This is a genomic window from Mycobacterium sp. MMS18-G62 (assembly GCF_053877835.1).
Genome location: NZ_CM132662.1, coordinates 1,476,157 through 1,587,327 on the forward strand (window position 1 = coordinate 1,476,157; position 111,171 = coordinate 1,587,327).

Genomic DNA, 111,171 nt, shown 5'->3' on the forward strand with positions numbered 1-111,171 from the left:
GCGGGATGACCAGGCCGGAGGCGCTGGCCGACATGCTGCGGTTGTATTGCGAACGCATGCACAGCAACGAGCCCGTCCACACCTGGGACGGCCCGGACTAGATTGGGTGCCATGCCATCTGACGTAATGGATTGGGACGACGCGTATCGGGAGCAGGTCTTCGAAGGACCGCCACCGTGGAACATCGGCGAGCCCCAGCCCGAGCTGGCCGCGCTGCATCGGGCCGGGAAATTCCGAAGTGACGTGCTCGACGCCGGGTGCGGATACGCCGAACTGTCGCTGGCATTGGCCGCCGACGGCTACACCGTGGTCGGCATCGACCTGACGCCCACGGCCATCGCCGCGGCCACCAAGACCGCGCAGGAACGCGGACTGACCACCGCCACTTTCGTGCAGGACGACATCACCACATTCACCGGGTTCGACGGCCGCTTCAACACCATCGTCGACAGCACACTGTTCCACTCGTTGCCGGTCGAGGGACGCGACGGCTACCTGCGCTCGGTGCACCGAGCAGCCGCACCGGGCGCGAGCTTCTACATCTTGGTGTTCGCCAAGGGCGCCTTCCCTGCCGAGCTGGAAGTCAAGCCGAACGAGGTCGACGAGGACGAGCTGCGCGACGTGGTGTCGAAGTACTGGGAGATCGACGAGATCCGGCCGGCGTTCATTCACGCCAACGTCATTCAGATACCGGACGCGCCATTCGAAATGCCGCCGCATGAGCGTGACGAGAAGGACCGGATGAAGATGCCGGCGTACCTACTGACGGCACACAAAGCGGGTTAGATTAGCTGCCCGGTCGCGGCGGACAGGGCTTCGGTGAACTGCTCGAGATCCTCGGCGGTGCTGTCGACGTGCGGCGACGCCCGCAGTACCGGCATCGTCATCTCGAACGGTGCACGCTGAAGCTCCGCATAGGTGGTGACGATCCCGCGTTCTGCGATCAGCCACGCCCGCACCTTCTGCGGGTCCGCACCGTCCACGGGCTCCAGGGTCGTGATCGCGGTCGGCTCGTCGAGCGGTTCGACTACGCGCCAGCCCTTTACGTCGGCGAGCGCGCTCCTTGTCATCCGGCCCAGCTGCGCCAGCCGGTCGCGGATCTGTTCAGGTCCCGCTGCCAAGTGCTCTCCGAGTGCGACCGAATAACCCACGCGCGCAGCAACATTGGCTTCGCCGAGTTCCAACCGCTGCATCACGGTCAACGGCAGGTCCCATTCCGGCGGCGGCAGCCGGGGTTTCAGCCGTTGCGCAAGCTCCGGGCGGATCGCCAACATGCCGACACCGCGCGGGCCGGCCATCCACTTGCGTGACGAGCTGTAAATCGCCGCGGCGCCGACCGCGCAGTCGAGATGTCCAAGCGCCTGGGCGGCGTCGACAACCAACGGCAGACCCAGATCGCGGCACACCTCGGCGAGCGCCGCCAGCGGTTGCGCCAGCCCGCGGTGGCTGGCCAGCGGCGTGAGATGCACCAGGGCAGGAGGATCGGCGGCCAATTGCCGCGCCGCGTCGTCGACGGCGAGGCGACCATCGTTGTCGGTGGGCAGCGCTCGGACGTCAAATCCGTTGGTGGCCATGGTCGCCAGGTTCGGTCCGTACTCACCGGGCAGGCAGGCGAGCGTGCGCTCATCCGGCCAGCTGCTGAGCAACAGGTCGAGCGCGTCGTTGGAGCCGGTGGTGAAGACCACGTCTTCGCCGGTCATACCCGTCAAGACGCCGATCGCGGCTCGGCCGGCATCGAGCGCGGGCTGCGCGGCATCGGCGGCGACGTATCCACCGACTTCCGCCTCGTGCCTGGCGTGCTGCGTCGTCGCGTCGATGACGGCAAAACTCTGCCGCGAACATGCCGCGCTGTCGAGATGCAGACCGGCTACCTTTGGGCGCGCGGATCGCCAGCTTTCGGCAAGGGCGTCGGTCATTTCGTCGACAGCGAGAGCCCGAAATCGCCTGCGGGATCTGTCCACCAATGTGTGCGCCGCAGTCCGGCATTCGCGAGTTCGGCCTCGACGCCCTCGGGCCGGAACTTGCAGGACACTTCGGTGAGCATCTCCTCGCCCGCAGCGAAGTCGACGGTCAGGTCGAGCGCGGCGACGTTTACTCGTTGTGCGCTCCTTGCGCGCAGCCACATTTCGATGCGCTCCTCGTCATCGTTCCACCGCGCGACGTGTTCGAAGGCTGCGAGGTCGAAGTCGGCGTCGAGTTCACGGTTGACGACGGCCAGCACGTTGCGGTTGAACTGCGCCGTCACGCCTGCGGCGTCGTCGTAGGCACGGACAAGCCTGCCGGTGTCCTTCACCAGGTCGGTGCCAAGCAGCAGGCTGTCCCCTGGCTCCAGGGTGTCCGATAGCGCGGACAGAAATTCGGCGCGGGGGCCCGGCGTCAGGTTGCCGATCGTCGAGCCGAGGAACGCGACCAGACGACGCCCGGCACGCGGAATCTTGCCGAGGTGTTCTTCGAAATCCCCACAAACGGCGTCGATCTCGACGCCGGGGTACTCCTGCTGGATCGCGGAGCCGGCTGCGTTGAGCACACTCGCGTCCACGTCGAAAGGGACGAAGCGGCGCAGAGATCTGCGGTTGCGCAGGGCGTCCAACAGCATGCGGGTTTTTTCCGAGGTGCCGCTGCCGAGTTCGACGAGCGTGTCTGCGCCCGAGGCCGCGGCGATCTCGGCGGAGCGGGCTCGCAGTATCTGCGCTTCGGTGCGGGTGGGGTAGTACTCGGGAAGCCGAGTGATCTGATCGAACAGATCACTACCTACAGAATCGTAGAACCACTTGGGCGGCAACGACTTCGGTGTCTGACTCAATCCGTCTCGCACATCACGGCGCAGTGCCTTTGCGGCCGAGTCCGCGGCCAGGAAGTTCGACAGGGACAGCGTCATCACGATCCTTTCAGCGGGGTCAACTCGACACCTGAGGCCCCGGCCTCGACCAGGTGCCGGTCGGGAATTTCCTGCCAGTCGGGGTTGTCGTCGTAGGGTTCGCTTGCCAGCACGACGCCGTCGTCTCGACGCAGCACCGACAGCGTGTCGCCCCATGTAGTGGCGATCAGCCGAGATCCGTTGCCCGCCAGGATGTTCAGCCGGGCGTTCGGATCAGCGGCGGCGACCTCGACTATCGTGTCGCCGAGCGTGTCGAGCCCGCGCTCGAAGATCAGCGCCGCGAGCAGCGCGCTGTCGACGGTGGATTCGGCCTTGGCCGAGGGCGGCAGGACCGCACGGTCGACAAGCCCGTTGTGCGACAGGAGCCACTGCCCGTCGGTGAACGGCGCGGACGCGGACGGTTCGATCGGCATGCCGATGCTCGCAGAGCGCACCGCCGCGACGACGCAACCGCTGCTCAGCGCGGGCGCGATCGACGCGAACGACGCGTCGCCCCACAGCGGCGCCGCGCTGCGCCACCGCCGCACGACCCCGTTGTCGAAAAAGCCGACGCCCCAACCATCGGCGTTCATCAGGCCGTGTTTCTGCCGTCGCGGCGCATACGACTGCACAAGCAACCCCGATGGCGGGTCGAGCATCAGCGACGCGATCGACCGCGGTTCGCCGAGCCAGCCGAGGTGCCTGCACATCAGACGTCCCAGGCCAGGCGCACGCCCGAAAAGATCTGCCGGCGGATCGGATGGTCCCAGTTGCGGAAGCTGGGCCGCAGAATGCCCGCCGCGACCGCCCACGACCCGCCGCGCAGCACCTTGTAGTCGCCTGCCCCGGACCCTTCGAAGAACGGCTGCGAATAGCGCTCGTAGATCATCGGGGTGAAGCCCGGCCACGGCCGCAGCGGGGAGGTCGTCCACTCCCACACGTCGCCCATCATCTGCTCGACGCCGTACGCCGATGCACCCGCCGGATAGGCGCCGACGGGCGCGGGCCGCAGCGCGTCTCCGCCGAGATTGGCCAGATGTTGGGTGGGTTCGGTTGTACCCCAAGGGAATCGGCGGCGCAGGTTAGCTTCAGGATCCCAGGCGCACGCCTTTTCCCACTCGATCTCGGTCGGAAGCCGGGCGCCCGCCCAGTTGGCGTATGCCTCGGCCTCGAAGAAGGTCACATGCTGCACGGGTTCGTCGGCGGGGATGTCTTCGACGTGGCCGAAGCGGACGCGGGTGCCCGCCAAATCTCCGGCATTCCAGAACTGCGGCGCGGTGAGCCCGGCCTCCTGCCGATGCGCCCAACCGCGCTCGGACCACCACCGCTGCTGCTGATATCCGCCGTCGTCGATGAATTGCCGCCACTCGCCGTTGGTGACCGGGACGCGGCCGATCCGGAAAGCCGGCACGTCGACGACATGTGCGGGGCGCTCGTTGTCGAGCGAAAGCGGCTCGCTGACGGCGTCGACGCCGAGCACGAACTCCCCCGCGGGCACGAGCACCGATGTGCCCGCCACGCCCGGGCGGCCGGGCGGCAACGGCGACCCGGCGTCCAGCAGCGGCGGGCCGGACCGCAGGTTCAGCGCCTGCAACATGGTTTCGTCGTGCTGGTTCTCGTGGCTGATCACCAGCCCGAAGCGAAAGGCGGCGTCCTCGGCGTCGTCAGGCAGAGCGTCGAGGTGATCCAGCGCCTTGTTCCGCACAGTGGCGCAATACGTTCGGGCGTCGGTGGGCGGCAGAAGGGGCAGGTCGCCGCGGCTGGCGCGCGAATTCTCGAACGCGTCGTACAGTCGCTCGACGTCGGGCGGCAGCATCCCCGGCCGACGGGGGTTGCCGTCGCGCAGCAGCCACAGCTCTTCCTGCTGACCGATGTGGGCCAGGTCCCACACCAGTGGGCTCATCAACGGGTCATATTGGCGCCACAGTTCGGCGTCGTCGAAATCGACGAGCCGCAATGTGCGGTCCCTGGCCGTCGTCAGCTCACGCGCAAGCTTTTCGCGTGCCGTCACAACTCCCCTTGCGCCAGTTGGGTGATCGCGGTGTCGATCCCGTACTTGACCGCCCGGTCGGAGAAATCGTCGGCCGGGCAGCGTCCTTTCTCGACCGAACGCACCAACTGCCGCATCGATTCCTCGAGTTCGGCGGGCGCGCGTTCGGCGGCGGTGCGCACACAGCGGATGGCCGCCTCGTGCAACCGCCGATCACCAAGGCCGATCTGCGCGGCGCGGTCCCACGCCGTGGCCACCGCCTCGGTGGCTTCGGCGGCGATGTCGGCGGCCACCGGGTCGTCGAGCAGCGTGACGAGGGTGAAGACCGCGGCCGGCCACACCGCGTCGGGCAGGCTGTCGAGGTAGCGGATCTCCAGCCAACGCCGCGGCCGCACCGGCGGGAACAGCGTGGTCAGGTGGTAGTCGAGGTCGGCGTACGTCGGCCTCCGGCCGCCGAGCAGCACCCGGCCATCGGCCCAGTCCGCGAACGGCACCCAGTCCGTGATCGGAACCGCATCCATCTCCGGCGTCGGGTGAACCAGCATCACGGGCGCCTTCAGCGCATAACGCGCCCACTCAGCAACCGGGTCGTCGCCGTTGACACCAAGGATCGGGCCGCAGCGCGCCGAGTCCAGCTGACTCCACACACGCTGGCGCGTCGATTGCCAGCCGGTGAACTGTCCGCCGAGTAGCGGCGAGTTGGCGGCGATCGCGATCATCGTCGGGCCCAACGCATGCGCCAGCCGCACCCGATCCGCCCACCCGTCGCGCGGTCCGGCGTCGAGATTGATCTGCACCGACGCCGTCGACGTCATCATCGCCGCGCCTGCATCGCCGGTCCGGCTGGCAATGAAGAATCGCTCCATCGCGAGGTACCGGTCGCCCGGGTTCACGCGCTTGGCCGGACGCAAAGGGTCAGCGCCCAGCAGCACCAAGCCGAGGCCGGCTTGCGCGAACGCGGATCGCAACACCGCGCGGTCGGCCGTCATCGCGGCGATGGCCGCCACCGGTTCGTCCATCGGCGGGCCCGACAACTCGACCGCGCCGCCGGGTTCGACGGTGATCGCGCTGCCACCTGGCAGTGGCGGCACGCCTGCAATGGCGTCCTTCAGCTCCGCCCAGTCAGGGCGGCGCCTCGGATCGGCGAGATCGAAGCAATGGGCCTCGACTTCGAGGCCGACCCGCCCCACCGGGCCGTCGGTAAGGCAGGCCCCGCTGATGTGCTGCGCAGCGTCATATGCGCTGGTCAGCTCGGTGGCTTCGGGGTGCCGTGGATGCGCGTCGTCCACCTCGGACGTGAAGGCGAAGGTCATATCTTCCGGCCCCTTCCGGGTAGGGAACGATCGCGGCCTTCACTCCATCTTCCAGAGAGGACCGACAAAGTCTCGCGATTTTTCAGTTACGCGTCCATGACGTGTACCCGAAAACGTTGCCGGCTACTGACCCAGCGTGTTCTGCATCGCCCCGGCCAGCACGTTCACCGCGGGCCCGCCGTTGCCCGATTGGCAGACTTTCGCCTGCAGCAGAACGTTCTCGCGTTTGCGCGTCGTGTTGAAGCAGCGGCGGTCGGTCCCGGCCTCTTGTTTGACCCAGTCGGTGTCGGTCGCTGAAGCCGGACCGCCCGTGAACGTCCACACCTGGGTGGTGAAGTTGTCCAGATGCATCGCCGTGGTCTGGCCGTTGCACCCGATGGTCCGGTCAACGACCCGGTGGAACGCGCGGTCGGCCGCATCGGCGGTGGCGAATACGCCGATCGCCTGCTTGACGTAGTGGCCCTCGTCGTTGTTCGACGACTGCGCGACCGCACCGTTGAACGACGCCAGGTCCGGGTCGGCGTATACCTCGGGCAGTCCGATGTCTGCCCAGTTGTTGCATACCGGATCGTCGACGTAATACGACTGGAACGGATCGGTGAACGTCCACTCGAATCGCATTGGTGCGCCGACGATGTTGCCGACCGAGCCCTTGCCCAGCACGGCGTAGTTCACCACGCCGGGGTCGGACGGACGCGCTGAAGCAGGCGCGGCCGCCGACAGACCAACGGCCAGAACGACGGCTATCGCCGCCGCGGTCCGCACGGTGCTACACCTTCGCCGACAGCGAGACGTCGATGTTGCCGCGGGTGGCCTTGGAGTACGGGCATACCTGGTGCGCCTTGTTCATCAGGTCGTCGGCGACGCTCTGCTCGAGGCCCGGCAGGTAGCCGATCAGGTGGGCGTTGATGCCGAAGCCGCCTTCGGGGTCCTTACCGAAACCGACCTGCGCGGTGATGCCGGACGCGTCGTCGAGCTTGACGTCGTTGTTGCGGGCGACCAGCCGCAGCGCGCCGAGGAAGCATGCCGCGTAGCCCGCGGAGAACAGCTGCTCGGGGTTGGTGCCCTCGCCGCTTCCGCCGGCTTCCTTCGGGGGGCGGGTATCCAGGTCGATCCTGCCGTCAGAGGATTTCACGTGGCCGTCGCGACCGCCTCCGGTCGCGGTTGAGTCTGCGGTGAAAACGACTTCGATGCTCATGGCGTCGATCATGCCAGCCTGACCTCAGACGGCAAGACGCCCCGGTGCGGGTGCGACCGGGGCGTTCTCGACGTGCTAGGGGCGCGACGGCGCGGTCGTCGTCGGTGCTCCGGGGGACTGTGTCGGCGCCGGCTCGAAGCCGGGCCCACCCGGGCCGAATGGCGGTGCGGGACGCTGGAATTGGCCCCCGGGGCCCATGCCGGGGCCCATCGGCATCATGGGCGGCAAGCCACCCTTGTGGAAGATCGCCACTTCGCCGTCGCCCGGGTGTCCCCCGCGGTGACCGCCGGAGTGCGCACCCAAGAAGAAGCCGGTGAAGAAGATCGTGGCGACGATGAACACCACGCCGGCCACGATGCCGACCCATGCGGCCACCACGTTGAGGCGGCTGGAGCGTCGCTGCGGCTCGACATAGGCGGGCGGCGGCGCGGTCACCACAGGACCGGTCGCGGGTTCAGAAGACGTGGGTGTTTCGCTCATGAACCCGATGATGCAACTGGTGCTGATGTGTGCGGAATGAATTGGTTATGAAGCACCTGTGAATGCGCCTAGTTCTCCAGCGAGCCGGGCTTGAACGGGTTGACGGCGAACTGGATGACGCGGTAGGGCGCTTGAGCCCGCGGACCCGTATTCCATTGGCTGATGAACACTCGCAATTCGTCGAGCGTCGACCCCGGCGAGATGTAGCCGCCGTACGGCTGAGCGAGCCGGTTGTTCTCCGGCGGCCCCAGATCCTCCGCGGGATCGGGCCATGTGCCTGCGACGACGACCGTCGTAACCGGCGCGGCACCAAGGCCGGTCGGGTCGGCCGCGACGCGCACCTCCATGTTGCCGGTGCTGGCGTTGAAATAAGACAGCACTGTCTGGCCGTCGATCTGCCGCACACTCATTTCGCCGATGCGATCGGGCCACAGCGGTGTCGGCGGCTTGCCCCACCCACCCTGAGCAGACCAGCCCTGCCAGGTGGCGCGGTCGGTGAACGTCTCCTTGTTGGCGCGGTACAGCACCACCGGCCCGCTGCGGTCGAAGTTGTTGGCGACTATGTACACCCAGCCGCTCGGCGAATCCGGTTTCGGGATCGGGTCGTAGTAGCCACTTATCTGAGACTGCCTGCCGCCCTCGTAGCTCGCGGGTCGCTGCGAATTGGGTACTGTCGGCCAATTACCTTGTCCAGGATTGGGTTTCACGAGCCGCGACGTTTGCGGCACCAGGTCCTTCACCGTCGTGACCATCATGTAGTTCTCGCGGTTGATCTGCACCACACCGGCGGGCAGCTGCGACATTCCGGCCGGGGTCGGTTCTGCGAGAAGCGGATTCATGTTGCCGGTCACCCGGCTGTAGCGCACGCCGGTCGGGTCGTCGATCGAGTCGGTGTCGACATGCAACGCGATCGGTGAATGCCAGGGCCCGAATCCCACACCTTGTCCCGCGAAGCTGTCGCCGCACACCTGCAGGATGCCGTCGGGGAACTCCATGAACTCGCACAGGTCGGTCGCGCCGATGTCGTAATCACTTGTGGGCGTGCCGGTTCCGGCTGCAGGAGCGATGCGCATCGCCTGACCCGGCGCCAGCGGTGGCAGAACCGGTGCGGGGACTGGCGCCGGCGGGTCCGCGTATGCGACGGGCCCGGGCAGCACGACGGCGCAACACAGCGCCGCGGCCGCCGCCCGGATCACAGCTCGGCGGCCAGCAACTCGGCGATCTGAATCGTGTTCAGCGCCGCGCCTTTTCGGAGGTTGTCGCCGGACACGAACAACGCGAGGCCGCGGCCGTCGGGCACGCCGGGATCCTGGCGGATGCGGCCGATGAGCGAGGGGTCGACACCGGCGGCGGCCAGCGGCGTCGGCACGTCGACAAGCGTCACGCCCGGTGCATCGGCGAGCAACTCCTTGGCTCGCTCGACCGACAGTGGCCGCTCGAATTCGGCGTTGATCGACAGCGAATGCCCGGTGTAGACCGGCACCCGCACACACGTCGCGCTGACCAACAGGTCAGGGATGCCGAGGATCTTGCGGCTTTCGTTGCGCAGTTTCTGATCTTCGTCCGTCTCGCCGGACCCGTCGTCGACATACGAGCCGGCCAGCGGCACCACGTTGAATGCAATTGGCGCGACGTACTTCTCGGGAGCCGGGAATCGCAGGGCCGAGCCGTCGTGCACCAGCTGCTCACTGTCCTCGACGACGGCGCGCGCCTGCCCGAACAGCTCCTGTACACCGGCGAGCCCGCTGCCCGAGACCGCTTGATACGTCGAGGCGATCATGCGAACCAGGCCGGCCTCGTCGTGCAGCGGTTTGAGCACCGGCATCGCGGCCATCGTCGTGCAGTTCGGGTTGGCGATAATGCCTTTCGGCCGGTTTCCCGCATCGCGGCGATAGTTGACCTCGCTGACCACCAACGGCACATCGGGGTCCTTGCGCCATGCCGACGAGTTGTCGATGACAACCGCGCCCGCCGCTGCGAAGCGCGGCGCCTGCACCCGCGACATCGTCGCGCCCGCGGAGAACAGCGCAATGTCAAGGCCGCTCGGATCGGCGGTCTCGGCGTCCTCGACCTCGATCTCCTGGCCGCGGAACGGCAGCTTCTTGCCCTGCGAGCGCGCGGACGCGAAGAACCGCACGCTGGTCGCGGGGAAGTCGCGCTCTTCGAGGAGCGCGCGCATCACCTGGCCGACCTGTCCGGTCGCGCCGACTACACCGATGGCAACCATCTAACGTCCCGTTCCCGCATAGACGACGGCTTCCTCGTCGCCGCCGAGTGCGAACGCCTCGTGCAGTGCAACGACCGCCTTGTCGAGCTCAGTGTCTTTGATCAGCACCGAGATTCGGATCTCCGAGGTGGAGATGAGGTCGATGTTGACGCCGACGCCGGCCAGCGCCTCGCAGAACGTCGCGGTGACGCCGGGATGGCTGCGCATGCCGGCACCGACCAGCGACACCTTGCCGATGTGATCGTCGTAAAGAACTTTGGTGAAGCCGATCTCCGACTGCGCCGACGTCAGCTTCTCCACGGCGGCGGGGCCGCTTTCCCGCGAGCAGGTGAACGTGATGTCGGTCTTGCCGTCCTCGATCTTGGAGATGTTCTGCAGCACCATGTCGATGTTCACGTCGACGTCGGCGACGGCGCGAAAAACCTTGGCGGCGTAGCCGGGAACGTCGGGTATGCCGACGATCGTCACCTTGGCCTCGCTGCGATCGTGAGCGACTCCGGTGATGATGGCGTCTTCCATGGGGATGTCCTCTATCGATCCGGTCACAATCGTGCCGGGCTTATCTGAATACGACGACCGGACGTGGACCGGAACGTTGTAGCGGCGGGCATATTCCACGCAGCGAAGCATCAACACCTTCGCGCCGCACGCGGCGAGCTCGAGCATCTCCTCGAACGTCACGGTGTCCATCCGCTTGGCGTTGGACACGATGCGCGGGTCGGCGGTGAAGATGCCGTCGACATCGGTGTAGATCTCGCACACGTCGGCGTTCAGCGCCGCGGCCAGTGCGACCGCGGTGGTGTCGGAGCCGCCGCGGCCAAGCGTCGTCACGTCCTTGCTGTCCTGGCTCACACCTTGGAACCCGGCGACGAGCACGATCACGTCGTCGTCGAGGGCCTCGCGCAACCGGCTCGGGGTGACGTCGATGATCTTGGCCTTGCCGTGAACGCTCGTGGTGATCACGCCTGCCTGTGAGCCGGTGAACGACCGCGCCTTCGCACCCAGGGACTCGATGGCCATCGCGACTAGGGCGTTGGAAATCCGCTCACCCGCGGTCAGCAGCATGTCCAGTTCACGCGGTGGCGGCGCAGGGCAGACCTGCTTGGCGAGGTCGAGCAGGTCATCGGTGGTGTCGCCCATCGCAGAGACCACGACGACGACGTCGTTTCCCTGTTTCTTGGTTTCGACGATGCGCTCGGCGACGCGCCGGATCCGGTCGGCGTCAGACACCGAGGATCCGCCGTATTTCTGTACGACGAGCGCCACTGCAGAACCTTTCTTGGGCGGGGTTCATCTAAGAATAAGGGTTTGACGCATCCCATTTACTCCGCCGGTAGCGTCAGGAACAGGCTTTGGCCAACTCCGCGAGCCCATCGCTGATCCGGGCGTTCAGCGCGGCCATCTCGTAGGCCGCCGGCGGCGCGGGTGCGCCGGGAGCCCGCGCCTCCTTCTGAGCGCGCAGATCGGAGAGCTTTCCCACGAATTCATTGGCGAGGGTGGCGACCGTTGTAGCGGTGCGCGCCAGGTCAGGCGACTTCACCTTCTGCGCGCGTTCGGCCATTCCGTCGGCCCACGCCTGGTATGCGGCGTCTTCGGCCGCGGTGGGGACGCCCTGCTCGTCACCGGTCTTCGAGGCGATGTGCTCGCCCTGGGACCGGTTGAAGTCCAGCAGGTCCTTGACCGGACGACATTCCTCGGACGGACCGGCAAACACCGTGTAGCGCAGTACGAGCGCCGCGACCGCGACCACCACCACGCCGATGGCGACCCACCATCGCCGATCGAGCTTCACCGCAGGAACTGTACGGCCCTCGAGACTGCGGGGAGATCGCCAGAACGTCGACGATCGCGATCTGTCCGCAGTTTCGGCGAAGGGAGGCAAATTTACGCACCCGCAACACCGGGAGCCTGTCCACGTAACAGAAACATCGGTAACTGACAGTGAACGGCTCCGCGGGGGCCGCACACTGCAGGAGATTGTTAATGGATACAGGAACCACGGCATTCATGCTGTGTTGCATCATCGGCCTGACGATGATGATCCCCGGGCTCGCGCTCTTTTACGGCGGCATGGTGTCCGTCAAGAGCTCGACCAACATGATGATGATGACCTTCGGCGCGGTGGCCGTCGTCGGCGTGCTGTGGGTGTTGTTCGGGTTCTCGATGGCATTCGGCACGTCCTACGGCGGGTTCGTCGGCAGCTTCACCGAGTTCGCCGGCATGAAGAACCTGACCGAGCCGATGACCACCATCAACGGCCTTCCGGTCAGCCTATTCGCCTTATTCCAAGCACTATTCGCGGCGATCACCGTGGCGCTGATATCCGGTGCCGCCGCCGACCGGATGAAGTTCGGGGCGTGGATGACCTTCGCGACGCTGTGGGCGGTGCTGGTGTACTTCCCGGTCGCGCACTGGGTGTTCGCGTTCGACGGTGTGGTGACGCCGGACTCCACGGGCGGCTGGATCGCCAACAAGCTCAAGGCAATTGACTTCGCCGGTGGCACCGCGGTGCACATCAACTCGGGCGCTGCGGCTCTCGCGGTTGCGATCGTGCTTGGCAAGTCGCTGGGCTTCGGTAAGTTCCGCAAGCCGCACAACGTGCCGCTGACGCTCCTCGGTGCCGGACTGCTGTGGGCCGGTTGGTACGCATTCAACGGCGGCTCGGCGCTGGCCGCAGGCACCTCCGCCGCCATCGTCATGGTCACCACGTTCACCGCGACCTGCGCGGCGACGCTGGCGTGGCTCGGCGTGGAGAAGGTCAAGGACGGACACGTCACCGGCGTGGGCGCGGCCTCGGGCGCGGTGGCTGGACTGGTCGCCATCACTCCCGCCTGCGGCGCGGTCACCCCGATCGGTTCGATCTTCGTCGGCTTGATCGCCGGCGCGATCTGCCCGCTGGCCGTTGGCCTCAAGTCGCGGTTCGGCTACGACGATTCCCTCGACGTCGTCGGCGTGCACCTGGTCGGTGGCGTCATCGGCACCCTGCTGATCGGGCTGTTCGCCAGCGCGAGCATGCCCAACAAGACCGACGGCCTGTTCTACGGCGGCGGACTGGATCAGTTCTGGAAGCAAGCAATCGCGGCCGGCGCGGTGATGGCGTACTCGTTTGTGGTCGCCTACATCATCGCGTTCGTGATCAAGAAGACGATCGGCATCCGCATCTCTGCCGACGAAGAGGAGAAGGGCATCGACGCCAAGTTCCACAGGGACGCGGCGTACGAACTGCAGCCCGCTTAGTCCGGGACCCCGGCCGGCGCGGCAACCACTCGCCCGCGCCGGCCGGCCGGTCTGCAGCGGGTTTCATATCGAGATACAGTGATTCATCTCAAGAGACAAGGCCGCCAGAACATGTCCGAGCTCGCCACCCTCGCCGAACAGGCAGGAACGAAGTTCATCCTCGCGCTGTTCGTCGATCTGCGCGGAAAGCCCTGCGCGAAGCTGGTGCCCGTCGAGGCCGTCGACCTGCTGGCCACCGAGGGCGTCGGCTTCGCCGGATATGCCGTCGGCGCCATGGGCCAGGAGCCCAAGGACCCGGACCTCATGGCGATTCCGGACGCGGCGTCGTTCACGCCGATCCCGTTCGTCAAGGAAGGCCTGGCGATCGTGCACTGCGACCCGCACGTCAACGGTGAACCATGGCCGTACGCGCCGCGGGTAATCCTCAAGGCAATGATCCAGCGCGCGGCCGACGCCGGTTTCGAGCCGTGGGTCGGGGCGGAGGTGGAGTACTTCCTGCTGCGGCGCGATGCCGACGGCAGCCTGTCGACCGCGGACGCCGACGACACCGCCGCGCAGCCCTGCTACGACGCCCGCGGCGTCACCAGGATGTACGACCACCTGACGGCTATCTCCGCAGCCATGAACACATTGGGCTGGTCGAATTACGCCAACGACCACGAGGACGGCAACGGCCAGTTCGAGCAGAACTTCGAGTACGCCGACGCGCTGACGACCGCCGACCGCGTGGTGACGCTGCGCTATCTGCTGTCGATGATCGCCGCCGACCGCGGCATGGTGGCCACCTTCATGCCAAAGCCGTTCGCCGAAAAGACCGGCAGCGGACTGCATCTGCACCTGTCGCTGACCAGTGGTGGCACGCCGGTCTTTCCGTCCGACGACGACTCCCGTGGCCTTGGCCTGTCCGAAACGGCCTATTCGTTCATCGGCGGCATCCTCGAGCACGCGTGCGCTCTGCAGGCCGTGATAGCGCCAACAGTCAACTCCTACAAGCGAACTGGCGCCACGACCACAGCATCGGGTGCATCATGGGCGCCGAAGACTCCGACGTACGGCGGCAACGACCGGACCCACTACATCCGCGTGCCCGATTCGGCGCGCATCGAGCTGCGTGGCGGCGACGGCTCGGCCAACCCGTACCTGGCGATCGCAGCCGCCCTGGGTGCGGGCATCGACGGCGTCAAGCGCAGCGCAGATCCCGGAGCCGTCGGCACGGGCGCGGCCCGGCCATTGCCACCGACACTGCTGCACGCGGTCGATGAACTCCAAGGCGATTCGGTGGTGACGGGCGTCCTCGACGCGGCGGGTGATGGAGTGTCGGGTTATTTCGCCAACCTCAAGCGTGAGGAGTTCTTCGCCTACCACAGCGCGGTAACCCCATGGGAGATCGAGCACTACCTCACTGCATTCTGACGAGAGGAACGAAAAACCATGTGCGGCATCGTGGGCCTGCACCTGCGCAACCCCGTGTTATATCCCGGGCTTGGCGAATTGTTGACCGGGATGCTGTGCGAGATGGGCGATCGTGGCAGCGACTCGGCGGGCGTTGCGGTGTACGGCGATCCGACCTGGTCGCCGCCCGGCCGAGGCTGCGTGTCGGTGCTGGAAGTGAACCCTGCCGCCGCCGACCTCGGACTCGACGTCACGATCACTCGCGTTGCCGAGACGTATCTCCTCACCGCAGAGGCCCCTTCGGAAGTGCTGCTCGACGCCGTCAAGTCGGCATATCCCGACGCGTTGATCGCCGGGTTCGGCTCGGATATGGCCGTCCTCAAGGGGGTTGGCCATCCACGAGCACTGACCGACGCGTGGGGCCTGGCGAACGCGCAGGGCTGGCAGGGTGTGGGCCACACGCGAATGGCCACCGAGTCGGCGGTGACACCCGCGGGCTGTCATCCTTACGCCGTCGGGCCCGAACAGTGCATGGTGCACAACGGGTCGTTCGCCAACCACGCGACCATCCGCCGTGAATTACGCGCCGCCGGTGTGCAATTCGATAGCGAGAACGACACCGAGGTCGGTGCCCGCTTCATCGCGAAGCAACTGGCCGACGGCCGTGACGTCGAAGCGGCACTGAAGGAACTGTGCGCGACGTTCGACGGCTTCTACACCCTGCTGGTGTCCAACCGCGACTCGTTCGCCGTCGTGCGCGACGCGATTGCCTGCAAGCCCGCCGTCATCGCCGAGACGGACGACTGGGTCGCTATGGGCAGCGAATACCGCGCGCTGGCAGGCCTTCCCGGCGTCGAGGCGGCCAAGATCTGGGAGCCGGAGCCGGAGGTGATCTACGCATGGAAACGGTGACGTCGTTCGACCTGCATTCGGTTTCGCTGCGCGAGGTCAACGCCGCGCTTCATCGACCGGACCTGTCGGGTGAATTCCTGATCGAACACCCAGCCGGCGCGCACAACGTCGCTGTCGGCCTCAACGCCCCGGTGAAGGTGACCGTCGACGGCCATGTCGGCTACTACGCCGCGGGCATGAACCAGCAGGCCGAAATCACCATCAACGGCAACGCAGGTACCGGGGTCGCCGAGAACATGATGAGCGGCACCGTGTGGGTCAAGGGCAACGCCTCGCAGTCGGCGGGTGCCACCGCGCACGGCGGCCTGCTGGTGATCGAGGGCAACGCCGCTGCGCGGTGCGGAATTTCGATGAAGGGCGTGGACATGGTGATCGGCGGCGACGTCGGCCACATGAGCGCCTTCATGGCGCAGGCCGGTCGGCTGGTGATCCGCGGTGACGCGGGCGAGGCACTCGGCGACTCGATCTACGAAGCGCGCCTCTACGTCCGCGGCGACGTCGCGTCGCTCGGCGCCGACTGTATCGCCAAGCAGATGCATGCCGAGCACCACCAAGAGCTCGAACACCTCTTGAAGGCAGCAGGTTTCGACGGCGACGACACATCTGCCTACACCCGCTACGGATCGGCGCGAAACCTGTACCACTTCCACGTCGACAACACCTCGAGCTACTGAGATGAACCAAGACGACCGCGCCCGCCTGGGCCTGCGCGAATCCGCCACCTTCGACCGGCAGACGATCGCCGCCATCCAGCGCGCCGCCGACACCGGCATCTACGACATCCGCGGCTGGGGCGCCAAGCGTGCACTGCCGCATTTCGACGATCTGTTGTTCCTCGGTGCGTCGATGTCCCGGTATCCGCTCGAGGGCTACCGCGAGAAGTGCGGCACCGACGTCGTCCTCGGCGACCGCCATGCCAAACATCCTCTGCACCTGGACATCCCGGTCACCATCGCCGGTATGTCGTTCGGCGCGCTGTCCGGCCCGGCCAAGGAAGCGTTGGGCCGCGGCGCCAGCGAGGTCGGCACGTCGACCACCACCGGTGACGGCGGCATGACGCCGGAGGAACGCGGGCAGAGTAAATATCTTGTCTACCAATATCTTCCGTCGCGCTATGGCATGAACCCCGACGACCTACGCAAGGCCGACGCGATCGAGGTGGTGCTCGGTCAGGGCGCGAAGCCCGGCGGAGGGGGCATGCTGCTCGGCCAGAAGATCTCCGAGCGCGTCGCCGGCATGCGCACGCTTCCCGAGGGCATCGACCAGCGCTCGGCGTGCCGCCATCCCGATTGGACCGGCCCCGACGACCTCACGATCAAAATCAACGAACTTCGCGAGATCACCGACTGGGAGAAGCCGATCTACGTCAAGGTCGGCGCCACCCGCACCTACTACGACGTCAAGCTCGCCGTGCACGCCGGCGCAGACGTCGTCGTCGTCGACGGCATGCAAGGCGGCACCGCCGCGACCCAAGAGGTGTTCATCGAACACGTCGGCATCCCGACGCTGGCCGCCGTGCCCCAGGCGGTGCAGGCCCTGCAAGAACTCGGTGTGCATCGGAAGGTGCAACTCATCGTGTCCGGCGGCATCCGGACGGGCGCCGATGTGGCCAAGGCGCTCGCGCTCGGAGCCGACGCTGTCGCGATCGGGACCGCCGCACTGATCGCGCTTGGCGACAACCATCCGCGTTATGCCGCCGACTACGAAAAGCTCGGCAGCGCAGCGGGTTTCTTCGACGACTTTCAGGACGGCACCGACCCGGCAGGGATCAGCACTCAAGATCCCGAGCTGGCCGCCCGTTTCGATCCCGTCGAGGGCGGCCGCAGGCTCGCCAACTACCTGAGGGTGCTGACGATGGAAGCGCAGACCATCGCGCGCGCCTGCGGTAAGGCGCATGTGCTGCACCTCGAACCGGAGGACCTCGTGGCGGTGACGATCGAGGCCGCCGCGATGGCGCGGGTGCCGCTGGCGGGCACGTCCTGGATCCCCGGCCAATGAACACCGCGGACGTCGTCATCGTCGGCGGCGGCATCGAGGGCACCGCCGCGGCGTGGGCCTTGAGCCAGCGGGGCGTCACCGATGTCTTTGTGGCCGAACGCAACACCGTCGCCTCCGGCATGACGGGCAAGTCCAGCGGCATCGTTCGCTGCCACTACGGCATCAGCTCGCTGGCCGCGATGGCCACCGTCGGGCTGGAGGTGTTTGAAAACGCCGACGAGATCTTTGGCACCGACATCGGCTTCCGCCAGACCGGCTACGTCGTCGGCGTCGGCGAACCCAACGTCGAATCGCTGCGCAAGAGCCTCGCCGCCCAACGGGCCGTCGGCGTGCAGACCGAGGAGATCGACGCCTCCGAGGTCGCCTGCATGTGGCCGTTCGCGGACCTGTCGCCGTTCGCGGCGTTCGGGTGGGAGGCACGCGGTGGATACGGCGATGCGTACCAGACCGCGCAGGCATTCGCGGTCGCGGCTCGTGCCGCTGGTGTGCGAATCCGACAGGGCGCCACCGTAACCGGACTGCTCACCGACGGCCAAAGGGTGACAGGTGTCAGCCTCGCGGACGGCACTGAAATCTCGGCGGGCACCGTCGTCGTCGCCACCGGCGTGTGGACTCGACCATTTCTGGCGCCATACGGCATCGACGTGCCGATCCGTGTCGTCCGCGAGCAGATCGTCACCATCAAGCCGGGTGTCGAAACCGGCTCTGTCCCAGTCTTTTCCGATCTGGTCTCGCTGCAGTACGTCAGGCCTGAGCTCGGCGGCGACATCCTGTTCGGCAACAGCGACCTGTCCGACGTCGAACAGGCCGACCCGGACAACTACCTCAACCGGGCCACTGATGCGTTCGTCGACCTGACCGTGGACAAGGTCGGTGCGCGATTCCCCGGCTTCACCGATGCGGCGATCAGCAGCAGCTACGCGGGCTGCTACGACGTCACGCTGGACTGGAACCCTGTCATCTCCACAACCGAGCTGGACGGTCTGATCGTGGCAGCCGGCTTCAGCGGGCACGGATTCAAGATCGCCCCGGCGGTGGGCCGATTGGTCGCCGACCTGGTCGTCGACGGGCACAGCAACGATCCCCGCATACCGCACAGCGACTTCCGGCTGTCGCGGTTCGCCGAGGGCGACCTGCTGAAGAGCCCTTATCCCTATGTCGGGGCCGGACAGATGCGATGATTCCTGACAGGAAACATGACTGACGTCCCGCTGCGCAACAAGTCCGGTACCGCACGCGACCGCGACCCACACGAGCCCGTCGAGGAGCTCGAGTTCGAGGCTGCGATCGGGCGCAATGTCCGCAAACTGCGCCAGCAGCAAGGGCTTACGGTCGCGGAGATGGCGGCTCGCGTCGGTATCTCCAAGGCCATGATGTCCAAAATCGAAAACGCGCAGACGTCGTGCAGCCTGAGCACGCTGGCGCTGCTCGCCAAGGGTTGCGACGTGCCGGTCACCAGCTTGTTCCGCGGTGCAGACGTCGAGCGTCCCGCCGCGTTCGTCAAGGCCGGCACGGGGGCGCGCATCGTTCGCAACGGCACCAAGGAAGGCCACGAATACCAGCTGCTGGGGTCGCTGCGCGGCGAGCACAAACGGCTGGAGTGCCTGCACGTCACGCTGTCGGAGAAGAGCCAGACCTATCCGCTGTTCCAGCATCCGGGCACGGAGTTCATCTACATGCTCGAAGGCGTCATGGACTACAGCCACAGCCGCGAGGTGTACCGGCTGCATCCTGGCGACTCGCTGCAGATCGACGGGGAGGGCGCGCATGGGCCGGTGGACCTTGTCGAGCTGCCGATCCGTTTTCTGTCGGTGATCGCGTTCCCTGACTCAGCCGTATAGCTTCGCGGCGGCCGCCGCCACATCCATGACGACGTCGCAATGCTCGCCGCCGCTGTCGACCACGACCGCGGGCCGAATGATGACGTCGCCGGTGTCGACGAAATCACCGCCGAGCAGCTTGCGCTGCATTCTGTCGCCGAGGAACGCCAACACCGAGCAGTAGCTCGGATCGACGAGCAGTTCGACGCCGCCCTGAGTGCGGGTCTGCCGAGTCTCGGTGGTCATGTCGAATGTCTGGGGTTTCAGTGTCAGCCGGATTGGAACGACGTCATGGCCTCGCGAGATACGGAAGTCGCATTCGTAGGGCCGCGACCGGCCGATGTCCCAGCTCTGGATGTCCGCGCTGATGACGGACATCACCTGACACGGGTCGCGCTCGGCGAGCCGCGCAGGATAGGTGGCGACCGCGTCACGGGCCGGCAGCTGTAGCGCCTCGAGCCGCGGACCGATGGCGCGCACCAGTCCCTTTGCAAAGTCGCAGTTGTCCTCGGCGACCAACCCGACCCGCACGAACGGCTGGTCGGCCGTGCGCAGCGGGCGAGCGCCGGGCAGCAGCGACAGATTCAGCGGCAGCAGGTAGTCACACGAGCCGGGATACGTCTCGTAGACCGGCAGATCGCCGGACAGGAACGCGACAGCCTTGCCTGCGAGACGGTTGAGGGTGACCTCGATGCTGGCGTAGCGCCGGTGGATCTCACCCGCGACTTTGATGTCGATGTCGCACTCGTCGAGTGAGAAAAGCGTTCCCACCGAACCTATTTCACCGATCTTGGCCAGCGACTCGCGGGTGATCAGGCCGCAGGGATCGACCCGGCGCATCGCGCGAAGGTAGGCCAGCGCGGTGACCTCATCGGCGCTGATGGCCTGCCCGTAGGTGTCGACGTCGCCGGCGAAGAAGTACGAGGGTTCGACTTCGCGGGAACCCATCGCGGCCGATCCGTCGATGTTGCGGCTGCACCCCACGAGCAACGTCAGGATGGCGAGCAGCGCCATCACCTGCCTCACTGCACCATTGTCTACCGGCTCTGCGAGTAAGCCGACGTTTTGGCCCTTCAGGTGGGCTTGCTACAGTGGTCAACGTGCAGCGGGTGCTCCTTCTCGGCAGCCGCGACGGGGTCTGATCCAGACCGGCTTCCCGTCGCGGGTGTTCGCGACGCGCCGGTCGAGTCCCGTCTTACTCCCGGAGCCCCTGAAATGACCACCTTTTCGAAACCCGATTCCGCTGACGCTTTCACGTCAGTACGCACCATCAACAAGCCCGCGGGTCCGCCCAACCCGGGCCAGCCCGCCTGGAATACCCAGCGGACCACGTCGATGCCGGTCGACCGGTACCGCACCTTCGCCGCTGAGGTGCCGGGCGGGAGCCCGGCGTCAGGCCCAGCACCCGTTCCTTTTGACCGCAGCTGGCCAGACCGTGTGGTCGACCGCGCCCCGATGTGGTGCGCCGTCGACCTGCGCGACGGCAACCAGGCGCTCATCGACCCGATGAGCCCGGCCCGCAAGCGCCGCATGTTCGAGCTGCTGGTGCGCATGGGTTACAAGGAGATCGAGGTCGGTTTCCCGTCGGCCAGCCAGACCGACTTCGACTTCGTCCGCGAGATCATCGAGCAGGGCGCGGTCCCCGAAGACGTCACGATCCAGGTACTGACCCAGTGCCGGCCCGAGCTGATCGAGCGGACGTTCGAGGCGTGCCAGGGCGCTCCGCGCGCGATCGTGCACTTCTACAACTCGACGTCGATCCTGCAGCGCCGCGTGGTGTTTCGCGCGGGGCGTGAAGAGGTCAAGGCGATCGCCGTCGAGGGCGCGCGAAAGTGCTTGGAGGAAGCCAAGAAGTACCCGGACACGCTATGGCGCTACGAGTACTCGCCGGAGTCCTACACCGGCACCGAATTGGAGTACGCCAAGCAGGTGTGCGACGCCGTCTCCGACGTCATCCAGCCAACGCCGGATTGGCCCCTGATCGTCAACCTGCCCGCGACCGTCGAGATGGCGACACCCAACGTCTACGCCGACTCCATCGAGTGGATGAGCCGCAATTTGAAACGGCGTGAGTCCGTCATCCTTTCGCTGCATCCGCACAACGACCGCGGAACAGCCGTCGCCGCAGCCGAATTGGGCTATCAGGCCGGCGCCGACCGCATCGAGGGCTGCCTGTTCGGCAACGGTGAGCGCACCGGCAACGTCTGCCTGGTGACGCTGGGCCTGAACCTGTTCTCCCGCGGAGTGGACCCGCAGATCGACTTCTCCAACATCGACGAAATCCGGCGCACGGTCGAGTACTGCAACCAGCTGCCCGTGCACGAACGCCACCCGTACGGCGGCGATCTGGTATACACCGCGTTCTCCGGCAGTCACCAGGACGCGATCAACAAGGGCCTGGACGCGATGAAGGTGTCCGCCGACGAGCAGGACGCCGATGTAGACGACATCCTGTGGCAGGTGCCGTATCTGCCGATCGATCCGCGCGACGTCGGGCGCACGTATGAGGCTGTCATCCGGGTGAACTCGCAGTCCGGCAAGGGCGGCGTGGCCTACATCATGAAGGCCGATCACGGCCTGGTGCTGCCGCGTCGGCTGCAGATCGAGTTCTCCCAGGCGATCCAGAAGATCACCGACGGCGAGGGCGGCGAGGTATCGCCCAAGGAGATGTGGGACGTCTTCGCCGAGGAGTACCTGGCTCCGGTGCGGCCGCTGGAGCGGATCCGCCAGAAGGTCGTCGCATCCGAGACCGACGGCGGCACCGACACCATTGAGGCGACGGTCAAGATCGACGGCGTCGAGACCGACATCCGCGGTTCCGGCAACGGTCCACTCGCGGCGTTCGTAGACGCGCTGTGCAGCGTCGGCATTCAGGTCCACGTACTCGACTACTCCGAGCACGCGATGTCATCCGGCGAGGAGGCCCAGGCCGCTGCGTACGTGGAGGCCTCGGTCGACGGCCAGACGATCTGGGGCGTCGGCATCGCCACGTCGATCACCACGGCGTCGCTGCGAGCCGTGGTCTCGGCGGTCAACCGCGCTTCGGCACGTCGCTAATCGAGGAAGGCGCTCAGCAGTCGGTCCACAAGACCGGCGGCATCGTGCGCGCCCGCCTCGGGCGCGATGGTGAGGTTGCTGAACACAAAGCCGTTGAGCAGCCTGCTGAGTTCGTCCATCCGCTCCGGTGTCGGGGTGAAGCCGGCGGCCTCGAAGATGAGTGTCGCCGACTTCACCGCGGCCGCCTGAAGGTCTTTCATCAGCGGCCGGAGTTCGGCGCGGCGGGTGCTTTCCATGAAGAGCTCGAAGCGCGCGAGCGTCCACCGGCGAAACTGCTCGTCGGGTTCGAGCATGCGAATCAACAACGATTTCAGCGCGGCTCGAGTCATCGGTCCGATCGCCTTCTGCAGCGCCTCGACGCGCTGCCAATGCAGGTCCACCGTCCGTGCGGCGGTCGATTCGATCAGCGCCTGGCGAGTGCGGAAGTAGTTGGACGTCGTGCCCGCGGGCAGGCCGGTTCGCGTGTCGACCTGCCGATGGGTCAGACCGCCGACGCCGTCGTCGCACAGGATGTCGATCGCAGCATCGAGGATCTGGGTCCGTCGTTCTGGGTTGGGCGGCATCAGTTCCTATAGTGCAGACGCCAGAACATCGTCAGGAACGCCGGGTAGACCACGATCAGCAGCACGTAGCTGAACCACATCGGAAACCAGGTGAAAAACGTCGCGATGTCGCCCCTGACCAGGTTGAAGTAGATGTGCAGCGGCACGCTCGCGGCGATATAGAACACCGATGCGGTGAAGAACGCCTTGTGCGGCGTGTTGACGAACCGCACGCGGTGCCACACCAAGATCCCTGTAATCGCGGCATATGTCATCGGAACCAGCAGAATCTTGTCTGTCGTCAGCGTGACTACGTACTTCATCGCGAGTTCGTCGCCGAAGATGACGCGGTAAAGGTGCAGGCCGAAGCCCATCGCGATGGTGAGCATCGCGGCCTCGCGGAAAAAGTAGCCGTGGCGGCGGTAACCGTGCCACAGCGACCGCTTGCGTTGTACTACGTCCGTAGTGGCAGGCATACCGCCGACGGTACCACTACACGCGTAGTGATCACAATGGGTCTACGGGCGCGGCGGCAGATTGGCCAGCCAGGTATCCGGGAGCAGCTCGATCAGCTGTCCGTCGGGGTCGCGGATCATCGCGAACTGTTCGGTGACGGTGTCCTTGACCACCGAGCCGCCGAAATCCTCGACCCTTTCCAGCACGCCGGCGAGGTCAGACACCGATAGCGAGATATGCGTCAGCCCGACTTCGTCCATGACTCGCTCACGGCTCTGTACGTCGCGTTTCGAGTAGTCGATGAGTTCCAGCACGAGGCCGTCGCGCACCAGGTACGTCGCACGCACGCCGATCGGCTTGGCCAGCTGCAGCAGCTGAGCGGTGCCCTCGTCAGGCAGTTCGAGGTCCCACCAGAACTGGAAGCCGAGTAGACCCTCGTAAAAACGACGCGACCGTTCGCGATCGCTGACGCACAAGCCGATGTGATTGAAAACTGTTCGGTGGCTTGCCATTACAACCTTCCGTAGCGTGTGAGCAGGGTTGGTCCACCACTGTCGACGAGCACCGTATCGCGCTGGAGGCAGCCGCCAATGCCTTCGTGGGCAACCCACGACTGCACGCTCAACACCATCTCTTCCTCGATGACGGCATCGCGGCCACGCCCGAGACCGATCAGCGGCGGTTCGGCGCCCAACCCGAGGCCGTGTGCCAGCGGGACCCCCGGATCGTCGTTGCCCGTGTCCTGCCACGCCCGGTACAGATCGGCACCCGTATTGCCGGGACGACATGCGGAGATCAGCGCCTCCAAGCCGCGGGCGCATTCGGAGGCCAAGCTGGGGGTCCCCGACGGACCGGCGCGACCGGCTACGCGCGTGCGGCCCAGGCCTGCCTCGTAGCCGGCGTACAACGCACCGGGCGCGAGCACCACCATTTCGCCGTCGCGGATCGGCCGCTCAGATGCCAAGTGCCGGAAACTGACCTGACCCTGCGAGGGCGTCGCGAAGCACACGCCTTCCGACGGCGGCATCGGCGCGCCCAGGCTGGCGATCCGCTCGTGGTAGATGCCGAGCAGTTCACGTTCGGTGATGCCGGGCGTCAGTGCGTCTTCCATCGCACTCAGCGCCGCTTCCGAGATCGCCGACGCCACGTGCAGGCAGGTGATCTCGTCGGGCGTCTTGGTCCGTCGCGCACCGTCCATGACCGGTGCGGCGTCAAGGAGTTCCGCCTTGGTGACGAGTTCAGGAATCAACGCGGCGAACATCGGCGTCAAACCGTCGGTGCCGACCCGCCGCGCCTCGCTTAGACCTGGGATGCCAGCGAGGTCGGCTGCGAGGTTGGCGGGATTCCAGCTCATGCGGTACAGATCGTCGCGACCGATCTCCGGCGGCACGCCCTCGTCCCAGGTCGAAAGCAGATGCACGCGTTCGGTTTCCTTCACCACCACCGCGACGGGAGCGAAGGGCAGGACACCAGAGCGCCCGAGCTGACGGGCACCCGACACGTACTTCACGTCGCCGACGCCACCGAGCAGCAAGGCATCGAGGTTGTGGCTTTCCATGCCGGAGAAGACTTTTGCGCGTCGTTGCGCACGCAGGCGGCCGAAGTCGACGCGTGCGTCGTCCTCAAGGCCCATCATGCCGACGAACAACCCGCGGTCGCGGGCGACGGGGCTCACGCCGATATCCCGTACGGTTCGTAGGTCGATCCGCTGAGCTTCACCCAGCCCGTATCCGTCACGGCCACAATGTCTTCCGAACGGTAACCGGCGACGCCCTCCTCCCAGATAACCGGCTCGAGAACTAGTACCATCCCTGGCTGCATGATCAGCCGCTCGTCGAACCGCTCACCCAAGTCCGTCCCGATGAGTGGCATCTCTGCGCTCTCGGTGCCCACGCCGTGTGCCAGATAGAAATGCTCGATCCAAGGACGGACTCCGTCGTTCGCGTCGATGGCCACTTTGCCGAGTTCGAGCGCCGACACTCCTGGCTTGAGAACGTCGAGCGCGGCGTCGACCACCGCTCGCCAGCGGCGGAAGTGCTCCTCCTGCCGCGCATTTGGACCGCCACCCGTGATCCAGGTCCGGCCGTAGTCGGAGGCGTAGCCCTCCCAGGTGATGCCCGAGTCGACCCAGATGACGTCGCCTTCGCGAAGGAAGCGGTCGGTGGTGACGGTCGGATAGGCCAGATCGCCATGCAGGGTCCAGGGTCCGAGCTCGCGCGTCGGCGCCATCACCTGCCAGATGGGATCGATACCGTTCGCGGAGGCACCGAGTTCGAAGACGCGGCGCAGGAACACCGCGCTGAGGTCTATCTGGCGAACGCCGGGACGCAGAGCGGCCAGCGCGTCTCCCATCGCGATCTCATTCAGCCGCTGCGCCTGGCGTATGCACGCGATCTCGTCGGGTGTCTTCGTGAGCTTGGCGGCACCGACAACGTCGGAGGCATCTACCCAGTCGAACGGGGGCAGACCCCGAAGCATCGCGTGCGTTTGGGCGTCGACGCCGATGCGAGCGCCGGATGGAAAATGACCGGCGAGAGCCGCGGCGAACTCCTCGATGCCGTCGTCGAGATCCGGAAACAAGGCTCCGTGCAGATGATCGTCGGGAAGGTCGGCAGGAACCCCGTCGGCGTAGAGCGTGTACAGGTGCGGTGCGGAATCCCCCTTCACCACAACCGCCACCGGACGAAACAGCGCAGCGCGGTCACCATCCTGGGCAGGTGCGGCCGCGCCGGTGGCATACGCCACCGAACTGGACCCGAGCAGCACGAGGCCGTCGACACCTTGTGCGTCGAGCTGATGCTGCAGGCGCTCGAAACGTTCGCGGCGCATCCGCGGGAGATCGGGCAAATCTGGGATCGCCCGTCCGTCGATGGTCGCACTGTCGATGGGTTCCACCTCCCGAGGGACTTACCTCCCTAAAAATGCAAAGATAGCCCAATGGGCGGTCCTGACGTCAGTGCCGAGGCGATCATCGGATTCGATCACCATTCCGACGAGTTCAATCGCAACGAAGACGAGATCAACGCCGAACTCCGTAGCCGATGCCCCGTCGCATGGAACGAGAAGTACGGCGGATTCTGGTACGTCTCCAGTTACGAAGCGGTCGAAAAGGTGGCGCGTGACGGCGAGGTTTTCGCGCACAGGTACGAGCCCAACGCTGCCGACGGTGTGAATTACCAAGGCGAGATGGGTGTTCCGCGTCCCGAAGGCCAGCCGCCGCTCGGCATCGGTGAAGTCGACGGCCCCTACCATCTGGCGCTGCGACGCGCGCTCACCCCGTTCTTCTCATCGGGCGCCGTCGAGAAGATGCGCCCCTTCATGGAGCAGTCCGTGCACTGGTTTCTCGACCAGCGGATCACCGACGGCCGGATGGACCTCGTGCTGGACTACGCCAGTCCCGTCCCGGCGATCCTCACCATGCGGTTGATGGGCCTGCCCTACGACAACTGGCAGCTCTACGCCAACCTCTTCCACTCGGTGATGGACGCCTCCGATGCCGACGCATACAACCAGGCGATCGCCGAGGTCCCCGCAATGATCAACGGCCTGCTGAAATTCGCGGCGACCCGACGGGCCGACCCGGGCGACGACCTGACAAGTTTCCTCGTTCAGTTCGAATTCGACGGCGAGCCTTTGGACGACAACCAGCTCATCGACATCCTCTGGAATCTCATCGGCGGCGGCGTCGACACCACGACATCCCTGACCGCGCTGAGCCTGCTGCACCTCGGCACGCATCCGGATCTGCGGCAGCAACTCATCGACCGGCCCGAGCTGTACCGCTCCGCGGCCGACGAGTTTCTCAGGTACTGCTCGGTCAACAAGACACTGAGCCGCACGGTAAGCCGCGACACCGTCCTTGGCGGACAACAACTTCGGCGCAACGACCAGGTGCTCATCAGCTGGCTTGCGGCCAATCACGACGAGCGCGAGTTCGACCGAGCCGACGAAGTGATACTCGACCGGTCGCCGAATCGTCACGTCGCGTTCGGGCTCGGGCCGCACCGCTGCATCGGCGCCCCGCTGGCGCGGGTCATGTTCGAGGTGATGGTGAAGGCGGTGCTCGAACGCATACCGGACTATGACGTCGACCTTGGTGGTGTCCATCGGTATTCCGGCAATCCGAGCATGACCGGGCTGGGCCGGCTGCCCGTTACGTTCACCCCGGGTGTCTCACTGGGGACGGCGCGCCCGGCCTAGAAGAGTGCGAACTGCTCGCCGGCGAGGGTGTTGTCGGTGAAGTCTTCGACGCTCGTGCCGCCGACGACGGAATCGAGCAGACGCATGAAGTCGGCGTCGCGGACCAGCGGAACACCGAGTTCGTTGGCCTGGTAGCCCTTGCCGTGTTCGGGTTCGGTCTCGTTGCAGATGACCAGCGACGTCTCCAGGTCGACGGCGTCGGTGTAGGCCAGGCCTGCATGCACGATGCGCTCGACGAGTTCCTCGTGGGTGCGGGCGACTTCCGCCGATAGCGCGACCCGCATGCCCTGCACCAGCGGACGCCCCGCGACGAACCGGCCGGGGTTGAGATACGGGCACGGCATCCGCGACGCCAGCATCTTCAACGGGCGCAGCTCCTCGTGTGTGACCTGGCCATTCGGCCAGTAGCGCCGCGTCACTGGGCGCGTCGGCAGCCAGACTCTGCGCTCACGGGCGCGGACCAGGACCGGCTTCAGGATCTGCGCGAGCACCATCGCGTCGTCGAGCGCGTCGTGCGGTTTGATCTGCGTGATGCCCCAATGCCCCGCCAGCGTCGCCAGCTGCAGGTTCTCGGTGCCAAGCTCCAGCCTGCGAGTGAGCTCTACGGTGCACATCACGGTTTCGATGGGCAGCTCCTCGCCGACGAGCTCGGCTTCTGCGGCCAGGAACGAGTAGTCGAAACCGACGTTGTGGGCGACCAGGGTGCGGCCTTTGAGCACCTCGACGAGGTCGTCGACGATGTCGCCGAAGCAGGGCTGCCCCTCGAGCATGTCGGCGGTCAGGCCGTGGACGTGGGTTGGACCGGGATCGACGCCGGGGTTGAGCAGCGTGTAAAGGCTTTGCTCGACGTTGCCGTCATCGCCGAGCGCCAACGCGGCGATGCTGACGACGCGCGCCTGCCCGGGGCGAAAGCCCGACGTCTCGACGTCGACGACGGCCCAGCCCGCTCCGGGTTCGGTTGCCGGCCGGCCCCAGGTTTGGCTCACGATTTGAGGATGGCACGGGCCCCCGACATCGCCGGATCGCTCGCCAGCGTGTCGGCTACCTAAAATGCCGGGGATGGTCACCACTCGTGGACGGGTCGCACTGGCGGCCGGAGCCGGCGCGCGATGGGCGTCGCGGGTCACCGGGCGCGGCGCCGGCGCGATGATCGGCGGCCTGGTGGCTCTTGCGCTGGACAAATCCGTGCTGCGGCAGCTGGGCGAGGGCCGTCGCACGGTGGTGGTGACCGGGACAAACGGCAAGTCGACGACCACCAGGATGACTGCGGCGGCTTTAGGGACCCTCGGCGATGTCGCCACCAACGCCGAGGGCGCGAACATGGACGCCGGGCTGGTGGCGGCGCTGGCCGGTTCGCGTGACGCTGGGCTCGCCGCACTGGAAGTCGACGAGATGCATGTGCCGCACGTGGCTGACGCCATCGACCCCGCGGTGATCGTGTTGTTGAACCTGTCCCGCGATCAGCTCGACCGCGTCGGTGAGATCAACCACATCGAGCGGACGTTGAGGGGTGGGCTGGCGCGGCATCCGTCGGCGGTGGTGGTGGCCAACTGCGACGACGTGCTGATGACGTCGGCGGCCTACGACAGTCCGCACGTCGTATGGGTCGCGGCGGGCGGCGGCTGGGCGAACGACTCGGTGAGCTGTCCGCGGTCCGGCGAGATCATCGTCCGCGAGGGGTCCGACTGGTACTCCACCGGAACGGATTTCAAGCGGCCCAGCCCGCACTGGTGGTTCGACGACACGAATATCTATGGGCCCGAAGGGCTTTCACTACCGATGACGTTGGCGTTGCCAGGGGCCGTCAACCGTGGCAATGCCACGCAGGCGGTCGCGGCGGCCGTCACGCTTGGCGCCGATCCGGCTGCTGCGGTGGCCGCGGTGTCACGCGTCGACGAGGTCGCGGGCAGGTACAGCACGCTGCACTTCGGCGCACACACCGTTCGCATGCTGCTGGCCAAGAATCCGGCCGGCTGGCAGGAGGCGCTGTCGATGGTGGACACCGACGCAGGCTCGGTGGTGATCTCGGTCAACGGGCAGGTGCCCGACGGCGAAGACCTGTCGTGGTTGTGGGACGTCAACTTCGAGCATTTCGTCGATAAGCCCGTGGTGGCCGCGGGCGAACGGGGGACGGACTTGGCGGTACGCCTTGGATACGCAGGCGTGGAACACACGCTGGTGCACAACGCCGTCGAGGCCATCGAGTCGTGTCCGCCCGGCCACGTCGAGGTCGTCGCCAACTACACCGCCTTCTTGCAGCTGAGCCGGGTGCTGTCACGTGTCTGAGTCGACGGTGCGGATCGGGCTGGTGCTGCCCGACGTGATGGGCACATACGGCGACGGCGGCAATTCGGTCGTACTGCGGCAGCGGCTGCGGCTTCGCGGCTTCGACGCCGAGATCGTCGAGATCACGCTGTCGGATCCGGTGCCAGCCGAGCTCGACATGTACACGTTGGGTGGGGCCGAGGATTACGCGCAGCGGCTGGCGACGAAGCATCTGATCCGTTACCCCGGCTTGCAGCAGGCCGCTGCGCGCGGGGCGCCGGTGCTCGCGATCTGCGCGGCCATCCAGGTCTTGGGGCATTGGTATGAAACGTCGTCGGGTGAGCGGGTCGACGGAGTGGGGATGCTGGATGTGACCACGTCGCCTCAGGACAAGCGGACGATCGGGGAGGTGGTTTCGCAGCCGCTGCTGGCGGGTTTGTCCGAGCGGTTGACGGGCTTCGAAAACCACCGCGGCGGAACGGTTCTCGGGCCGGCGGCTAAACCGTTGGCGCGCATCATCAGTGGAGCGGGTAACCGCGCGGGTGATGGCATCGACGGCGCGGTGCAAGGCAGCGTCGTCGCCACGTACCTGCATGGCCCATGCTTGGCGCGGAACCCGGAACTCGCGGACTACCTGCTGTCGCGGGTGGTCGGCGAGCTGGCACCGCTGGAAATCGACGAGGTTGCACAACTGCGGCGGGAACGCCTGGCCGCGCCACGCCGCGTCTAGGGCTTCCAATTTTCGCCGAAACTGCAGTTGTTGAGAGGAAGTTCGAGCGGGCCGCGCAATAAGTGCATTCTCGCGGAAGCCTGTCTAGGGCTTCCAGCCGCGGCTCATCAGTGCCTTGCGCGCACGCTCGACGATGCCGGCGGGCCGGTCCTCTTTCACGACTTGGTCGACGATCCAGCCCAGGCTCCTCGCCTTGCGCAGAGATCTGATGTCCTTGACGTACTGCGGGCGGTTCGTTCGGTGCTGATCCCCGTCGTACTCGGACACCACCATGAATTCCTCCCAGCCCATGTCGGCCATCCGGACGAGACGCCCACGGCCCTTGCAAATCGGGATTTGAGTTGTGGGCCTTGGTAATCCCGCGTCGATATACAGCAGCCTCAGCCAAGTCTCCCTTGGCGACGCCGCACCGCCGTCGACAAGCGGAAGGGCAACGCGTAATGCCTTCAGCCCACGCGCGCCTCGGTATCGCTTGGCGAGCAGTAACACGTCTTCAATCGAGAACACCTGCGCCCGCATCAGGGAATCGAGCCGGGCGATGGCTTCGTCCCGTTGCAAATAGCGGCCCAGGTCGAATGCCGTTCGGGCCCGCGTTGTCACGGGTAGGCCGGCCACGCGCGTGATCTCGTCGTCGGCCAAGGTCTCCTTGCGGATAACCATTCCAGACTGCGGCCGTCCCCGGTAGATCAACTCAATTGGTGTATCGACGTCGACCCAGGCAGCGCCGTGTAGCGCGGACGCGGCCACTCCCCCGATCACTGCGGTGCGGCCCGTCGCCAGCCATGCAGCGTAGATTCGGTCCCGCAAGGACGGTTGCTCGAGCTTGGAAACGTAGGCGCCGCGGAATAGCGGCCTATACCAACGCTTCAATTCGTGCCTGGTCAAGCGACCAGACGTGACGGCCTCACTTCCGATGAATATGTCCCCCATGGCCCGAAATGATCGCAGTGGGGGCAGACAGTTCAGCCAAAGTGACGTTTTGCAGAGGAAGTGCGAGTAACCCTCTGCAAAACGTAACTCTCGCGAACTAAGCCATCGCGCGGCGGCCCGCCAGGGCCCGGCCGAGCGTCAGCTCGTCGGCGAATTCCAGGTCGCCGCCCATCGGCAGTCCCGACGCGATGCGCGTCACCGTCAAACCCGGGATGTCGCGCAGCATCCGCACCAAATACGTCGCCGTCGCCTCGCCCTCGGTGTTCGGATCCGTCGCGATGATCACCTCGGCGATGTCTACACCGTCGACTCGTTCGCCAATCCGGTTGAGTAGCTCGCGGATTCGCAATTGCTCCGGTCCCACACCCGACAAAGGATCCAGCGCCCCGCCCAATACGTGGTAGCGGCCGCGGAATTCGCGCGTGCGCTCGACGGCCTGCACGTCCTTCGGCTCTTCCACGACACACACCACAGAGGCATCTCGACGTGCATCGGAACAAATTCGGCAGCGGTCCTCGTCAGAGACGTTGCCGCACACCGCACAAAACTTCACCCCGTCGCGGACCTTGTTCAACACCGCCGTCAGCCGGTCAATCTGTGGCGGCTCCACCGACAAGAAATGAAATGCGATCCGCTGCGCGCTCTTCGGACCGATGCCGGGCAGCTTGCCGAGCTCGTCGATCAGATCCTGAACGGGTCCCTCAAACAATTACATTCCCGGCAGACCGAGGCCACCCATGCCACCGGCGAGCGGACCGAGCCGGTCGTGCGCCAGGATGGTGACCTGTTTGGAGGCGTCGGCGATCGCGCCGACGATGAGATCCTGCAGGGTCTCGACATCTGAGGGTTCGACGACCTTCGGGTCGATCGACACCGCCACCACCTCGCCGCTGCCCTTCATGGTGACCTGCACAAGCCCGCCGCCGGCCTGACCGTGTACCTCGGCGTTGGCCAGCGCTTCCTGCGCCTCCATCAACTGCTGCTGCACCTGCTGCGCCTGCGCGAGGAGTGCCGACATGTCTGGCGTGCCTCCGGGTTGCATGACAGTCCCCTTGCGTATTGGTCTCGACTTGGTTGCGCTCATCCACATGCGGCGGTTTGGACTTTCAGCCTAGTCGTCAGTACGGCTACGGTGGCGCCCGTGCCTGCCTGCCTGCGTGTCGGCGCCGCGATAGCCGCCGGACTGCTCATCGCCGCATCGACGGTCGTAACCCCGGCCTCTGCCGCGCCCGCCAATATCGCAGGCATGATCGTGTTCCTCGACCCCGGCCACAACGGCTCCAACGACGACTCGATCAGCCGCCAGGTGCCCACCGGCCGCGGCGGCACCAAGGACTGCCAGGCCAGCGGCACGTCCACCGACGACGGCTACCCCGAACACACCTTCACGTGGGACACCACGCTGCGCATCCGCCAGGCGCTCACCGCGCTCGGTGTGCGGACGGCGATGTCGCGAGGCAACGACACCGGGCTCGGCCCCTGCGTCGACGAGCGCGCGGCGATGGCCAACTCGCTGCAACCCAACGCGGTCGTCAGCATCCACGGTGATGGCGGACCGCCCACCGGCCGCGGCTTCCACATCCTCTACTCGTCACCGCCGCTCAACGATGTCCAGGCCGGGCCGTCCATCGCGTTCGCGAAGACCATGCGTGATCAGCTCGCCGCATCGGGGTTCGTGCCGTCGACGTACACCGGCTCGAACGGCCTGGACCCACGCTCTGACATCGCTGGCCTGAACCTCGCCCAGTACCCGTCGATCCTGGTCGAATGCGGCAACATGAAGAACCCCGTCGACTCGGGGCTGATGAAGACACCCGAAGGCCGGCAGAAGTACGCCGACGCCGTCGTCAAGGGAGTCGCGGGCTTCCTGGCCACCCAGCCCCCGCGAACCAACTAGCCCTTTTCGACTTCGCTCTTCAGGTTCGCGAGTACTTCGTCCTGGATCTTGCGCAGGCCCAGCGGCGCAAACGTCTTCTCGAAGAAGCCCCCGATGCCGCCCGCGCCCTGCCACGACGTCTTCACCGTGACAGACGAGCCCGGCCCGGCCGGTGCCACCGTCCAGTTCGTGATCATCGACGAGTTCGCGTCCTTTTCGATGACGGTGTGGCCTGCCACGTCGACGGTGGCCTTGACGTCGCGCACCCGCGACTTGGTGGCCTGCAGCTTCCAGGTGGCGACGGTGCCCGCACCCTGGCCGCCCTCGAGCACCTGGTAGCCGCTGTAGCGCGAGGACAGGATCTTCGGCCGCACAGTCTGGTAATCCGCGATGGCCGCCAACACGGTTTCCGGCGCGGCGTCAATCAAGACGGTGCTGGACGCGCTGACCTGTGCCATGAGATAGCTCTCCTGTCCTGTCGGTGCGGTCGCATCGGCTGCGGCCGCGGACTAGCGTATATCCGTGTCAGTTGAGGGGAGCGACGCACGTAGCGCTCATGGTGCGGCCGTGCAGCGGCTGCTCGCGAGTTACCGGGCGATACCCCAGAACGCCACCGTCCGGCTCGCCAAACCCACATCGAATCTGTTCCGGGCGCGCGCCAAGACGAAAACCAAGGGGCTGGACGTTTCGGGGCTGACGGGCGTCATCGCCGTCGACCCCGAGAACCGCACCGCAGACGTCGCCGGCATGTGCACCTACGAGGATCTCGTCGCGGCCACCCTGCCCTACGGCCTGTCGCCGCTGGTGGTGCCGCAGCTGAAGACCATCACACTTGGCGGTGCCGTCACAGGACTGGGCATCGAGTCGACGTCGTTCCGCAACGGCCTGCCGCACGAGTCGGTGCTGGAGATGGACATCTTGACCGGCACTGGCGACGTGCTTACCGCATCGCCGGATCAACACGCCGACCTGTATCGCGCTTTTCCGAATTCCTATGGGACGCTGGGCTATTCGGTCCGGCTGAAGATCGAGCTGGAGACCGTCAAACCGTTCGTCGCGCTCAAGCATCTGCGGTTCCATTCGGTGGACGATCTCGTCGCGGCCATGGACCGCATCATCGAGACCGGCGGCCACGACGGCGCACCTGTTGATTACCTCGACGGGGTAGTGTTCAGCGCCACAGAGGGCTACTTGACACTGGGCATTCAAACAAGCACGCCCGGGCCGGTCAGCGACTACACCGGCAAGCAGATCTACTACCGCTCGATCCAGCACTCCGGCAAGGATGGAGCCGAGAAGCATGACCGGCTCACCATCCACGACTATCTGTGGCGGTGGGACACCGACTGGTTCTGGTGCTCGCGGGCATTCGGCGCGCAGGATCCGCGGATTCGCCGGTTCTGGCCGCGGCGCTACCGGCGCAGCAGCTTCTACTGGAAGTTGATCGCCTACGACCAGCGGTTCAACATCGCCGACCGGATCGAGAAGCGCAACGGCCGCCCGCCCCGCGAGCGCGTGGTGCAGGACGTCGAGGTGCCGATCGAACGGACGGCCGAGTTCCTCACCTGGTTCCTGGACAACGTGCCGATCGAGCCGATCTGGTTGTGTCCCCTACGCCTGCGTGAAGAGGGCGAGTGGCCGCTGTACCCGATCCGCCCCCACCACACCTACGTCAACGTCGGCTTCTGGTCGTCGGTGCCGGTCGGGCCTGAAGAAGGCCATACCAACAAGCTGATCGAACGCAGAGTCAGCGAGCTCGACGGGCACAAGTCGCTGTATTCAGATGCGTACTACTCCCGCGACGAGTTCGAAAACCTCTACGGCGGGGAAACCTACAAGACAGTGAAGAAGACCTACGACCCGGACTCACGGCTGCTAGACCTATATGCAAAAGCGGTGCAACGGCGATGAGCGCTTGCGCGAAGAGCGGAGAACTGCGATGACGACATTCAAAGATCAGCCACACGCGCCGGCCAGGAAGCTGACGCTGGCCGAAATCCTGGAGATTTTCGCAGCGGGGCAACTGCCGCTGAAGTTCACCGCCTATGACGGCAGCAAGGCCGGACCCGACGATGCCGAACTCGGCCTCGACCTGTTGACCCCGCGCGGCACCACGTATCTGGCCACCGCGCCCGGCGACCTCGGCCTGGCACGGGCCTATGTGTCCGGCGACCTCGAGCCGCACGGTGTGCATCCGGGTGATCCGTACGAGCTTCTCAAGGCGCTCGCCGAGAAGATGGACTTCAAGCGGCCGCCTGCTCGGGTGCTGGCAAATATCGTGCGCTCCATCGGTTTCGAGCATCTCAAGCCGATCGCGCCGCCGCCGCAGGAAGCGCTGCCCCGTTGGCGCCGGATGGCAGAAGGCTTGCGGCACAGCCGGACCCGGGACGCCGAGGCGATCCATCACCACTACGACGTGTCCAACACGTTCTACGAATGGGTGCTTGGGCCGTCGATGACCTACACCTGCGCGTGTTATCCGCACCCTGACGCCACACTCGAACAGGCCCAGGAGAACAAGTACCGGCTGGTGTTCGAGAAGCTGCGGCTAAAGCCGGGCGACCGTCTGCTCGACGTGGGTTGCGGCTGGGGCGGCATGGTCCGCTACGCCGCCCGCCACGGTGTGAAGGCGATCGGCGTCACGCTGTCGAAAGAGCAGGCCGCCTGGGCGCAGAAGGCGATCGCCGAACAAGGCCTTGCCGATTTGGGAGAGGTCCGCCACGGCGACTACCGCGACATCCGCGAAACCCAGTTCGACGCGGTGTCCTCGATCGGGCTCACCGAACACATCGGCGTGCACAACTATCCGTCGTACTTCCGCTTCCTGAAGTCGAAGATGCGCACCGGTGGGCTGCTGCTCAACCACTGCATCACCAGGCCCGACAACCGAACCGGGCCGACCGCAGGCGGGTTCATCGACCGCTACGTGTTCCCCGACGGTGAACTCACCGGATCCGGTCGCATCATCACCGAGGCCCAGGACGTCGGGCTCGAAGTGGTCCACGAGGAGAATCTGCGGCATCACTACGCACTGACGCTGCGGGACTGGTGCCGCAATCTCGTCGAGCACTGGGACGAGGCGGTCGCGGAAGTCGGCCTGCCCACCGCCAAGGTGTGGGGACTGTACATGGCCGGGTCGCGGCTGGGCTTCGAGACCAATGTCGTTCAGCTGCACCAGGTTCTGGCGGTCAAACTCGATTCCCATGGCGGCGACGGCAGCCTTCCGCTGCGGCCGTGGTGGACGCCCTAGCGTCAGTTGTTCGTCCCGGGAGGGCCGAGAAAGTCGGTCGTCTCCTGCGGGAACGGTTGATGGGTCGTCGGGTGGATGCTGCTCGGCTCTGAACGAGTGCTCGACGAGTGCGTAACGCTCGGCTTCGGAGGCGGTGGCGGCGTGCTCGGCGCAACGGTTGTCGGAGCGAGCGATGGCGGGCCGCTCGGTGCCACCGCAGACGGGGCCCGCGTGGCGGGCGGAGGAAGTGGGGCCGCGCTGGACGGAGGTGGCGGTGGCGTCGTGGTCGTGGCCGTCGGTAGCACGACACCGGTGTCGCCGAACGGCTCCCGGACGACGACCGCTATCGCCGATACGACGACCGCGACCGCGATAACCCCGAACGCGACGACGCCTGCGGTGCCCAGCCAACTGGCAAACCAGCGCCCGCGGGGAGGTGTACCCGAGGGCGTCCCGTGCGCTACCACGGGTTGCGTCAGCTCAGAACTTTTCAACTTTGACGGCCTCGTCTCGCCCGGAGGGTTCGACCGTGAGAACGAGCCCGATCCCGCGCGCGTAGAACTTGTTCTCCGGCGGCGCCGTGGGATCGAGACGGTCGGCGTCCTTCGTGACCAGTAAGTCACTGACGCGTCCTGTCGCCGGGGTGGTTTCGCTACCGGTGAGGCTGACCACCTCACCGGTGTCCTCGGCGACCCCCTTCGCGTACTCCTGTCGGTACTGATCGCCGATGTGCGGATGGCTCAGCATGGCGATCCCGGGCAAGGCGCCGTTGACGCCGCCCTCGAACGACCCGGTCGTGTCTACCGTGCCGTCCTCTTCGATCGCCTTGGTGTCTTCGCCGAAATACCAAACGTTGCCGTCGCGATCTTGGGCATACCAGTCAAGGGTGTCTTCGACAGTCTTGTCGTCGACGCTGACCGTGTCGTGAACGACGATGGTCTTGATCCCCATGATCGTTTTGGTGTCGTGGGTGACCTCGGTCGTCGTGCGTTGCACGCCCTCGGGCGTATGCACCTCGTAGCGGGTGCGAGTCCCCGGAGTCATTGGGAGATAAGGATTGTCGATCGTCGTCGAGAATGCCCCGGGGTCGATTGACGGTGAGTACGGATCGGTGATCTTCATCGGCGCGCTGGTCGACGGCACCGACGAACCATTGGAGTTCTGCGGAGGAGCGGGGTTACCCGCGCAGGCCGCGACCAGCACGACCATTGACCAGCCCGCACCGATCGCTGACAGACGCGCTGCCATGTCTATGCACGGTACTCTCAGCACCGCATCGGAATCGAGGCGAATTTTCCTAGCCGTCGATGCGACGGGCACCGAGCTCGTTCTGCAGCAGCTCCAGCGCGGCTTCCTCGGGGTCGCGCCGCGTCACCTCGGAGGTGTCGCTGCCGGCCTCGGCGAGCATGCTTTCCTCGTCGTCATCGCGCTGACTCTGCGCGGGCGCGGGGTCATCATCGACGGCCGGTGAAGGCGGCGCGGGAGCCGCACCGCCTGCTTCACACCGGATTTTCCAGTCCACACCCAGTGCGTCCTTGAGCGCTTCCCGGATGACGTCGGAATTGCGTTGCTCCGCAAGTCGTTTCGCCAACGGTGCGGATTCGTGGCTGAGCACCAGCGTGTCGTCTTCGACGGCGCGCACGATCGCACCGGCAAGCATCACCTCGGTGGTGCGGCTACGCTGACGAACCTTTTCTCGCACCGTCGTCCACATGCTGCGCACAGCGGCGGCGTTCGGCTGACCCACCGCCGCCTCTGCCCATGGCTGCGTTTCAACGTGCGGTTCAACGGCTTGCGGTTCAACGGCTTCCGGCTCCGGCGCAGGCGCGGATTCGGACTTAGGCGCTGGCTCCGGCTCCGGTGTGGCCTCCGCCGTTGGTTCAGGCGTCGGTTCAGGGGTCGGCGTCTCCGCTTTGCTCTTTCGGGCGAACTGCTTCGACGGCGCCGCCGTCGCCGAAGCCGCGGCCTCACCCGCCGGGATCGACAGCTCCAGCCGCGTCTCGATGCGTTCGACGCGCTGCAGCAGCGCGGCCTCGGTGTCGCTGGCCGACGGCAGCAGCAGCCGCGCGCACACCACCTCCAGCAGCAGCCGCGGTGCGGTCGCGCCGCGCATCTCGCCCAGGCCCGCGTGCACCACCTCGGCGTAGCGGGTCAACGTGGCGGTGCCGACGCGGGTGGCCTGATCTCGCATCCGGTCCAGCACGTCCTCCGGCCCGTCGACCACTCCGCGCGCGATCGCATCGGGCACCGACTGCAGCACGATCAGGTCGCGGAAGCGTTCCAGCAGATCGGTGGCGAACCGCCGCGGGTCATGCCCGGCGTCGACGACCGCCTCGACGGCACCGAACAGCGCCGCGGCGTCCCCGGCCGCCAGCGCGTCGACCGCATCGTCGATCAACGCCACGTCCGTCGCTCCGAGCAGCGCCAGCGCACGCCGGTACTCCACCCGGCTGGCATCGGCACCGGCCAGCAGCTGATCGAGCACCGACAGCGTGTCGCGCGGCGAGCCGCCACCGGCCCGGATGACCAGCGGATACACGGCGTCGTCGACGGTCACGTCTTCGGAGGTGCAGATGCGCTCCAGCAGCGACCGCATGGTCCGCGGTGCCAGCAGCCGGAACGGATAGTGGTGGGTGCGCGACCGGATCGTCGGCAGCACCTTTTCAGGCTCGGTCGTCGCGAACACGAAGATCAGGTGCTCCGGCGGCTCCTCGACGATCTTCAGCAGCGCGTTGAAACCTGCCGTGGTGACCATGTGTGCTTCGTCGACGATGAAGATGCGGTAGCGCGACTGCGCGGGGGCATAGAACGCGCGGTCACGCAGCTCGCGGGTGTCGTCGACGCCGCCGTGGCTGGCGGCGTCGAGTTCCACCACGTCGACGCTGCCGGGGCCGTTCGGCGCCAGCGCGACGCACGAATCGCACACGCCGCACGGAGTCGCCGTCGGGCCCTGCTCGCAGTTCAGCGAGCGCGCCAGGATGCGCGCCGACGACGTCTTGCCACATCCCCGCGGCCCGGAGAACAGGTACGCGTGGTTGATGCGGCCTGCAGTTAGCGCCGTGGACAGCGGCTCGGTGACATGCTCCTGTCCGATGACTTCGGCGAAGGTTGCCGGCCGGTACTTGCGGTAGAGCGCCACGATCAGCAGGCTACCGACGCGGTGTGACGAGGCCGGGGCCGAGTGATCATTCCGTCCCTAACAGAGCCTCGGTCGCCGACAGCAGTGCACAGGTCGCCAGCCCGTCGATCGCCTCACGCAGCTCCGGCAACGCAGGGAATGTCGGCGCGATGCGAATGTTCTTGTCCTCAGGGTCATTTCGGTATGGGAAAGCAGACCCGGCCTCGGTCAGAGCGATACCGGCGTCCTTTGCCAGCGCGATGGTGCGCCGAGCGGTGCCGGACAACACGTCAAGACTGATGAAGTAGCCGCCCTTCGGCTCGTTCCACGACGCGATCTTGGATTCGGCGAGCCGGTCCTCGAGGATCTCCAAGGCCAGCGCGAACTTCGGCGCCAGGAGCTGCTGGTGACGCTGCATCTGCAGACGCACCCCGTCGGCGTCGCCGAAGAACCGCAGATGCCTGAGCTGGTTCACCTTGTCGGGGCCGATGGACTTCTTGCCCGCGTATTGCAGATACCAGGCGATGTTGCCCAGCGAGCCGCCGAGGAAGCTGACGCCGGCACCGGCGAACGTGATCTTCGACGTCGACGCGAACACCAGCGGCCGGTTCGGGTTGCCTGCCGCTTCGGCCAGTCCGAGCACGTCGATCTGGCGGTCGAAATCGTGGGTCAGTGTGTGCACCGCGTAGGCGTTGTCCCACATCAGCCGGAAATCCTTTGCGGCTGTTTCCATTTGGACCAGTCGACGCGCGATGTCCCACGAGTAGGTGATGCCGGTCGGGTTCGAATACACCGGGACACACCACATGCCCTTGATGGCCGGGTCGACGGCGACCAGTTCTTCGATCAGGTCGATGTCCGGTCCGTCCTCGCGCATCGGGATGGTGATCATCTCGATGTCCAGGCTTTCGGTGATCGCGAAGTGGCGGTCGTAGCCGGGCGAGGGGCACAGGAATTTGACGACGGGCTCACGGATCCACGGCCGCGTCGAATCCACCCCGCCATGCAGCATCGAGAACACCACGACGTCGTGCATCAGTTCCAGGCTGGCGTTATTGCCGGCAATCAGGTTGGGCACCGGGATACCGAGCAGCTCGCCGAAGATCGCCCGCAGTTCTGGCAGCCCGTGAAGCCCGCCGTAGTTGCGGGTGTCGGTGCCGTCGCCGTCGCGGTAGTCATCGCCTGGCAGACGCAGCAGCTCGTTGGACAGGTCGAGTTGGGCAGGTGAAGGCTTACCGCGGGTCAGGTCGAGGTTCAGCCCCTTGGCTTTCAGGTCGGAGTAGTTCCGCAGCTGCTGCTCGTGTTCGGCTTGCAGCTCGTCACGGCCGAGCGACAGAAACGACACCGCGCGCCTTTCACGTCAAACCGGATGCAAGAAATGAGGGGACCCCGCGCACCCGCCAGAGCCCATTGACCCTTGCTGCCTTCCGGCCCTGGGGGAGTTCACAGGATAGACGCCGCGCGGGGTCCACGGCGAGTCTAATACCCGGCCCGCGAGCATCTCGACGGGCGCATCAGCAAGGTCGGCTACCATGGCCCGCGGAGGATTCGCCTAGTGGCCTATGGCGCTCGCCTGGAACGCGGGTTGGGTTAACAGCCCTCGCGGGTTCAAATCCCGCATCCTCCGCACTCGGTCCGGGGTGCGGCAGTTGAGTCGCACTCCGGCCAAATAACTAGTGATGAGCGCTCGTGCGAAGAGCCAAGTGGCGCGTAGGAGGGGTATGAGCCGCACCGTTGCGGTGATTTGGCACGCGTCGTTCTGTATCGCCGCCGGTGTCGGATACTTCTTCTTTGTACTGCCGCGCTGGCCCGAGATGATCGGCGACACCTCCCACACGCTGGGCACGGCTCTGCGCATCGTCGTCGGCGCGCTGATCGGGCTGGCCGCGCTTCCGGTGGTGTTCACGCTGCTGCGTACTCGGCGGCCGGAGTTCCGCACGCCGCAACTGGCGTTGACGCTTCGGACGTCGTCCATCGGGCTGCACATCCTCGCGGGTGTGCTGATCATCGGTGCGGCGATCAGCGAGATCTGGCTCTCCCTTGACACCGCCGGGCAGTGGTTGTTCGGCATCTACGGAGCCGCCGCGGCGATCGCCCTGCTCGGCATGCTCGCCTTTCACCTTGCGTATGTGGCCGAGCTCCCGCCGCCTCCGCCGAAACCGCTGAAGCCCAAGGAGAAGAGGCAGCGCCGACGCGGCCGCAAGGCTGTTGAGGAAGAGGCGTCCGAGGCGGAGACGACGGAACCCGAGGCCGAAGAGACGACGGACGAGGACGAGGCCGAGCCGGCCGAGGTCACCGTCGAGGAGCCTGAGTCGACCGCGGATCAAGAGACCTCTACCGCAGAGGAAGAGACCTCTACCGCGCAGGACGAGCCCGCCGACGAACCGGCAGAAGGCGAGTCAGCCAACGGCAAGCTGCGCAACCGCAGGCCGTCCGGCAAGGAAACCCCACGTCGGCGGAGGCGGTTGCGAGGCGGCGTCGCCGTCGAGGACAAATAGCCGCCGGCTGGGCACGTCTATCTAAGGCTGCGGTTCGAATTCCTCTACAGCACTAGCTTTTTCGGCCATGCGACTAGTCGCCGTGAGCTGCAGCCAAGCTTGAATCACCCGCACGGCCGCGCCGATATTGCCAACCTGACAGTGATTACTGGCCTCTTCGGCCGCGGTGAAAGTGCGTGTGGTGACCGACCGCGCGCTGGCCAGGTTGGCCGCCTGCCGCCCGAGCTGCGTGAGCGGCACGTAGTGGTCGTCGGCGCCGGCAAGCAAGAGGACGTCGGCGCTGACCCGTTGCGAGACGCGCCGGGTGTTGAATCTGGTGGTCGAGCGCAGAAAGTCGTAAGCCGTCGCCGTTCCGGTGACGTGCATGCCCTGCTGCAGCCCCCACGCCGCGACGGGTTTGCGCACGATCGCGCGCCGGGCAACGGCGTTGACGATCCCCTTGGCACGCATGGCCAGCAGCACCCGCAGCACCGGTGTTACCCCGCGACCGATCTGCCGGGCCACCACCTCGAACTCGTCGTCGAGGATGTCCATACTGACGGCACGGCTGATCCGCGGTTCGAAGGCGGCGGCCCGGATGACCAGTCCTCCGCCGAGAGATTCGCCGACGGCGGTCACGTCGGACAGCTGGTAATGATCGAGCACTGCGGCTACCGGTCGCTCCCACTCGGGGATCATCGACAGGCCGCGGTCTTCCAAGGCACCGCCCTGACCGGGTCCCTCGAACGCAATGACGCGGTGCCCTGCGTCCACCATCGGGGCCAGCATGGGCAGGAATTCTTCGATATAGCTGTCGAATCCGCCGAATACGACGATGGTGCTCCCGGTTTCCACGTGCGGACGCAGATCGAATGCCGGTAACGCCGAACCCGCGTATGGAACGTCATCGGGGGCGACGTCGTACAGCGTGCGCATCGTCTGCACGAACCTTTTCCTGGCGCCCGCTCGGCGCGGATCGTCGGGGAGCATGAAGAACTCCGCCGCCCGGTCGTAGTACGCCGACGCAAACACGCGGCCCGCCTCGCGGGCGGCATCGGCCAGGCCCAGGAAGCCGTCGATCCATTCCGGATAGGTGTCGCAGCGGGCTGCGAGGGCGGTGATCTCTGCCATCGCTGACGGGCCGATCCACTGCATCCACCGGTTGCATTGGAAGTTCAGGCTCAGGTCGTCGTGAAAGTGGTGATATCCGACGGCCGGTGTGGTTCCCGTGCAATCGAGGCGCGGCGCTGATGGATCCATGACCTTCTCCTATTGCAAGGCAACTTGCGATAGATCATGCGCCGACCGTAGCCGTATTGCAAGTGGACTTGCGATAAGCTCGTGAGATGACCGCGCCCGCAACGCACCGCCGCGGTGAACACGTTCGCCGCACCGTGCTGGCCGCGGCCTTCGACGAAGTCGCCGAGGAGGGCGTCGGTTCAGCGACCATCGCCGGTGTCGCACGAAGGTCGGGGGTTCATGAGACGACGATCTACCGGCGTTGGGACACGAAGGAGAAGCTGTTCGTCGAGGCGATGCTCAGCCGCAGCGCCGAGGCGATACCGACACCCAATACCGGCTGCGTGCGCGACGACCTACTCGCGGTGGTGCGCGCAGTGATTGCGTACGTGACATCCCCGGGCGGTCTTGCGGCGCTCCATCTGGCGTCATTGACCGCCGGCGACCAGCGGGACGCCCGCCAGGCATTTTGGGCGGGCCGGCTCGACGCCTTGCGTCCCGTCGTCGAGCGGGCCGTCGCACGCGGCGAGCTGCGGCCGGACACCGATTCCGCGTTGCTGCTGGAGACCATGATCGCACCCCTGCACGGCAGGCTGCTGCTCACCGGCGAGCCGGTCGACGAGCAGCTGGGCGAGCGCGTCGTCGACCTTGTCCTCAACGGAGCGCGCCGATGATCAACAAGCTGTGGGTATGCGCCTTCGTCGTGCTTTTCGGCCTGGCGCTGACGGCCTGCCATACGGGCCAAGAGGCGCGAGCCGATGCGCCCGAAGCCAATTTGAATGAGCCGTTCGCCCTTGGCGGCGGTCAAGAAGCAGTGATCGCGAGCGAGAACCTGCGCGTCCGGTTCGAACAGGTCCTGGAGGATTCGCGGTGTCCCGCGCGAGTGAAGTGTGTGTGGACGGGTCAGGCACGAATCGCGGTTGTCGTGCAGCCGAACACCAGCGTGCCGTCCACAGTGACGTTCAATACCAATCCCGCCCCCGGTCAGACCGTCGATGTCGTCGCCGTCGGCGAGTACACCATCGAGCTGCAGTCCCTCGACCCATATCCGCAGAGCCCGGAGGACCCGATTCCGTTCGAGGATTACCGGGCGACGCTGGTGGTGCGAAAGGCCTAGTTCGCCACCGCGAAGGATTTAACGGTCAGGAGTTCGGGCACTATGGGCTCATGGCTAAGTCCCGCCTTCCTCGCCCGCTGGCGACATTGCTGATCGCGCTGGCCGCGGTCTTCGCCCTGATCACACCGGCGTCCTCGGCGATAGCTGCTCCGGCGGACACGGCTGCGGCCGCGGTCGAACCATCCGTCGTGCAGATCACCACGAGGATCGACTACCAGCAGGCCATCGGAACGGGAACCGGAATCGTCATCGATCCTGGCGGAGTGGTGCTGACCAACTACCACGTCGTCGCGGGCGCCAACTCGATCCAGGGATCCGTCGGTGGCCGCGACTACGACGCCAATCTGATCGGCTACGACCGCAAGCACGACATCGCGGTGATCCAGCTTCTCGGCGCGGGCGGGCTGCCGAGCGCCCCGATCGGCGACTCCGGATCCGTGGCGCAGGGCGAGCCCACGGTCGCCCTCGGCAACGCCCGCGGTACCGGCGCGCCGCTGACTCACGAGGTGGGTCCCGTGACGGCCCTCAACCGAACCGTCAACGCCGAAGACTCGCTGACCGGTAGCTCCGAGGAGGTCACGGGTCTGATCCAGGTGGCGGCCGATGTGCGACCAGGCGACTCAGGGGGGCCGTTGGTGAACAGCAGCGGACAGGTCATCGGCTTGATCACCGCGGCCACGGTGACGTTCCAAATGGGTCCTGGCGGTGAGGGTTTCGCGATTCCCATCAATGACGCGATGGCCGTCGCGGGGCAGATCCGCTCCGGAGCACCGTCGGGCAACGTGCACATCGGGCCGCCAACGCTGCTCGGTGTCGGGGTCAGCACCCAGACCCGCAGAGGGCAGGGAATCATCGTGCGCGACGTGATGCGCGGCGGACCCGCCGACCAGGCGGGCGTGGCCGTCGGCGACGTCATCACAGACCTCGACGGCACGCCTCTGGACTCGGCCACCACGCTGACCTACGTGCTGGACAGGCACTACCCCGGCGACGTCGTCGACCTGTCGTGGATCGACCGCAGCGGTCAGCAGCGCACCGGCAAGGCGACGCTCGTCCCCGGGCCCTGAGTTGAGCCAAAGCGCTCGATCTGTCAGCCACTCGACCCTATGCTGAGCGAGTGCACAACACCGCTCCTTATCGGGTCGTCCAGTGGACGACGGGAAATGTTGGAAAGAGCTCCGTAGCGGCCATCGCGGCCAATCCCACACTCGAGCTGGTCGGCTGTTACGCCTGGTCGACGGACAAGGCCGGCCGCGACGCCGGTGAGTTGGCAGGCATCGAGCCGCTCGGTGTCAACGCCACCAACGACGTCGACGCGCTGCTGGCGCTCAAGCCCGACGTCGTCGTCTACAACCCGATGTGGATCGACGTCGACGAACTCGTGCGCATCCTGGAAGCCGGCGTCAACGTCGTGGCCACGGCGTCGTTCATCACCGGCCACAACCAGGGCGACGGCCGCGACAAACTCGCCGACGCGTGCCGGCGCGGCGGTTCGACGATGTTCGGTTCTGGCATCAGCCCCGGCTATGTCAACCAGCTGGCGGTCGTCGCCGCAGGCATCTGCGACCGGGTGGACAAGATCACGGTCAACGAGGCCGCCGACACCACGTTCTACGACTCCCCCGCGACCGAGAAGCCGGTCGGATTCGGGCAGCCGATCGACCATCCGGACTTGCAGGCCATGACCGCGCAGGGCACCGGCGTTTTCGCCGAAGCGGTGCGGATGATCGGCGATGCGCTCGGCATCGAGTTCGACGAAGTGCGCTGCGATGCGGAATACGCCAAGACCACTGAGGATCTCGACCTCGGGTCGTGGACGATCCCGGCGGGGTGCGTTGCCGGTGTGTTCATCAGTTGGAAAGGCATCGTCGGTGGCACGACGCGAGTGGAGCTGACATTGCGTTGGCGCAAAGGCCAGACGCTGGAACCGGATTGGCAGATCGACCAGGACGGCTGGGTCATCGAAGTGGCAGGCAGGCCGACGGTCAACATGAAGGTCGGCTTCCTGCCACCGCCGTACTTCGAGGCCACCACGCTGGAGGAGTTCATGGTGCTCGGCCACATCATGACGGCGATGCCTGCGATCAACGCGATTCCCGCAGTCGTCGCCGCCCCGCCCGGCATCGTCACATACAACGACCTTCCGCTCATCGTGCCGAAAGGTGTTGTGCCGCAGGACTAACGGCGGCCCGCAACCCGTTTCTTGGCCGCCCGCTGTCCGGCTTTGGGGAAACGCGCGCCGAACTGCGGCACCTCCAGCGCCCCTGCATGGCGCGCGGCTGTGATCGCGTTGCGCATCGGGCGGGCCAACCCGGCGAACGACGCCATGTCGAGCACCATCGGTGTCAACAACCGGTTGTGGACGAACGCGAAAGCGCTGCCCGATGTGGGATCGGCCCATCCGAGCGTTCCGCCAAGACCGATGTGGCCAAACCCCTTGAGCAGACCGGGAATCGGCGACTCGTGGTAGCCGAGGTGGAAGGGCATCGGAACGACGATGTTCAGGTCGGGCCAGGGCCGCGGATTGCCGATCAACCCGCGGGCCAGCTCGCCAGACAGAAACTGTGTCCCGTCGATACTGCCCTCGTTGGCGATGGCCGCATACATCTTGGCCAGTCCGCGAGCGGTGACGACGCCGTTGGCCGCGGGAACCTCGCCGTCGAGGAACGGAACGTCGCCCTGGACAAACGATTTGATTCCGGGAAAGAACATCGCCCCGAACGCACCGGAGAGCGGTAGCCCGGCGACCTTGGGTGCGACGAAGTTGAACACGGGGTTGCCGCGACTGTTCTGCGGCGCGAGAATCTGCGCCACACGAGTCGGCGCATCGGCCGGCGGGCGCCCGAGATGCAGGCCGTCGGTGTCGAGCGGACGGGCCACTTCGTCACGGATCAACTGCCGCATCCCTTGGCCGGTCACGGCGCGGGTCAGACCCGATAGCAGCCACCCGTAGGTCAATGCGTGATATGCGGGCCACCCTCGCAGATGGTCTACGGTCGCGGCGGCGAGCCGTTGCTCCATGCGCTCGTGGTCCAGCAGTTCTTCCCTGGTGACGCCTTTCAGATGCGACAAACCCGAGCGGTGCCGCAGCACGTCCCGAACCGTGATGTCGCCCTTGCCGTTAGCGCCGAACTCGGGCCAGTAGGTGGCGACGGGCTCGTCGTAGGCCAGCAGACCGCGGTCGACGAGCCGGTGAACGACCGTGGCGGCCACTCCCTTCGTGGCGGAGAAGACCATCGCGCCCGTATCGGCTGTCCACACCTCCTCACCGGCCCGGTCCGACCACCCCGTCCAGACGTCGACGACAGGGCGGCCGTCGATGAACACGCAGAGAGAGCCTCCGCCGAACCGGCGTCCGGGGAACAGGCCGGCAAAAACGCGGGTCACATTGGAGAAACGTGAATCGGCGGCCCCTTGCACGCCGCGGGGCAGGCCTTCCCCAGCCCGCAGTAGAGACGCCTTTGTCATACAGCTAACAATGCGCCGAACGCCCCGGATTAGGCTCGAAACCGGCCATTTAGCCGAGGACCCGCGTTACGACGGCTTCTAGCTTGGCACCGGGCGGACCCTCGAGCACGACGTCCTTGAGGATCTGGGCCTGATCGCCCTTGACGGTGAACTTGCCGGGCTGCGGCTGATTTCCGCCTGTGACCTGATATTCGACGGTGAACTCGGTTGTCGGCAACGGGTGGAAACCAATGTATTTCGGCTCGATCGTGTACTTGTACATGCATCCGCCGCCAGGCTGGCAGTTCGTTTCCGTGACGACCACACCGATGGTGAACTCTTTCGGCGTCGGCACCGACGGCGGGGGCGGGGCCAATGTTGTTCGCGGGGTGGCAGTTCGTGGACCCGACGGCTGCGAGTGGTTACCGAGAATCACGATGGCGGCCGCGCCGAACCCGCCAAGCATTCCGACCAACGCCAGCGCCGCCAACACTCGCTTGACCGTCTTCATCTGCTCCTCTGTGGGCGGCGCCTGTTTGACAGTCAGGTTAGTCGTGAGGTCGTCATCAATTGCTGACTACTCGAATTCGTCAGGCCGACGACGCCATCTCGCCCTTGAGGGCCGCGACGAATGCGTCGACGTCAGCCTCGGTGGTGTCGAACGAGCACATCCAGCGCACGTCGCCTGCGGCCTCGTCCCAGAAGTAGAACCGGAACCGCGACATCAGCCGCTCGCTCACGTCGTGTGGCAGCCTGGCGAACACGGCGTTCGCCTGCACCGGATAAAGGACCAGCACTCCGTCGACCCCGCGCACGCCGTTCACGAGGCGCTGGGCCATGCCGTTCGCGTGGCGGGCGTTCCGCAGCCACAGGTCCTTGGCCAGCAGTGCCTCGAGTTGAACCGAGACGAAGCGCATCTTGGAGTGCAGCTGCATGGACAGCTTTCGCAGGTGCTTCATGTGGCTGACGGCGTCCTGGTTGATCACCACGACCGCCTCTCCCAACAGCGCGCCGTTCTTGGTGCCGCCGAGCGACAGGATGTCGACGCCGACGTCGGATGTGAACGCGCCCATCGGCATGTTCAGTGATGCGGCAGCGTTCGCGATCCTCGAGCCGTCCAGATGCACCTTCATGCCACGGGCGTGGGCCTGTTCGCAGATCGAGCGGATCTCTTCGGGCGTGTACAGCGTGCCCAGTTCGGTGCTCTGCGTGATCGAGACAACCTGCGGCATGGCGCGGTGCTCGTCGGCCCAGCCCCAGGCCTGCCGATCGACCAGCTCCGGCGTGAGCTTGCCGTCTGCCGTGGGCACCGTGAGCAGCTTGAGCCCGCCCATCCGCTCGGGCGCACCGCCCTCGTCGACGTTGATGTGCGCGCTCTCGGCACACACCACGGCACCCCAGCGGTCGGTAACCGCTTGCAAAGCAACAACATTCGCTCCCGTACCATTGAAGACCGGGAATGCCTCTGCCGTTGGGCCGAAGTGGCCGCGAATAATGTCTTGCAGGTTCTCGGTGTATGCGTCGTCTCCGTAGGCGACCTGATGGCCGCCGTTGGCCAACGCCATGGCGGCAAGCACCTCGGGGTGCACACCCGCGTAGTTGTCACTGGCGAAGCCGCGAACGTCGGGGTCGTGACGACGCCGGGCATCGGTTGGCAGTGAGTTCACGCCTTGCTCACCGGGTTGCCGTCGTCGTCCCAATTCGCCGCCACTTTTTTGCTCGGCTGTACGCGCGGCGGTTCGCCAGGCATCTTGGGGTAGTTCGGCGGATACGGCAGATCACCGAGCCCGCGTTCCTCGTCAGCCTTGACCATCTCGAGAAGTGAATCGATCGATTGCGCGGTGACATCGATGTCGGCCCACGGATCAGGCCGTCCTGCAATGAATTTCGGCACCGTGCCGATGGTGTAGTCGTCCGGATCGGCGTCGCGCAGCTCGTCCCACGTCAGCGGTGTCGACACCGTGGCGATCGGGGTCTTACGCGCCGAATACGCCGACGCGAACGTGCGGTCGCGCGCGTTTTGGTTGTAGTCGATGAAAATGCGTTGGCCGCGTTCCTCTTTCCACCATGACGTGGTCACTGCGTCGGGCACGCGCCGCTCGACCTCGCGGGCCAACGCGATCCCGGCCCGGCGCACCGCGATGAAATCCCAGTCTGTCTTGATGCGCAGGAACACATGCACGCCGCGGCCGCCGGACGTCTTCGGATAGCCGACGAGGCCGAGCTCGTCGAGCAGCGGCTTGAGCACGTCAACGGCGATGGCGCTGGCTTCCTTGAACCCCGTGCCCGGCTGCGGATCCAGATCGATGCGCAACTCGTCGGGATGCTCGGTGTCAGGGCAGCGCACCTGCCACGGATGCAGTGTGATCGTGCCCATCTGGGCAGCCCAGACGATCGCCGACGGATGCGTCACCTTCAGCGCGTCCGCGGTGCGTCCCGACGGGAACGTGACCCGGCACGTCTGCAGATAATCCGGGGCATGCTGCGGAATGCGTTTCTGGTAGATCTCTTCGCCGTCGATCCCGTCGGGAAAACGCTGAAGATGCGTCGGCCGGTCACGCAACGCCGTCAGCATCGGCCCGTTGGCGACGGCCAGGTAATACTCGACCAGTTTGCGTTTGGTGCCCTCAGATCCCAACTTGGGGAAGTACACCTTGTCCGGGTTTGTCAGCCGAACCTTGACTCCGTCGACGTCCAGTTCTTCTGCGGGCGTTGCCATATCAGGACTCCAGAACGTCGTACAGGTCGTAGTTGAGTGGCACGTCGAGCTGTTCGAACGTGCAGCTTTCAGGATCCCGGTCAGGTCGCCAGCGCATGAATTTCACCGCGTGCCGGAATCGCTGACCGTGCACCGTGTTTCCCTCCATCTGGTCATAGGCCACTTCGCAGACCTTCTCCGGCCGCACCGGGATCCAGCGCTTGTCGGCCGCCGAGTTCCACCGACTGGCCTCACCCTCGACGAAGTCGTCGCCTGTGCGCAAGGGCTCGAGATCGGCCAGAAGTTTGAGCCGGTCCTTGGCGGTGAACGATGCTGCGCCGCCGACCATTTGAAGCTCCCCGTCGTCGCGGTACAGGCCGAGCAGGATCGAGCCCACACCTTCCCCGCTCTTGTGGATCCGGTAGCCGATGGCCACGCAGTCCGCGTCGCGTGCGTGCTTGACCTTCACCATCTCCCGCTTGCCCGGTAGATAGGGCCCGTCGAGCTTCTTGGCGATCACGCCGTCCAGACCGGCGCCCTCGAACGTGTCCAGCCACTGCGCACCCTTGCCGGGATCCTCGGTCGTGCGGGTGACGTGGCACCACTGCTTCTCGGTCACCGATTCATGCAGCGCCTGGCGACGGACCCGAAACGGCTCACCAAGCAGCGACGCGTCGCCGGTGGCAAGGGCGTCGAACCCGATGAAGTGAGCGGGCGTCTGCTCGGCCAGCATCTTGATCCGGCTTGCGGCCGGATGGATGCGCTGCGACAGCGACTCCCAGTCCAGGCGGATGCGTCCGCCGATCTCCCGCGGCACGACCACCTCGCCGTCAAGCACACATCGGGGTGCCAGCTCGTCTTTCAGCGCGTCGATCAACTCCGGAAAGTACCGGCCGAGATCCTTGCCACTGCGGGACAACAGGACCACGTGGTCGCCGTCGCGGAAGACCAGCGCACGGAAACCGTCCCACTTCGGCTCGTAGGACCACACCCCGGCTTCGGGTGGAACCTTGGTCTGGGCCTTGGCGAGCATCGGCTCTAACGGTGGCAACACTGGGAGGTCCACGTCATCCATCCTGATGTATCGGGTGACCGGCGCACCATAGTCGCCGGTGTCTACAGGCAGACCGGTCCGACGCGCCTGATTCATCGGCGCCAAGCGGGGACACTAGGCGAATGAACGTTCAACCGTGGAGGTGAGGCGATGAGCACTTCAGCAGGATCGCAGTACCGGACGAGGATGTTTGCCCGGACGCTGGGCCCATTCTTCACGATCGTGCCCACCACCGTGGCTGTCCGCGGTTCGTACATGCGAACACTGTTCACGGAATTCAAGGCCAACCCGATGTGGCCGTGGCTGTTCGGCGCAATCCTGTTGATCTTCGGACTGGTGATCATCGCCTTTCACCAGTACTGGCGCAGCCCCGCGGCGATCATCGTGTCGGCTGTGGGCTGGTTTCTGGCGATACGCGGGGTGCTGCTTCTGACGGTTCCGCAGGCCTATAACGCGGCCGGCAACGCCATCTACTCCTCAGGGGCGACCGTGGCGATATGGGTGTTCTTCGTCTGCCTTGCCGGCGCCGGGCTCTACCTGACCTACGTCGGCTGGAGGCCCGAACCGCGGACACCGGACTCCCCGTGAAGCTGCCCGTGATGCCGCCGGTGTCGCCGATGCTGTCGAAATCGGTTCCGACGATTCCACCGGGCGCCTCGTACGAGCCGAAATGGGATGGCTTCAGGACGATCTGCTTCCGCGACGGCGACGAGGTCGAGCTGGGCAGCCGCAACGAGCGGCCGATGACGCGATACTTCCCCGAACTGGTTGCGGCTGCCAGAGCCGAGCTGCCCGACCGCTGTGTGATCGATGGTGAGATCGTCATCGCCACCGACCGGGGCTTGGCTTTCGAGGCACTGCAGCTGCGGCTGCACCCGGCCGCCTCGCGTGTTGGGATGCTCGCCGAGCAGACGCCCGCGTCGTTCATCGCGTTCGACTTGCTCGCACTCGGCGATGACGATTACACGTCTCGGCCGTTCAGCGAGCGCCGCGCGGCCCTCGTCGAGGCATTGGCCGGGTCCGGCCCGTCGATCCACGTGACACCGGCGACGACCGACCTTGCGACGGCGACGCGCTGGTTCTCCGAGTTCGAGGGCGCCGGGCTCGACGGGCTGATCGCGAAGCCGCTGACGATCACCTACCAGCCGGACAAGCGCGTCATGTTCAAGATCAAACACGAGCGCACCGCTGACTGTGTGGTCGCCGGCTATCGGTTACACAAGTCCGGCGACGACGCGATCGGCTCGCTGCTGCTCGGGCTGTACAAGGACGACGGCACACTCGCCTCGGTAGGCGTGATCGGCGCCTTCCCGATGGCCGAACGGCGGCGACTGTTCACCGAGTTACAGCCTCTGGTCACGAGTTTCGACGGCCACCCGTGGAATTGGGCCGCGCACATGGCCAGTGAGCGCACACCACGCAAGAATGCAGGTTCGCGATGGAATGCCGGCAAGGACCTGTCGTTCGTGCCCCTGCGGCCGGAGCGGGTGGTCGAGGTGCGCTACGACCACATGGAAGGCGAAAGGTTCCGCCACACCGCGCAATTCAACCGCTGGCGACCCGACCGCGACCCACGGTCATGCACCTATGACCAACTCGAGCACCCGGTGACATTCAGCCTCGGCGACATCGTTCCGGGCCTCGGCCCAAGCGACGCCTGAGGAGTCGCAAACAAAGGTGGCTCAGCGCCTGGTTGTCGGCCTCGAACGAATTCCTTGATTCCCCAACCCGTTTGAGCCCCAAGTAGCGAACCTAGTTGGTTGGTGGTGGTTGGGGTTGGAAGGGTTCGTACCACCACCAGTCGGCGCGTTCGCCGGTGGGCCCGGGGCACGGTGGCACCGCGCGCGGAGGGTGGTTGGGTGGGCGCGCGAGCGATCCCGCGCTGAGCCGTCGGCCGGAGCTGTCGGTGACGATGAGGTCGTCGGCGGGTCCGGTGATGGTGATGACCCCGCGGTGGTGCAGCCGGTGGTGATATCGATCATGCGAACAACACTTCAGATGTACCGGCTCGTGCGCCCGAGCCTGTCCGCTCGCCGCGTCAGCCGCCCGGAGGTCGCGGAGGGCATATCGGCGAGCGGGCCGCGCGGACTGGACCTCGGCATGTCGCAAACCACGCCGGGCTCATCGTCTTAGGCTGCATCCAGGGGTAGCTGATGATAAAGGGGGACCATGGCGACCAAGGACCGAAAAATGTCCGGGAGACGCGAAGTGGTACGACCACCTCGAATCAGGCGGTCTCCGTCAAAAAGTCCCATCCGCATACTTGCCGAGGGAACCAATCAGCAGGGCGACTTGCTCACCCGCCTCGCAAGCGACTTGTTCTTCACGCTTGGCTATGACGACTGCTTATTCAATGTAGCGAGGTCCGGTCGAGAACTCGATTTAGTTGGTAAGCACCGTTAAGAGCCTCACGAGGTGCGCGCTGAATTTAAAAGTGGGGCGGATCCGACCGGTGGAGATGACATAAATAAATTCGTTGGGTCACTCGACGCAGAGCGACGGCGGTCTGATCCATCCAGTATATCCGGTTATTTCGTGTCGTTGTCAGGATTCACAGCTACAGCGTTAGCGCAAGAGCAGGACTTCGATAACGCTCGGGTAATTCTCATGGATGGCCGTCGCGTATTGCGCGATCTAATCGATGGTGGAATCGTCGTGCCATATGACGTGGCTGTTGGGACGGCGCAGCAGACCGTCGACGACGGAAAAGTTGTTCTGGCCACTAGTGATCCCCTCTTAATCGGTCATCATTCAGGCTGGTCCTGGGCTGTTCCATTCGAACGAGATGGCGAAGTAATTTCGATATGCATGATTTATGCCGACGGCTCTCCGCTTGATGTCGCATTTGCTAATGATATCTATGCTCTCGGCCAAAATTCGATCGATGGATGGCAAAATGCCCGCATCGCAAATAAAAGAACCCGGGTGAGTCGAAGTTTTCGGGTAACTAGGAGACGTTACACTGATTTCATAAAACAAGAGTACGGAGGAATTACCTTAGAGGGTTTACCTGCGGACCAATCGGTCGGATCGAGTCAATTCAAGCTCGAATCATTGTTCGTTCCTCTGACCTTGTCTCCGCTAACCAGTTCAGCAGAATCTGAAGCGCGACTCGAGGGAAGAAAAGATGTTTTCGATTCGCCACCAGTTGAGGACCAAGCTTCTAACCATCGAACCGTCTCGGAGACGTTGGCGAGGCATCTGCAGATCGCAATACTCGGGCTTCCCGGTTCCGGGAAGACAACTCTTCTGAAGCGATTGGCGGTCGCTTATGCAGACCCTGAGAGGCTAGCCGAAGTTGATGACGACCTACCGAGAACTGGCTGGCTTCCCGTTGTCATAAAGTGTCGGAAGCTTACACCGGGCACACGTACTCCCGTTATCGAAATGATGGCGAATCAGGCCGTGCTCGCCGAAATGCCAGAACTAAAAGACGACTTCCAAGACTTAATTTCTCACGAGCTTCATAATGGTAACCTGCTATTACTAATCGACGGTCTCGATGAGATTTCGGAGCCGACGGACCGTGCCGAATTCGTCAGCCAACTACGTACTTTTATTGGAGTTTATCCCACTTGCCACTTAGTTGTTACTTCTAGGGAAGCCGGGTTCCGATCAGTCGCAGCAGCTGTTGGCTCGATTTGCCAATCCTATAGCGTCGACGATCTGTCGGACGGCGCTATACAGACACTTGTAGCGCATTGGCATTCCGAAGTAATCGGCAAAACGAAGGAAATTCGTAGGAAAGCAGATCAACTCGCTAAATCGATTATTCGCACTGAACGGGTCCGTGCCCTCGCGGTGAACCCGCTCCTGTTGACTACTCTCCTCCTTGTTCAGCGCTGGATGGGCGAGCTCCCTCGTCGTCGTAGCGTGCTCTACGACAAGGCAATTGAAGTACTTTTGATGACGTGGAACATCGAAGGGCACGATCCTCTAGATAAAGATGAAGTGCTGCCACAACTGGCATACGTTGCATTTACGATGATGACTGACGGAAAGAAAACCATCACCAGTGACGAACTCTTAGTTATTCTTCAAACGGCGCGCAACGACATGCCGGAGACGCTTAGTTACTCGCGGATGTCGACCCATGAGTTCGTGCTTCGTGTCGAAGAACGAAGCAGCATCATGACGCTTAGTGGTCACGAGCTTGTTTCGGGTAAGGTGAAGCCAACATATGAGTTCAAGCACCTTACCTTCCAAGAGTATCTCGCTGCTACCGCGATCGTAGAAGGATGGCTTCCGGCCCAGCAGCGCGACTTAGGCATAGTTCAGATCTTGCGGCCTTACGTCTCACGACAGGGCTGGCAGGAGGTTGTCACACTAGTTGCGGTTCTTAGTGGGCGAAAGGCCTCCGAATTGGTGGAAGAAATTGCCGAGCGTCTTTCCAGTGAACTTGAAGCCAATGCGGAACCTGGAGATGCAATGGAGCAACTTTACAGAAATTTGGTGGGTTGTCTGCGAGATGAATCGCTTCTGGCACCCGATCGAGCTTACCGCGCGATCGAGCTAACCATCTGCGCTGCGGACGTAGTCCCAGACCCGTACGAAGCGGCAGTCGATGCGCTCTACGGCGGAAAATTCGACTCTATTGCCCGCGACGCTTTGCACAACAATTTGACGATGAAGAATTCCTATTTATTTTCCTTCGTCGGCACATTGGGTACCTTCGGATTTAAGGATTTCTTGGCACAGGCGGATGTGTCCGAAATCGACGACTGGATACTTGCTCACTTAGATGAACCCAATAAAGGCGCGGTTATCTACGGTGCGGGAACATTGATGCACGCCGCCTGGGATGTTAAGTACGGCGACACCCTCGACCCTGATAAAGTTGATCTTACGCGGTCGACAGGCGCTGTTGTCCGGCGACTAGTCGATCGTCCGATTCGCCGCGATGTCGAGACTTTTGCGTACTTGTGGGCCCTATCGTGGGCGATGCCGACCTTCGCAAAAAGCCGACCGAGACTCGTCAACGATCTCCAATTGAAACTGTTGGAGATTTGGCGAGGTTCGCGAAATCGCCTGATATCGCGCGTGGCGGCCTGGGCATTATCGTCGACGCCTTTCGTGGGCCGATGGCACTTCGACGCGAACCATCGTGACGAGCTGATACGCTTCGCCGATTCTCAGCTGTCTCGAGTACGCCGAAAGAATGACATGCTCGCCAAGGGTGCGCGTGTGATTCAGCGATATGCGACGGCACCTTCCGAAGCAAAATTCCTCGTGGAGCAAATAGTCGCCGATCGAGAACCCTTTGGGATTGAAGAAGATTTCACTCTTCGACTACTCGATTCATTGGGTCCAGCGGGCAAAGCCGCGGCCCGCAAGGAGCTAGAACAAGACGCCAGGAAGACAGGACGTCGCGCACGAGTATTTGGCGTTAGCTGAAAACTGCCTGCATCAAGCCGTCCCTTACAGCTCGCGATACTCCTCGAAGCTCGTCGGAGCCGTCGCCGGGCCATCACAGTTCCCGAGATCTTCGTAGTGGATCCGCATGTCTTGCCGGGCGCTCCAGGTCGTACCCATTGCCGCTCCCGAAGGCGGACTTCAGCGAGGAGGCCGACTTTTGACCCCGACTCGAAGGCGACGATTTCTAGTTCCAGGGTGTCCATCGCGTATGCCCAGTCAGCTTCTCGCCAAAGACGAACATGCGGCATCGCTCGCCATATCTCCCATCGCCGACGGGCCCATCCAGGCCAAGGACCGCCAGCGCGGCTACGCTCCGGCAGATCGGGACCGCTGGTAAACGCCGCGGAATCGACATGTATCCAATCGCGTACCCGCGGACCACGAAAACGACTCTCGCCGTGTGGTTTCGGCTTTGTCCCTCGGGGGCCAGGCTTTAATACTACCGTTATTCAGGGAGCGTTGAAAAACTTCGAAATCCATACATACCGGCAGCCGCTATGCCTGACGTGTTGGCGGTCAAGATCGAAGGGTCACCCCCGCTACCTCCGGGGATGGCTCAGGAAGTCTGGGTGCCCGCCGGGCCCGGCCGATCCGAACAGAAACCGGGCCGGGCGGGCGTTGCGGGGTTGGATCGCTGCTGCCGCCGTGGAGCGACAGCGCGCTCCTACCCCACGCCTTTCACGGCGACCGCTTCGGCGTCCTCGGGGTCAGTCACGTGGTGCCAGACGATGCCGTCGCGAGTCTCTGTACGCTCCTCCATCGGCGCGGGCTTCCTGTAGGGACGCAAGGTGCCGAGGTCGGCTGCACGAATGATGGCCTTCTGCTTGGTGACTGCGCCCCACCGGTTCGCGTCCGGTCCTGGTTTCCCACGCGCTCCACAGCCGTCGGCGGTGCGCGCCTGCCGGGTCCACGACGAGTGCGAGCAATGTCGGCTCGCTCTGCTTCCCGAACAGCTCGACACCGCAGAAGTGAGCCGCCACTCGCAGGGCGGGAAGCAACTCGCTGAGTTCCGTTGCAAGTAGTGGTGCTTCGGTCCATGCGGCACGCTGGTCGGCGGGAGCGGTGACCATCGGATCGCTGTCGCTTTCGGGGTCGACGACAGTAGCTGCGGCAGTGAACCTCTGGGCCGCCTGGTCGAAGCGCTTAGCGAGCTGGCCATAGATACGTGCGGCGTGCGGGCGGTAGACCTCATGCAGCTTGGCGTGCACGCCCGCGATTACGGCGGCGTTGACGTTGCTGTTCTGCTCGGCTTCGGCGTACGCGTTAGCGCGCAGTGTAACGACATCGGCGTCGCTGTCGCGGTCGATAACAGCGGCGACCAAGCGGTCTTTGGACGGTGTCGTCATCGCCTGGTAGTCGAGCAGCCGCTGATGCACAGCGACCCATTCCTTGGGCAGTGAAATGCCAGCAGCCTCAATCAGTTTGACGCGTGCGACATATTCGTCGATGGCAGAAATGAAGCTAGGCATCGAAGCTTGCTCCTCTCACGTGGTCCCGCAATGCCTGGACCACCGCCGTCTTGGCTGCCCAGATGCTGGTCTCATCGCGGTGCGCCTCGTCGAGCAGCTCCGCCAACTCGGCATCACTCATCGCCGCGATGGTCCGCACCAATTCGCTTCTCTCCATTCGTCTTTCCTTTCAAGTGCTCTTGCACCGCCTCCGAGTCGACCAGCCAGCGGCCGGCGACGAGCTTGCCGCCCAATCTCGGCCCGAGTCGCCGCGTCTGACGAGGAGACCGGCCCATCGCTTGGGCGGCTTCCTCGATGGTCATGGTGGTCCGCATTGATGCTTGCAGGGCAGGTGGTTCGGGGACGGCCACTTGACCGTCGGCGGCCACGGCGCCGTGCAGTGCTGCGGCTAAGGCGCGATGAGTATCGCTCACCGCCAAGCCATTCAGCTTTCGCGTGCGGCAGGCGATGAGCACACAGTCTGCGGAAGCTTGATCCGCCAATAGGTGAACTGCTCGTCGGAGGTCGTGGTGATCGAGACCCGCGGTTCAGACCCAAACTCCGGCTCGGGTTCGGGGTCGGGTCGCGGTTCCAGCTTGACCGCCGTCCGCAACTGGCTGACCGTCGCGACCGCGGCCAGCTCGGCGTAATGCTCATCAGACCCCTGGCCCGCGTGCGCCACGATCACCCCGACCTGATCCAGCGACAACCGGCCTTCCCGCATCCCCGCCGCACAGCGCGGAAACTCCGGCAGCCGGTGCGCCACGGTGGCGATCGTGGCAGCAGTTGTCGATGACGAGCCGAGTTTCCAGGCCGCCAACGCCGCCACCGACCGTGCCCCCGTCATCCCGCAGAGCTCGTCGCGATCGATCTCGGCGACGATCTCCACAATGCGCCCATCAATCGCATTACGCTGACCCGCCAACTCCGCCAACTCCTCGAACAACACCTCAAGACGCTCAGCAGGGCTCACCACCACCGGAGGCGCTGCGGTCAACGACATAACCCCATCATCACACCCGGGTACGACAAATCTGGGGGTGCAGAACTCCCGCCGTCACGCGACTAGAAGACGGCCTCGCGCAGCCAATCACGGTCGTGCAGATAACGTTTGGCAAGCCGTGCCGTCCCGGTTGCATAGCCGTCGGTGAAGGCGATCGCCGCATCAGCGTCGGCGTGCGAAGCCACCCAGGCCGTCAGCATGAGCCGGCGCAGCATCACCAGTGTCGGAACCATCTCCAGGTGCTCGACGGGAATGTCGCGTACCTCCCGGTAGCCGCGCAGCCAGTCGGCGATCATCCGCTCGGCCTCCGGTGTGTCCTCGATGAACGACACCACAGCCGCGAGATCGAAGAGATACCAGGACCATCCGCAGTCGTCGAAGTCGATCACGGTGATCTTGGAAGGCGCAGTCGAGGCGTCGTCGGGGTCCACCATCAGATTCGCCATCCGCAGGTCTGCGTGGATGAGGCCGAAACGATCTGCGTCACAGCCGAATTCGGTGAGTCGGCGGCCAACCTCGACGGCCGCGCTTTCCACGACAGCCTCGTCCGCGGCGCTCAGTCCGGGTGCATGACGCCAATTGCCCCAGCGTGCCTCGCGACCAAGTGTGGCGTCGACATCCCAGCTGAACCGGGTGAAGTACTCCGGCGCAGTCCAGCTCTGGACGTGATCGTGCATCGCCGCAGTGATGCGGCCGAGCTCGTCGAAACCGACGGCATCAGGCTGTTCCTCGGCAGTGCAACCGGCTATGTATGTCACCGCGTCTACGTGCAGGGTGTTGTCGCCGACGCTTGCAGCGACCACGTCGCTTCCGTCGCGCGCCTCAATCAGCTCCGGCGTCATCACACCGGTCTGCTCACGCAGTGCAGCCATCCATTTCAACTCCGATCGGATCGCCTCCAGCGAGTGGTAACCGGGCCTGTGCACCCGCAGCACCAATGGTTCGCCGTCGTCCACCAAGTAGGTGGCATTTTCCGACAGGCTCAGCGGGCGCAGCGGCGCGTCGTGATCGCGACCGTAGGCGGGCAGCGCGGCGCGGGCGTAGGACTCATGGTTAGACGGCAGTCCGGGCATCCCACACAGTCTGAAGGATCACGCCCGGTACAGCAGACTGAGCCGGTGAGCTTCTCGAACATCATGGACTCCAACCGCTACACGGCGGACGACGTGGCGGATCCGCTGATCGCTGCTCGTGAACAAGTCCTCGGCCCCGCGAATCGGCTCTTCTACGACCGGCCGGTGCACCTGGTGCGCGGACAGGGCAGCCATGTGTTCGACGTCGATGGTGCGCGCTATCTGGATGCCTACAACAACGTCGTCAGTGTCGGGCATTGCCACCCGCATGTGATCGACGCAGTGATGCGGCAGATGTCCACGCTGAACACCCATACCCGCTACCTGCATCGCGGCATCGTCGACTATTCCGAGCGCCTGCTGGCGACGATGCCAACGGAGATCGACCAGGTGATGTATGCCTGCACCGGATCAGAAGTCAACGATCTCGCGCTGCGCGTTGCCGAAATGTCCACCGGTGCAACGGGAGTCATCGTCACCCGCGACGCCTATCACGGCAACACCGCTGCGGTGACGGCAATCTCGCCGTCCCTCGGGGGTATGACGTCCGTCGGGGAGCATGTCCGCACGGTGGCGCCGCCCGATAGCGCAACGAGCTTCGCCGACGATGTCGAACGCGCGGCCACCGAACTATCGTCAGCCGGCTACGGCGTGAGCTGTCTGATCGCCGACACCATCTTCTCGTCCGACGGCATCTATCCGGATCCCTCGGTGCTCGGCCCAGCGGTCGACATCGTTCACCGGCACGGCGGGGTATTCATCGCCGACGAAGTACAGCCGGGGTTCGCCCGCACCGGCGATTCGTTCTGGGGTTTTAGTCGACACGCCGTCGTCCCGGACCTGGTGACCATGGCCAAGCCGATGGGCAACGGTATGCCGGTGGCGGCGATGGCCGCCCGTTCACAGGTATTGAAGCCGTTTGCCGTCGGAGTGCCGTATTTCAACACGTTCGGCGGCAATCCCGTGTCGATCGCCGCCGCGGGCGCCGTTCTCGACGTCATCGAGGACGAGGATCTGCTGGCCAACGCCGCCGATGTCGGCGCCGAACTACGCACGGAAATGTCCCGGATAGCCGACGCAGATCCGCGGATCGGCGACGTCCGCGGCGCCGGGCTATACGTCGGAGTCGAGGTCGTCAGCGACCACGAAGCCAAGACGCCCGACCGCGCAGGCGCACGTAAATTCGTCAACGCGCTACGCGAACGGCACGTGCTGATTTCTGTCTGTGGACACGATGGCAATGTGCTGAAAATTCGTCCGCCGCTGATGTTCTCCTCCGCTGACGTCGACTGGTTCTGCACCGAATTCGAGGCGGTGCTCGCTGTTTAACACGGCCAGGATGCGGGCACGCCGCCCATATGTCCGTAACAGCATTTCAAGACCTGCCACTCGCTGATAGGGACCGCAGTTGGGACGGCGACGCCGCCGAGAAACGGGTCCGCAAGCGGGCTGACGCGCAGGACGAGCCGAACGAGAAGTACCGTGACGCCCACGTCTGGTACGACAGCGACAAGAAGGACAACTTCACCGCGTACAAGCTGCTGATCGCAGACGTCATCGACGGCAAGCTGCAAGCCGTGCCGCGCGGTGTGATGGCAGCGGGAAACATCATGGAAGGTGCCCGCGGTGGCATCGACATACCGAAAGACGACATCGACCGCGTCAAGAGTCACCTCGCCAAGTACTACAAGAAGATGGGCGAAACGGCTCCGTGGGCGCGCGATTAGCTAGATTGCGAGCGTGACCGCCGGCAGGTTTGCTCCCAGCCCGTCGGCCGATCTGCACATCGGCAACCTGCGCACGGCCGTGCTGGCGTGGCTGTTCGCCCGCTCGACCGGGCGTCGCTTCTTGATGCGCGTCGAGGACCTCGACGACCGCACCCACACCGACATCGCCAACCGTCAGCTCGACGACCTGGCGGCGATCGGCCTGACGTGGGATGAGCCAGCCGAGTGGCAGTCCGAGCATCCCCAGCGCTACGACGCCGTCGTCGACGAGCTTGCCAGCCGCGGCTTGCTGTACGAATGCTTCTGCAGCAGAAGAGATATCGCCCAAGCACCGCGAGCACCGCACGCGCCGCAGGGCGCGTATCCCGGCACGTGCCGGGACCTGACCGAGACCGAGCGCGAAACACGCCGCCGCGGCACTGGGCGCCCGCCGGCGCTGCGGCTCCGCACCGACGACATCGTGTACAGCGTGCACGACCTGCTGCATGGCGAATACACCGGCATCGTCGACGATTTCGTTGTCCGCCGCGGTGACGGCGTCGCTGCGTACAACCTCGCCGTCGTGGTCGACGACGCCGCGCAGGGCATCGACCAGGTGGTCCGCGGTGACGATCTGCTGCCGTCGTCTCCGCGGCAGGCCTACCTCGCCAACCTATTGGGTTATGCGGAGCCGATGTACGCGCACGTCGCGCTGGTGCTCAACGAGGACGGGGCTCGGCTGGCCAAGCGCGACGGCGCGGTGACGCTCGCCGAGATCGGGGTCGAGCGGGCCTTCGAGCAGATCACGGAATCGCTGGGCTGGCCGTCGTCGAATCTGAACGAGCTTCTGGCACAGTTCGATCCGTCGGCGCTGCCGCGGCACCCGTGGGTCTACACGCCGTCTACGTGACGGGCGGGCGGCCGTCCGACGCGCGCTCGGCTGCAGCCAGCAGCTCGTCACGGAACTTCGGATGCGCGATCGCCGCGAGTGCCACACCGCGCTCGCGGACGGTCCTGCCCTCCAACTCCGCGGCTCCGTACTCGGTGACGATCACGTCGACCTGGTGCCGCGGCGTGGTGATCACAGCGCCGGGACCGAACCACGGCACGATCCGCGACTGCAGGACGCCGCCTTTCTCATACGTTGACGGCAGGCAGATCAGCGAGCGGTCCGACAGTTGAAGCCCGACGCCGGCAACGAAATCCTCGGCACCGCCGATCCCGCTGAACTGGCCGCCGGAGATCGTGTCGGCGACGACCTGTCCGTAGATGTCGATCGCAAGCGCGCCGTTGATCGAGACCATGTCCGTGTTGGCGGCGATGACCTCCGGTGCGTTGACGATCTCGACCGGCAGGAACGCGACGTCTGTATTGCCGTCCAGCCACGCGTAGAGCTCGGCGGAACCGAACGCGAACGTCGTCACGCTCACGCCGTCGTACTGGCCTTTGTGGGTGTTGGTGACTTTGCCTGCACTGTGCAACCGCATGCAGCCGTCGGTGAACATCTCGCTGTGCAACCCGTATTCGCCGCCGTCGCCCTCGGCCAGCAGGGTGGCGATCTGGCTGGGAATTGACCCGATCCCCGTCTGCAGGGTCGCCCGAGGCGGAATGAACGCGACGGCGTGCTGCGCGATCGCCTTGTCGACGTCGGTCGGCGGCGCTTCCCCTCCCGGCAGCGCGAGCGGCGCGTCGGTCGAGCGCAGCAAGATGTCGATCTCGTCGACGTGCAGCGCATGGCGATTCTTGCCGAGCCCGTACGTCCGCGGGTAGGCGTCCGAAACCTCGACGACGAGCAGACGCTGGGGATCGGCGCCCGCGCGGCGCAACTCGCCGACCGTGCCACCCGCGTGAAGTGACAGTGAGCACCAGCCGTCGGCGTCGGGCGGCGTCGCGACGGTGGTCATCACCCGCGGGCGTTGTTGCTCGAGCAGCGGCCCGAAACGGCGGAAATCCGCGGGCGTGAACTCGACGTCGGCGCCCGCGTCCCGCAGCGCCCGCTCGAACGGACCGAAGAAGCCCGACAAGTAGTGAACGCCTGGGCGCGAAAACAATTCGGTCCCGACCGCAAGCAGCGCGCCGTAGACGCGCAGATTCGTCCAGTCCTTGCGCTCACCCAGCGCGCGCATGAACGCCGGGGGTTGGCCGGGGCCGAGCGGAATTCCCAGTGTGTCGTCGGTCCCCAGCCGCGCGGCGGCCTGATCGGCGGTCAGCTCTTCTGGCATGCCGCTTATCTTCCGTGAGCTCAGAGCTCCTTCTGACCCCAGGGTGAGCCATAGGCGGTCAACAGGTCGAGGAACGGCACCGGGTCGAACGCCTCCGGGCCGAGCACACCGGCACCGCTCCACGTGCCATTGGCCAGAAGTTCCAGCGCCACAACGGGATTGATCGCGGTCTGCCAGACGACGCATTGGTGGCCGTATTCGGACATCGACCATTGGTTGTCCACGACGTGGTACAGATACGTCGATCGGGGGTTGCCATCCTTACCCGTACCCGTCACCCACAGCCCGGCACAGGTCTTGCCGTGCATTCTGGGGCCGAGCGTCGCGGGGTTGGGCAGGCAGGCGGCCACCACGTCACGCGGACTGACTTCCGCCCCACCAACTTTGACCTTCTCAGTGCGGTCGAGCCCCAACTTGTGCAGCGTTTTGAGCACGTCGATGAACTCCGCGCCGAGGCCGTACTTGAAGGTGGCCCGTTTACACTTCACCCAGCGCGGCATCAGGAGCACTTCTTCGTGCTCGACGTTGACGCATTCGACGGGACCGATGCCGTCGGGGAAGTCGAAAACCTCTGGCTCGGAGAATGGTTCGGTGGTGAACCAGCCGCGGTCGGCCTCCCAGATCACCGGCGGGTTCAAACACTCCTCGATCGTGGTCCAGATGGAAAACGACGGTGCGAACTCGTAGCCCTCGACGGTGAGGTTCGCCCCGTCGCGAGTGCCCAGCTCGTCGATGTCGGAGAACAGATGATCGGCGGCGTACCGGGCGAATACGTCAGACAACCCCGGCTCGACGCCGATGCCGACCAGCGCGAGCCGCCCCGCGGCCTGCCATTGGTCTTCGACGGCGAACTGCTCGTCGCCGAGCTTGACGCCGGTGAGCTCGTACGGCCGCTCGGGATGGCGCTGCGACAGGCTCATGGCCATGTCGAGGTAATCGGCGCCACCGGCCAACGCGCCGTTGAAGATCGGCATCACGAACCGCGGGTCGACCGCGTTCATCACATGCGTGATGCCGTGCTGACTGACCACTTCGGCGACGTCGTCGGCCCATGTCGCGTCGACCCGCGCTGCGGAAAACCGGGGATCACCCACCGCGTCGGCTGCTTGCTTGGCCCGCGACTCGTCGTAGTCGCTGACCACGATCTGTTCGAAGAAATCTCTGCGCGCGGCGATTGAGCAGAACGCCGACCCCACGCCACCGGCCCCGACTAGCAGGATTCGCATGCGCTAGACCGTACCCAACCGAGTACGGATTTCGGCGCGCTTAGCCGCGATCAGTGCTGATTTCCGCGCCCAAATAGCTAGATTGCAACGGAAAGCGACGCCATTCCCCGCAACGTCAGGTTCGGCTTGTACTGCGGCTCGCCGGCCATCTGCGCCCGCGGAAAGCGTGCCGTCACCTTCGACAGCGCGACGGCCGCCTCCAGCCGGGCCAGCGGCGCGCCGAGGCAGAAGTGCGGGCCCTTCCCGAATCCCAGATGACGAATGTTCGCGCGGTCGGGGTCGAACTCGTCGGGACGCTCGAACGCCGATGGGTCGCGGTGCGCCGCCGCAAGCAGCAGCATCATCACGTCGCCCTTGGGGATGACAGTCTCACCAATTGTCATGTCGTCGGCGGCAATTCGGCCCATCAGCTGCACAGGCGGGTCGTAGCGCAGCGTCTCCTCCACCACAGCGGACACCCGCTGCGGATCGGCACTCAACGCCGCCCACTGCGACGGGTCGCGCAGCATCGCCAGGATCGCGTTCGCGATCAGGTTCACCGTCGTCTCGTGGCCGGCAACCAAGAGCAGGTTGCAGGTCGCGACGATCTCCTCCTCGGTGAGTTGATCTCCCGACTCCTCGACATGAATCAGTCCCGACATCAGATCGTCGCCGGGCTCGCGACGGCGGCGCGAGATCAGATCCCGCAAGTACCCGCGCAGCCACAGCCCGGCTTGAAACATTTCGTCGACGCTGTCGGGCGCTTGCCCGGTGAAGGAGATCACCGGGTCGAGCGAAGCTGCGAGCAACGCCGACGCATTGCTGAATTGCGGCTCGTCCTCGATCGGCACGCCGAGCAGCCGGCAGATGACCGCGACGGGAAGAGGATGGGCGAGGTCGGCGATCGCGTCGAAACGGCCGGCGGCGGCCACGTCATCGAGCAGCGCGTCCACCAACGAGGTGATGTCGGCTTCGAGCGCCTTGACGACCTTCGGGGCGAACGCCTTGCTCACCAGCCTGCGCAGCCGCGTGTGGTCGGGTGGGTCGAGGAACAGGAATCCGGGCGGCCCGAACGGCCGAGCGTCGGCGCCCTCGGCGATCTCCCGCTGCGCCGCGGTTGATTTGAGGCTGTCGCTGGCCGCCGACGGGTGCCGCAGCACGTCGTCGCAGTCCTGGAAGGACGAAAACACGTTGAGCGTCATGTCCGGCAATTGCAGCGGTCCGCGTTCGCGGATCTGCGCGTATGTGGGATACGGGTTCGCCCGGTTCGACGGGTCCAGCAGCTGCAGCAGAAGCGTCTGCGATTCCGCGGTGGTCGTCATCTACTTATTGTGCACGCGTCGAGTAGTAGCGGCCCAGAACGTGGGCGCGTAGCTCGTCGAACTCGCCGCCCCTGATCGCTGCGCGGATCTGGTCGACGAGCCTGATGACGAAGCGCTCGTTGTGGATGGTGCACAGCGTGGCCGACAGAATCTCCTTGGCCTTGAACAGATGGTGCAGATAGGCGCGGGTGTAGTTCGCGCAGGTGTAACAGTCGCAGTCCTCGTCGATCACGCTGAAGTCACGGCGGTAGCGGGCGTTGGTGATATTGAAACGACCCGTCGTCGAGTACACGGCCGCGTTGCGTGCAACCCGCGACGGCGACACGCAGTCGAACGTGTCAGCGCCGGCTGCGACGGCGTCGAACAGGTCATCGGGCTCACTAATTCCGAGAAGGTGGCGTGGTTTGTCGGCGGGCAGCTCGCTTGCCACCCAGCCCACGATCGTGGCGAGGTTCTGCTTCTCCAGCGCCCCACCGATGCCGTAGCCGTCGAAACCGCGGCCGTCTTCGCCGACGATCGTCGTCAAACCGCGCGCAGCTTGGCGGCGCAGATCCTCGTACTGCGCGCCCTGCACCACACCGAACAGCGCCTGCGACGGCTTCTCCGGATGCGCGGCGGTCAGCCTGCGGTGCTCCAGCAGACAGCGCACCGCCCACTCGTGTGTCCGCTCCACCGACGCTTCCTGGTAGCCGCGGGTATTGACCAACGTGGTGAGCTCGTCGAACGCGAAGATGATGTCCGCGCCCAATTTGTGCTGGATACCTATCGACACCTCGGGCGTGAAGCGATGTGTGGAGCCGTCCAGATGCGACCTGAACGTCACCCCGTCGTCGTCGACGTGAGCCAGACGTTCCTTGCCTTCGGCGATGATGTCGTCGGCCTGAACCCGTTCGGTATCCATCGCCAGCACCTTGCGGAACCCCGCGCCCAGAGACAGCACCTGAAATCCGCCGCTGTCGGTGAACGTCGGGCCCGGCCAGTTCATGAACGCGCCCAGACCCCCCGCCTCCTCGACGATGTCGGCACCGGGTTGCAGGTACAGGTGGTAGGCGTTAGCCAGGATTGCTTGCGCGCCAAGGTCTTTCATCGTCTCCGGCAGGACTGCCTTGACGGTGGCCTGCGTTCCGACGGCGATGAACGCCGGAGTGTGGATGTCGCCGTGGGGAGTTCGAATGACGCCTGCGCGGCCGAACTGTCCGGGCAGTTCGGCATCAACGCTGAAAAAGGGCTCGCCCACGTCGTAGATTCTGCACTGTGAGAATTCGACTGGTCGTCGTCAGCGCGGCAGGCTTGGCTCTCGCGGGATGTTCGTCACAGCCACCCGAGCCCACGCTCCTGCCGGGTGAACTCGTGGCCGGCACCGCCAAGGTCACCGTCAACGGGCAGGACATCGGCACCACCGAAGCGGTGCAGTGCACGCCTGCAGGCTCACTGACCACGATCACCACCGGCGATCAGACGTCGGGCATCACGGCGCTGGTATCGAACAAAGACAAGCTCACCGCCGAAGCCGTCGGTATCAACAACGTCGGCGGCTTCACAGGAAGCTACAACGCCGGCCTCGGCGGGACGGCGAAGGTCACGATGACCGGCCGCACATACGACATCACCGGAACCGCTGACGGCTTCAACACCGCCGATCCGAGTTTCCGAACCTCGGGCGACTTCGCGGTCAAGGTGTCCTGCTGAGGGCAAATCGCTGACGCCAACGACAGTTGGTACACAGGCAAATTTTTCGCGCATTCGCATGTCGCCGAAGTGAGCGGCCACCATACTGGCCGAGATGATCCGCCGATCTTGACGGATCACGACAACACAAAGGAGAACAGTGGTGAAGCGTGGGTTCCTGGTCGCCGTAGGCGGCGCGGCGATTGTGATCGCCGGTCTGTCAGGCTGTTCGTCAGATAAGAAGTCGGAGAGCACCAGCTCTTCGTCGAGTAGCGCATCCGGAACCGCATCGGCGAGCGCAACGGCAGCACCTAGCGGCAGCGGCACCAAGGTCACGATCGACGGCCAGGACCAGAACGTCAAGGGCACCGTCGTGTGCAGCGCGATGGGCGGAAACATGAACATCGCGATCGGCGACGCCGCAACCGGTATCGCCGCGGTGGTGAGCGAAGACGGCTCTACCGTCACGTCGGTGGGCCTCGGCAACGTCAACGGTGTGACGCTGGGCTACCAGGCCGGCGCCGGGCAGGGCGAGGCCAAGGCCACCAAGGACGGAAAGACCTACAAGATCACGGGCACCGCGACCGGCATCGACATGGCCAACCCCATGCAGCCGGTGAACAAGCCGTTCGAGATTCAGGTCGCCTGCCCGTAGTCAGGTACCTCTGGTTCGACACAACGGCGGCGTCCTCGAGGGGCGCCGCCGTTGTCGTGCCTGGCGACGGTCAGGCCGGCAGCGTGTAGCCAGCCGCCGACTGGCGCAGCTGCCAAATCTGCGCAGGGCACAGCTCGTTGACGGCCTGATTGATCAGATAGGCGCCTTGGTAGTAGTCGGCGGTGTTGAAGTCCGCCTTGACTTGGTCGACGAGCTGCGCGTAGCTCATCTTGGCGGCGACGCGATCACAGATGCTGTCGCCGTAGCCGATCGCGGCGTCGGCGTTCGGGAAGTTGTAGCCCGGCCGCACATGCACATTGACCAGATACGCGACCACGTCGGCATTGGCGGTCGGGGCGGCGAGCGTCGCCGCCGAAAACAGCCCTGCGAACAGGGCGCCAACGATCAGCTTCATGTCGCGAAACCCTACGCTGGCGGGGTGCAGAAACCTACGCTAAGTCGCATGAGACTCATGGCAGCAGTAGCACTCGCGTGTGGGTTCGTCGCGGCGCCGATGATGGCCGCGGGAAATGCGTCGGCGTCACCGGGTTACTGCGACGGGACGGCCTGCATGCCCTATCTCGATCGGACTGCCGTGCAAGGCGAGCAGTGTGTGGCGTCCAGCCGGTACATCTTCGGCATCGATGCGTCCGGCAACACGCTGTACTGCGGCTCCAAGAGCACATGGACGCCGTCCGCGCCGCTGGTTGGCATTCGCACGTTGCGGCTGCCGTGTGGTGAGGACAAGGGCGTCGCGCAGACACCGGATGGGGTCCCGCTGTCGTGCATCGGCGGGGCGTGGACCGCCGACTACAGCTTCGTCTACTACCGCTGAGTGAGGAATCGCTCGACGTAGGGCGCGAACCGGGCGTGCAGATCGTCCTCGTCGAGCCCGAACATTTCGGCCGAGGTCGCAACGCGGCCGAGCCGCCCGCGCTGATGGCCGGCGAGATAGGTGGCCATCGACGCGCGTGCCTCGTCGCTCATGGGTTCGCCAGCGAGGTCGTAGATCCGCTGGGCCACGCCCGGCTCGTCGGCCATGAACTCGTCGAAGCGGACATCGACTGATCGCTGCGCTCCGACCACTTCGCGATCGCGAATCAGCGCGTTCAGCATCAATTCGAGCCGGTCGACCCACGCGGCGGCGATCTCTTCCACCGGAACCTCACAGCGATGCATCCGCGCGGAGTAGGTGATCATCGCGAGCATCGACAGCACGACGGGAACCGGCTCTCGGTGCGTGAACACCACGACCACTCCGGGAAATACGCGGTCCAGTACCGGAAGCTGCTCGAGGTGCTGCGGCGACTTGAGCAGCCAGCGCCGGCCGCCGCGCAGTAACTGCATCGCCTTGAGCTGTGTGGCGAGGTACTCGTAGTGCGGCGTCTGGTCGTGGGCCAGGTAGTAGTCGGTCCAGCGCGGCACGTGCGCCAGGGTCTCGAACAACATCGTCGAGAAGTCGTTGGCGAGCAGCTGGATCTCTTCGTGCACATGCTCGGTGGTCATCTCGTGCATCAGCCGGAAGTGCGGCATGACGAGGTCGATGACCTGAACCGCGACGTCCATGCGTGCCTTGCGCGGGTCCGGTTCGACGCCCGCCTCGGCCGGCAGTGGGAAGGGCTCGACGCTTTCCCAGTACGGCATCGTGCGAAACGTCGGCGCCGCCGCGAGCAGGTTGTGCAGGTGTGTGGTGCCGGTGCGCGGCAGGCCCGCGATGACGATCGGTGGCAGCAGCTCGATGTCGTGGATCTCGGGATGACGCTTGAGGAGGTCCGCGAGCAGTAGGCGGTTCTTCAGCAGCTGCAGCAGTTGCGAGTGGAAGTTGACGATCCCAGGGGCATGCATGTCGTTGATCTCGCGTAGCGCGGAGAGGTAGACGTCGAGGCGTTCGCGGTAGTCGTCGGGACCGAAATCGTCGAGGCCGGTATCCGCTGTGGCCTTGGCATGCAGGGCGTCGGCGTCGAGCGGGCAGTCCGCGGCCATCGTCGCCATCATGTCGCGGATCTGCTCGGCCTCCGGACTGAATCGCGGCTCGGCGAGGTCGTCGAGGTGGACTACGGCTGCTTGGGCGTCGGTCACGGCGACTTATGTTACTTTGAGTTACGTAATGACGGTAGAGATTGGGCGTCCTCGGGATCCACGCATCGACGGCGCCGTACTGCGCGCGACAGTCGAGCTGCTCGGCCAGACGGGATATGCCGCACTGTCGGTCGACGCGATCGCCCGGCGCGCGGCCACGAGCAAGCCGGCGATCTATCGGCGCTGGCCCAGCAAGGCGCATCTCGTCCACGAGGCCGTGTTCCCGATCGGCGAGGCGACCGAGCTGCCCGATACCGGATCGCTGGCCAGCGATGTGCGCGAGATGGTCCGTCGCAGCGCGGCGGTGCTGACCACCCCGCCCGCGCGGGCCGCGCTGCCCGGGCTGGTAGGCGAGATGGCCGCCGACCTGACACTGCACTCGGCGCTGCTGGAACGCTTCTCCGACATCTTGTCGAGCGGTCTGACGGACCGCCTCGACGCCGCGATTGCCCGGCGAGAGGCCCGCGCCGACGCGACGGCCGGCGAGTTGGTCGAGGCCGTCGCAGGCATCACGCTCTTCGCGCTACTCACTCACGGCGCCTCGCTCGACGAGGCGTGGGTCGAGCGCACGGCCACCCTGATCACGAGAGGAATCAGCACATGACCCACGAGTCCACCGCAGCATGGCACGAACTACTCGAGACGCTGGGCTCGTTGGACCGCTCGTTCCTCGAGGGCGACCGCGCGGTCACCGACGACCGCCATATCGCCGACGGCTATCGCATGCTGGCCACCACGCTGGGCGTGGCCTTCGACACCTACCTGTTCTCCGAGCCGAGCCGGCCGCAGTTCGTCGAGGTCAACACCCCTTTTCGCCGCGACCGGCGATGGGGCGGCGACAACACCGACGCCTACTACCACCTCTGCCCGGTCGATCCGAACCGGCGCTACCGCGTCAGCGGAAACCGCGGCGACAGCGTGTACTTCTCGGTGACGGCGTACAACGAGCCGTCGCCGGGGGCGTGGTCGGACCGGATCGTGGCGATCAAGCGCGACGACGATCTCGACATCGACGCGGCGGGCAACTTCTCGTTCGACCTGGGGCCGACGCCCGACGCGGCGGTGCTGATGACCCGCGACTACCAAGCCGATCCGTTGACGGGACGGCCCGTCAGCTGGCATATCGAGGCGCTCGACGAACCCGATCCGATTCGGCATGGCGACGACGAAACCGCGGCGGCATTGCGGGCCAGCGCGGCGTGGCTTCGCACGATGTTCGCGATCGTGCCGCTCACGGTCGGCGCGCGCGTGGACGACGAGCACGCGCTCGGGCACGAAGTCGCCCACGCCGCAAACCAATTCGCCGAGCCATACCAGGTGCCCGATGCGAACTTCGGATGGTCGGCCCGCGACGCGTGCTACGCCTACGGCAGCTTCGTTCTCGAAGACGACGAGGCGCTCGTCATCACCCACCGGCCGCCCACCTGTAGGTTCTGGAATCTCGTGGTGTGGAACCAGTTCATGGCCACCCACCCCGTCATCGACGCCCGAAGCTCGATCAATGGCCATAGCGCGGTGCTGGACGACGACGGCTCGGTGACCATCGTCGTCTCTCGGGGAATGACGGCAAACCCGAACTCGCTGACGACGCTCGACTATCCGCAAGGCAATCTGGCGTTCAGGTGGTTCCTTGCCGACGAGGTTCCGGCCCGCCCGACGGTGAAGTTGGTGAAGCTGTCCGAGCTTTCTTGACTGCCCGGGCAGAAATAACCGTATTAGGTGCCGCGCCTGCGTGAGAGAACGCCGCTCGCCGGGTACAACGACGCCGTGGCCTCTTCGCAACCGTCCGGTGCTCTCCAGATCGAGATTCCGGCGACCGCGGACCGGCTGATCTACGTTCGTCGGCGACTCAGCCAATGGCTGCGGCCGTTCGGCCTGCACGAGTCCACGGCCCACGACATCGTGCTCGCGGTCGACGAGGCGTGCACCAACTCCATCGAGCACGCGTACTCCGGTGAGGCCGGAACGATACGAATTGACGCTGAACCCGCCAACGATCAGATCAAGGTGAAGGTCGCCGATTCCGGTGTGTGGCGGGAACCCGCGGAAAAACGGACGCGCGGCAGGGGTCTGCGAATCATGGAGGCGCTGAGCGAGCGCCTCGACCTCTTCACCTCGGAGTCCGGTACGACGGTGCAGATGTGCTTCGGGCTGACGGCCCCTTAGGGTTGCGGCAGCCGGACGACCTGAACGAAGAATTCGTCGATCTGGCGAACCGCGCTCATGAACTGATCCAGATCGACCGGCTTGGTGACGTAGGCGTTGGCGTGCAGTTGGTAGCTGCGCAGGATGTCCTCCTCCGCCGACGAAGTCGTCAGGACCACCACCGGGATATGGCTGAGGTCGGCGTCGGACTTGATCTTCTCCAGCAGCTGACGGCCGTCGTACTTCGGCAGGTTCAGGTCGAGAAGGATCAGGTCCGGCCGCGGGGCGTCTGAAAACGCGCCCCGCCGATACAGGAAGTCCAGCCCTTCCTCCCCGTCGTGGGCCACGTGGAGATTGTTCTTGATTTTGTTGTGCTCGAAGGCTTCTCGAGTGATGAGCTCGTCGCCAGGGTCGTCCTCGATGAGCAGGACGTCGATTGCGCGAACGGATGTCATGCAGGTGGTCCTTCCAGACTGGCCGCGAGCTCGTGCTCAACGGCGACGGGAATCGTGAAGCGGAATCGAGTTCCGCCGTCGTAAGAGGTGTCGATCCAGATGCTGCCGCCGTGGTGCTCGACGATCTTCTTGCAGAGCGCCAGGCCGATGCCCGTTCCGCCGTAGGTCTCGCGACCGTGTAGCCGCTGAAAGATCACGAACACCTTGTCCACGAACTCATCGTCGATGCCGATGCCGTTGTCAGACACCGTGAACAGCCATGGGCTGTCCGGTTCGTCGGAACGTCGCGCATATTCGACGACGACGCGTGGCGCGACATCGGGGCGACGGAATTTCACGGCGTTGCCGATCAGGTTCTGCCACAGCATCCTCAGCAGCGTCGGGTCACCTTTGATGTGCGGCAGCGGCTGCCCGGGAAGCACCACCAAGGCGCCGGATTCCTCGATTGCGGTCGCCAGGTTGCCGACGGCGTCGTCCAACACCGCGCCGAGATCCACGTCGGTGTCCGCAGCGTTGAGCCGGCCCACGCGAGAGAACGTCAGAAGGTCGTTGATCAGGACCTGCATGCGTTTGGCGCCGTCGACAGCGAAGCCGATGTATTCGACACCGCGCTCGTCGAGCTTGTCGGCGTAGCGCTTCTCGAGCAGCTGACAAAACGAGGCAACCTTGCGCAGCGGTTCCTGCAGATCATGAGACGCGACGTAGGCGAACTGCTCGAGTTCGGCGTTGGAACGCTGTAGTTCGAGGGCTTGGTCGGCCAACTGCGTCCTGGCCGACTGCGCATCGTCGAGTTCTTCCACGATGCGCTGACGCATGTCCTCGACGGCGGATGCGATGCCGCGGATGTCTTTGGGTCCCTGCGGAATGATCTTGTCGCCGAAGTTTCCTTCGGTGATCTTGCGGCAGGACGCGGCCAATGCGGCCAGTGGACGGGTGACCGCGTTCCTGACCACGAGCGCCAGCAGAACCGCCGCGACGAAAACCGTCGCCACCATCGCGGCCAGCGCTCTGTCGCGCCAGGCCCTCACCTCCTCGAGTCCGGCCCTGGCATCCTCGCGCGCCGCAGTCAGGTGCTGATTCTGCACATCGAACAGCCCGCGCAGCGCGTCGAATTGAGACTTACCGCGCACGGCCATGGCGTTGTCGGAAGTGCTTGGAGCGCCCGCGGTTACGCTGGCGATGACCGGCTCCGCATACGTCTTGCGCCAGTCGGCGGCGGCCCGTTCGACGGCGTCCAGGTCGTCGATCAGCTCGGAACGATTCCCGACGTGGGCTCGAATCTGTTGCGCTGCAGCGGCTTCGGCTTGTTGACCGTCGTAGTAGGGCTCCAGGAACTGTCGGTCCGCTGCGATCGCGTATCCGCGCACCGCCGTCTCCTGGTCACGAAGCGCGGCCTGCAGCTGGTATGCCGCCACCCTGGCGGGCTGAATCTGATCGGTCAATTCCCGTGACACCTTGTCGGTGCGGTTCATCAGCAGCGCACCGGCGATAGCGCCTGCGAGGACAACGACGCCCATGATGGACAGCACGAGCGTCTGCCAGCCCTGCACGGTGGGCTGCCATCGACGCCGGGGCTCCTGGCTCAACGCGTGGTCCGCTCGACTCGGACCACTGCGATGTCGTCGCTGATGCCGCCGACGGATTGCGCGCGTTTCTCCACCTCGTCGATCAGCGTGTTGACGAAATCCGGTCCGGGCAGCTTGGCATAGGACCGAGCGAGCTCCAGGAGGCCGTCCTCCCCGAGGCGTTCTTGACCCCGCCCGGAATGTCCCTCGAACAGGCCGTCGGTGAGCAGCACAAGCCCGTGCCCTTCGGGAAGTTCGAGCATGTTCGTCGGCCAGTTCTTGCCGTTCAAGCCGAGCGCAGGCCCGGCAGGCGGCTCGAGCCAGTCGACGGTGTCGGGACCGTGCAGCAGCATGCCGGGATGCCCGGCGCGGACGGCGGCGAAGCTGAGGCTGTCCGGGGACAGTGCGACGCTCAGCACGGTGGCGAAGATGCCCTTGCCTGGGCGTTCGGCGCTCAGGATGCGCTCGAGCTGGCTCATGCGTGCGTTTCCGCGCAGACCGGCGAACGTCAACGCCCGCCACCCGATGCGCAGCGCGACGCCCAAGGCCGCCTCGTCGGGGCCGTGGCCCGCGACGTCGCCGACCATGATGTGGACCGTTCGGTCCGGCGTCTGCACGAAGTCGTAGAAGTCGCCGCCGAGCACCGCGTGCCGCCTGCTCGGCCGGTACTGCGCGACGATCTCGACGCCGGGGTCGTCGAGCAGCAGGGGCGAGGGAAGCAAGCCGCGTTGGAGCCGGGCGTTCTCGGCGGCGCGCAGTTCGCTGGCGTGCAGGTCGACCGCGGTGAGCTCGGCACGCTTGCGCTCGATCGCATACAGCACGGCACGCCGCAACGTCTCGGGTTCGACGCGACCCTTGACGAGGAAGTCTTGGGCACCCGCGGCCACGGCGGACACACCGAAGTGCTCGTCGTTGTGACCGGTCAGCACGACGATCGGCATGGTGGGGTCACGCCTGGCGATCTGGTCTAGGGCCTTGATGCCCGACGCGTCGGGCAGGTTGAGGTCAAGCAGCACGCAGTCTGGCCTGTTGTCCGCCAGCTGCCGCTCGGCGGCCTGGATCGACTGGGCCCACACGACGTTGATTTCGCCGCCGGCATCGGCGATCAATTCCTCCACGAGTACCGCGTCGGCGCGGTCGTCCTCCACGAGCAGCACCGAAAACGGCTGCAGGTACTCGGAGTTCACCACTTCGTCAGCATTCAAGCCCGTCGGCTCCTGCCGTGAACGCATCAACAACCACGTCTTCCACGTCAGTCACCGTGGTCGCCATGACCGCTGCTTTAGTGACGATGCAGACAATAGTGGGCGCATCGGACCGAAGCCCACTCGACCGGGTAGGCGGAAGAAAATTTGGCGGTGGCGGAGGGATTTGAACCCTCGGACGGGGGTTACCCGTCACACGCTTTCGAGGCGTGCTCCTTAGGCCGCTCGGACACGCCACCGTGGGGCAGCTTACCGGGCGGCCGCCCCTCTACTCCAATCGCTGCCGCGCGAAGAATGCCTCGAGCGGCGCTGCGCATTCGGGTGCCAGCACGCCGCCGCGCACCTCGGGCCGGTGCGTCAGCCGCCGATCGCGCACCACATCCCACAACGATCCGACGGCTCCCGTCTTCGGCTCCCACGCCCCGAACACCAGCCGCGCCACCCGCGCCATCACCAGCGCCCCCGCGCACATCGTGCACGGCTCAACCGTCACCGCGATCGTCGTGCCTTCCAGGCGCCACCCGTCGCCGAGCGCGGCTGCCGCGGCCCGCATCGCCAGGATCTCGGCGTGCGCCGTCGGGTCGCCGAGTTCCTCTCGTCGGTTGGCGGCCCGCGCCAGTTCCGTTCCGTCGGCGCTGACAATCACCGCGCCGATCGGCACGTCATCCGGTCCGGCGGCACCGGCGGCCTCTATAGCGGCGCGGATCAGATCTTCGTCGGTCAACGACCCAAGCGATCGAGCACCGCAGACAGCTCGTCGGCGAAACCCATCTCCCGCGCGATCCTGCCCAGTTGTTCGTCGGCGTACAGGTCCGATTCGTCGAGAATCACGCCGAGCACGGCTTCGGGCAGACCCACGTCGGCCAGCAGGCCGAGGTCGCCCTCTTCGAACGGATCGGCCTCTTCGAGTTCTTCAGGGGAGATGTCGTTGTCGAGCTTCTCCAGCACCTCGGCGGCGATGTCGTAGTCCAGCGCCGCGGTCGCATCCGACAGCAGCAGCCGCGTGCCCGCCGGCGCAGGCCGCACGATCACAAAGAACTCGTCGTCGACGTCCAGCAGCCCGAAAACAGCGCCGGCACTTCGCAATTCGCGTAGTTCGGTTTCCGCGGCGGACAAGCTATTCAGAGCCGCTTTGCGCATCGCCGAGCAACGCCATTTGCCGTCCTCGCGGACGACGGCCACACCGAACCCGTCAGGCATATCGGCGACCTGGCCCTGCGCCGGTGCACTCTGTGCTCCCATGAGCGCTAACGGTAGTCCCCGACCATGACCTTGACTAGCAATCGACACCAAGCCTGACGTCGGGCGATATGTACGAATGTGCCAACCTTGAAGGGTGACAAACACACCAGTTTGTGTGGTGGGTCTGGGACTAATCGGGGGCTCCATAATGCGAGCGGCCAAGGCGGCCGGTCGTGAGGTTTTCGGCTACAACCGCTCCATCGACGCGGTCCAGGCGGCAAAGTTCGACGGCTTCGATGCCACGGAAAACATCGACGAAGCGTTGACCCGCGCCGCCGACAGCAACGCGCTGATCGTGCTGGCCGTGCCGGTGCCCGCGCTGCCGCTCATGCTCGGCCACATCCGCGACACTGCTCCTGATTGCCCGCTGACCGACGTGACCAGCGTCAAAGGCTGCGTCCTCGACGAAGTGCGGTCCTTCGGCCTGCTCGATCGATTCGTCGGCGGCCATCCCATGGCCGGTACCGCGCGATCCGGCTGGACGGCTGGCAACCCTCGGCTGTTCGTCGGCGCGCCGTGGGTGATCAGCGTCGACGAGCATGTCGACGCGGGTGTCTGGACGATGGTCATGAACCTGGCCCTTGACTGCGGCGCGGTCGTCGTCCCCGCCCGTTCCGACGAGCACGACGCCGCCGCGGCGACGATCTCGCACCTGCCGCACCTGCTTGCCGAGGCGCTGGCGATCACCGCGGGAGAGGTTCCGCTGGCCTTCGCGCTGGCGGCCGGATCGTTTCGCGACGGCACCCGCGTGGCGGCCACCGCACCGGATCTGGTCCGCGCGATGTGCGAGGCGAACGCCGACCAGCTGCTGCCCGTCCTCGAGCGCACATTGGGCCTGCTCAGCCATGCGCGGGACGCGCTCGCGGCCAAGAACCCGCTGACCGACCTGGTCGAACCTGGACACGCGGCGCGTGTGCGCTACGACAGTTTCAGCCGTCCGGAGATCGTCACGGTCGTGGTGGGCGCGGAGAACTGGCGCGACGAACTGGCGGCCGCCGGCCGTGCGGGCGGCGTGATCAGATCCGCGTTGCCAACCCTGGGTAATCGAGGATGAAGCCCTCGTCGTCGACCCTGATCGTGGTCTCGGCGGCCGGCGAGTGCAGTTTGATTCCGTCGGCTGCGCTGCTGTAGCTGATCACGGCCGGGTCGACCGACAGCTCGGGCAGGCGCACGTAGACCACCGGCACTGTGATTGATTCGCTGCGCTGGTAGAGCCCGGTGCGCCGGATGGGCAGCGCGTTGAAGAACGGGCTGAAGATCACGTCGACATCGAGTGCGCCGTCGTAGGCCGCGCGTTTGATCTCACCGGTGTGATGCTGAACCATCCACATGTTCTCCTCGTCCCGCGCTATGGACAGCTGGCGTTCCCGCTCAGCCAGCGTCACGGTCAAGGAGAGGCGTTTCGTCGCGCCGGCCTCGTCGGTCACGAGGTCATACGACGCGGAAAACGCGGGATGGGATTTCGTCGCGGCGGCGACGATTCTGCCGTATGCCTTGATGCGGTTGCCCGACAACTGCACCCGGACCGATTCCATTCGCGGAACATCGTGCGCGCGCCAGGTCAAGATCGCCGGCCACGCACCGTCGCGTGCGCCTGCGTCGTCCTTTACGTCAGAGCGGCCTGCTTCACTCACACTTCTACCGTAGGCGAAGGATCGCCGCGTTCGTAGCGTGGTTTCAAACTGCTTTGTCGAGGTTATGTGCTTCGGCAACTGAGCCTCTGCCCAGCAAAACCCTGCGCCACAAAATAGTGCGAACTACGACGGTGCCCACCCCATAGGCTGGACATGTGCCCCGGCGAACGTGCCGCGCGTTCGGAATCCGACAGGTAAGGAACTGATTGATGTCTCGGAGTATGCGATTCATCGGTGCCGGCCTCGCGACCGGAGCGCTGCTGCTAACCACCGCGGCGCCAGCCGAAGCGTGGCCCATACCGCTGACCCCCGACCAGACGCGATTCCTCAATGCGGCGCGTGGCAACTTCCCCGGCGACGACGACCAGCTACTCCTAGTTGGAGAGCAGATGTGCCACTTGCTCTACAGCGGCCAGCCTTCATCGGCCGTGATTGAGACGACGGCAGGCCAGTACGGTGCCAGCCCCGACCAGACCGCTGTTGTGCTGCGCGCCGCGCGCCGCACGCTGTGCACTCAAGCCCCGGGATAGCGAGCCGATTCCCCTTCGTGCGGCTGCCTCACGACTGCAGCGCGTGATTCCAGAACAACCTCGTCACCCAGCAACGGTTGAGGCATACGCCGCAGTCTCCCGGTGCCCGGCACGGACGTCCACACCGCGAAAGCCAGCGCCGCATCGAGGATCAACGCAAGCGCGGTGACCATCAACGCTCCGACCAAAGCGAGATAGAACTGGCGCACTTTGATGCCGTCGATCAGGTAGCGGCCCAGGCCGCCGAGACTCGCGTATGCCGCGACGGTCGCGGTAGCGACGATCTGCAGAGTCGCCGTCCGCAATCCGCCGAGGATCAGCGGCAGCGCGTTGGGCGTCTCGACGCGCAGAAGGATTCGCGTCTCGGTCATGCCCATCGAGCGGGCCGCGTCGACGACCGCAGGGTCCACATTCGCGATGCCTGCATAGGTTCCGGCCAGCAGTGGCGGGATGCCGAGCAACATCAACGCCACTGTCGGCGGAATCAAGCCCAGGCCCCACAGCAGTACCCCGAGCAAGAGCACGCCGAGGGTGGGCAGGGCGCGCAGCGCGTTCACACCGGTGACGACGAGGAACGTGCCGCGGCCGGTGTGCCCGATGATCATCCCGACCGGCACGGCGATCAGCACCGAGACGACGACCGCGATGAGGGTGTACTCCAGATGTTCGCCGATGCGCGCAGCCAGCCCGGCTGGTCCGCCCCAGTTGGCCGCGGTGAAGATGAAGGACAGCGCCTGTTGCAGAAAGTTCATGCCGCGACCGCCTTGGCCTTGACCCTGGTGGTGCGACTGGCGCGAGTCCATGGTGTGAGCAGTCGACCCGCCAGCATGATGAGTGTGTCGATGACGATCGCGAGCACGAAGATCGCGATGATGCCAGCGACGATCTGGTCGCTCTTGTCGGACTGGTAGCCCTCCGTGAACCAGGTGCCAAGGCCGCCGATGCCGATCACCGAACCCACTGCCACCATCGAGATGTTCGTGACGGCGACGACGCGAAGACTGGCGATGAGCACCGGAACCGCAAGCGGCAGTTCGACTTTCAGCATCCGGGTAGCCGGCTTGTAGCCCACCGCCGTCGCGGCGTCACGTACGGGTTCGGGTACCGCGTCGAGCGCTTCGGGCACCGCACGCACCAGTAGCGCCGTGGTGTACAGCGTCAGCGCGACGATGACGTTGGCCTCGTCGAGGATTCGCGTCGGGATGATCAACGGCAGCACGACGAACAACGCGAGCGATGGGATCGTGAAGATGATGCTGGCGGTGACGGTCGTGAGCCTGCGCAGTGTGGTGGTGCGTTGCACCAGCGCACCGAGCGGGACAGCGATCAGGAGTCCCAGCACAATCGGAACCAGCGACAGCCGAAGGTGAATCAGCGTCAGGGCCCACGCGTCGTCGAGGTTGTTCAGCAGATACCGCACGCTCAGCCTTTGTCCGCCGCACCGAGTTTCGGCAGCGCTTCGGGCCGCTGCTCGTTCAACGCCGCCAGCACGTCGTCGGCAAGCACACCGCCGACCGGCAGGCCGTCGCCGTCGACCGCTACGCCAAACCCCGACGGTGACGACAAGGCCGAGTCGAGTGCCTGTCGCAGCGAATCGTCGGGATGGAACAGCGACCCGCCTCCAAAGGTGCTGTCGTACAACGCACTTCCCTTGCGGTGCAACTCCACACCCTCGGCGTTGATCCACCCGAAGGGCGTGCCGTCCGGCTTCTTCACCAGCACCCAGTCGCCGGGGCCCAGCGACAGAGCGTCGATCTCCCCCTCGGTGACGCTGCGGATCTCATGCAGCGGAAGACCGGTCGCATGCCGCCACTGCAGTCCACGGTATCCGCGGTCGGCCCCGATGAAACCGGCGACGAAGTCGCTTGCCGGATTCGCGAGTAGCCGAAACGGTTCGTCGTACTGCTGGAGCGTCCCGCCGCGACCGAACACGGCGACCTTCTCGCCGAGCTTGAGCGCCTCGTCGATGTCGTGTGTGACGAAGACGATCGTCTTGCGCAATTCATTTTGCAGCCGCAGGATTTCGGTCTGCAGCTCCTCACGAACCACCGGATCCACCGCGCTGAACGGCTCGTCCATCAACAGGATCGGCGGGTCTGCGGCCAGCGCCCGCGCGACGCCGACGCGCTGTTGTTGTCCACCCGATAGTTGTGCGGGATAGCGGTTCGCCAGCTGCGGGTCCAGCCCGACGCGCTCCAGCACCTCGAGCGCGGTCTTGCGGGCGGCCCGCCGCGATTCCCCTTTGAGCACTGGAACCGTCGCGACGTTGTCGACGACCCGTTGATGCGGCATCAGCCCGGCACTTTGGATCACATAGCCGATGCCGAGCCGCAACTTGACCGGATCGACCTTGGTGACGTCGTCACCGTTGACCGTCAACGTGCCCGAGGTGGGTTCGATCATCCGGTTGATCATCCGCATCGAGGTGGTCTTGCCGCAGCCCGACGGGCCGACGAATACCGCCAGCGTGCCGTCGGGCACCTCGAGGGTGAGGTTGTCGACGGCGACGGTGCCGTCGGGGTACTGCTTGGTCACGCCGTCAAAGGTGATCATCCGCTACCCCTGTATAGGCTTGTCAAAGCCATTGTCCTGTACCCATTTTCGCGCTGCGTCATCCGCGTTGACGCCGGCATTGCCGGACACCGCCGAATTCAACTCGATGAGGGCTTCGGTCGTCAGCTTGGCCGATACGGCGTCGAGCACCGTCTTGAGTTGATCGGATTTCTTCTGCGAGCTGACAAGTGGGACGACGTTGGCCGCAAGGAAATTGTTCTTCGGATCCTCGAGCACCACGAGCTTGTTCTGCGGTATGGCGGGCGAGGTGGAGAAGATGTCGGCCGCCGTCACGGTGCCGTCGACCAGCGCGCGCACCGTCGCGGGCCCGCCTCCGTCGCTGATCGCGACGAAGTTGTTCGGCGAAATGTCGAGGCCGTAGTTCTTCTTCAGCCCGGGTAAACCCTCGGTGCGGTTCAAGAATTCCGACGGCGCACCGAACTTCACCTCCGGTGAATGCGCCGCGAGGTCGCCGATGGTCTTGAGGTTCCACTTCTGCGCGGTGTCCTGGCTGACCGCGACGGTGTCCTTGTCCTCGGCTGGTGACGGCGTGAGGATCGACAAGTCGCCCGGCAGTGCGCGCAACAGGGCAAGTTCGACGGCGTCCGGGCTGGTGGCCTTTGTCTTCGGGTCGAAGTACTGCAACAGGTTGCCGGTGTACTCCGGAATCAGGTCGATGGAATGGTCCCTGACGGCGGGGATGTAGGTTTCGCGGCTGCCGATGCCGAACTGGCGACCCACGGTGAAACCGTTGGCTTCCAACGCCTGTGCGTAGATTTCGGCGATGATCTTGGACTCGGGGAAGTCGGCCGAGCCTACGACGACCGACTTGAGGTCGCCGGAGACTGACCCGCCGCCAAGTGGGTTGGAGCTACCGCACGCTGCGGTTATCAGCGCAAGGACGGTCGCCAGGATCGCCAGACTTGACCTACGTGTGCTCGACATACCAAATGTCCTCTCGGCGCACTAGCTCCCCGCGACCCTATCGAGATGCCGGGGATGTCGCCGCACTTTGACTCTCCGTGAGCACGACGGTGGTTTCAATCGATGCCCGAACGGGCAAAGATGGACATCATGACCAGCGATCCCGCGCAGCAGCCGCCGCGGACCCCATCACCGGCCGCCTCGCGCGGAACACCGCCCGATCCGACCGCCACCCCGGGTGAGTACCTGACCTCGCCTCAGTCAGCGGTGAAGTTCACCCGCGCGGCCGCGTTGTGGTCGGCGCTCATTGCCGGATTCGTGATCCTGATCCTGCTGCTGGTGTTCATCCTGCAGAACACGGATTCGGCCACCGTCCACTTCTTCGGCTGGGACTGGAATCTGCCAGTGGGCGTGGGAATTCTGCTCGCCGCGGTATGCGGCGGCTTGCTGACGGTCGCGGTCGGCACCGCGCGGATCATCCAGTTGCGCCGCGCGGCCAAGAAGAATCTGAAGGCCGGTCTCTAGCCGGCGCTACGTATTTCCGCCGCGATCACGTCGGGGTGGGTGTACGGAATCATGTGGTTGCCGTCGACGGTTATCAGCCGGGTCTGCGGCAGCTTGTCCGCCAACCGGCGGGCGTGGTCGATCGCGACGAGCTGGTCGCCGAGCGCCCCGACGATCACCGACGGCACATGGATCTCGGGCACGTTGTCGTCGACCCAGCGCATGGTGTCGTCGAACTGCAGTTCGTCGGATGCATAGGCGGCGAGGTTGCCGGGCGTCATCGTGACCGACAGCAGCCGTTGCTTGTAGGCCGGGTTCACCGGCGCCGGTTCGAAAGCGTGGCCCGCGGCAGGAATGGCCGAGACGCGTTTGATCAGATTGCCCGCGGTGACGTCGATGAGGGTCTTGATCACCGGCAGTTGGCTGAACTCGATGTAGTGAGCCTGCAGCCGATCCGGCGCCTTCGACTGCAAGCCGCCAGCTGCGGGCGCGACGAGGACCATGTTGGCCACGTCGTGTGGATAGCGGCGGGCGAGCCCTAGCGCGACGGCGCCGCCGAACGAATGCCCGACCACGATCGCCGGCGACACCTTCAGCCGAGTGAGCAGTTCGTGGACCGCGTCGATCTGCTCCTGAAACGGCAGCCAGCCGCCCTTCGACCAGCCGTACCCCGGCCGGTCGATGGCGATCACGCGGCGGCCCTGCAGTTGCCGGACGACAGGCTCGAAATCAAGGTGTGTGCCTGGCAGGCCGTGGATCATCACCACGGGCACCCCCTGCCCGGGTTGGTCGGAGTAGTGAATCTCCTTGCCGTGCAAGCTGATATACGTACCGTCCGCAGGCGGCATCGCGGGCAGTTTCGCCGCGGTCAGGTTCACCGCCGTGACGACGACGAGCATCGCCACCAACGACCAGACACCGACGCGCAGGAACCGGCGCATCTCAGTTCAGTACCTTGAGCCCCTCGGCGATCAACGGGCCCACCGCTTGGTCCACCGCGTCGGTGTCCTCGGCGACGCCTCCACCCATTCGCGCCCGAAACGCGATGCCTGCCGCGATGATCGCCACCTTGAAGTAGCCGAGCGCCATATAAAAGTCCCAGTTGTCCAGCGGCTGCTCTGCCGCCAGCGAATAGCGGTTCGCGAGGTCGTCGACCTCAGGTATCAGCGGCGACGCCCAAGCCGAACTTGCGTGGATCATGTTGAACATCGGATGGCGGTACACGCACATCAGCGCGGCATCGCTGAGCGGATCACCGAGCGTGGACATCTCCCAGTCCAGCACGGCGACCACCTTGGTGGCGTCCTGCGAATCCAGAATCGTGTTGTCGATGCGGTAGTCGCCGTGGACGATCGAGCTCCGGCTCTGCGGCGGAATCGCTTCTGCCAGAGCCGAATGCAGCCGCTTCACGTCGGCGTCCGACGGATCGTCTTCCCGCCGAACGAGTTCCCACTGCCCGCCCCAGCGGCGCACCTGCCGTTCGAGATAACCGGTGGGCTTGCCGAAATCACCGAGCCCCACGGCATCGGGGTCGACGGCGTGCAGATCGGCGAGCACGCGGATCAACGCGTCGACGCAATCGCTGATGACGGCCTTGTCTCCGAGCTTCTCGAGCTCGTCGTCGTAGCGCACGACGCGTCCCGCCACGTGCTCCACCATCTGGAACGGTGCACCGAGGACCGAGTCGTCGTTGCGCATAGTGACGGCGCGTGCCACCGGCACCGGGGTGTCGTGAAGCGCGGCCACCACCTTGTACTCGCGCGCCATGTCGTGCGCCGACGGGGTCAGCCCGTGTAGCGGCGGGCGCCGCAGCACCCATTTCGACTCGTCGTCGTAGACGAGGAACGTCAGGTTCGACCGGCCACCGGCGATGAGCTCGGCTCGCAGCTCACCGCTGCGCGGAATACCGATCGCCCGAAGGTGGCCATCGAGGGCCTCGAGGTCAAGCCCTTCCAGCGAGGTGGTCACTGGACTTGTCTACCATCGCGCGTTTCGCGGAAGCAGATCCCATACGTGTTCGGTGCCGTTGACGGCCGCCACGTACAGATTGCCCTCGCGTGACGACAGCAGCCGGGTGACGCCGGCGTAGTCGACGTTGACGCACAGCACCTTCTCGGTGCGCAGGATGGTGTGAAGCAGCCCGTTGATCACCCCGCCGTGGGTGAACACCGCGACGGTGTCGTCGTGGTCGCCGTCTGTTACGAGGTCGATGATTCCCTGGTTGATCCGGTTGAGGAATGCGGCTTCGTCGACAGTGCTCGGCAGGTGTCCGCTGGCCAGGCGCGCAAGCTCCTCGGGGAACTCGGCGGCGATCTGCTCGATCGGGATGTAGTGCTCCATGTCCCGGTCGTACTCGGCCAGCCGGTCTTCGATGTCGATGCTCAGCCCCAGGGCGTCGGCCACAGGTTGCGCCGTTTGTATCGACCGCCGCTGCGGGCTGCTGACCAGCCGGGTGATCGGGAAGCGCGCCAGCGCGTCGGGCAGCCTCTTGGCCTGCTCGATGCCTTCCTCGGACAGGTCAGGGTCAGAGCCCTGCCCAGGTTCGCTGCGCAGTGGTAGCGCGTGCCGGATGAGTAGCAATTGCACCGTGCAACCATATGGCCATGGGCTACGCAGACGAACTCTTCGATCTCGCCGACCGGGTCGTGCTGGTCACCGGCGGCAGCCGGGGGCTGGGCCGAGAGATGGCCTTCGCCGCGGCCAAGTGCGGCGCCGATGTCATCATCGCGAGCCGCAAGTACGACGCGTGTGTGGCCACTGCCGAGGAGATCGCGGCCGCGACGGGCCGCGCCGCGTTCCCCTACGAGGTGCACGTCGGGCGGTGGGATCAGCTCGACGGGTTGGTTGACGCGGCGTATGAGCGGTTCGGCAAGGTCGACGTGTTGATCAACAACGCGGGCATGTCGCCGCTGTACGAATCGCTGGGTTCGGTCACCGAGAAGCTGTTCGACGCCGTGATCAATCTCAATTTGAAGGGCCCGTTCCGGCTGTCGGCACTGGTGGGTGAGCGGATGGTCGCCGACGGCGGCGGGTCGATCATCAACATCAGCTCGACCGGATCGATCCGCCCGCGGCCGGAGGAGCTGCCGTACTCGGCCGCCAAGGCGGGGCTGAACGCGTTGACCGAAGGGCTGGCGCTGGCCCTGGGGCCGACAGTGCGGGTGAACACACTGATGCCCGGTCCGTTTCTCACCGACATCAGCAACGCGTGGGACATCGAGACCACGACCAAAGGTGCGCAACGCTTCGCTTTGAAGCGACTCGGCAACCCGCCCGAGATCATCGGCGCCGCTTTGTACTTGGCCTCCGACGCGTCGAGCTACACCAGCGGATCGATCATCCGGGTCGACGGAGGGATCCCGTAGATCCGGTGGACCTACTGTGCCCGCCTTGCAGCGACTTGTGAGCGACAAATAGGCAGCGTCTGAATCCTGTCGCTGAGCTGTCGCTCAGGGGCGGGCACCGAACAGTAGCGGTCGAAGAGCAGCCCCGCCCGGCGCCACCGGGTAGTAGTTCTGTGTGTGCCCGGCTAGCGGCGACAAAGTCGTCAGTGGCGACAATGTCGCCCGGAGGCGGGCAAAAAGAGCACCAAGGATCAGGCGACGCCGGAGTGGTGTTGCTGCTAGGGCGTGACGATGTTGAAGTTCGGGTCGGGCCGGTCAAGCACGCCGAGCAGCTTCTGCAACGCGTCGCTGTCTCCGCTGACTTCCAATCCCGGTGACGCGAAATCGCCTGCGGCAACAAGCAACAGCCGCATCTTGTTGGCCAGCTTCACCGTCGCGTTGGCCGTGCTTTCGTCGGCAGGCACCTTGCGGTACACCAGCACGCCGTTGCGCAGCGCCAGCCGGTAGTTGGTGCCGGCATCGAGGAATGTCAGATCGATCGCGACGTCGAGGTCCCAAGCCTCGGGACCGTTGACGCTGATGGCCAGGGTGTCGAACATCTGCTCCGGCGTCAGCTGGCCAAGCAGCGTCGGCGATGTCGCCTGCGTCGCGGTGCCGAAGTTGCCATCCCGCAATTCCATTGCGCCGGAAAGAAAGAAGTTGCGCCACGTCGCGTTCTCCGCCCCGTATGCGAGTTGCTCCAGGGTTTCGGCATACAGGTCCCTGGCACCTGTATGACTTTCGTCCGCGAACATCGCATGGTCGAGTAGCGTTGCTGCCCAACGGAAGTCACCCTGATCGAAGGCAGCGCGGGCGACCTCGACCACCCGGTCGATTCCACCGATCGCGTCGACGTAGCGGGTCGCCAGGGCCGCAGGGGGATGCGCCCACAGCCGGCCGGGGTTGCCGTCGAACCACCCCATGTAACGCTGGTAGACGGCCTTGACATTGTGGTTCACCGAACCGTAGTAGCCGTGCGCATGCCACGCCTTCTCCAGCGCAGGAGGCAACCGGAATTGCTCGGCGATCTCGATGCCGGTGTGGCCCTGGTTGAGTAGCCGCAGCGTCTGGTCGTGCAGATACGCGTACAGGTCCCGTTGCAACGACAGGAATTCGACGATCCGCTCGCGTCCCCACGTCGGCCAATGATGCGACGCGAACACCACGTCCGTCTTGTCCGCGAACCTGTCGATCGCCTCGGTGAGATAGCCCGACCACACGTGCGGGTCACGCACCAGCGCGCCGCGCAGCGTCAACAGGTTGTGCAGATTGTGGGTTGCGTTCTCGGCCATGCACAGCGCCCGATACCGCGGAAAGTAGAAGTGCATCTCGGCGGGCGCCTCGGTGCCAGGGGCCATCTGGAATTCGATCTCGACCCCGTCGATCGTGTGCGTTTCACCGGTCTCGCGCACGTCGACCGTCGGCACGATCATGGCCACCTCGCCGGTGGACGTCCGCTGCCCGAGGCCGCAGCCGACCTGACCTTGCGGTCCGATCGGCAGCAGCGTGCCGTACATGTAGGTCGCTCGCCGCGTCATCGCGGTGCCTGCGTACACGTTCTCCTGCACGGCATGCGCCACGAAACCCTCGGGCGCCAGCACGGCGACCTTGCCCGCGTCGACGTCGGCCTGCGACGTGACGCCGAGGACACCGCCGAAGTGGTCGACGTGGCTGTGGGTGTAGATCACGGCGACCACCGGCCGATCGCCACGGTGCTCCCGATACAGCTGCAGCGCGGCCGCGGCGACCTCAGTGGAGATCAGCGGGTCGATGACGATCACGCCGGTGTCGCCTTCGATGAAGCTGATGTTGGACAAGTCGAACCCGCGGACCTGGTAGACGCCCTCGACCACCTCGTAGAGCCCTTGCTTGGCGGCCAGCGTCGACTGCCGCCACAGGCTGGGATGCACCGATGCCGGCGCCTCGCCTGACAAGAATGAGTACACGTCGTTGTCCCACACGATCCGGCCGTCGGCGGCCTTGATGACGCACGGTTGTTGGGCCGCAATGAAACCGCGGTCGGTGTCGTCGAAATCGGTCGTGTCGCCGAACGGCAGGTTCTTCAGATGCTCGCGGTTCGCGGACTCGATGACAGCAGTCGGCGGTTTCTGATCCATGCACCTGACATTGCCACGCGAACATGGCCGCCGATGGTTGACTGACCGAATGAATGTGCGCCGCGTGGTAACCGGACACGACGCGTCCGGCAAGTCCGTGTTCGTCAGCGACGAGGCCGTCGAGCCAGCCCGCCCGGTTTCGATGCCGGCCGCCGAGTTTCACCTGCTGTGGGGTGGCGACAAGACACCGCAGTTTCCCGATGACGGGTCGATGCCCGACTGGCACACCTACTTTCCGCCCATCGGCGGCTTCCGTTTCGGCATGTTCACCGTCCCGCCAGGAATCGTCGGCGAGCCCGGGCAGGCCTCGGTGAGCGCCGAGGAGGCGATGGCCGACATCGAGGCCAAGCTGCCCGGCCTCATGAGCTACGTCGACCCATCCGATCCCGGCATGCACACCACCGACACCATCGACTTCGAAGTGGTGCTCGAAGGCACCGTCGTGCTGGAGCTCGACGACGGCGCGAAGGTCACGCTGCACCCGGGCGACACCGTGGTGCAGAACGGCACGCGGCACCGGTGGACGAACCCCGGAGATACGCCGGCCAAGTTGGCGCTGTTCATCTGCGGCGCGTCACACGCCAAGGTGCCGCCGAGTTAGACGTCCCGTTCGGCGAGCCAACGCTCGGCCCGACGCTTCGACGCCCGCGACAGCCAGGCGTCCTGGATCAGCTCGGTCAGCTCGACCCTGCCGATCTTGGGTAAATCCTTGGCGCGCACCAGAACCGACAGATGGCCGTCGAACCTATCAGTGGTGAAGAACGGCGAGGCCGGATCCTGTATCAGCGAGAGTTTGTCGGCTTCGGACTCCACCCAGATCATGATCACGTCGGCGTAGCGCTCGCCGGTTTCAGGATCGGCGGCGTCGGGCTGCGGCGTGCGGAAGAACACGAACGACTTGCCACCCACCTGGTAGATCGGGTTGCCCTTGGGCCCCTCGATCCGCGTGACGTGCGGCATCGACGACGCGATCTCATGCACGTCGGCGACACGGGCGGCGCGGTCAGGCACGTCGGTCCAGGTTGTGCAGCACGACGTCCGACAACGCCGCATTGTCGACGGTCGCGGTCATGTACGTGCAGAACGGTTGCCTGCGGCGGTCGGTCGGCGAGCCCGGATTGAGCAGCCGCAGACCGGTTTTCGCGGTGGTGTCCCACGGAATGTGGCTGTGGCCGAACACCAGCACGTCCGTGTCGGGATACTCCTTGGCCATGCGCGCCTCGCGACCCGTGGCCGCACCGGTTTCGTGCACGACGGTGAAGCGCAGCCCGTCGAGCGTCGCGTCGGCGCGTTCGGGCAGCCGCCGCCGAAGTTCGGCGCCGTCGTTGTTGCCCCAGCACGCCACGATTCGCCTGGCCCTCGCCTCCAGGGCGTCGAGGAGAGAGGGCTCGACCCAGTCGCCGGCATGCAGAACCACGTCGGCGTTGGACACCTCCTGCCAGACGCGCGTCGGCAGATCTTTGGCGCGTTTGGGAACGTGAGTATCGGCGATCAGCAGCAGCCGCACGGCCCCAATCTAGCGGCGCGGCGCCGACACCCGCCGCGGTGCTAGGGCTACGCCGGTTCGGTCGGCGCGTACACCTCGATCACGCCGTTGACTTCGCGCACCTGAAACTTCGGCAGCGGTGGAGGCGCGACAGGCAACTGATGGGTGACGGTACTGCCCTCCAGCGAGAACGATGTCGAGTGGCACGGGCAGCGCAGCCGGCTCTCCGGCGCGTCCAGCCAGAGCTTGCAGCCCTGGTGGGTGCACACACCCGAGACCGCCTCGAGCTGGGTGTCGGTGCGGTGCACGAACCCGTTGACGGAACCGAGGTCGAACGCCAACGCGCCGCCGTCAGGGAGGTCGACGCTCGCGCCGACGGCCCGCCACGTGCCTGCGTTGGGTTTGAGCTCGGCCTGGGTGGCTGGCGTCGCCTGCTGAGTCACGGTCGGAGCGAGCAGGTTGCGGCCGACCACGATGCCGGTCGCTGCCGAAGCGGCGGCCAGCCCCGTTCCGATCACGACCCTGCGACGAGTTCCACCCTGAGCGGGTGCCTCTTCCACCTCGCCGGCCAGCCGGCGGTGCAGATCGGTCACGAACCCCTCACTCGGTGAATCGCTGCCCAACCGCGCGGCACGCAACTCGATGGCGGCCTTCATCTGCTGGGCCTCGAAGTCGTCCGGGCGCGCATGCTGAGTGCGTTGCCCGCGCAACAGGCCCTCGACGAAGCGCCGCACGGTTCTGTTGCTCACGACGTCGCCTCCTCACCCGACTGTGCTGCCATCCGCAGCGCGCGATACTGCAACACCTTGGCGTTCGCCACGCTCACACCCATTTGGCTCGCGGCTTCCCGCACCGAAAAGGCCTGCAGGAAGCGCAGTTCCAGGATTCGGCGATAGTTGTCCGGCAGTCGATGCAGTAGCCGGCGCACTTTGTCGGGAGCATCGCTGGCGACGGCCTCCGGTTCGATGACTTCCGGCACGTCCTCCTCGATCGATGTCACCTGGCGCCCCATGCGGTCACCCCAGTAGGAGGCGAGAACGGTGCGGGCGGTCATCCGAAGATACTTGCGCACCTCGGGCACGGTCGCCGAAACCCGCAGCGGTCGCAGCGCCGTCATGAACACTTCCGCGGTCAGGTCTTCGGCGTCGGGCTGATTGCCGACCTTGGAGTACATCAACCGGTAGACCCAGGTGACGTTGTCGCGGTATATCGCCTCCCAGTCCGGATACGCCGCGCCCGTCACCGATTGCAGGCCCCCCTTCGAGCGCGACGTCGGCGCCTGGTCGGGTCGAGGACGGCGCACATCATTTTCGCGTGCGATCACTCGCCACCTTCCCCGAATCGACCTTGAGAATTGCTGTGCTTGTGCCTAGACAGCCGCGCTGGTTACACGGGGTGCGGTTTCGGAGTGGTTCATTCGGGCGTCGAGGGACCACACCCCAGCGCCGACAACCAAGAGGAAGACGCTTCCGCACAGCATCGCCACCTCGAGACGGCCTTCATGGAAGAAGTCCCAGAAACCGCCCTCTTTCGGGTACAGCGGGGCATTCCCCCAAAGGAGCGGCACCTTGGTGATCATGAGCGCTCCGAGCATGTCGACGATCATCGGCAGGGTCGCCAGCCTGGTGAACAACCCGGCCAGGATCAACACCCCGCAGCCGATCTCGAAGACACCGTCGAGGTAGGCGAATAACGTCCCGGCGGGGATACCGGCCTTGTTGAACCGGCCCGGGCCCAATTCGTCGGGGCGCAGGAATTTCAGCACGCCTTCGCCGGCGAAGATCAGCCCGACGTAGAGCCGGATGAGGACCACCGCGCTCGATGCGCGCGTGGCGGTCGATTGGATAAGCGTCATGCCATGAGATAGGGCGTGGGGTTACACGTGGGCGTGACAGCTGAGCGATGGCAGCGCACATCAGCGAACAAGAGATGTTCACCCTGTCTCTAAATACATGCGCGTGATATGTGATAAATAGCGGAACTGCGACGTTGCTGTGCAAATGCTGTGATAGTTGGCGCATGTGGTGTAAACGATTCCTGTGCTGCGTCGTTGCGATGGCAGTGTTCGCGGGGGCATCTATATCGGTGGGATCGGCCACGGCATCCGCCATCACAGGGCAACAGATTTTCGCGGCGGCGAAGCAGATCGTGCCTGCGTTGGCCAGGCGGCTCGGTTTGGCCGAAGGTCGCGTCGAATCGCTGTTCGTTTCGCAGGCGACGAAGCTGACACCAGTGAGCGATGAAGTCGCCCTGACGAGATTTCAATCCGAGTGGGCGGGCTTTGAACCGCGAGTTCCGGCGGCTACGGAGTTGGTGGAAAGACCGCCAAGCCTGCCGGGCTTCTACAAACATGCAGCAAAGATCGTGTGCGGCACCGCAGCGCAACTGGTGGATCCGTTCTCCGATTCTGACGACGAATCCGTCTGGGTGACCGCGATCGGTCAGGCCAGGGATCACATCGAGCAGGAATATCCGGTCGGAAAAGCACTCGCCATCTACAAAGACCTCAACACCATCGGCGAGGGATTTCTCAACGGCTGCTACTGCGCTGCCTTCGCTAAGCTCGCGCTCTTCGTCGCCACGACGAAGTACTGCTGACCGCGCTGGCCGGGAATGCTGGCGCGCCTGTTGAGCTTCGGTTGATTCTTGACGGATCTACTGCGGTTGATCCTTGACACTCGTTGTTGTGTTTAGGGTCCGGTGCGGGTGCGTAGGGCCCGTTTGTTTCTTACCTCGCCGTTGCTGTTGCGGGCGGCGGTCTTGACCAATACGTCGCCGATGTAGAAGCGCAGCAGTGCACCGTCGACGTGGACGTCGCAGCGCGAACCGGCGTAGTGGCGGCCCAGGCTGACCTGCTGCCAGGACACGCTCACCACCCCATTGCTGGTGACCCGCCGACTCACCCAGTCCGAACCGGTGCGCTCAGCGCTGAGTCCCTGCTCGGCCGGCAGCGCGACCGCCGGATCCGCAGCGACGGTCTCAAAGGTGAACCGCGAGTTCGGAGTCGCCATCTGCAGAGCCTGGTGCGGGCGGGTGGTGTTGTAAAAGATCACCCACTCATCCAAGGCTTGCTGGGCCACCTTCAAGTTCGCGAAAGGCTCTCTGTCGCTGAGGAATTCCGCGCGCAGGCTGCGGTGAAACCGCTCAATCTTGCCGGTCGTGGTCGGACTGCGGGGCTGGGTCAACAGATGGTCGATGCCGTGTTCGCGGCAGATCGCCTCGAAGAGCACCTCGACCGGCGGATGATTGAACCGGCCGGTGAACACCTTGCCGTTATCGGTCAGGATCTGCACCGGCGCACCATAGGTACCCAGCGCTGCGCGCAACCCATCGCAGACCGCGCGAGTGCGCTCACGAGCCATCAACTTCGCGCACACGCACAGCCGGGAGTGGTCATCGATGCCGGTGAGGGCTTTGGCGCTGGTGCCATCGGCCAGCGCAAACCCGCCGACCACATCCATCTGCCACAACTCCATCGGCGCGCCGCGTTCCCAGCGTTTCCACTTGCGCGAGCGCCGATCACGCAGATGCGGATCGATCATCTGCGCACGCACCAACGCCCGATAGGCCGCCGACTCCGAGGGCACCGGCCTAACACCGCGCCTAGACAGTTCGAACACCAACCGCCGCGGCCCCCAATACGGCCGCGAACGCCGCAGCTCCAACAGCGCCGCCTCCACCTGGGCGGGCATTTGATGCGGACATGACCCCGGTCGATGCGACCGATCGATCAGCCCCTGCAGACCCTCGGCCTCATAGCGGGCCAACCAGGAGTGCAGCGTCTGGCGCGACACCCCTACCTTCGATGCGACCTGCGAAATCGACAATCCGTCACTGATCACCGCCAACACGGCCTGATACCGCTGCTCGGCCACGCTCAACTCCCTCATTCCGGGAGTGTCAAGGATCAACCGAAGCAACTGTCAAGCATCAGCCGAAACACCGTCAGGCATCAACCGAAGACGAAACGTCCAGCATCAACCGAGGTAATACAGGAATGCTGGCGCGCCCGAAGGGATTCGAACCCCTAACCTTCTGATCCGTAGTCAGATGCTCTATCCGTTGAGCTACGGGCGCATGTGTTCAGTTGTGTGGCTGACGGATCAGCCGCGGCGGAGGCGAGAGGATTTGAACCTCCGGTCGCCTTTGAGGGCGACAACTCATTAGCAGTGAGCCCCATTCGGCCGCTCTGGCACGCCTCCTCCGGCGTTTTACCGCCGATCCGACAGCGTACACATCCGCTATGGCGCGAGGCAAAGCGCAGGTGGGCGCACCATAAACTGATCGGGTGACCGCCCGCCTTCGCCCCGAATTGGCCGATCTGCCCGCCTACACGCCGGGCAAGACGGTGCCGGGGGCGATCAAGATCGCGAGCAACGAGACCGTCGATGGTCCGCTGCCGAGCGTGCGTGCCGCGATCGAACGCGCCACGGACAACATCAACCGATATCCCGACAACGGCTACGTCGAACTCAAGGACCATCTCGCCAAGCACATCGACAACGGGGCTTTTGCGCCCGAACACATCTCCGTCGGCTGCGGCTCGGTGAGCCTGTGCCAGCAGCTGATCCAGATCACGTCGACGGTCGGCGACGAGGTGCTGTTCGGCTGGCGCAGCTTCGAGATCTACCCGCTGCAGGTCCGCACCGCCGGAGCCACGCCCGTGCAGGTCCCGCTGACCGACTACACCTACGACCTCGACGCGATGCTCGCGGCGATCACGGAGCGCACCCGGCTGATCTTCGTGTGCAACCCGAACAACCCCACCAGCACCGTCGTCGACCCGGACAAGCTGGCCCGGTTCGTCGAGGCCGTCCCGCCCGACATCCTGATCGCGCTCGACGAGGCCTACGTCGAGTACATCCGCGACGGCCTACTGCCCGACAGCTTCGAGCTGGTCCGCAAGCACAGCAATGTCGTTGTGCTGCGGACGTTTTCGAAGGCCTACGGCCTTGCCGGCCTGCGGATCGGCTACGCCGTCGCAGACCCGGACATCATCACCGCTCTCGGCAAGGTGTACGTGCCGTTCACCGCGACCAGCGTCTCCCAAGCGGCGGCCATCGCGTCACTGGATGCCGCCGACGAACTGCTGGCCCGCACTGACGCCGTCGTCGCCGAGCGGGCCCGCGTCACCGCCGCCCTGCGGGATGCCGGCTACACCGTCCCGCCGTCACAGGCCAACTTCGTCTGGCTGCCGATGCCCGGACGCGCCCAGGAATTCGCGAACGACTCCGCCAACAACCGGATCATCGTCCGGCCTTACGGCGACGACGGCGTGCGCGTCACCGTAGCCGCTCCGCACGAGAACGACGCGTTCCTCGAGTTCGCCCGACGCTGGAAACGCGACTAGCTCGGTTTGCGCCCGGTGTAGGCGACGAGCCGCTCCAGCGCGCCCGCATCTGCTGCGACGTCGATCGGGTCGTCGAACCCGACGGCGGTACGGCCCTGCGGCGTGATGATGGTGTGTGCCAGCCCGAGCACGTAGTCGGACAACGAGTCCGGTGCGGTGACGTCGTGTCCGGTCGCCTTCGCGTAATCCCAAGCGTGGACGAGGAATTCGATCGACAGAATGCCCGCGATGATCTTGGCCGGCGCTTCGTTCGTGCCCGCCGTGACGGTGCCGTCCAGGCCACGCTGATGCCATGCATCCAGCGCAGGCCGCGCCGCGAGGATGACTTGCCGCTCCACGGAGTCGCTCCGGTCGCGCTCGGGGAACTCCGCACCTGCGGCACCCCCGATGACGGTGATGGAGTTCATCAGATGATTGGTGAGCCCGGCCACGTCGAACTCGCGGCACGGCGTCTGCTTTGATTCGTCGTCTTTGGCGATGCCGTGCAGGACATGTTGAAGGACGGCGAGCGTCGCCTCAGCGCTTTCGAGTTCGTCGGTCGGCGGGGAATCGGGTCCTGGGCGCAAGTCGTCGGACATGCTGCTCACGCTACGACGCGCTTGCGCATATCGTTCACGATGTGAAGACGAATGTGCGGATTACAGCCGCCGCTGCGCTGTTTCTGGTGGGCTTGGCGACCGGCTGCGAGCGCACGACAACCGGCACCGTCGCGATGACGACGCAGCCCGGGCCGCCGATCACATCGTCACCGCGCATACCGACCACGACGATGCCGGGACTGCCGGGTATCCCGATACCGGAGATTCCGTTACCCGGCTTCCCCAAGAACACCAATGTTCCGGTGGTACCGGCCCCGCCCAATGCGCAGACCATGACCTGCAAGGAGTTCAGCGGGCTCGACGAGGCCACCCGCCTGGCGGTCATTCGCGCGATCCTGGCCAACAAGAACAACCCGCTCGGCCCGAACGGCGAGGGCATCGGACAGATGCTCGCAGAGGCCGCATGCCAGTTCCTTCCGAATGCGACCGTCAGCGAGGTGCTGATGGGATCCCCGCCGAGGTGACTGGCTAGCCTTCTGGTCATGGGCGATGCATACGAATCCGTCACCGTGGACATCGAGGGCCACGTCGCACGCGTGACACTGGTCGGTCCCGGCAAGGGCAACGCGATGGGACCGGCCTTCTGGGCGGAGATGCCCGAGGTGTTCGCCCAGCTCGACGCCGACCATGACGTCCGCGCGATTGTGCTTACCGGTTCTGGACGCAACTTCAGCTACGGACTGGACCTGCCTGCGATGGGCGGGGCGCTGGTCGGCGTGTTGACCGACGGGTCGTCGGCCCGTCCTCGCGCGGACTTTCACCAGACGATCCTGCGGATGCAGGGCGCGATCAACGCGGTCGCGGACTGCCGCACACCGACGATCGCCTCGGTGCACGGCTGGTGCATCGGCGGCGGCGTGGACCTGATCTCGGCGGTCGACATCCGCTACGCCAGCGCCGACGCCAAGTTCTCGGTGCGTGAGGTCAAGCTCGCGATGGTCGCCGACGTGGGCAGCCTCGCGCGGCTGCCGCTGATCCTGAACGACGGGCACCTGCGCGAACTGGCGTTGACGGGCAAGGACATCGACGCCGTGCGCGCCGAGAAGATCGGTCTGGTCAACGACGTCTACGCGGACCCGAAGTCCTCACTGGCGGCGGCGCATCAGACCGCCGCGGAGATCGCGGCCAACCCGCCGCTGACCGTCAGCGGCGTCAAAGATGTGCTGGATCAGCAGCGCATCGCCCGCGTTTCGGAGAGCCTGCGCTATGTGGCGGCCTGGAACGCGGCTTTCCTGCCGTCGAAGGATCTGACTGAGGGCATCAGCGCGACGTTCGAGAAGCGGGCGCCGAACTTCATCGGGGAATAGGCGTCCAGCCGAGCTCGGCCTTGGCCTTCGCGTTGGACAGCGGAAGCCAGGTATCGCCGAAAGCGATCGCGCCGTATGGGGCGATCAAGCCGAACAACCTGCGGGGGAACGGCAGCGGGCGCGGCCGGTGCAGGCTCGCGGCGAGTTGACGGATGTAGTCGCCGAACGACTGCGGCCGGTCGTCGACGATGTTGTAGATCTGCCCGCCGCGGCCACGCTCAACCGCGTCGGCCGTCGCCTTCGCCACGTCCTCGATATGAATCCACGAGACGATCCCGTTGCCGGTTATCGCGGGCATCGCCCACCACTTCACGAGGCGGGCGAACATCTCGTCGTGCGGGACACCTGGCCCGTAGAAAGCGCCGTAGCGCAACACGATTCCCTCGGTGTCACTGCTTTCACCTGACCGCAGGACCGTCTGTTCCATGTCGCGCAACGCGGCAAGCATCGCCTCGCCGCCGGGTGGTGGCGGCCCGGGATACGGGTCTGTCTCGTCCATGAGCGCGGGCCCCGTCGACGGGTAGCCGTAGGCGAAGATGACCGATTCCGCGACGACCCTGCGTACGCCCGCGCGCTGTGCGGCCGCGACCAGATTCGGCGCACCCCGGCCCCAGAGTGCGCGCGCCGGATCAAAGTCCTTGATGCGCATGGGTCCCCGCTTCGGCAGGGTGGTCAGCAGGCTGACCACCACCTCGGGTTCGATGTCGGCGACGACGGCGTTGATCTGCGCGGCGTCGAAGACGTCGGCCACCACCGGTTTCGCGCCGGCCTGCTCGATCTGCGGCGTCTTCGACGACTGCCGGGTGAGGCCGACGACGTCATGACCGCGGTCGTTCAGTTCCCGCAGCAGCGGCAGTCCTGGCACGCTCGTCGCGCCTGCGACCAGGATCCGCATCAGTTCTTCTCCCCAATGATGCTGGAGCGCAAAGCAATTGCAAGGATAACGGTGGTCACCACCAAACCCCCGGCCTCGAGCCAGCCGATGGACTCCCCCGCCGCGTGGTGCGGGTCGACGATGTGGCTGAGCGCGTGCAGCCCCCAGTGCAATGTGGCGAAAGCGAGGGCAGGGACCCGCCACGACGGCCACCGCACCGCGGCCAGCATCATCAGGCCGAGCGGAAACTCGAACGAGGCGTTGTCGAAGATGTAGTGGTCGTTGCGTGTCCCGAAGTTGCCGATCGTTTCGAAGAACGTTCCCGGCGCGACCAACATGAACAGCCCGAGGAGCACCGAATACACCCCGAACACGATCAGGGTCACCTCGACGTAGCGGGCTCTTGCACGTGTGGGTGTGGTCGTCATATCTTCACGCTAGATTCTCAATGGCCTCAGGATAGGCACCACTTCGATGGCAATTTCGGGTACCACTTCCGGTCCGGAGCTGCTGGTCGAGCTCGACCGCGCGGCTGCCGAGCCGCTGCACCGCCAGCTCGCCAGCGGTCTGCGTGACGCCATTCGCACCGGGCGTCTGGCGCCAGCGACGCGGCTGCCGTCGACCCGGGTGCTGGCCGCGGATCTTGGCGTCTCACGTCGCCTCGTGGTCGACGCGTACAGCCAACTGACCGCCGAGGGGTTCCTGCTCAGCAGGCACGGCTCCGGGACACGCGTGGCGACGGTCGATGCCGCCAGCACACCGGAGCGCGACGCCCGCGAGGCATCGAAGCAATTCGACATCGACTTCGCCCCAGGCTCACCGGATCTCGGCAGCTTTCCCCGACACGCGTGGCTGCGCGCGCTGCGACAAGGCCTGGCGGAAATCGAATCGAACGCGTTCGGATACGTCGCACCGCAGGGACTGCAGGTCGCGCGGATCGCGGTCGCGGATTACCTGCGGCGCACCCGCGGAGTGCTCGCCGACCCGCAGCACATCGTGCTGTGCTCGGGCGCTACGCAGGCGATCGCCCTGCTGGCATCGGTGCTGAAAAACGATACGTTCGCGATGGAGGACCCCGGCTTCTGGCTACATCGGATGGTATTGCGGCACAACGGCATCGAGCCGGTGCCGGTTCCCGTCGACGACGACGGCTTGAACGTCGCGGCGCTGGCGGACAGTGATGCAACGGCGGTACTGGCCACCCCTGCCCATCAATCGCCGACGGGTGTCGTACTGCCCGCCACGCGCCGCACTGAGCTGCTCGAGTGGGCGCGGGGCGGTCGCCTCATCGTCGAGGACGACTACGACGCCGAATATCGTTACGACCGCGCCCCGGTCGGCGCGCTGCAAGGCGTCGCGCCCGACCGCGTGGTCTACGTGGGCTCGACGAGCAAGACGCTGGCGCCCGGACTGCGCATCGGCTGGATGGTGTTGCCTGCGCATCTGGTCGACGCCGTCGCGCTGGCGAAGGGCCTGGCCGACACCGGCAGCTCTGTGATGGACCAGATCGCCTTCGCCCAGTTGCTGATCTCCGGCGAATACGATCGCCACCTGCGTCAGATGCGTCGGCGATATCTAGTGAGGCGAAATGCCTTGTTGCAAGCGCTATCTCAGTATTTGCCCGAGGCAACGGTGCTCGGTGCAGCCGCCGGAGTCCACCTCACGGTGCGGTTTCCCGTCGGCTTCCCGATCGGCCGCGTGGTGCGAAGGGCAGCGGAGATGCGCGTGCATGTGGAGCCCTTGGCACCGTGCTATGCCAACCCTGATGCGGCCCCTCCTGGCCTGATGCTCGGCTACGCCAACCTCACCGAATCACAGATCGACACGGGCGTGCGTGCGCTGGCTCGAGCGCTCGTCATCTGATCGTGGCACGCATTCGAACCGTGGTGCCGTCGGGTCCGGGGTCGATGATCACCTCGTCCATCAGACCGCGCATGAGCGTGATGCCGCGGCCTCGATGAGTAGACGCGATCGGATCGGGGGGCTTCCACGAACCGGTGTCGGTCACCTGCAAGCGCAACTGGTCCGCAACGGCGGTTGCGCTCAGGGTGACAGCGCCCCCTGCACGGTCACGATGGCCATGCTCGATGGCGTTCGCCATCGCCTCGCCCGCTGCGACCAGCGCGTTCACAGCTTCGTCCGGATCCACGCCGGCCTGGCTCAGCCAAACGCGCAGCGCAGCACGAGTGGGCGCCAATTCGGCCAGATATGCCGGCACCGTGAGCCGAAGCGGCGCCGGTTGCCGATAGAGCAGCAGCGCCACGTCGTCGAAATAGCCGCCGTCGGGCGCAAGTTCGGACATCAGACGGCTCGCGAGCTCATCGAGGTCCGTCGAGCGGTTGTCGATGAGAAGTTCGGCCGCGCGGGCGATCCCGGCGTCCAGCGGTTCACCGCGGCGTTCAACCAGGCCGTCGGTGTACAGCAGCAGGGTCGCTCGCGGCGGCACGGACTGATGCGCCTCGGAACGTTCCCGGCCCGCCGAGAGATCACTCAGCCCGAGGGGAAGCCCGCGACCCCCCTCCAGGAGTTCAACCGTGCCGTCGGCGTGCACCAGCACGGGCGGTGGATGTCCGGCGCTCGCGTAGGCCAACTTGCCTGTGTCGGTGGCGATTACGGCGCAGAAGGCGGTGGTGGTTCGTGCGCCGGGGAGTTGAGCGGCGAAGCGGTCCAGATTCGTCAGCGCGGCACTGGGATTGGGTCGCTCGAGCAGAAGCGCTCGACAAGCGCTGCGTAGCTGACCCATCACCGTGGCCGCGGACAAGCCATGGCCCACACAGTCGCCGACGATCAACGCCATACGGCCGTCATCGAGATCGACGACGTCGTACCAATCCCCACCGACCTGCAGCGGCCGGGTGGCAGGTTGGTAGCGCACTGCGAATCCACCCGGCAGTGTGGCCGGTCCGAGGATCGCCGTCTGCAGCGCCAAGGCGGTCTCCCGCTGCAGGTCGATCTGCTGGACGCGCTGAAGGCCGGCGGCCAGGCGGCCGGCGAGCACCGTTAGCAGCGTGTCATCCTCCGCGGTGAACGGCCGAAGTTCGAACAGCTCCAGGCACATTACGAGTACGCCCCTCGGATGCTGCAGTGCGATTCCGGCCATGCCCGGTTCTGTGGAGTCTGTGGCCAGCAGGTCCCCGTCGCGTAGCGATTCCACCATGTGCTGCACGCGCGCGGGTAGGTCGGCCCACCGTGTCTGCTCGCCGACACACACCATCTGCGGCTCCCGCCCGGCTGGTGTCGTCGTCGTGCCGTCGGCGGCGAAGGCGACCGCTATCACGCGGCGCGCCCGCCACAGCCGCCGCATTTCTTCCGCTGCTCCGCGCACCGCATCATCAAGCGTATCGGCTTGGGCCAGTTGTTGATTGAGCGCGGCCAGCGCCGCTTCCCGCTGCACGCTGTAGTGCTCGGCAGTGACGTCGCGAAAGGTGCCCACCATGACACTGCGCCCGGTGTCGGGATCGTCGGTGCGGCTGAAGGTCGCATTGACCCACAGCCGATGTCCGTCTCGATGGGTGACTGGAACAGTGAAGGAACCGTGGTTCTGCAGTGTGCTGAAGGCCTCCGCGATCTGTCGATGGGCCTGCGGCTCGGTCTCGGCGTCAGGCCACCACGGATGGATGGGTTCGTAGGGCAAGCCATCGGGCCCGTACCCGAGGATGTCGGTGAACGCAGCGTTGAGTTCGATGACCGCGCCGCGCTCATCGGACACGAAGAACGCTTCCTGCAAGGACTCCACCAACGCGGTACGCCAGCGCGCATGGTGGTTGCGCAGCCGTGCGAGCTCTACGTTGGCGCGGACACGGGCGAGCAGCTCCGCGGCGGCGAAGGGCTTGACCAGATAGTCGTCGGCGCCAGCCTGCAACCCTTCGATCGAGGCCTCCTGGCCGGCTCGCGCCGACAACAGCAGCACCGGCACCGCGGACGTTCGCGGATCCGCCCGCAGCGCAGCGACGAACGCCAGGCCGTCGAGGACCGGCATCATCACATCGCAGACAACAAGGTCCGGCAATGAGGCGCGGACGGCCTCGAGTGCCCGCTGGCCGTCGGGCACCGTGTCCACCTCATAGCCGGTCGTGCGCAGCAGGCGCGCAAGGTAGTCGCGCATGTCGGCGTTGTCGTCGGCGATCACGACCCTGGCAGGGGCGCCGGAGACAGCGAACGAGGCTCCGAGTGAGAGCTCCGGCTCCCGTGCCCCGCTCACAGCTGGTTCGCCGTTGGGTAGCCAGCGCAACGCTTCGGTCACATAGGGTTCGGCGACTCCCGACGGTGTCCGGTCACGCGTCGATGCGGCCACGTCGTCGGCGGCCAGATGGGCGGTGCCGAACGGAATTCGGACGGTGAAGGTCGTGCCGAGCCCTTCGACACTGTCCGCGCTGATGCGTCCGCCGTGCAGCCCGACCAACTCCTTGACCAGTGCCAGTCCGATGCCGCTGCCCTCGTGCGAACGGGCGCGGGCGGTTTCGATCCGGTGAAAACGCTCGAACAAGCGCGGCATCTCGGCCGCAGAGACGCCGATCCCGGTGTCGGACACGATGAGAACCGCCTCATTGTCGTCCCTGCGCACGGCGATCGTGATCGAGCCGTCGAAGGTGAACTTCAGCGCATTGGACAGCAGATTGAGTACCACCTTCTCCCACATATCGCGGTCGACATAGACGGCTTCCCTCAGCGGGGGGCAATCAACGGTGAACGCCAACCCTGCACGGTCGATGGCGGAGCGAAAGACACTGGCCAACTCCGCGGTCACCGTCGAGAGCTCGACGGGCTCATAACGTGCCTGAGAGCGGCCTGCCTCGATGCGCGAAAAGTCCAACAGCGTGTTGACCAGCTTGGCAAGCCGCAACGCGTTGCGGTGGACGACTTCGAGTTCCTCGCGCGCCTGTTCGTCCACTCCCGACAGTCGGCTGCGTAGTTCCGCGATGGGAGCCATGATCAACGTCAGCGGCGTGCGGAACTCATGGCTGATGTTGGAGAAGAAGGTCGTCTTGGCGCGATCGAGTTCGGCGAGTTCCTCGGCGCGGCGCTGCTGTGCCTGGTAATTGCGGGCGGAACTGATACCGGCCGCCATATGTCCGGCGACGAGCGTCACGAAGTCGCGATACCCCGCGTCCAGTGGGCGAAAGCGGTTGAGCGCGGCGACCAGGAATCCGCTCGGTGAAGCGCCTTGACGCACCAGCGGCACCACGAACGCGGACGACGGCGGCTCATGCCAGTCCCCGGTGGGCAGGTTCGGATAGCGGGCGGCGTCAAGATCGACAAGCACCGGTTCACCGCGCGCCGGAGCTGCCAGCGGCCACACCTGCGGTCCGTCGGGCGACAGTGTCGTCGGTGCGGCGGGATCGTCAGCGGCGATACCGCTCAAGCCCGCCAGCCGTGCAACCCCGCTGTCTTCGTCGAAGAGGTAGGTCAGCGTGAACGGTAGGTCGCGCGAATTCTCGCTGAGTTGGCGGGCGGCGAACGCCAGAGTTTCTTCCTCGGTGCGCACCACGCTCGGATCGGAGCCGAGGTCCCGCAGCGTGGCGATGCGCCGCTGTGCGATCACTCGGTCCGTGTCCTCGCTGACGACGCACAGCATGCCGACCACCTCGCCGGCGTCGTCGCGCAGCGGACTGTAGGAGAACGTGTGATACGACTCCTCGGGATAGCCGGACCGCTCGAGGAAAAGCAGAAGCGCCGCATCCCATGTCGCCTGGCCCGTCACCAGGACTCGATTGATGCGGGGGCCGATGTCGTCCCAGATTTCCGCCCACACCTCACTGGCCGGCCTGCCCAGCGCCCACGGGTACTTCCGGCCGAGGGTGTCGCGGCGATACGCAGCGTTGCAGAAGAACGTCAGATCCGGGCCCCAAGCCATCCACATCGCGAAGCGCGACGACAGCAGGATGTCTACGGCGGTCTGCAGACTCTGGGGCCATTCGGCCGGCGGCCCTAGCGGCGTCGCCGTCCAGTCCACCGCTGCGAGGTCACTGCCGATCTCCTCGTCTGCGGCGAAAACAGTGGTCATTCGCGATCGTCATCGCGGATGTCGGCCAGTGCGTCGGGCACCGTCGGATAAGGGGGAACCACCTCGTCGAGCTGGGTCACCTGCAGGGGGCGGATGACTTCGGCAGTACTCGCGACCACGCGGACGGCAACGTCGCCGGACAGCCCGTTTTGATAGCAACCGACGATCGCGTTCAGCCCCGCGCTGCCGAAGTACGTGACCGCTCCGAGATCGACGACGAGGACCCTCCCCGGCAGCTCGGACGCCGCCTTCAAGGCCGCGTCGAGATGCGTGGCGAGTGCGTCAACACTCGTGGAGTCGATATCGCCGGCGACGGCGACGACCACGGCCGAATCGCGCACATGCTGCTCTACCTGTAAAACCGTCAACGCCCGTGCAATCCGTGACGACCGGTACCTGTCCTACTCAATACTGACAGTGCTCCCCGCCTGCTTGTTCTCGGCTTTGTCCCCCGAAGGTCACATTAGCTGGGAGTCGTACGCATCGAAAGCGCATCGTTGTACACCCTTGTCGGAAGCTCACCGCCGCGGCACGCGCTCGTGCACCGTCAGCAGTAGATGATCGAACTGTCGCCGCATCGTGGTTGGCTCGTACTCGATCGTTCCGAGCTCTGCGACCACCTGGGCGGCGAGCGTTCGCAGCTTGGTGTTGGTTTGTTGCGATCGCCATTGCAACACCGCGAAGGCTCGGTCGCTGTCGATGCCATACACCAGCATGAGGGCCCCTTTGGCCTGCTCGATCGCCGCACGGGCTGCGAATAGCTCGGGCAGCGTGTCGCTGAGGGCGTCGCGACGCGCCTGATCGAACGTGTCCGTGAGGTCGATGTAATAGCCGTCGGTACCGACGACGGCGCCTCGATCGTCGAGCATCCGGTCCGCCATCACGATGACGGTGTGTTCGGCGCCTGACGTATCGAGGAATCGGTGCCGACTGGAGAACGACCCGCCGTGATGCAGCAAGTGGTCGAGCAGATCCTGGACGTGCTGGCGATCATCGGGATGTTTGTGGGAAAGCAGCAGCTCCGTCGTCGGCACGACCGTGCCGGGCTCGTAGCCGTGCATACATGCCACTTCGTCGGACCATTCCCAGCGCTGGCCCACGAACCAGAAGCGGAAGGCGCCGACGGCCAACGGCGGTGCACCGTCGCTGAGCTCGTCGGATTCCGAGCTGGGCGCCAGTTCGGGGGACGACATACCCCATCCCACCACGGGCAAGGCCCCATTTCAGCAAAAAGCCGACGATGGCCCCAGACCCGGTGACACCCAACGGAACTGAACAGCCCCGCCACACAGCGGTGGCGGAGGGATTTGAACCCCCGGACGGTTTTGGCCGTCTCTCGCTTTCAAGGCGAGTGCATTAGGCCGCTCTGCCACGCCACCGCCGACAAGAGTACGGCCTAGACGCGGCCGAGCTTCGCGGGTGGTGTCGCAGTCTTGAGTCCGACGCTGATCCGCCGGCAGTTCTCCCCCATCGCCGCGATCTGCGGGCGTGAGAGTCTGCCGAGGAAATGCGTCCGCACCCCCTGGCCGTACGTCAGCATCGCCTCACTCACGGCCTTGCGGCCTTCGTCGGTGATGGACGCCAGCACCCCACGGCCGTCGTCGGGACTGGCGCCCCGTTGCACCAGGCCCTGCAACTCGAGCCGACGGATCTGCCGGGTCACCCGGCTGGGCAATGACATCAGACCGTCGGCAAGATCCCCCATGCGTGCCGAGCCGGTCGCGGACTTGTCCAGCATGTCGAGCAGCCGCACATCGTTGAGCGTCAGATGATGTGCGTCTACCAGCGACCTGTTCAGGGTCGCGTACAACCTAAGCGCCGAATCGAGGAAGTTTTGCCACGACCTCTGTTCGGCAATATCTAGGCCAGGCATATCACTAGCGGTACGCCCGGCAATTATCCCCTCCATTTCGCAATGGTAATCCAGTTCGGCATTGCTGTGGGAGGGATTTCCCTACGGTTTTCGCAGGCTAGTACCGTTACTTGCATGCGCACGATCGTGGCCCAAACCGAAGAACAGCTCACCTGGCAAGAAGGCCCCGACGTCGCTCCTCGACACGGCGAGGTGGTCATCAAGGTCAGCGCCGCGGGAGTTAACCGCGCGGATCTGTTGCAAGCGGCAGGAAACTATCCGCCGCCGCCAGGCGCCAGCGAGACGCTAGGCCTTGAGGTCTCCGGGACCATCTCCGCGGTCGGCGAGGGCGTCGACCGATGGTCCGTCGGGCAACATGTCTGCGCTTTGCTGGCCGGCGGAGGTTACGCGGAGTTCGTCGCGGTCCCCGCCGGGCAGGTCATGCCGATTCCCGACGATGTGCCGCTGCATCACGCCGCCGCCCTACCCGAGGTGGCGTGCACCGTGTGGTCCAACCTGGTGATGACGGCGCACCTGTCCGCCGGCCAATTGGTGTTGATCCACGGCGGGGCCAGCGGCATCGGCACCCACGCGATCCAGGTGGCACGCGCGCTCGGCGCACGGGTGGCCGTCACCGCCGGATCGCAGAACAAGCTCGACCTGGCCGCCGAGCTCGGCGCCGAGACCACCATCAATTACCGCGAAGAGGACTTCGTCGAACGGGTGCGCGGCGAAGGGGGCGCCGACGTGATCCTCGACATCATGGGCGCCGCCTACCTCGACCGAAACGTCGACGCGCTGGCCGCCGACGGCCGGTTGGTCATCATCGGGATGCAGGGCGGCGTCAAGGGCGAGCTCAACATCGGCAAGCTGCTCGGCAAGCGTGCCGGGGTGATCGCCACAGCGCTGCGCTCGCGGCCAGTCGACGGCCCCGCAGGCAAGAGCGAGATCTGCGCTCAGGTGGTGGCCAACGTCTGGCCGATGATCGAAGACGGCCAAGTGCGTCCGATCATCGGCGCGGAGTTCCCCATCGAACAGGCGCGGGCCGCCCACGAGCTGTTGGCCTCAGGCGAAGTCGCCGGGAAAATCCTTCTGCGCGTTAGCGATTAGCCTTCGTCGGCCGAGCCGACAATTCAGCCAAGCGACGCCAGTGTGCGCACGAGCTGGTCGACCTCTGCCGTCGAGGTGTAATGCGCCAGCCCGACCGTCACGGCGCCGCCAATGTCGTTGACGCCGATGACATCTAGGACACGTGAGCTTGCGTTGGAGATGGCCAGGATGCCGTTGTCGGCAAGCCGTTGCACCACGCGCTCGGCGGGCACGTCGCTGACCACGAAGCTCAGCACCGGGATGCGTGCCTCCGGCCGGCCGATCACCATCACTGCGGGCAGTGAGCGCAGCGATATCAACAGATAGTCGAACAACCGGCTCATGTATGACGCCGCCGATTGCATTGACACCGAAAGCCTTTCGCGCCGCGTCCCGTGAGCGGACTCGTCAAGCGATGCCAGGTATTCGATGCTGGCCACCACGCCGGCGAGTAAGCCGAACTGATGCGCGCCCAATTCCAGCCGCGCCGGTCCGGTCGCGTACGGGTTCAGTGACACCGAGGAGAACGAGTCGATCAGCGACGGGTCACGGAACACCAGCGCGCCTATCGGCGGACCACCCCAGGCCATCGCGTTCAGGGCGACGACATCAGCGTCGATCTCGTCGATGTCGATCAAACGGTACGGCGCCGCCGCTGAGTGGTCGACCACCACCAGGCCGCTGACGTCGTGCACCAGCTTCGTCACCGCGCGCAATTCTGTGACGGTGCCCAATGTCGAAGAAGCCGAGGTGATTGCGACCAGCCTGGTGGGCCGGGTGATCAGCCCTTCCCACTGCCAGGTCGGCAACTCACCGGTCTCGATATCGACTTCGGCCCACTTCACCTTCGCGCCATAGCGATTCGCGGCACGCAGCCACGGTGCGATGTTCGCCTCGTCGTCGAGCCGGGTCACCACGATCTCGTAGCCGAGCCCCACGCGTGACGACGACGCGTCGGCAAGCGACGTCAGCAAGACCGCGCGATCGGCACCGAGCACCACGCCGCGAGGGTCGGCGTTGACCAGGTCGGCCACCGCCTGACGCGCGGCGGTCAGCACCGCAGCACTGCGCTGCGCCGACGGATGCGGCCCCGCCGGGGTGGGCATCGAGCCGCGGAAGGCGGTGGATACGGCTCTGGCGACGGCGTCCGGCAGCAGCATGCCGTTCTGCGCGTCGAAATGCACCCAACCATCGCCGAGAGACGGGTGCAAACCGCGCACCCGGGCGACGTCGTATGCCATGCCAGCCCACCTTAGAGCGTCAGTGAATCTACAAACCGACACGATTTTGGTGGATGCCCGGCTCTGCATCTCGACAGCCACCGCCGTGCTCGGACCGGGTCACCTGGGCAGCCATACTAGTCCAGTGAGCTTGGGGTTCGGAGTGCTAATTGCGCTGTTGTTGCTGGTGATCCCCGGGGCAATCATCGCACGTGTCGGTCGGCTAACTTGGCCGACCGCCATTGCGTTGGGGCCACCACTGACCTACGGCGTTGTCGCGTTGGCGATCGTTCCGTTCGGCGCACTCGGAATCCCGTGGAACGCGTGGACGGCGTTGTTTGCTCTGGCGTTCGTGGCCGCAATTGCGCTGGGTTTGCGGGTGGTGCTCGCCCGCTATCGTGACGTCGACGCCGAGGCGCGGGCCGCTTCGCCCGGTCCCGCGCTGCTCGTCGCGGCTGGCGTGCTGCTAGGCGCCTTGCTGATCGCGATCGCCGCCATCCGCGGCCTACCTCATTGGCAATCCGTTCCGAGCAATTGGGATGCGGTGTGGCACGCCAACACAATTCGCTTCATCCTCGACACCGGCCAGGCGTCGCCGACCCACATGGGCGAGCTGCGCAACGTCGAGACCCACGAGGCGCTGTACTACCCGTCGACCTTCCACGCACTCGCGGCGGTGTTCAGCCAGCTCACCGGCGCCGCGCCAACCACCGCGTACACGCTGAATTCGGTGGCGGCGGCCGTCTGGCTGTTCCCCGTCAGCGCCGCGACACTGACCTGGCAGATGCTGCGCAGGCGAACCGATGAGTGGCGCACAGCCGGCGCCGCGGCCGCCGCGGCCGCGTTGTCCGCATCGTTCACCGCGATTCCCTACGTCGAATTCGACACCGCCTCGATGCCCAACCTCGCCGCGTACGGCATCGCGATTCCGACCATGGTGCTGGTGGTGTCCGCGCTGCGGCACCGCGACCGCATCCCGCTCGCGGTGCTGGCGGTCTTCGGTGTGTTCTCCGTCCATATCACCGGCGGCGTCGTGACGGTGATCTTCGTGGTCATGTGGTGGCTGTTCGAGGCGCTGTGGCGTCCCGTCCGCGGCCGCATCGCCGACTTCGTCGCCCTGCTGCTCATCGCGATTCCGACAGTGGCGGCGCTCATGCCGCAGTTCCTCGGGGTGCTGCAGCAGGCCGAGATCATCGTCGGACACGCGTTCATCACGCACGAGGGCAAGAAGCGCGGGCTGATCGACGCGGTCGTGCAGCACACCCGGCACCTCAACGACTTCCCCATTCAATGGGTGCTGGTCATCCTGGCCGCGATAGGCGGGATCATCCTGCTGATACGACGGATCTGGTGGCCACTGGCGGTGTGGCTCCTGCTGGTGGTGGCGATCGTGCATTCGTCCGCGCCCTTCGGGTTGGGTCCGATCGGCGTGCTCACCGGCAAGTTCGCCGACTTGTTCTACAGCGACCCGCGCCGCC

Annotated in this window: 116 protein-coding genes, 5 tRNA genes, 1 other RNA gene and 3 pseudogenes (2 of these 125 cut by a window edge); 46 read left to right on the forward strand and 79 right to left on the reverse strand. The window is 65.5% G+C overall.

Annotation, left to right across the window (positions count from 1 at the left end; all coding sequences use genetic code 11):
• A protein-coding gene (locus tag ACWW36_RS07350) for a glutamate--cysteine ligase (protein WP_456140910.1) crosses the window boundary here: on the forward strand, positions 1 to 101 show its 3' end. The gene continues 1,378 nt to the left of window position 1, outside the view; 101 of the gene's 1,479 nt are visible here — the last part of the coding sequence; its start codon lies off the left edge, out of view; its stop codon occupies positions 99 to 101.
• 10 nt (positions 102 to 111) lie between these two features.
• Entirely contained in the window at positions 112 to 786 is a 675-nt protein-coding gene (locus tag ACWW36_RS07355) for a class I SAM-dependent methyltransferase (RefSeq protein ID WP_456140911.1), read from the forward strand.
• On the opposite strand, the gene egtE is transcribed toward ACWW36_RS07355, so the two are convergent.
• The 12 genes from egtE to ACWW36_RS07415 form a co-directional block, all read right to left on the reverse strand.
• Positions 783 to 1,916 (reverse strand): ergothioneine biosynthesis PLP-dependent enzyme EgtE, encoded by a 1,134-nt coding sequence (gene egtE / locus ACWW36_RS07360; RefSeq protein WP_456140912.1) that lies wholly within the window; start codon positions 1,914 to 1,916, stop codon positions 783 to 785. The two genes, ACWW36_RS07355 and egtE, sit on opposite strands and share 4 nt — an antisense overlap.
• Positions 1,913 to 2,878, reverse strand: a complete 966-nt coding sequence (gene egtD / locus ACWW36_RS07365) for an L-histidine N(alpha)-methyltransferase (RefSeq protein WP_456140913.1) — start codon at positions 2,876 to 2,878, stop codon at positions 1,913 to 1,915. Before egtD ends, egtE begins: the two co-directional genes overlap by 4 nt.
• A complete protein-coding gene (egtC, locus tag ACWW36_RS07370; RefSeq protein ID WP_456140914.1) occupies positions 2,878 to 3,567 on the reverse strand; it encodes an ergothioneine biosynthesis protein EgtC in 690 nt (229 codons plus the stop codon). The genes egtD and egtC overlap by 1 nt, the downstream gene beginning before the upstream one ends.
• Positions 3,567 to 4,868, reverse strand: a complete 1,302-nt coding sequence (egtB, locus tag ACWW36_RS07375; RefSeq protein WP_456140915.1) for an ergothioneine biosynthesis protein EgtB — start codon at positions 4,866 to 4,868, stop codon at positions 3,567 to 3,569. Before egtB ends, egtC begins: the two co-directional genes overlap by 1 nt.
• Positions 4,865 to 6,160, reverse strand: a complete 1,296-nt coding sequence (egtA, locus tag ACWW36_RS07380; protein WP_456140916.1) for an ergothioneine biosynthesis glutamate--cysteine ligase EgtA — start codon at positions 6,158 to 6,160, stop codon at positions 4,865 to 4,867. The genes egtB and egtA overlap by 4 nt, the downstream gene beginning before the upstream one ends.
• 123 nt (positions 6,161 to 6,283) lie before the next feature.
• A complete protein-coding gene (locus tag ACWW36_RS07385; RefSeq protein WP_456140917.1) occupies positions 6,284 to 6,925 on the reverse strand; it encodes a sensor domain-containing protein in 642 nt (213 codons plus the stop codon).
• A 4-nt stretch (positions 6,926 to 6,929) separates the two neighbouring features.
• Entirely contained in the window at positions 6,930 to 7,358 is a 429-nt protein-coding gene (locus ACWW36_RS07390) for an organic hydroperoxide resistance protein (protein WP_456140918.1), read from the reverse strand.
• Between the two features lie 75 nt (positions 7,359 to 7,433).
• On the reverse strand, positions 7,434 to 7,838 hold the full coding sequence (locus tag ACWW36_RS07395) for a hypothetical protein (protein ID WP_456140919.1): 405 nt from the start codon (positions 7,836 to 7,838) through the stop codon (positions 7,434 to 7,436).
• A gap of 68 nt (positions 7,839 to 7,906) precedes the next feature.
• The gene (locus tag ACWW36_RS07400; protein ID WP_456140920.1) at positions 7,907 to 9,034 is read right to left on the reverse strand and encodes a DUF4185 domain-containing protein; all 1,128 of its coding nucleotides are present in this window, start codon (positions 9,032 to 9,034) and stop codon (positions 7,907 to 7,909) included.
• Entirely contained in the window at positions 9,031 to 10,065 is a 1,035-nt protein-coding gene (locus ACWW36_RS07405) for an aspartate-semialdehyde dehydrogenase (RefSeq protein ID WP_456140921.1), read from the reverse strand. The genes ACWW36_RS07400 and ACWW36_RS07405 overlap by 4 nt, the downstream gene beginning before the upstream one ends.
• Positions 10,066 to 11,331, reverse strand: coding sequence for an aspartate kinase (locus ACWW36_RS07410; RefSeq protein WP_456140922.1), 1,266 nt, complete (start codon positions 11,329 to 11,331; stop codon positions 10,066 to 10,068).
• A gap of 73 nt (positions 11,332 to 11,404) precedes the next feature.
• A complete protein-coding gene (locus tag ACWW36_RS07415; protein ID WP_456140923.1) occupies positions 11,405 to 11,857 on the reverse strand; it encodes a hypothetical protein in 453 nt (150 codons plus the stop codon).
• Positions 11,858 to 12,048: 191 nt separating this feature from the next.
• Here ACWW36_RS07415 and ACWW36_RS07420 point away from each other — a divergent pair, with 191 nt between their 5' ends.
• The 7 genes from ACWW36_RS07420 (at position 12,049) to ACWW36_RS07450 (ending at position 19,445) form a co-directional block, all read left to right on the forward strand.
• A complete protein-coding gene (locus tag ACWW36_RS07420) occupies positions 12,049 to 13,302 on the forward strand; it encodes an ammonium transporter (protein WP_456140924.1) in 1,254 nt (417 codons plus the stop codon).
• 111 nt (positions 13,303 to 13,413) lie between these two features.
• Positions 13,414 to 14,715: a type III glutamate--ammonia ligase gene (glnT, locus tag ACWW36_RS07425; protein WP_456140925.1), complete on the forward strand. Its 1,302-nt coding sequence runs from the start codon at positions 13,414 to 13,416 to the stop codon at positions 14,713 to 14,715.
• 18 nt (positions 14,716 to 14,733) lie between these two features.
• Positions 14,734 to 15,606, forward strand: a complete 873-nt coding sequence (locus ACWW36_RS07430; protein WP_456140926.1) for a glutamine amidotransferase — start codon at positions 14,734 to 14,736, stop codon at positions 15,604 to 15,606.
• The gene (locus ACWW36_RS07435) at positions 15,594 to 16,280 is read left to right on the forward strand and encodes a GltB/FmdC/FwdC-like GXGXG domain-containing protein (RefSeq protein ID WP_456140927.1); all 687 of its coding nucleotides are present in this window, start codon (positions 15,594 to 15,596) and stop codon (positions 16,278 to 16,280) included. The genes ACWW36_RS07430 and ACWW36_RS07435 overlap by 13 nt, the downstream gene beginning before the upstream one ends.
• Position 16,281: 1 nt before the next feature.
• Positions 16,282 to 17,604, forward strand: coding sequence for an FMN-binding glutamate synthase family protein (locus tag ACWW36_RS07440; RefSeq protein ID WP_456140928.1), 1,323 nt, complete (start codon positions 16,282 to 16,284; stop codon positions 17,602 to 17,604).
• Entirely contained in the window at positions 17,601 to 18,785 is a 1,185-nt protein-coding gene (locus ACWW36_RS07445; RefSeq protein WP_456140929.1) for an NAD(P)/FAD-dependent oxidoreductase, read from the forward strand. The genes ACWW36_RS07440 and ACWW36_RS07445 overlap by 4 nt, the downstream gene beginning before the upstream one ends.
• Positions 18,786 to 18,800: 15 nt before the next feature.
• Complete coding sequence (locus tag ACWW36_RS07450) at positions 18,801 to 19,445, forward strand: helix-turn-helix domain-containing protein (protein WP_456140930.1); 645 nt, start codon at positions 18,801 to 18,803, stop codon at positions 19,443 to 19,445.
• Here ACWW36_RS07450 and ACWW36_RS07455 read toward each other — a convergent pair.
• Positions 19,434 to 20,450, reverse strand: a complete 1,017-nt coding sequence (locus ACWW36_RS07455; RefSeq protein ID WP_456140931.1) for a hypothetical protein — start codon at positions 20,448 to 20,450, stop codon at positions 19,434 to 19,436. The two genes, ACWW36_RS07450 and ACWW36_RS07455, sit on opposite strands and share 12 nt — an antisense overlap.
• A 189-nt stretch (positions 20,451 to 20,639) precedes the next feature.
• Here ACWW36_RS07455 and leuA point away from each other — a divergent pair, with 189 nt between their 5' ends.
• Positions 20,640 to 22,481, forward strand: a complete 1,842-nt coding sequence (gene leuA / locus ACWW36_RS07460; RefSeq protein WP_456140932.1) for a 2-isopropylmalate synthase — start codon at positions 20,640 to 20,642, stop codon at positions 22,479 to 22,481.
• Here the strand turns inward: leuA and ACWW36_RS07465 are convergent.
• From ACWW36_RS07465 to ACWW36_RS07485, 5 genes are read right to left on the reverse strand one after another with little or no spacing between them, the layout of a single operon-like run.
• Complete coding sequence (locus ACWW36_RS07465; protein ID WP_456140933.1) at positions 22,478 to 23,044, reverse strand: TetR/AcrR family transcriptional regulator; 567 nt, start codon at positions 23,042 to 23,044, stop codon at positions 22,478 to 22,480. The two genes, leuA and ACWW36_RS07465, sit on opposite strands and share 4 nt — an antisense overlap.
• The gene (locus ACWW36_RS07470; protein ID WP_456140934.1) at positions 23,044 to 23,499 is read right to left on the reverse strand and encodes a hypothetical protein; all 456 of its coding nucleotides are present in this window, start codon (positions 23,497 to 23,499) and stop codon (positions 23,044 to 23,046) included. Before ACWW36_RS07470 ends, ACWW36_RS07465 begins: the two co-directional genes overlap by 1 nt.
• Positions 23,500 to 23,541: 42 nt before the next feature.
• Positions 23,542 to 23,991, reverse strand: a complete 450-nt coding sequence (locus ACWW36_RS07475; protein ID WP_456140935.1) for a VOC family protein — start codon at positions 23,989 to 23,991, stop codon at positions 23,542 to 23,544.
• On the reverse strand, positions 23,991 to 25,154 hold the full coding sequence (locus tag ACWW36_RS07480; RefSeq protein ID WP_456140936.1) for a M24 family metallopeptidase: 1,164 nt from the start codon (positions 25,152 to 25,154) through the stop codon (positions 23,991 to 23,993). The genes ACWW36_RS07475 and ACWW36_RS07480 overlap by 1 nt, the downstream gene beginning before the upstream one ends.
• Entirely contained in the window at positions 25,151 to 26,308 is a 1,158-nt protein-coding gene (locus ACWW36_RS07485; RefSeq protein WP_456142402.1) for a M24 family metallopeptidase, read from the reverse strand. Before ACWW36_RS07485 ends, ACWW36_RS07480 begins: the two co-directional genes overlap by 4 nt.
• A gap of 108 nt (positions 26,309 to 26,416) precedes the next feature.
• On the opposite strand from ACWW36_RS07485, the gene ACWW36_RS07490 reads away from it, so the two are divergent.
• Entirely contained in the window at positions 26,417 to 27,679 is a 1,263-nt protein-coding gene (locus tag ACWW36_RS07490; RefSeq protein WP_456140937.1) for a cytochrome P450, read from the forward strand.
• Here ACWW36_RS07490 and ACWW36_RS07495 read toward each other — a convergent pair.
• Complete coding sequence (locus ACWW36_RS07495; protein ID WP_456142403.1) at positions 27,676 to 28,668, reverse strand: DEDDh family exonuclease; 993 nt, start codon at positions 28,666 to 28,668, stop codon at positions 27,676 to 27,678. The genes ACWW36_RS07490 and ACWW36_RS07495 overlap by 4 nt on opposite strands.
• Positions 28,669 to 28,738: 70 nt before the next feature.
• On the opposite strand from ACWW36_RS07495, the gene ACWW36_RS07500 reads away from it, so the two are divergent.
• Together ACWW36_RS07500 and ACWW36_RS07505 are read left to right on the forward strand one after the other, a co-directional pair.
• Positions 28,739 to 29,965, forward strand: a complete 1,227-nt coding sequence (locus tag ACWW36_RS07500; RefSeq protein WP_456140938.1) for a MurT ligase domain-containing protein — start codon at positions 28,739 to 28,741, stop codon at positions 29,963 to 29,965.
• Entirely contained in the window at positions 29,958 to 30,674 is a 717-nt protein-coding gene (locus ACWW36_RS07505; RefSeq protein ID WP_456140939.1) for a type 1 glutamine amidotransferase, read from the forward strand. The genes ACWW36_RS07500 and ACWW36_RS07505 overlap by 8 nt, the downstream gene beginning before the upstream one ends.
• Positions 30,675 to 30,758: 84 nt before the next feature.
• Here the strand turns inward: ACWW36_RS07505 and ACWW36_RS07510 are convergent, their stop codons facing one another.
• The 3 genes from ACWW36_RS07510 to ACWW36_RS07520 form a co-directional block, all read right to left on the reverse strand.
• On the reverse strand, positions 30,759 to 31,604 hold the full coding sequence (locus tag ACWW36_RS07510) for a hypothetical protein (RefSeq protein WP_456140940.1): 846 nt from the start codon (positions 31,602 to 31,604) through the stop codon (positions 30,759 to 30,761).
• A gap of 97 nt (positions 31,605 to 31,701) precedes the next feature.
• Complete coding sequence (recR, locus tag ACWW36_RS07515; RefSeq protein WP_456140941.1) at positions 31,702 to 32,313, reverse strand: recombination mediator RecR; 612 nt, start codon at positions 32,311 to 32,313, stop codon at positions 31,702 to 31,704.
• A complete protein-coding gene (locus ACWW36_RS07520; RefSeq protein WP_456140942.1) occupies positions 32,314 to 32,646 on the reverse strand; it encodes a YbaB/EbfC family nucleoid-associated protein in 333 nt (110 codons plus the stop codon).
• A gap of 99 nt (positions 32,647 to 32,745) precedes the next feature.
• Between ACWW36_RS07520 and ACWW36_RS07525 the strand changes: the two genes are divergently transcribed.
• Positions 32,746 to 33,501, forward strand: a complete 756-nt coding sequence (locus ACWW36_RS07525) for an Rv3717 family N-acetylmuramoyl-L-alanine amidase (protein ID WP_456140943.1) — start codon at positions 32,746 to 32,748, stop codon at positions 33,499 to 33,501.
• Here the strand turns inward: ACWW36_RS07525 and ACWW36_RS07530 are convergent.
• Positions 33,498 to 33,938 (reverse strand): SRPBCC family protein, encoded by a 441-nt coding sequence (locus tag ACWW36_RS07530; RefSeq protein WP_456140944.1) that lies wholly within the window; start codon positions 33,936 to 33,938, stop codon positions 33,498 to 33,500. The genes ACWW36_RS07525 and ACWW36_RS07530 overlap by 4 nt on opposite strands.
• 64 nt (positions 33,939 to 34,002) lie before the next feature.
• Between ACWW36_RS07530 and ACWW36_RS07535 the strand changes: the two genes are divergently transcribed.
• The gene (locus ACWW36_RS07535; protein WP_456140945.1) at positions 34,003 to 35,391 is read left to right on the forward strand and encodes an FAD-binding oxidoreductase; all 1,389 of its coding nucleotides are present in this window, start codon (positions 34,003 to 34,005) and stop codon (positions 35,389 to 35,391) included.
• A gap of 28 nt (positions 35,392 to 35,419) precedes the next feature.
• The gene (locus tag ACWW36_RS07540; RefSeq protein WP_456140946.1) at positions 35,420 to 36,730 is read left to right on the forward strand and encodes a class I SAM-dependent methyltransferase; all 1,311 of its coding nucleotides are present in this window, start codon (positions 35,420 to 35,422) and stop codon (positions 36,728 to 36,730) included.
• Between the two features lie 2 nt (positions 36,731 to 36,732).
• Here ACWW36_RS07540 and ACWW36_RS07545 read toward each other — a convergent pair whose 3' ends face one another.
• From ACWW36_RS07545 to ffs, 5 genes are all read right to left on the reverse strand, one after another.
• The gene (locus tag ACWW36_RS07545; RefSeq protein WP_456140947.1) at positions 36,733 to 37,203 is read right to left on the reverse strand and encodes a hypothetical protein; all 471 of its coding nucleotides are present in this window, start codon (positions 37,201 to 37,203) and stop codon (positions 36,733 to 36,735) included.
• On the reverse strand, positions 37,190 to 37,957 hold the full coding sequence (locus ACWW36_RS07550) for a hypothetical protein (protein ID WP_456140948.1): 768 nt from the start codon (positions 37,955 to 37,957) through the stop codon (positions 37,190 to 37,192). Before ACWW36_RS07550 ends, ACWW36_RS07545 begins: the two co-directional genes overlap by 14 nt.
• Positions 37,958 to 38,006: 49 nt before the next feature.
• Complete coding sequence (locus ACWW36_RS07555) at positions 38,007 to 39,848, reverse strand: DNA polymerase III subunits gamma/tau (RefSeq protein WP_456140949.1); 1,842 nt, start codon at positions 39,846 to 39,848, stop codon at positions 38,007 to 38,009.
• Positions 39,849 to 39,894: 46 nt separating this feature from the next.
• Positions 39,895 to 41,172 carry an aminotransferase class I/II-fold pyridoxal phosphate-dependent enzyme gene (locus tag ACWW36_RS07560; RefSeq protein WP_456140950.1) on the reverse strand — a complete coding sequence of 426 codons (1,278 nt, stop codon included), beginning with the start codon at positions 41,170 to 41,172 and terminating at the stop codon, positions 39,895 to 39,897.
• A gap of 33 nt (positions 41,173 to 41,205) precedes the next feature.
• Positions 41,206 to 41,300: signal recognition particle sRNA small type (gene ffs / locus ACWW36_RS07565), an RNA gene on the reverse strand.
• A 68-nt stretch (positions 41,301 to 41,368) separates the two neighbouring features.
• Here ffs and ACWW36_RS07570 point away from each other — a divergent pair.
• Together ACWW36_RS07570 and ACWW36_RS07575 are read left to right on the forward strand one after the other, a co-directional pair.
• Positions 41,369 to 41,454, forward strand: a tRNA-Ser gene (locus tag ACWW36_RS07570).
• 94 nt (positions 41,455 to 41,548) lie between these two features.
• Positions 41,549 to 42,325 carry a hypothetical protein gene (locus tag ACWW36_RS07575; RefSeq protein ID WP_456140951.1) on the forward strand — a complete coding sequence of 259 codons (777 nt, stop codon included), beginning with the start codon at positions 41,549 to 41,551 and terminating at the stop codon, positions 42,323 to 42,325.
• 21 nt (positions 42,326 to 42,346) lie between these two features.
• Here the strand turns inward: ACWW36_RS07575 and ACWW36_RS07580 are convergent, their stop codons facing one another.
• Complete coding sequence (locus ACWW36_RS07580; protein ID WP_456140952.1) at positions 42,347 to 43,564, reverse strand: alpha/beta fold hydrolase; 1,218 nt, start codon at positions 43,562 to 43,564, stop codon at positions 42,347 to 42,349.
• A gap of 86 nt (positions 43,565 to 43,650) precedes the next feature.
• On the opposite strand from ACWW36_RS07580, the gene ACWW36_RS07585 reads away from it, so the two are divergent.
• Genes ACWW36_RS07585 through ACWW36_RS07600 form a run of 4 tightly spaced genes read left to right on the forward strand, consistent with a single transcriptional unit; the run spans position 43,651 to position 46,842 of the window.
• The gene (locus ACWW36_RS07585; RefSeq protein WP_456140953.1) at positions 43,651 to 44,217 is read left to right on the forward strand and encodes a TetR/AcrR family transcriptional regulator; all 567 of its coding nucleotides are present in this window, start codon (positions 43,651 to 43,653) and stop codon (positions 44,215 to 44,217) included.
• On the forward strand, positions 44,214 to 44,660 hold the full coding sequence (locus ACWW36_RS07590; protein WP_456140954.1) for a hypothetical protein: 447 nt from the start codon (positions 44,214 to 44,216) through the stop codon (positions 44,658 to 44,660). Before ACWW36_RS07585 ends, ACWW36_RS07590 begins: the two co-directional genes overlap by 4 nt.
• A 50-nt stretch (positions 44,661 to 44,710) precedes the next feature.
• Positions 44,711 to 45,727, forward strand: coding sequence for a S1C family serine protease (locus tag ACWW36_RS07595; RefSeq protein ID WP_456140955.1), 1,017 nt, complete (start codon positions 44,711 to 44,713; stop codon positions 45,725 to 45,727).
• 50 nt (positions 45,728 to 45,777) lie between these two features.
• Positions 45,778 to 46,842: an NAD(P)H-dependent amine dehydrogenase family protein gene (locus ACWW36_RS07600; protein ID WP_456140956.1), complete on the forward strand. Its 1,065-nt coding sequence runs from the start codon at positions 45,778 to 45,780 to the stop codon at positions 46,840 to 46,842.
• Here ACWW36_RS07600 and lipL read toward each other — a convergent pair.
• From lipL to ACWW36_RS07625, 5 genes are all read right to left on the reverse strand, one after another.
• Complete coding sequence (gene lipL / locus ACWW36_RS07605; protein ID WP_456140957.1) at positions 46,839 to 48,128, reverse strand: esterase/beta-lactamase LipL; 1,290 nt, start codon at positions 48,126 to 48,128, stop codon at positions 46,839 to 46,841. The two genes, ACWW36_RS07600 and lipL, sit on opposite strands and share 4 nt — an antisense overlap.
• Positions 48,129 to 48,177: 49 nt before the next feature.
• Positions 48,178 to 48,618 (reverse strand): hypothetical protein, encoded by a 441-nt coding sequence (locus ACWW36_RS07610; protein ID WP_456140958.1) that lies wholly within the window; start codon positions 48,616 to 48,618, stop codon positions 48,178 to 48,180.
• Positions 48,619 to 48,697: 79 nt separating this feature from the next.
• Positions 48,698 to 49,774 (reverse strand): threonine aldolase family protein, encoded by a 1,077-nt coding sequence (locus ACWW36_RS07615; RefSeq protein WP_456140959.1) that lies wholly within the window; start codon positions 49,772 to 49,774, stop codon positions 48,698 to 48,700.
• Positions 49,771 to 50,826, reverse strand: coding sequence for a non-homologous end-joining DNA ligase (gene ligD, locus ACWW36_RS07620; RefSeq protein ID WP_456140960.1), 1,056 nt, complete (start codon positions 50,824 to 50,826; stop codon positions 49,771 to 49,773). The genes ACWW36_RS07615 and ligD overlap by 4 nt, the downstream gene beginning before the upstream one ends.
• A gap of 1 nt (position 50,827) precedes the next feature.
• Complete coding sequence (locus tag ACWW36_RS07625; protein ID WP_456142404.1) at positions 50,828 to 51,880, reverse strand: ATP-dependent DNA ligase; 1,053 nt, start codon at positions 51,878 to 51,880, stop codon at positions 50,828 to 50,830.
• 129 nt (positions 51,881 to 52,009) lie between these two features.
• Here ACWW36_RS07625 and ACWW36_RS07630 point away from each other — a divergent pair, with 129 nt between their 5' ends.
• Together ACWW36_RS07630 and ACWW36_RS07635 are read left to right on the forward strand one after the other, a co-directional pair.
• Positions 52,010 to 52,447: a hypothetical protein gene (locus ACWW36_RS07630; RefSeq protein ID WP_456140961.1), complete on the forward strand. Its 438-nt coding sequence runs from the start codon at positions 52,010 to 52,012 to the stop codon at positions 52,445 to 52,447.
• Positions 52,444 to 53,520, forward strand: a complete 1,077-nt coding sequence (locus ACWW36_RS07635) for an ATP-dependent DNA ligase (protein ID WP_456140962.1) — start codon at positions 52,444 to 52,446, stop codon at positions 53,518 to 53,520. The genes ACWW36_RS07630 and ACWW36_RS07635 overlap by 4 nt, the downstream gene beginning before the upstream one ends.
• Before the next feature lie 91 nt (positions 53,521 to 53,611).
• On the opposite strand, the pseudogene ACWW36_RS07640 reads toward ACWW36_RS07635, so the two are convergent.
• A pseudogene (locus tag ACWW36_RS07640) lies at positions 53,612 to 53,833 on the reverse strand (hypothetical protein); the annotation flags it as partial.
• A 441-nt stretch (positions 53,834 to 54,274) separates the two neighbouring features.
• Here ACWW36_RS07640 and ACWW36_RS07645 point away from each other — a divergent pair.
• Entirely contained in the window at positions 54,275 to 57,253 is a 2,979-nt protein-coding gene (locus ACWW36_RS07645) for an NACHT domain-containing protein (protein ID WP_456140963.1), read from the forward strand.
• A gap of 194 nt (positions 57,254 to 57,447) precedes the next feature.
• Here the strand turns inward: ACWW36_RS07645 and ACWW36_RS07650 are convergent.
• The 6 genes and pseudogenes from ACWW36_RS07650 to ACWW36_RS07675 all read right to left on the reverse strand — a co-directional run.
• Positions 57,448 to 57,723: pseudogene (locus ACWW36_RS07650) on the reverse strand (hypothetical protein); the annotation flags it as partial.
• A gap of 258 nt (positions 57,724 to 57,981) precedes the next feature.
• Entirely contained in the window at positions 57,982 to 58,743 is a 762-nt protein-coding gene (locus ACWW36_RS07655; protein WP_456140964.1) for a hypothetical protein, read from the reverse strand.
• A complete protein-coding gene (locus ACWW36_RS07660; protein WP_456140965.1) occupies positions 58,736 to 58,864 on the reverse strand; it encodes a hypothetical protein in 129 nt (42 codons plus the stop codon). Before ACWW36_RS07660 ends, ACWW36_RS07655 begins: the two co-directional genes overlap by 8 nt.
• Positions 58,857 to 59,156 carry a hypothetical protein gene (locus ACWW36_RS07665; RefSeq protein ID WP_456140966.1) on the reverse strand — a complete coding sequence of 100 codons (300 nt, stop codon included), beginning with the start codon at positions 59,154 to 59,156 and terminating at the stop codon, positions 58,857 to 58,859. The genes ACWW36_RS07660 and ACWW36_RS07665 overlap by 8 nt, the downstream gene beginning before the upstream one ends.
• Before the next feature lie 50 nt (positions 59,157 to 59,206).
• Positions 59,207 to 59,725, reverse strand: a pseudogene (locus ACWW36_RS07670) (DUF222 domain-containing protein); the annotation flags it as partial.
• Between the two features lie 62 nt (positions 59,726 to 59,787).
• Positions 59,788 to 60,798, reverse strand: coding sequence for a phosphotransferase enzyme family protein (locus ACWW36_RS07675; RefSeq protein ID WP_456140967.1), 1,011 nt, complete (start codon positions 60,796 to 60,798; stop codon positions 59,788 to 59,790).
• A 45-nt stretch (positions 60,799 to 60,843) separates the two neighbouring features.
• Between ACWW36_RS07675 and ACWW36_RS07680 the strand changes: the two genes are divergently transcribed.
• The 3 genes from ACWW36_RS07680 to gluQRS are packed head-to-tail and all read left to right on the forward strand — an operon-like array spanning position 60,844 to position 63,414.
• A complete protein-coding gene (locus ACWW36_RS07680) occupies positions 60,844 to 62,127 on the forward strand; it encodes an aspartate aminotransferase family protein (RefSeq protein WP_456140968.1) in 1,284 nt (427 codons plus the stop codon).
• Between the two features lie 29 nt (positions 62,128 to 62,156).
• Complete coding sequence (locus tag ACWW36_RS07685; protein WP_456140969.1) at positions 62,157 to 62,525, forward strand: hypothetical protein; 369 nt, start codon at positions 62,157 to 62,159, stop codon at positions 62,523 to 62,525.
• A 13-nt stretch (positions 62,526 to 62,538) separates the two neighbouring features.
• The gene (gene gluQRS / locus ACWW36_RS07690) at positions 62,539 to 63,414 is read left to right on the forward strand and encodes a tRNA glutamyl-Q(34) synthetase GluQRS (protein WP_456140970.1); all 876 of its coding nucleotides are present in this window, start codon (positions 62,539 to 62,541) and stop codon (positions 63,412 to 63,414) included.
• Here gluQRS and ACWW36_RS07695 read toward each other — a convergent pair.
• The 4 genes from ACWW36_RS07695 to tgt all read right to left on the reverse strand — a co-directional run bounded on the left by ACWW36_RS07695 (position 63,407) and on the right by tgt (position 68,490).
• The gene (locus tag ACWW36_RS07695; protein ID WP_456140971.1) at positions 63,407 to 64,726 is read right to left on the reverse strand and encodes an acetyl-CoA hydrolase/transferase family protein; all 1,320 of its coding nucleotides are present in this window, start codon (positions 64,724 to 64,726) and stop codon (positions 63,407 to 63,409) included. The two genes, gluQRS and ACWW36_RS07695, sit on opposite strands and share 8 nt — an antisense overlap.
• Positions 64,727 to 64,746: 20 nt before the next feature.
• Positions 64,747 to 65,952, reverse strand: coding sequence for a saccharopine dehydrogenase family protein (locus ACWW36_RS07700; protein WP_456140972.1), 1,206 nt, complete (start codon positions 65,950 to 65,952; stop codon positions 64,747 to 64,749).
• 77 nt (positions 65,953 to 66,029) lie between these two features.
• Complete coding sequence (locus ACWW36_RS07705) at positions 66,030 to 67,253, reverse strand: cytochrome P450 (RefSeq protein ID WP_456140973.1); 1,224 nt, start codon at positions 67,251 to 67,253, stop codon at positions 66,030 to 66,032.
• A gap of 4 nt (positions 67,254 to 67,257) precedes the next feature.
• Entirely contained in the window at positions 67,258 to 68,490 is a 1,233-nt protein-coding gene (gene tgt / locus ACWW36_RS07710; RefSeq protein ID WP_456140974.1) for a tRNA guanosine(34) transglycosylase Tgt, read from the reverse strand.
• 17 nt (positions 68,491 to 68,507) lie between these two features.
• Here tgt and ACWW36_RS07715 point away from each other — a divergent pair, with 17 nt between their 5' ends.
• Complete coding sequence (locus ACWW36_RS07715; protein WP_456140975.1) at positions 68,508 to 68,942, forward strand: lipoprotein LpqH; 435 nt, start codon at positions 68,508 to 68,510, stop codon at positions 68,940 to 68,942.
• Between the two features lie 142 nt (positions 68,943 to 69,084).
• Complete coding sequence (locus ACWW36_RS07720; RefSeq protein ID WP_456140976.1) at positions 69,085 to 69,576, forward strand: lipoprotein LpqH; 492 nt, start codon at positions 69,085 to 69,087, stop codon at positions 69,574 to 69,576.
• A gap of 70 nt (positions 69,577 to 69,646) precedes the next feature.
• On the opposite strand, the gene ACWW36_RS07725 is transcribed toward ACWW36_RS07720, so the two are convergent.
• Complete coding sequence (locus ACWW36_RS07725) at positions 69,647 to 69,991, reverse strand: DUF732 domain-containing protein (protein WP_456140977.1); 345 nt, start codon at positions 69,989 to 69,991, stop codon at positions 69,647 to 69,649.
• A gap of 48 nt (positions 69,992 to 70,039) precedes the next feature.
• Here ACWW36_RS07725 and ACWW36_RS07730 point away from each other — a divergent pair, with 48 nt between their 5' ends.
• Positions 70,040 to 70,411: a hypothetical protein gene (locus tag ACWW36_RS07730; RefSeq protein ID WP_456140978.1), complete on the forward strand. Its 372-nt coding sequence runs from the start codon at positions 70,040 to 70,042 to the stop codon at positions 70,409 to 70,411.
• Here the strand turns inward: ACWW36_RS07730 and ACWW36_RS07735 are convergent.
• On the reverse strand, positions 70,402 to 71,571 hold the full coding sequence (locus ACWW36_RS07735; RefSeq protein WP_456142405.1) for a sulfotransferase family protein: 1,170 nt from the start codon (positions 71,569 to 71,571) through the stop codon (positions 70,402 to 70,404). The genes ACWW36_RS07730 and ACWW36_RS07735 overlap by 10 nt on opposite strands.
• Before the next feature lie 112 nt (positions 71,572 to 71,683).
• Between ACWW36_RS07735 and ACWW36_RS07740 the strand changes: the two genes are divergently transcribed.
• The 3 genes from ACWW36_RS07740 (at position 71,684) to ACWW36_RS07750 (ending at position 73,821) form a co-directional block, all read left to right on the forward strand.
• Positions 71,684 to 72,259, forward strand: coding sequence for a TetR/AcrR family transcriptional regulator (locus ACWW36_RS07740; protein WP_456140979.1), 576 nt, complete (start codon positions 71,684 to 71,686; stop codon positions 72,257 to 72,259).
• A complete protein-coding gene (locus ACWW36_RS07745) occupies positions 72,256 to 73,347 on the forward strand; it encodes a DUF1214 domain-containing protein (RefSeq protein WP_456140980.1) in 1,092 nt (363 codons plus the stop codon). Before ACWW36_RS07740 ends, ACWW36_RS07745 begins: the two co-directional genes overlap by 4 nt.
• A 75-nt stretch (positions 73,348 to 73,422) precedes the next feature.
• Complete coding sequence (locus ACWW36_RS07750) at positions 73,423 to 73,821, forward strand: ATP-binding protein (RefSeq protein ID WP_456140981.1); 399 nt, start codon at positions 73,423 to 73,425, stop codon at positions 73,819 to 73,821.
• Here ACWW36_RS07750 and ACWW36_RS07755 read toward each other — a convergent pair.
• From ACWW36_RS07755 to ACWW36_RS07780, 6 genes are all read right to left on the reverse strand, one after another.
• Positions 73,818 to 74,255: a response regulator gene (locus ACWW36_RS07755; protein WP_456140982.1), complete on the reverse strand. Its 438-nt coding sequence runs from the start codon at positions 74,253 to 74,255 to the stop codon at positions 73,818 to 73,820. The two genes, ACWW36_RS07750 and ACWW36_RS07755, sit on opposite strands and share 4 nt — an antisense overlap.
• Complete coding sequence (locus ACWW36_RS07760) at positions 74,252 to 75,772, reverse strand: sensor histidine kinase (protein ID WP_456142406.1); 1,521 nt, start codon at positions 75,770 to 75,772, stop codon at positions 74,252 to 74,254. Before ACWW36_RS07760 ends, ACWW36_RS07755 begins: the two co-directional genes overlap by 4 nt.
• 65 nt (positions 75,773 to 75,837) lie before the next feature.
• Entirely contained in the window at positions 75,838 to 76,977 is a 1,140-nt protein-coding gene (locus ACWW36_RS07765) for a PP2C family protein-serine/threonine phosphatase (RefSeq protein ID WP_456142407.1), read from the reverse strand.
• 196 nt (positions 76,978 to 77,173) lie between these two features.
• Positions 77,174 to 77,264, reverse strand: a tRNA-Ser gene (locus tag ACWW36_RS07770).
• 29 nt (positions 77,265 to 77,293) lie between these two features.
• Positions 77,294 to 77,749, reverse strand: a complete 456-nt coding sequence (locus ACWW36_RS07775) for a nucleoside deaminase (protein WP_456140983.1) — start codon at positions 77,747 to 77,749, stop codon at positions 77,294 to 77,296.
• Positions 77,746 to 78,267, reverse strand: a complete 522-nt coding sequence (locus tag ACWW36_RS07780) for a tRNA adenosine deaminase-associated protein (RefSeq protein ID WP_456140984.1) — start codon at positions 78,265 to 78,267, stop codon at positions 77,746 to 77,748. The genes ACWW36_RS07775 and ACWW36_RS07780 overlap by 4 nt, the downstream gene beginning before the upstream one ends.
• A gap of 94 nt (positions 78,268 to 78,361) precedes the next feature.
• Between ACWW36_RS07780 and ACWW36_RS07785 the strand changes: the two genes are divergently transcribed.
• Positions 78,362 to 79,321 carry a prephenate dehydrogenase gene (locus tag ACWW36_RS07785; RefSeq protein WP_456140985.1) on the forward strand — a complete coding sequence of 320 codons (960 nt, stop codon included), beginning with the start codon at positions 78,362 to 78,364 and terminating at the stop codon, positions 79,319 to 79,321.
• Here the strand turns inward: ACWW36_RS07785 and ACWW36_RS07790 are convergent.
• Positions 79,284 to 79,901 carry a putative glycolipid-binding domain-containing protein gene (locus ACWW36_RS07790; protein ID WP_456140986.1) on the reverse strand — a complete coding sequence of 206 codons (618 nt, stop codon included), beginning with the start codon at positions 79,899 to 79,901 and terminating at the stop codon, positions 79,284 to 79,286. The two genes, ACWW36_RS07785 and ACWW36_RS07790, sit on opposite strands and share 38 nt — an antisense overlap.
• Positions 79,902 to 80,110: 209 nt before the next feature.
• Here ACWW36_RS07790 and ACWW36_RS07795 point away from each other — a divergent pair, with 209 nt between their 5' ends.
• Positions 80,111 to 80,431, forward strand: coding sequence for a DUF732 domain-containing protein (locus ACWW36_RS07795; protein WP_456140987.1), 321 nt, complete (start codon positions 80,111 to 80,113; stop codon positions 80,429 to 80,431).
• On the opposite strand, the gene ACWW36_RS07800 is transcribed toward ACWW36_RS07795, so the two are convergent.
• Genes ACWW36_RS07800 through ACWW36_RS07815 form a run of 4 tightly spaced genes read right to left on the reverse strand, consistent with a single transcriptional unit; the run spans position 80,416 to position 83,929 of the window.
• On the reverse strand, positions 80,416 to 81,183 hold the full coding sequence (locus ACWW36_RS07800; RefSeq protein ID WP_456140988.1) for an ABC transporter permease: 768 nt from the start codon (positions 81,181 to 81,183) through the stop codon (positions 80,416 to 80,418). The genes ACWW36_RS07795 and ACWW36_RS07800 overlap by 16 nt on opposite strands.
• Complete coding sequence (locus ACWW36_RS07805) at positions 81,180 to 81,851, reverse strand: ABC transporter permease (protein WP_456140989.1); 672 nt, start codon at positions 81,849 to 81,851, stop codon at positions 81,180 to 81,182. Before ACWW36_RS07805 ends, ACWW36_RS07800 begins: the two co-directional genes overlap by 4 nt.
• Before the next feature lie 2 nt (positions 81,852 to 81,853).
• Positions 81,854 to 82,984, reverse strand: coding sequence for an ABC transporter ATP-binding protein (locus ACWW36_RS07810; protein ID WP_456140990.1), 1,131 nt, complete (start codon positions 82,982 to 82,984; stop codon positions 81,854 to 81,856).
• Between the two features lie 3 nt (positions 82,985 to 82,987).
• Positions 82,988 to 83,929: a glycine betaine ABC transporter substrate-binding protein gene (locus tag ACWW36_RS07815; protein ID WP_456140991.1), complete on the reverse strand. Its 942-nt coding sequence runs from the start codon at positions 83,927 to 83,929 to the stop codon at positions 82,988 to 82,990.
• Between the two features lie 129 nt (positions 83,930 to 84,058).
• Here ACWW36_RS07815 and ACWW36_RS07820 point away from each other — a divergent pair, with 129 nt between their 5' ends.
• Positions 84,059 to 84,433 (forward strand): LapA family protein, encoded by a 375-nt coding sequence (locus ACWW36_RS07820; protein WP_456140992.1) that lies wholly within the window; start codon positions 84,059 to 84,061, stop codon positions 84,431 to 84,433.
• On the opposite strand, the gene ACWW36_RS07825 is transcribed toward ACWW36_RS07820, so the two are convergent.
• The 3 genes from ACWW36_RS07825 to ACWW36_RS07835 are packed head-to-tail and all read right to left on the reverse strand — an operon-like array spanning position 84,430 to position 86,998.
• Positions 84,430 to 85,353, reverse strand: coding sequence for an alpha/beta fold hydrolase (locus ACWW36_RS07825; protein ID WP_456140993.1), 924 nt, complete (start codon positions 85,351 to 85,353; stop codon positions 84,430 to 84,432). The two genes, ACWW36_RS07820 and ACWW36_RS07825, sit on opposite strands and share 4 nt — an antisense overlap.
• Before the next feature lies 1 nt (position 85,354).
• Positions 85,355 to 86,380 (reverse strand): phosphotransferase family protein, encoded by a 1,026-nt coding sequence (locus ACWW36_RS07830; RefSeq protein WP_456140994.1) that lies wholly within the window; start codon positions 86,378 to 86,380, stop codon positions 85,355 to 85,357.
• Between the two features lie 9 nt (positions 86,381 to 86,389).
• Positions 86,390 to 86,998 (reverse strand): histidine phosphatase family protein, encoded by a 609-nt coding sequence (locus tag ACWW36_RS07835; protein ID WP_456140995.1) that lies wholly within the window; start codon positions 86,996 to 86,998, stop codon positions 86,390 to 86,392.
• Positions 86,999 to 87,015: 17 nt separating this feature from the next.
• Between ACWW36_RS07835 and ACWW36_RS07840 the strand changes: the two genes are divergently transcribed.
• Complete coding sequence (locus tag ACWW36_RS07840) at positions 87,016 to 87,777, forward strand: SDR family NAD(P)-dependent oxidoreductase (protein ID WP_456140996.1); 762 nt, start codon at positions 87,016 to 87,018, stop codon at positions 87,775 to 87,777.
• 257 nt (positions 87,778 to 88,034) lie between these two features.
• Here ACWW36_RS07840 and ACWW36_RS07845 read toward each other — a convergent pair whose 3' ends face one another.
• Positions 88,035 to 89,912, reverse strand: a complete 1,878-nt coding sequence (locus ACWW36_RS07845) for an alkyl/aryl-sulfatase (protein WP_456140997.1) — start codon at positions 89,910 to 89,912, stop codon at positions 88,035 to 88,037.
• A 49-nt stretch (positions 89,913 to 89,961) separates the two neighbouring features.
• Here ACWW36_RS07845 and ACWW36_RS07850 point away from each other — a divergent pair, with 49 nt between their 5' ends.
• A complete protein-coding gene (locus ACWW36_RS07850; RefSeq protein ID WP_456140998.1) occupies positions 89,962 to 90,513 on the forward strand; it encodes a cupin domain-containing protein in 552 nt (183 codons plus the stop codon).
• Here ACWW36_RS07850 and ACWW36_RS07855 read toward each other — a convergent pair.
• Genes ACWW36_RS07855 through ACWW36_RS07875 form a run of 5 tightly spaced genes read right to left on the reverse strand, consistent with a single transcriptional unit; the run spans position 90,510 to position 93,253 of the window.
• Positions 90,510 to 90,923 carry an MmcQ/YjbR family DNA-binding protein gene (locus ACWW36_RS07855; protein ID WP_456140999.1) on the reverse strand — a complete coding sequence of 138 codons (414 nt, stop codon included), beginning with the start codon at positions 90,921 to 90,923 and terminating at the stop codon, positions 90,510 to 90,512. The genes ACWW36_RS07850 and ACWW36_RS07855 overlap by 4 nt on opposite strands.
• Entirely contained in the window at positions 90,916 to 91,419 is a 504-nt protein-coding gene (locus tag ACWW36_RS07860; protein ID WP_456141000.1) for a metallophosphoesterase family protein, read from the reverse strand. The genes ACWW36_RS07855 and ACWW36_RS07860 overlap by 8 nt, the downstream gene beginning before the upstream one ends.
• Before the next feature lie 47 nt (positions 91,420 to 91,466).
• Positions 91,467 to 92,147, reverse strand: coding sequence for a Rieske (2Fe-2S) protein (locus ACWW36_RS07865; protein ID WP_456141001.1), 681 nt, complete (start codon positions 92,145 to 92,147; stop codon positions 91,467 to 91,469).
• On the reverse strand, positions 92,144 to 92,719 hold the full coding sequence (locus tag ACWW36_RS07870; RefSeq protein WP_456142408.1) for an RNA polymerase sigma factor: 576 nt from the start codon (positions 92,717 to 92,719) through the stop codon (positions 92,144 to 92,146). The genes ACWW36_RS07865 and ACWW36_RS07870 overlap by 4 nt, the downstream gene beginning before the upstream one ends.
• A gap of 48 nt (positions 92,720 to 92,767) precedes the next feature.
• The gene (locus ACWW36_RS07875) at positions 92,768 to 93,253 is read right to left on the reverse strand and encodes a DoxX family protein (RefSeq protein ID WP_456141002.1); all 486 of its coding nucleotides are present in this window, start codon (positions 93,251 to 93,253) and stop codon (positions 92,768 to 92,770) included.
• 164 nt (positions 93,254 to 93,417) lie between these two features.
• Here ACWW36_RS07875 and ACWW36_RS07880 point away from each other — a divergent pair, with 164 nt between their 5' ends.
• Positions 93,418 to 93,996, forward strand: coding sequence for a hypothetical protein (locus ACWW36_RS07880; protein WP_456141003.1), 579 nt, complete (start codon positions 93,418 to 93,420; stop codon positions 93,994 to 93,996).
• 92 nt (positions 93,997 to 94,088) lie between these two features.
• On the opposite strand, the gene ACWW36_RS07885 is transcribed toward ACWW36_RS07880, so the two are convergent.
• The 3 genes from ACWW36_RS07885 to ACWW36_RS07895 all read right to left on the reverse strand — a co-directional run bounded on the left by ACWW36_RS07885 (position 94,089) and on the right by ACWW36_RS07895 (position 95,600).
• The gene (locus tag ACWW36_RS07885; protein ID WP_456138980.1) at positions 94,089 to 95,288 is read right to left on the reverse strand and encodes an IS481 family transposase; all 1,200 of its coding nucleotides are present in this window, start codon (positions 95,286 to 95,288) and stop codon (positions 94,089 to 94,091) included.
• A gap of 111 nt (positions 95,289 to 95,399) precedes the next feature.
• Positions 95,400 to 95,475, reverse strand: a tRNA-Arg gene (locus tag ACWW36_RS07890).
• Between the two features lie 36 nt (positions 95,476 to 95,511).
• Positions 95,512 to 95,600 (reverse strand) — tRNA-Ser (locus tag ACWW36_RS07895).
• Between the two features lie 86 nt (positions 95,601 to 95,686).
• Between ACWW36_RS07895 and ACWW36_RS07900 the strand changes: the two genes are divergently transcribed.
• Positions 95,687 to 96,748 (forward strand): histidinol-phosphate transaminase, encoded by a 1,062-nt coding sequence (locus tag ACWW36_RS07900; protein WP_456141004.1) that lies wholly within the window; start codon positions 95,687 to 95,689, stop codon positions 96,746 to 96,748.
• Here the strand turns inward: ACWW36_RS07900 and ACWW36_RS07905 are convergent.
• The gene (locus ACWW36_RS07905; protein ID WP_456141005.1) at positions 96,745 to 97,326 is read right to left on the reverse strand and encodes a TIGR03086 family metal-binding protein; all 582 of its coding nucleotides are present in this window, start codon (positions 97,324 to 97,326) and stop codon (positions 96,745 to 96,747) included. The two genes, ACWW36_RS07900 and ACWW36_RS07905, sit on opposite strands and share 4 nt — an antisense overlap.
• 41 nt (positions 97,327 to 97,367) lie before the next feature.
• On the opposite strand from ACWW36_RS07905, the gene ACWW36_RS07910 reads away from it, so the two are divergent.
• Both ACWW36_RS07910 and ACWW36_RS07915 read left to right on the forward strand, forming a co-directional pair.
• Positions 97,368 to 97,811, forward strand: coding sequence for a hypothetical protein (locus ACWW36_RS07910; RefSeq protein ID WP_456141006.1), 444 nt, complete (start codon positions 97,368 to 97,370; stop codon positions 97,809 to 97,811).
• An 18-nt stretch (positions 97,812 to 97,829) separates the two neighbouring features.
• Positions 97,830 to 98,654, forward strand: a complete 825-nt coding sequence (locus ACWW36_RS07915; RefSeq protein ID WP_456141007.1) for a crotonase/enoyl-CoA hydratase family protein — start codon at positions 97,830 to 97,832, stop codon at positions 98,652 to 98,654.
• Here ACWW36_RS07915 and ACWW36_RS07920 read toward each other — a convergent pair.
• Positions 98,641 to 99,549, reverse strand: coding sequence for an NAD-dependent epimerase/dehydratase family protein (locus ACWW36_RS07920; RefSeq protein ID WP_456141008.1), 909 nt, complete (start codon positions 99,547 to 99,549; stop codon positions 98,641 to 98,643). The two genes, ACWW36_RS07915 and ACWW36_RS07920, sit on opposite strands and share 14 nt — an antisense overlap.
• Complete coding sequence (locus ACWW36_RS07925) at positions 99,549 to 99,956, reverse strand: hypothetical protein (RefSeq protein WP_456141009.1); 408 nt, start codon at positions 99,954 to 99,956, stop codon at positions 99,549 to 99,551. Before ACWW36_RS07925 ends, ACWW36_RS07920 begins: the two co-directional genes overlap by 1 nt.
• Before the next feature lie 46 nt (positions 99,957 to 100,002).
• Between ACWW36_RS07925 and pdxR the strand changes: the two genes are divergently transcribed.
• Complete coding sequence (pdxR, locus tag ACWW36_RS07930; protein ID WP_456141010.1) at positions 100,003 to 101,391, forward strand: MocR-like pyridoxine biosynthesis transcription factor PdxR; 1,389 nt, start codon at positions 100,003 to 100,005, stop codon at positions 101,389 to 101,391.
• Here the strand turns inward: pdxR and ACWW36_RS07935 are convergent.
• The 5 genes from ACWW36_RS07935 to ACWW36_RS07955 form a co-directional block, all read right to left on the reverse strand.
• Positions 101,384 to 105,532 (reverse strand): SpoIIE family protein phosphatase, encoded by a 4,149-nt coding sequence (locus ACWW36_RS07935; protein WP_456141011.1) that lies wholly within the window; start codon positions 105,530 to 105,532, stop codon positions 101,384 to 101,386. The two genes, pdxR and ACWW36_RS07935, sit on opposite strands and share 8 nt — an antisense overlap.
• Positions 105,529 to 105,900: an STAS domain-containing protein gene (locus ACWW36_RS07940; RefSeq protein WP_456141012.1), complete on the reverse strand. Its 372-nt coding sequence runs from the start codon at positions 105,898 to 105,900 to the stop codon at positions 105,529 to 105,531. The genes ACWW36_RS07935 and ACWW36_RS07940 overlap by 4 nt, the downstream gene beginning before the upstream one ends.
• Before the next feature lie 150 nt (positions 105,901 to 106,050).
• Positions 106,051 to 106,725 carry a PAS and ANTAR domain-containing protein gene (locus tag ACWW36_RS07945; protein ID WP_456141013.1) on the reverse strand — a complete coding sequence of 225 codons (675 nt, stop codon included), beginning with the start codon at positions 106,723 to 106,725 and terminating at the stop codon, positions 106,051 to 106,053.
• A gap of 99 nt (positions 106,726 to 106,824) precedes the next feature.
• Positions 106,825 to 106,911: transfer RNA gene (locus ACWW36_RS07950), tRNA-Ser, on the reverse strand.
• A gap of 17 nt (positions 106,912 to 106,928) precedes the next feature.
• Positions 106,929 to 107,441: a MarR family winged helix-turn-helix transcriptional regulator gene (locus ACWW36_RS07955; RefSeq protein WP_456141014.1), complete on the reverse strand. Its 513-nt coding sequence runs from the start codon at positions 107,439 to 107,441 to the stop codon at positions 106,929 to 106,931.
• A 78-nt stretch (positions 107,442 to 107,519) separates the two neighbouring features.
• Here ACWW36_RS07955 and ACWW36_RS07960 point away from each other — a divergent pair, with 78 nt between their 5' ends.
• On the forward strand, positions 107,520 to 108,494 hold the full coding sequence (locus ACWW36_RS07960; RefSeq protein ID WP_456141015.1) for an NAD(P)H-quinone oxidoreductase: 975 nt from the start codon (positions 107,520 to 107,522) through the stop codon (positions 108,492 to 108,494).
• A gap of 23 nt (positions 108,495 to 108,517) precedes the next feature.
• Here the strand turns inward: ACWW36_RS07960 and ACWW36_RS07965 are convergent, their stop codons facing one another.
• Entirely contained in the window at positions 108,518 to 109,714 is a 1,197-nt protein-coding gene (locus ACWW36_RS07965; protein ID WP_456141016.1) for a cysteine desulfurase-like protein, read from the reverse strand.
• A gap of 124 nt (positions 109,715 to 109,838) precedes the next feature.
• Here ACWW36_RS07965 and ACWW36_RS07970 point away from each other — a divergent pair, with 124 nt between their 5' ends.
• Positions 109,839 to 111,171 carry the 5' portion of a DUF6541 family protein gene (locus ACWW36_RS07970; RefSeq protein ID WP_456141017.1) on the forward strand. 617 nt of this gene lie beyond the right edge of the window, so the window shows 1,333 of its 1,950 coding nt (coding positions 1-1,333); its start codon is at positions 109,839 to 109,841; its stop codon lies beyond the right edge, outside the window.

Excerpts from the sequence above, each read along its gene's own strand:
- ACWW36_RS07355 (WP_456140911.1), top strand. The coding sequence starts at position 112 with ATGCCATCTGACGTAATGGATTGGGACGACGCGTATCGGGAGCAGGTC.
- egtE (WP_456140912.1), bottom strand. The coding sequence starts at position 1,916 with ATGACCGACGCCCTTGCCGAAAGCTGGCGATCCGCGCGCCCAAAGGTA.
- egtD (WP_456140913.1), bottom strand. The coding sequence starts at position 2,878 with ATGACGCTGTCCCTGTCGAACTTCCTGGCCGCGGACTCGGCCGCAAAG.
- egtC (WP_456140914.1), bottom strand. The coding sequence starts at position 3,567 with ATGTGCAGGCACCTCGGCTGGCTCGGCGAACCGCGGTCGATCGCGTCG.
- egtA (WP_456140916.1), bottom strand. The coding sequence starts at position 6,160 with ATGACCTTCGCCTTCACGTCCGAGGTGGACGACGCGCATCCACGGCAC.
- ACWW36_RS07390 (WP_456140918.1), bottom strand. The coding sequence starts at position 7,358 with ATGAGCATCGAAGTCGTTTTCACCGCAGACTCAACCGCGACCGGAGGC.
- ACWW36_RS07395 (WP_456140919.1), bottom strand. The coding sequence starts at position 7,838 with ATGAGCGAAACACCCACGTCTTCTGAACCCGCGACCGGTCCTGTGGTG.
- ACWW36_RS07405 (WP_456140921.1), bottom strand. The coding sequence starts at position 10,065 with ATGGTTGCCATCGGTGTAGTCGGCGCGACCGGACAGGTCGGCCAGGTG.
- ACWW36_RS07420 (WP_456140924.1), top strand. The coding sequence starts at position 12,049 with ATGGATACAGGAACCACGGCATTCATGCTGTGTTGCATCATCGGCCTG.
- glnT (WP_456140925.1), top strand. The coding sequence starts at position 13,414 with ATGTCCGAGCTCGCCACCCTCGCCGAACAGGCAGGAACGAAGTTCATC.
- ACWW36_RS07430 (WP_456140926.1), top strand. The coding sequence starts at position 14,734 with ATGTGCGGCATCGTGGGCCTGCACCTGCGCAACCCCGTGTTATATCCC.
- ACWW36_RS07435 (WP_456140927.1), top strand. The coding sequence starts at position 15,594 with ATGGAAACGGTGACGTCGTTCGACCTGCATTCGGTTTCGCTGCGCGAG.
- ACWW36_RS07440 (WP_456140928.1), top strand. The coding sequence starts at position 16,282 with ATGAACCAAGACGACCGCGCCCGCCTGGGCCTGCGCGAATCCGCCACC.
- ACWW36_RS07445 (WP_456140929.1), top strand. The coding sequence starts at position 17,601 with ATGAACACCGCGGACGTCGTCATCGTCGGCGGCGGCATCGAGGGCACC.
- ACWW36_RS07450 (WP_456140930.1), top strand. The coding sequence starts at position 18,801 with ATGACTGACGTCCCGCTGCGCAACAAGTCCGGTACCGCACGCGACCGC.
- leuA (WP_456140932.1), top strand. The coding sequence starts at position 20,640 with ATGACCACCTTTTCGAAACCCGATTCCGCTGACGCTTTCACGTCAGTA.
- ACWW36_RS07465 (WP_456140933.1), bottom strand. The coding sequence starts at position 23,044 with ATGCCGCCCAACCCAGAACGACGGACCCAGATCCTCGATGCTGCGATC.
- ACWW36_RS07470 (WP_456140934.1), bottom strand. The coding sequence starts at position 23,499 with ATGCCTGCCACTACGGACGTAGTACAACGCAAGCGGTCGCTGTGGCAC.
- ACWW36_RS07475 (WP_456140935.1), bottom strand. The coding sequence starts at position 23,991 with ATGGCAAGCCACCGAACAGTTTTCAATCACATCGGCTTGTGCGTCAGC.
- ACWW36_RS07485 (WP_456142402.1), bottom strand. The coding sequence starts at position 26,308 with ATGCGCCGCGAACGTTTCGAGCGCCTGCAGCATCAGCTCGACGCACAA.
- ACWW36_RS07490 (WP_456140937.1), top strand. The coding sequence starts at position 26,417 with ATGGGCGGTCCTGACGTCAGTGCCGAGGCGATCATCGGATTCGATCAC.
- ACWW36_RS07500 (WP_456140938.1), top strand. The coding sequence starts at position 28,739 with ATGGTCACCACTCGTGGACGGGTCGCACTGGCGGCCGGAGCCGGCGCG.
- ACWW36_RS07510 (WP_456140940.1), bottom strand. The coding sequence starts at position 31,604 with ATGGGGGACATATTCATCGGAAGTGAGGCCGTCACGTCTGGTCGCTTG.
- ACWW36_RS07520 (WP_456140942.1), bottom strand. The coding sequence starts at position 32,646 with ATGCAACCCGGAGGCACGCCAGACATGTCGGCACTCCTCGCGCAGGCG.
- ACWW36_RS07530 (WP_456140944.1), bottom strand. The coding sequence starts at position 33,938 with ATGGCACAGGTCAGCGCGTCCAGCACCGTCTTGATTGACGCCGCGCCG.
- ACWW36_RS07540 (WP_456140946.1), top strand. The coding sequence starts at position 35,420 with ATGACGACATTCAAAGATCAGCCACACGCGCCGGCCAGGAAGCTGACG.
- ACWW36_RS07550 (WP_456140948.1), bottom strand. The coding sequence starts at position 37,957 with ATGGCAGCGCGTCTGTCAGCGATCGGTGCGGGCTGGTCAATGGTCGTG.
- ACWW36_RS07575 (WP_456140951.1), top strand. The coding sequence starts at position 41,549 with ATGAGCCGCACCGTTGCGGTGATTTGGCACGCGTCGTTCTGTATCGCC.
- ACWW36_RS07580 (WP_456140952.1), bottom strand. The coding sequence starts at position 43,564 with ATGGATCCATCAGCGCCGCGCCTCGATTGCACGGGAACCACACCGGCC.
- ACWW36_RS07585 (WP_456140953.1), top strand. The coding sequence starts at position 43,651 with ATGACCGCGCCCGCAACGCACCGCCGCGGTGAACACGTTCGCCGCACC.
- ACWW36_RS07590 (WP_456140954.1), top strand. The coding sequence starts at position 44,214 with ATGATCAACAAGCTGTGGGTATGCGCCTTCGTCGTGCTTTTCGGCCTG.
- ACWW36_RS07595 (WP_456140955.1), top strand. The coding sequence starts at position 44,711 with ATGGCTAAGTCCCGCCTTCCTCGCCCGCTGGCGACATTGCTGATCGCG.
- lipL (WP_456140957.1), bottom strand. The coding sequence starts at position 48,128 with ATGACAAAGGCGTCTCTACTGCGGGCTGGGGAAGGCCTGCCCCGCGGC.
- ACWW36_RS07610 (WP_456140958.1), bottom strand. The coding sequence starts at position 48,618 with ATGAAGACGGTCAAGCGAGTGTTGGCGGCGCTGGCGTTGGTCGGAATG.
- ligD (WP_456140960.1), bottom strand. The coding sequence starts at position 50,826 with ATGGCAACGCCCGCAGAAGAACTGGACGTCGACGGAGTCAAGGTTCGG.
- ACWW36_RS07625 (WP_456142404.1), bottom strand. The coding sequence starts at position 51,880 with ATGGATGACGTGGACCTCCCAGTGTTGCCACCGTTAGAGCCGATGCTC.
- ACWW36_RS07630 (WP_456140961.1), top strand. The coding sequence starts at position 52,010 with ATGAGCACTTCAGCAGGATCGCAGTACCGGACGAGGATGTTTGCCCGG.
- ACWW36_RS07655 (WP_456140964.1), bottom strand. The coding sequence starts at position 58,743 with ATGCCTAGCTTCATTTCTGCCATCGACGAATATGTCGCACGCGTCAAA.
- ACWW36_RS07660 (WP_456140965.1), bottom strand. The coding sequence starts at position 58,864 with ATGAGTGATGCCGAGTTGGCGGAGCTGCTCGACGAGGCGCACCGCGAT.
- ACWW36_RS07675 (WP_456140967.1), bottom strand. The coding sequence starts at position 60,798 with ATGCCCGGACTGCCGTCTAACCATGAGTCCTACGCCCGCGCCGCGCTG.
- ACWW36_RS07685 (WP_456140969.1), top strand. The coding sequence starts at position 62,157 with ATGTCCGTAACAGCATTTCAAGACCTGCCACTCGCTGATAGGGACCGC.
- ACWW36_RS07695 (WP_456140971.1), bottom strand. The coding sequence starts at position 64,726 with ATGCCAGAAGAGCTGACCGCCGATCAGGCCGCCGCGCGGCTGGGGACC.
- ACWW36_RS07700 (WP_456140972.1), bottom strand. The coding sequence starts at position 65,952 with ATGCGAATCCTGCTAGTCGGGGCCGGTGGCGTGGGGTCGGCGTTCTGC.
- ACWW36_RS07705 (WP_456140973.1), bottom strand. The coding sequence starts at position 67,253 with ATGACGACCACCGCGGAATCGCAGACGCTTCTGCTGCAGCTGCTGGAC.
- ACWW36_RS07725 (WP_456140977.1), bottom strand. The coding sequence starts at position 69,991 with ATGAAGCTGATCGTTGGCGCCCTGTTCGCAGGGCTGTTTTCGGCGGCG.
- ACWW36_RS07730 (WP_456140978.1), top strand. The coding sequence starts at position 70,040 with ATGAGACTCATGGCAGCAGTAGCACTCGCGTGTGGGTTCGTCGCGGCG.
- ACWW36_RS07735 (WP_456142405.1), bottom strand. The coding sequence starts at position 71,571 with ATGATGGCGACGATGGCCGCGGACTGCCCGCTCGACGCCGACGCCCTG.
- ACWW36_RS07740 (WP_456140979.1), top strand. The coding sequence starts at position 71,684 with ATGACGGTAGAGATTGGGCGTCCTCGGGATCCACGCATCGACGGCGCC.
- ACWW36_RS07745 (WP_456140980.1), top strand. The coding sequence starts at position 72,256 with ATGACCCACGAGTCCACCGCAGCATGGCACGAACTACTCGAGACGCTG.
- ACWW36_RS07755 (WP_456140982.1), bottom strand. The coding sequence starts at position 74,255 with ATGACATCCGTTCGCGCAATCGACGTCCTGCTCATCGAGGACGACCCT.
- ACWW36_RS07760 (WP_456142406.1), bottom strand. The coding sequence starts at position 75,772 with ATGGGCGTCGTTGTCCTCGCAGGCGCTATCGCCGGTGCGCTGCTGATG.
- ACWW36_RS07780 (WP_456140984.1), bottom strand. The coding sequence starts at position 78,267 with ATGGGAGCACAGAGTGCACCGGCGCAGGGCCAGGTCGCCGATATGCCT.
- ACWW36_RS07795 (WP_456140987.1), top strand. The coding sequence starts at position 80,111 with ATGTCTCGGAGTATGCGATTCATCGGTGCCGGCCTCGCGACCGGAGCG.
- ACWW36_RS07800 (WP_456140988.1), bottom strand. The coding sequence starts at position 81,183 with ATGAACTTTCTGCAACAGGCGCTGTCCTTCATCTTCACCGCGGCCAAC.
- ACWW36_RS07810 (WP_456140990.1), bottom strand. The coding sequence starts at position 82,984 with ATGATCACCTTTGACGGCGTGACCAAGCAGTACCCCGACGGCACCGTC.
- ACWW36_RS07815 (WP_456140991.1), bottom strand. The coding sequence starts at position 83,929 with ATGTCGAGCACACGTAGGTCAAGTCTGGCGATCCTGGCGACCGTCCTT.
- ACWW36_RS07820 (WP_456140992.1), top strand. The coding sequence starts at position 84,059 with ATGACCAGCGATCCCGCGCAGCAGCCGCCGCGGACCCCATCACCGGCC.
- ACWW36_RS07825 (WP_456140993.1), bottom strand. The coding sequence starts at position 85,353 with ATGCGCCGGTTCCTGCGCGTCGGTGTCTGGTCGTTGGTGGCGATGCTC.
- ACWW36_RS07840 (WP_456140996.1), top strand. The coding sequence starts at position 87,016 with ATGGGCTACGCAGACGAACTCTTCGATCTCGCCGACCGGGTCGTGCTG.
- ACWW36_RS07845 (WP_456140997.1), bottom strand. The coding sequence starts at position 89,912 with ATGGATCAGAAACCGCCGACTGCTGTCATCGAGTCCGCGAACCGCGAG.
- ACWW36_RS07850 (WP_456140998.1), top strand. The coding sequence starts at position 89,962 with ATGAATGTGCGCCGCGTGGTAACCGGACACGACGCGTCCGGCAAGTCC.
- ACWW36_RS07875 (WP_456141002.1), bottom strand. The coding sequence starts at position 93,253 with ATGACGCTTATCCAATCGACCGCCACGCGCGCATCGAGCGCGGTGGTC.
- ACWW36_RS07880 (WP_456141003.1), top strand. The coding sequence starts at position 93,418 with ATGTGGTGTAAACGATTCCTGTGCTGCGTCGTTGCGATGGCAGTGTTC.
- ACWW36_RS07885 (WP_456138980.1), bottom strand. The coding sequence starts at position 95,288 with ATGAGGGAGTTGAGCGTGGCCGAGCAGCGGTATCAGGCCGTGTTGGCG.
- ACWW36_RS07905 (WP_456141005.1), bottom strand. The coding sequence starts at position 97,326 with ATGTCCGACGACTTGCGCCCAGGACCCGATTCCCCGCCGACCGACGAA.
- ACWW36_RS07915 (WP_456141007.1), top strand. The coding sequence starts at position 97,830 with ATGGGCGATGCATACGAATCCGTCACCGTGGACATCGAGGGCCACGTC.
- ACWW36_RS07920 (WP_456141008.1), bottom strand. The coding sequence starts at position 99,549 with ATGCGGATCCTGGTCGCAGGCGCGACGAGCGTGCCAGGACTGCCGCTG.
- ACWW36_RS07925 (WP_456141009.1), bottom strand. The coding sequence starts at position 99,956 with ATGACGACCACACCCACACGTGCAAGAGCCCGCTACGTCGAGGTGACC.
- pdxR (WP_456141010.1), top strand. The coding sequence starts at position 100,003 with ATGGCAATTTCGGGTACCACTTCCGGTCCGGAGCTGCTGGTCGAGCTC.
- ACWW36_RS07935 (WP_456141011.1), bottom strand. The coding sequence starts at position 105,532 with ATGACCACTGTTTTCGCCGCAGACGAGGAGATCGGCAGTGACCTCGCA.
- ACWW36_RS07945 (WP_456141013.1), bottom strand. The coding sequence starts at position 106,725 with ATGTCGTCCCCCGAACTGGCGCCCAGCTCGGAATCCGACGAGCTCAGC.
- ACWW36_RS07955 (WP_456141014.1), bottom strand. The coding sequence starts at position 107,441 with ATGGAGGGGATAATTGCCGGGCGTACCGCTAGTGATATGCCTGGCCTA.
- ACWW36_RS07960 (WP_456141015.1), top strand. The coding sequence starts at position 107,520 with ATGCGCACGATCGTGGCCCAAACCGAAGAACAGCTCACCTGGCAAGAA.
- ACWW36_RS07965 (WP_456141016.1), bottom strand. The coding sequence starts at position 109,714 with ATGGCATACGACGTCGCCCGGGTGCGCGGTTTGCACCCGTCTCTCGGC.